Origin of the sequence: Paenibacillus sp. GCM10027627, from assembly GCF_042675505.1 — a bacterium.
Classification (GTDB): Bacteria; Bacillota; Bacilli; order Paenibacillales; family Paenibacillaceae; genus Pristimantibacillus.
In genome coordinates this window covers 1-115343 of record NZ_JBHTHB010000003.1, presented here as the reverse complement: position 1 = coordinate 115343, position 115343 = coordinate 1, and the positions used below count along the sequence as shown (strand labels likewise).

Annotated in this window: 105 protein-coding genes, 1 rRNA gene and 1 pseudogene (1 of these 107 running past the window's edge); 86 read left to right on the top strand and 21 right to left on the bottom strand. The window is 48.1% G+C overall.

Annotated features, from left to right (window positions below):
- The 8 genes from ACFQZE_RS12305 to ACFQZE_RS12270 form a co-directional block, all read left to right on the top strand.
- Positions 1-235, top strand: the 3' end of a protein-coding gene (locus ACFQZE_RS12305) for a PH domain-containing protein (protein WP_379357256.1). It extends 1352 nt beyond the left edge of the window; only the last 235 of its 1587 coding nucleotides appear in the window; its start codon lies off the left edge, out of view; the stop codon is at positions 233-235.
- Between the two features lie 236 nt (positions 236-471).
- Positions 472-1008, top strand: coding sequence for an RNA polymerase sigma factor SigY (gene sigY / locus ACFQZE_RS12300; RefSeq protein ID WP_379357254.1), 537 nt, complete (start codon positions 472-474; stop codon positions 1006-1008).
- Complete coding sequence (locus tag ACFQZE_RS12295; protein WP_379357252.1) at positions 995-1354, top strand: YxlC family protein; 360 nt, start codon at positions 995-997, stop codon at positions 1352-1354. The genes sigY and ACFQZE_RS12295 overlap by 14 nt, the downstream gene beginning before the upstream one ends.
- The gene (locus ACFQZE_RS12290; protein ID WP_379357250.1) at positions 1339-1587 is read left to right on the top strand and encodes a sigmaY antisigma factor component; all 249 of its coding nucleotides are present in this window, start codon (positions 1339-1341) and stop codon (positions 1585-1587) included. Before ACFQZE_RS12295 ends, ACFQZE_RS12290 begins: the two co-directional genes overlap by 16 nt.
- Positions 1588-1589: 2 nt before the next feature.
- A complete protein-coding gene (locus ACFQZE_RS12285) occupies positions 1590-1796 on the top strand; it encodes a PLD nuclease N-terminal domain-containing protein (RefSeq protein ID WP_379357248.1) in 207 nt (68 codons plus the stop codon).
- Positions 1796-2719 carry an ABC transporter ATP-binding protein gene (locus tag ACFQZE_RS12280; protein WP_379357246.1) on the top strand — a complete coding sequence of 308 codons (924 nt, stop codon included), beginning with the start codon at positions 1796-1798 and terminating at the stop codon, positions 2717-2719. The genes ACFQZE_RS12285 and ACFQZE_RS12280 overlap by 1 nt, the downstream gene beginning before the upstream one ends.
- Positions 2716-3531 carry an ABC transporter permease gene (locus tag ACFQZE_RS12275; RefSeq protein WP_379357244.1) on the top strand — a complete coding sequence of 272 codons (816 nt, stop codon included), beginning with the start codon at positions 2716-2718 and terminating at the stop codon, positions 3529-3531. Before ACFQZE_RS12280 ends, ACFQZE_RS12275 begins: the two co-directional genes overlap by 4 nt.
- Positions 3532-3651: 120 nt before the next feature.
- Positions 3652-3939, top strand: a complete 288-nt coding sequence (locus ACFQZE_RS12270; RefSeq protein ID WP_379357242.1) for a HesB/YadR/YfhF family protein — start codon at positions 3652-3654, stop codon at positions 3937-3939.
- A gap of 132 nt (positions 3940-4071) precedes the next feature.
- On the opposite strand, the gene ACFQZE_RS12265 is transcribed toward ACFQZE_RS12270, so the two are convergent.
- Positions 4072-4194, bottom strand: a complete 123-nt coding sequence (locus tag ACFQZE_RS12265; RefSeq protein WP_379357240.1) for a DUF6254 family protein — start codon at positions 4192-4194, stop codon at positions 4072-4074.
- A 373-nt stretch (positions 4195-4567) separates the two neighbouring features.
- Here ACFQZE_RS12265 and ACFQZE_RS12260 point away from each other — a divergent pair, with 373 nt between their 5' ends.
- From ACFQZE_RS12260 to ACFQZE_RS12220, 9 genes are all read left to right on the top strand, one after another.
- Positions 4568-5521 (top strand): ABC transporter permease, encoded by a 954-nt coding sequence (locus ACFQZE_RS12260; RefSeq protein ID WP_379357238.1) that lies wholly within the window; start codon positions 4568-4570, stop codon positions 5519-5521.
- Positions 5511-6452 (top strand): iron chelate uptake ABC transporter family permease subunit, encoded by a 942-nt coding sequence (locus ACFQZE_RS12255; RefSeq protein WP_379357236.1) that lies wholly within the window; start codon positions 5511-5513, stop codon positions 6450-6452. Before ACFQZE_RS12260 ends, ACFQZE_RS12255 begins: the two co-directional genes overlap by 11 nt.
- The gene (locus ACFQZE_RS12250; protein ID WP_379357234.1) at positions 6449-7207 is read left to right on the top strand and encodes an iron ABC transporter ATP-binding protein; all 759 of its coding nucleotides are present in this window, start codon (positions 6449-6451) and stop codon (positions 7205-7207) included. Before ACFQZE_RS12255 ends, ACFQZE_RS12250 begins: the two co-directional genes overlap by 4 nt.
- Before the next feature lie 64 nt (positions 7208-7271).
- Entirely contained in the window at positions 7272-8261 is a 990-nt protein-coding gene (locus tag ACFQZE_RS12245; protein ID WP_379357232.1) for a siderophore ABC transporter substrate-binding protein, read from the top strand.
- 160 nt (positions 8262-8421) lie between these two features.
- Entirely contained in the window at positions 8422-9639 is a 1218-nt protein-coding gene (locus tag ACFQZE_RS12240; protein ID WP_379357230.1) for a LytTR family transcriptional regulator DNA-binding domain-containing protein, read from the top strand.
- 156 nt (positions 9640-9795) lie between these two features.
- Positions 9796-10644, top strand: a complete 849-nt coding sequence (locus tag ACFQZE_RS12235) for an ABC transporter ATP-binding protein (RefSeq protein WP_379357228.1) — start codon at positions 9796-9798, stop codon at positions 10642-10644.
- Positions 10641-11351 (top strand): ABC transporter permease, encoded by a 711-nt coding sequence (locus ACFQZE_RS12230; protein ID WP_379357226.1) that lies wholly within the window; start codon positions 10641-10643, stop codon positions 11349-11351. The genes ACFQZE_RS12235 and ACFQZE_RS12230 overlap by 4 nt, the downstream gene beginning before the upstream one ends.
- Positions 11352-11490: 139 nt before the next feature.
- On the top strand, positions 11491-11949 hold the full coding sequence (locus tag ACFQZE_RS12225) for a divergent PAP2 family protein (RefSeq protein WP_379357224.1): 459 nt from the start codon (positions 11491-11493) through the stop codon (positions 11947-11949).
- A gap of 145 nt (positions 11950-12094) precedes the next feature.
- Positions 12095-12574, top strand: coding sequence for a glutathione peroxidase (locus ACFQZE_RS12220; protein WP_379357222.1), 480 nt, complete (start codon positions 12095-12097; stop codon positions 12572-12574).
- A 71-nt stretch (positions 12575-12645) separates the two neighbouring features.
- Here the strand turns inward: ACFQZE_RS12220 and ACFQZE_RS12215 are convergent, their stop codons facing one another.
- The 4 genes from ACFQZE_RS12215 to ACFQZE_RS12200 are packed head-to-tail and all read right to left on the bottom strand — an operon-like array spanning position 12646 to position 14715.
- Entirely contained in the window at positions 12646-13173 is a 528-nt protein-coding gene (locus tag ACFQZE_RS12215; protein WP_379357220.1) for a phage tail protein, read from the bottom strand.
- Between the two features lie 11 nt (positions 13174-13184).
- Complete coding sequence (locus ACFQZE_RS12210) at positions 13185-13682, bottom strand: phage tail protein (RefSeq protein WP_379357218.1); 498 nt, start codon at positions 13680-13682, stop codon at positions 13185-13187.
- 19 nt (positions 13683-13701) lie between these two features.
- The gene (locus ACFQZE_RS12205; protein WP_379357216.1) at positions 13702-14199 is read right to left on the bottom strand and encodes a phage tail protein; all 498 of its coding nucleotides are present in this window, start codon (positions 14197-14199) and stop codon (positions 13702-13704) included.
- 33 nt (positions 14200-14232) lie between these two features.
- Positions 14233-14715, bottom strand: a complete 483-nt coding sequence (locus ACFQZE_RS12200) for a GNAT family N-acetyltransferase (protein WP_379357214.1) — start codon at positions 14713-14715, stop codon at positions 14233-14235.
- 188 nt (positions 14716-14903) lie between these two features.
- Here ACFQZE_RS12200 and ACFQZE_RS12195 point away from each other — a divergent pair, with 188 nt between their 5' ends.
- The 5 genes from ACFQZE_RS12195 (at position 14904) to ACFQZE_RS12175 (ending at position 25442) form a co-directional block, all read left to right on the top strand.
- Complete coding sequence (locus ACFQZE_RS12195) at positions 14904-20564, top strand: S-layer homology domain-containing protein (protein ID WP_379357212.1); 5661 nt, start codon at positions 14904-14906, stop codon at positions 20562-20564.
- Between the two features lie 64 nt (positions 20565-20628).
- Positions 20629-22371, top strand: a complete 1743-nt coding sequence (locus tag ACFQZE_RS12190) for an ABC transporter ATP-binding protein (protein ID WP_379357210.1) — start codon at positions 20629-20631, stop codon at positions 22369-22371.
- Between the two features lie 15 nt (positions 22372-22386).
- Positions 22387-24147, top strand: coding sequence for an ABC transporter ATP-binding protein (locus ACFQZE_RS12185; RefSeq protein ID WP_379357207.1), 1761 nt, complete (start codon positions 22387-22389; stop codon positions 24145-24147).
- A 110-nt stretch (positions 24148-24257) separates the two neighbouring features.
- The gene (locus tag ACFQZE_RS12180; protein WP_379357205.1) at positions 24258-24536 is read left to right on the top strand and encodes a hypothetical protein; all 279 of its coding nucleotides are present in this window, start codon (positions 24258-24260) and stop codon (positions 24534-24536) included.
- A 69-nt stretch (positions 24537-24605) separates the two neighbouring features.
- Positions 24606-25442, top strand: a complete 837-nt coding sequence (locus tag ACFQZE_RS12175) for a YitT family protein (protein WP_379358204.1) — start codon at positions 24606-24608, stop codon at positions 25440-25442.
- A gap of 84 nt (positions 25443-25526) precedes the next feature.
- Here the strand turns inward: ACFQZE_RS12175 and ACFQZE_RS12170 are convergent, their stop codons facing one another.
- Together ACFQZE_RS12170 and ACFQZE_RS12165 are read right to left on the bottom strand one after the other, a co-directional pair.
- Positions 25527-26729, bottom strand: a complete 1203-nt coding sequence (locus tag ACFQZE_RS12170) for an MFS transporter (protein WP_379357203.1) — start codon at positions 26727-26729, stop codon at positions 25527-25529.
- Positions 26726-27472, bottom strand: a complete 747-nt coding sequence (locus ACFQZE_RS12165; protein ID WP_379358202.1) for a glycerophosphodiester phosphodiesterase — start codon at positions 27470-27472, stop codon at positions 26726-26728. Before ACFQZE_RS12165 ends, ACFQZE_RS12170 begins: the two co-directional genes overlap by 4 nt.
- 224 nt (positions 27473-27696) lie before the next feature.
- On the opposite strand from ACFQZE_RS12165, the gene ACFQZE_RS12160 reads away from it, so the two are divergent.
- The 4 genes from ACFQZE_RS12160 to ACFQZE_RS12145 all read left to right on the top strand — a co-directional run bounded on the left by ACFQZE_RS12160 (position 27697) and on the right by ACFQZE_RS12145 (position 30512).
- Entirely contained in the window at positions 27697-28008 is a 312-nt protein-coding gene (locus ACFQZE_RS12160; protein ID WP_379358200.1) for a metal-sensitive transcriptional regulator, read from the top strand.
- Between the two features lie 15 nt (positions 28009-28023).
- Entirely contained in the window at positions 28024-28224 is a 201-nt protein-coding gene (locus tag ACFQZE_RS12155) for a cation transporter (protein ID WP_379357201.1), read from the top strand.
- A 24-nt stretch (positions 28225-28248) separates the two neighbouring features.
- Positions 28249-29205 (top strand): hypothetical protein, encoded by a 957-nt coding sequence (locus tag ACFQZE_RS12150; protein WP_379357199.1) that lies wholly within the window; start codon positions 28249-28251, stop codon positions 29203-29205.
- A gap of 428 nt (positions 29206-29633) precedes the next feature.
- The gene (locus ACFQZE_RS12145) at positions 29634-30512 is read left to right on the top strand and encodes a DUF421 domain-containing protein (RefSeq protein WP_379357197.1); all 879 of its coding nucleotides are present in this window, start codon (positions 29634-29636) and stop codon (positions 30510-30512) included.
- A 69-nt stretch (positions 30513-30581) separates the two neighbouring features.
- Here the strand turns inward: ACFQZE_RS12145 and ACFQZE_RS12140 are convergent, their stop codons facing one another.
- On the bottom strand, positions 30582-31322 hold the full coding sequence (locus ACFQZE_RS12140; RefSeq protein WP_379357195.1) for a hypothetical protein: 741 nt from the start codon (positions 31320-31322) through the stop codon (positions 30582-30584).
- Between the two features lie 369 nt (positions 31323-31691).
- On the opposite strand from ACFQZE_RS12140, the gene coxB reads away from it, so the two are divergent.
- The 20 genes from coxB (at position 31692) to ACFQZE_RS12040 (ending at position 51435) form a co-directional block, all read left to right on the top strand.
- Positions 31692-32747 (top strand): cytochrome c oxidase subunit II, encoded by a 1056-nt coding sequence (gene coxB, locus ACFQZE_RS12135; protein ID WP_379357193.1) that lies wholly within the window; start codon positions 31692-31694, stop codon positions 32745-32747.
- A gap of 79 nt (positions 32748-32826) precedes the next feature.
- The gene (ctaD, locus tag ACFQZE_RS12130; RefSeq protein ID WP_379358198.1) at positions 32827-34677 is read left to right on the top strand and encodes a cytochrome c oxidase subunit I; all 1851 of its coding nucleotides are present in this window, start codon (positions 32827-32829) and stop codon (positions 34675-34677) included.
- Positions 34674-35291, top strand: coding sequence for a cytochrome (ubi)quinol oxidase subunit III (locus ACFQZE_RS12125; RefSeq protein WP_379357191.1), 618 nt, complete (start codon positions 34674-34676; stop codon positions 35289-35291). The genes ctaD and ACFQZE_RS12125 overlap by 4 nt, the downstream gene beginning before the upstream one ends.
- A 4-nt stretch (positions 35292-35295) precedes the next feature.
- Positions 35296-35613 (top strand): cytochrome C oxidase subunit IV family protein, encoded by a 318-nt coding sequence (locus ACFQZE_RS12120; RefSeq protein WP_379357189.1) that lies wholly within the window; start codon positions 35296-35298, stop codon positions 35611-35613.
- A gap of 77 nt (positions 35614-35690) precedes the next feature.
- Complete coding sequence (gene ctaG / locus ACFQZE_RS12115; protein ID WP_379357187.1) at positions 35691-36611, top strand: cytochrome c oxidase assembly factor CtaG; 921 nt, start codon at positions 35691-35693, stop codon at positions 36609-36611.
- Between the two features lie 30 nt (positions 36612-36641).
- Positions 36642-37103: a DUF420 domain-containing protein gene (locus tag ACFQZE_RS12110; RefSeq protein WP_379357185.1), complete on the top strand. Its 462-nt coding sequence runs from the start codon at positions 36642-36644 to the stop codon at positions 37101-37103.
- 772 nt (positions 37104-37875) lie between these two features.
- Positions 37876-38601 (top strand): hypothetical protein, encoded by a 726-nt coding sequence (locus tag ACFQZE_RS12105; protein WP_379357183.1) that lies wholly within the window; start codon positions 37876-37878, stop codon positions 38599-38601.
- Positions 38602-38622: 21 nt separating this feature from the next.
- Positions 38623-39027 (top strand): GntR family transcriptional regulator, encoded by a 405-nt coding sequence (locus ACFQZE_RS12100; protein ID WP_379357181.1) that lies wholly within the window; start codon positions 38623-38625, stop codon positions 39025-39027.
- The gene (locus ACFQZE_RS12095; protein WP_379357179.1) at positions 39024-39941 is read left to right on the top strand and encodes an ABC transporter ATP-binding protein; all 918 of its coding nucleotides are present in this window, start codon (positions 39024-39026) and stop codon (positions 39939-39941) included. The genes ACFQZE_RS12100 and ACFQZE_RS12095 overlap by 4 nt, the downstream gene beginning before the upstream one ends.
- 23 nt (positions 39942-39964) lie before the next feature.
- Positions 39965-40867: an ABC transporter ATP-binding protein gene (locus ACFQZE_RS12090; protein WP_379357177.1), complete on the top strand. Its 903-nt coding sequence runs from the start codon at positions 39965-39967 to the stop codon at positions 40865-40867.
- Complete coding sequence (locus tag ACFQZE_RS12085; protein ID WP_379357175.1) at positions 40860-42167, top strand: ABC transporter permease; 1308 nt, start codon at positions 40860-40862, stop codon at positions 42165-42167. Before ACFQZE_RS12090 ends, ACFQZE_RS12085 begins: the two co-directional genes overlap by 8 nt.
- A 245-nt stretch (positions 42168-42412) precedes the next feature.
- Complete coding sequence (locus ACFQZE_RS12080; RefSeq protein ID WP_379357173.1) at positions 42413-42577, top strand: helix-turn-helix domain-containing protein; 165 nt, start codon at positions 42413-42415, stop codon at positions 42575-42577.
- Positions 42578-42935: 358 nt separating this feature from the next.
- Positions 42936-43346: a small multi-drug export protein gene (locus ACFQZE_RS12075; protein ID WP_379358196.1), complete on the top strand. Its 411-nt coding sequence runs from the start codon at positions 42936-42938 to the stop codon at positions 43344-43346.
- A 423-nt stretch (positions 43347-43769) separates the two neighbouring features.
- Positions 43770-44336, top strand: a complete 567-nt coding sequence (locus ACFQZE_RS12070) for a dihydrofolate reductase family protein (RefSeq protein ID WP_379357171.1) — start codon at positions 43770-43772, stop codon at positions 44334-44336.
- Positions 44337-44396: 60 nt separating this feature from the next.
- Complete coding sequence (locus ACFQZE_RS12065; protein ID WP_379358194.1) at positions 44397-45632, top strand: serine hydrolase domain-containing protein; 1236 nt, start codon at positions 44397-44399, stop codon at positions 45630-45632.
- A 277-nt stretch (positions 45633-45909) separates the two neighbouring features.
- On the top strand, positions 45910-46722 hold the full coding sequence (locus ACFQZE_RS12060; protein ID WP_379357169.1) for an alpha/beta fold hydrolase: 813 nt from the start codon (positions 45910-45912) through the stop codon (positions 46720-46722).
- 92 nt (positions 46723-46814) lie between these two features.
- The gene (locus tag ACFQZE_RS12055) at positions 46815-48260 is read left to right on the top strand and encodes an alpha/beta fold hydrolase (protein ID WP_379357167.1); all 1446 of its coding nucleotides are present in this window, start codon (positions 46815-46817) and stop codon (positions 48258-48260) included.
- Between the two features lie 690 nt (positions 48261-48950).
- Entirely contained in the window at positions 48951-50024 is a 1074-nt protein-coding gene (locus ACFQZE_RS12050; protein WP_379357165.1) for a hypothetical protein, read from the top strand.
- Positions 50025-50628: 604 nt separating this feature from the next.
- On the top strand, positions 50629-51021 hold the full coding sequence (locus tag ACFQZE_RS12045; RefSeq protein WP_379357163.1) for a hypothetical protein: 393 nt from the start codon (positions 50629-50631) through the stop codon (positions 51019-51021).
- 39 nt (positions 51022-51060) lie between these two features.
- Positions 51061-51435, top strand: coding sequence for a hypothetical protein (locus ACFQZE_RS12040; RefSeq protein ID WP_379357161.1), 375 nt, complete (start codon positions 51061-51063; stop codon positions 51433-51435).
- Positions 51436-51558: 123 nt separating this feature from the next.
- Here ACFQZE_RS12040 and ACFQZE_RS12035 read toward each other — a convergent pair whose 3' ends face one another.
- From ACFQZE_RS12035 to ACFQZE_RS12025, 3 genes are read right to left on the bottom strand one after another with little or no spacing between them, the layout of a single operon-like run.
- A complete protein-coding gene (locus tag ACFQZE_RS12035) occupies positions 51559-52854 on the bottom strand; it encodes an opine metallophore biosynthesis dehydrogenase (protein WP_379357159.1) in 1296 nt (431 codons plus the stop codon).
- Positions 52855-52856: 2 nt separating this feature from the next.
- Positions 52857-53669 (bottom strand): class I SAM-dependent methyltransferase, encoded by an 813-nt coding sequence (locus ACFQZE_RS12030; RefSeq protein ID WP_379357157.1) that lies wholly within the window; start codon positions 53667-53669, stop codon positions 52857-52859.
- 2 nt (positions 53670-53671) lie between these two features.
- Complete coding sequence (locus tag ACFQZE_RS12025; protein WP_379357155.1) at positions 53672-54541, bottom strand: histidine racemase CntK family protein; 870 nt, start codon at positions 54539-54541, stop codon at positions 53672-53674.
- 242 nt (positions 54542-54783) lie between these two features.
- Here ACFQZE_RS12025 and cntA point away from each other — a divergent pair, with 242 nt between their 5' ends.
- The 20 genes from cntA to ACFQZE_RS11925 all read left to right on the top strand — a co-directional run bounded on the left by cntA (position 54784) and on the right by ACFQZE_RS11925 (position 81919).
- Complete coding sequence (gene cntA / locus ACFQZE_RS12020; protein ID WP_379357153.1) at positions 54784-56397, top strand: staphylopine-dependent metal ABC transporter substrate-binding lipoprotein; 1614 nt, start codon at positions 54784-54786, stop codon at positions 56395-56397.
- A gap of 52 nt (positions 56398-56449) precedes the next feature.
- On the top strand, positions 56450-57382 hold the full coding sequence (opp1B, locus tag ACFQZE_RS12015) for a nickel/cobalt ABC transporter permease (RefSeq protein ID WP_379357151.1): 933 nt from the start codon (positions 56450-56452) through the stop codon (positions 57380-57382).
- Positions 57383-58240, top strand: a complete 858-nt coding sequence (gene cntC / locus ACFQZE_RS12010; protein ID WP_379357149.1) for a staphylopine uptake ABC transporter permease subunit CntC — start codon at positions 57383-57385, stop codon at positions 58238-58240.
- Positions 58241-58281: 41 nt separating this feature from the next.
- Positions 58282-59178, top strand: coding sequence for a staphylopine uptake ABC transporter ATP-binding protein CntD (gene cntD / locus ACFQZE_RS12005; RefSeq protein ID WP_379357147.1), 897 nt, complete (start codon positions 58282-58284; stop codon positions 59176-59178).
- Positions 59090-59824: an ABC transporter ATP-binding protein gene (locus ACFQZE_RS12000; protein WP_379358192.1), complete on the top strand. Its 735-nt coding sequence runs from the start codon at positions 59090-59092 to the stop codon at positions 59822-59824. The genes cntD and ACFQZE_RS12000 overlap by 89 nt, the downstream gene beginning before the upstream one ends.
- Positions 59825-59877: 53 nt before the next feature.
- Positions 59878-61080, top strand: a complete 1203-nt coding sequence (cntE, locus tag ACFQZE_RS11995) for a staphylopine family metallophore export MFS transporter CntE (protein ID WP_379357145.1) — start codon at positions 59878-59880, stop codon at positions 61078-61080.
- Positions 61081-61206: 126 nt separating this feature from the next.
- A complete protein-coding gene (kduI, locus tag ACFQZE_RS11990) occupies positions 61207-62037 on the top strand; it encodes a 5-dehydro-4-deoxy-D-glucuronate isomerase (RefSeq protein ID WP_379357143.1) in 831 nt (276 codons plus the stop codon).
- Positions 62038-62054: 17 nt separating this feature from the next.
- Positions 62055-62819, top strand: coding sequence for a 2-dehydro-3-deoxy-D-gluconate 5-dehydrogenase KduD (kduD, locus tag ACFQZE_RS11985; protein ID WP_379357141.1), 765 nt, complete (start codon positions 62055-62057; stop codon positions 62817-62819).
- 127 nt (positions 62820-62946) lie between these two features.
- Positions 62947-65016: an alginate lyase family protein gene (locus ACFQZE_RS11980; protein ID WP_379357139.1), complete on the top strand. Its 2070-nt coding sequence runs from the start codon at positions 62947-62949 to the stop codon at positions 65014-65016.
- 134 nt (positions 65017-65150) lie between these two features.
- On the top strand, positions 65151-66089 hold the full coding sequence (locus ACFQZE_RS11975; RefSeq protein ID WP_379357137.1) for a carbohydrate ABC transporter permease: 939 nt from the start codon (positions 65151-65153) through the stop codon (positions 66087-66089).
- A 15-nt stretch (positions 66090-66104) separates the two neighbouring features.
- Positions 66105-66941, top strand: a complete 837-nt coding sequence (locus ACFQZE_RS11970; protein ID WP_379357135.1) for a carbohydrate ABC transporter permease — start codon at positions 66105-66107, stop codon at positions 66939-66941.
- A 148-nt stretch (positions 66942-67089) separates the two neighbouring features.
- Complete coding sequence (locus ACFQZE_RS11965; protein WP_379357133.1) at positions 67090-68460, top strand: ABC transporter substrate-binding protein; 1371 nt, start codon at positions 67090-67092, stop codon at positions 68458-68460.
- A 116-nt stretch (positions 68461-68576) separates the two neighbouring features.
- Positions 68577-70301, top strand: coding sequence for a sensor histidine kinase (locus ACFQZE_RS11960; protein WP_379357130.1), 1725 nt, complete (start codon positions 68577-68579; stop codon positions 70299-70301).
- A 14-nt stretch (positions 70302-70315) separates the two neighbouring features.
- A complete protein-coding gene (locus ACFQZE_RS11955) occupies positions 70316-71896 on the top strand; it encodes a response regulator (protein WP_379357128.1) in 1581 nt (526 codons plus the stop codon).
- 164 nt (positions 71897-72060) lie between these two features.
- A complete protein-coding gene (locus tag ACFQZE_RS11950; protein WP_379357126.1) occupies positions 72061-73206 on the top strand; it encodes a glycoside hydrolase family 88 protein in 1146 nt (381 codons plus the stop codon).
- Positions 73203-75884, top strand: a complete 2682-nt coding sequence (locus ACFQZE_RS11945; RefSeq protein WP_379357124.1) for a beta-galactosidase — start codon at positions 73203-73205, stop codon at positions 75882-75884. Before ACFQZE_RS11950 ends, ACFQZE_RS11945 begins: the two co-directional genes overlap by 4 nt.
- 220 nt (positions 75885-76104) lie before the next feature.
- Positions 76105-78996 carry a polysaccharide lyase family 8 super-sandwich domain-containing protein gene (locus ACFQZE_RS11940; protein WP_379357122.1) on the top strand — a complete coding sequence of 964 codons (2892 nt, stop codon included), beginning with the start codon at positions 76105-76107 and terminating at the stop codon, positions 78994-78996.
- A gap of 309 nt (positions 78997-79305) precedes the next feature.
- On the top strand, positions 79306-80313 hold the full coding sequence (locus ACFQZE_RS11935; protein WP_379358190.1) for a methionine ABC transporter ATP-binding protein: 1008 nt from the start codon (positions 79306-79308) through the stop codon (positions 80311-80313).
- Positions 80310-81011 (top strand): methionine ABC transporter permease, encoded by a 702-nt coding sequence (locus ACFQZE_RS11930; protein WP_379357120.1) that lies wholly within the window; start codon positions 80310-80312, stop codon positions 81009-81011. The genes ACFQZE_RS11935 and ACFQZE_RS11930 overlap by 4 nt, the downstream gene beginning before the upstream one ends.
- Before the next feature lie 44 nt (positions 81012-81055).
- On the top strand, positions 81056-81919 hold the full coding sequence (locus tag ACFQZE_RS11925; protein ID WP_379357118.1) for a MetQ/NlpA family ABC transporter substrate-binding protein: 864 nt from the start codon (positions 81056-81058) through the stop codon (positions 81917-81919).
- Here ACFQZE_RS11925 and ACFQZE_RS11920 read toward each other — a convergent pair.
- Together ACFQZE_RS11920 and ACFQZE_RS11915 are read right to left on the bottom strand one after the other, a co-directional pair.
- The gene (locus ACFQZE_RS11920; RefSeq protein WP_379357116.1) at positions 81912-82493 is read right to left on the bottom strand and encodes a hypothetical protein; all 582 of its coding nucleotides are present in this window, start codon (positions 82491-82493) and stop codon (positions 81912-81914) included. The two genes, ACFQZE_RS11925 and ACFQZE_RS11920, sit on opposite strands and share 8 nt — an antisense overlap.
- 91 nt (positions 82494-82584) lie before the next feature.
- Positions 82585-83691 (bottom strand): copper resistance D family protein, encoded by a 1107-nt coding sequence (locus tag ACFQZE_RS11915; RefSeq protein ID WP_379357114.1) that lies wholly within the window; start codon positions 83689-83691, stop codon positions 82585-82587.
- 113 nt (positions 83692-83804) lie between these two features.
- On the opposite strand from ACFQZE_RS11915, the gene ACFQZE_RS11910 reads away from it, so the two are divergent.
- The 7 genes from ACFQZE_RS11910 (at position 83805) to ACFQZE_RS11880 (ending at position 93704) form a co-directional block, all read left to right on the top strand.
- On the top strand, positions 83805-84941 hold the full coding sequence (locus ACFQZE_RS11910) for a hypothetical protein (RefSeq protein WP_379357111.1): 1137 nt from the start codon (positions 83805-83807) through the stop codon (positions 84939-84941).
- An 18-nt stretch (positions 84942-84959) separates the two neighbouring features.
- Positions 84960-86456 (top strand): glycan biosynthesis hexose transferase WsfD, encoded by a 1497-nt coding sequence (wsfD, locus tag ACFQZE_RS11905; protein WP_379357109.1) that lies wholly within the window; start codon positions 84960-84962, stop codon positions 86454-86456.
- Positions 86453-88057 (top strand): hypothetical protein, encoded by a 1605-nt coding sequence (locus tag ACFQZE_RS11900; protein ID WP_379357107.1) that lies wholly within the window; start codon positions 86453-86455, stop codon positions 88055-88057. The genes wsfD and ACFQZE_RS11900 overlap by 4 nt, the downstream gene beginning before the upstream one ends.
- Positions 88058-88071: 14 nt before the next feature.
- The gene (locus ACFQZE_RS11895; RefSeq protein ID WP_379357105.1) at positions 88072-89322 is read left to right on the top strand and encodes a glycosyltransferase family 2 protein; all 1251 of its coding nucleotides are present in this window, start codon (positions 88072-88074) and stop codon (positions 89320-89322) included.
- Positions 89323-89339: 17 nt separating this feature from the next.
- Positions 89340-91418 (top strand): cellulose biosynthesis cyclic di-GMP-binding regulatory protein BcsB, encoded by a 2079-nt coding sequence (locus tag ACFQZE_RS11890; RefSeq protein ID WP_379357103.1) that lies wholly within the window; start codon positions 89340-89342, stop codon positions 91416-91418.
- On the top strand, positions 91408-92265 hold the full coding sequence (locus tag ACFQZE_RS11885) for a diguanylate cyclase domain-containing protein (protein WP_379357101.1): 858 nt from the start codon (positions 91408-91410) through the stop codon (positions 92263-92265). The genes ACFQZE_RS11890 and ACFQZE_RS11885 overlap by 11 nt, the downstream gene beginning before the upstream one ends.
- 257 nt (positions 92266-92522) lie before the next feature.
- A complete protein-coding gene (locus ACFQZE_RS11880) occupies positions 92523-93704 on the top strand; it encodes a MalY/PatB family protein (protein WP_379357098.1) in 1182 nt (393 codons plus the stop codon).
- 96 nt (positions 93705-93800) lie between these two features.
- On the opposite strand, the gene ACFQZE_RS11875 is transcribed toward ACFQZE_RS11880, so the two are convergent.
- The 7 genes and pseudogenes from ACFQZE_RS11875 to ACFQZE_RS11845 form a co-directional block, all read right to left on the bottom strand.
- Positions 93801-94619, bottom strand: coding sequence for an SPL family radical SAM protein (locus ACFQZE_RS11875; protein ID WP_379357096.1), 819 nt, complete (start codon positions 94617-94619; stop codon positions 93801-93803).
- Positions 94616-95137, bottom strand: a complete 522-nt coding sequence (locus tag ACFQZE_RS11870) for a methylated-DNA--[protein]-cysteine S-methyltransferase (RefSeq protein ID WP_379357094.1) — start codon at positions 95135-95137, stop codon at positions 94616-94618. Before ACFQZE_RS11870 ends, ACFQZE_RS11875 begins: the two co-directional genes overlap by 4 nt.
- Positions 95121-95711, bottom strand: a complete 591-nt coding sequence (locus ACFQZE_RS11865; protein ID WP_379357092.1) for a bifunctional transcriptional activator/DNA repair enzyme AdaA — start codon at positions 95709-95711, stop codon at positions 95121-95123. Before ACFQZE_RS11865 ends, ACFQZE_RS11870 begins: the two co-directional genes overlap by 17 nt.
- Positions 95712-95896: 185 nt before the next feature.
- Positions 95897-96835 carry an AAA family ATPase gene (locus ACFQZE_RS11860; RefSeq protein WP_379357090.1) on the bottom strand — a complete coding sequence of 313 codons (939 nt, stop codon included), beginning with the start codon at positions 96833-96835 and terminating at the stop codon, positions 95897-95899.
- A gap of 166 nt (positions 96836-97001) precedes the next feature.
- Complete coding sequence (gene uraA / locus ACFQZE_RS11855) at positions 97002-98282, bottom strand: uracil permease (protein WP_379357088.1); 1281 nt, start codon at positions 98280-98282, stop codon at positions 97002-97004.
- 699 nt (positions 98283-98981) lie between these two features.
- Positions 98982-99513 (bottom strand): annotated as a pseudogene (locus tag ACFQZE_RS11850) (cupin domain-containing protein); the annotation flags it as partial.
- Positions 99514-100201: 688 nt separating this feature from the next.
- Entirely contained in the window at positions 100202-101107 is a 906-nt protein-coding gene (locus tag ACFQZE_RS11845) for a helix-turn-helix transcriptional regulator (RefSeq protein ID WP_379357086.1), read from the bottom strand.
- A gap of 215 nt (positions 101108-101322) precedes the next feature.
- Between ACFQZE_RS11845 and ACFQZE_RS11840 the strand changes: the two genes are divergently transcribed.
- The 11 genes from ACFQZE_RS11840 (at position 101323) to ACFQZE_RS11790 (ending at position 113162) form a co-directional block, all read left to right on the top strand.
- Positions 101323-102180: a sugar phosphate isomerase/epimerase family protein gene (locus ACFQZE_RS11840; RefSeq protein ID WP_379357083.1), complete on the top strand. Its 858-nt coding sequence runs from the start codon at positions 101323-101325 to the stop codon at positions 102178-102180.
- Positions 102181-102182: 2 nt separating this feature from the next.
- On the top strand, positions 102183-103193 hold the full coding sequence (locus ACFQZE_RS11835; RefSeq protein ID WP_379357081.1) for a Gfo/Idh/MocA family protein: 1011 nt from the start codon (positions 102183-102185) through the stop codon (positions 103191-103193).
- A 114-nt stretch (positions 103194-103307) separates the two neighbouring features.
- Positions 103308-104048, top strand: coding sequence for a GTP pyrophosphokinase (locus ACFQZE_RS11830; RefSeq protein ID WP_379358188.1), 741 nt, complete (start codon positions 103308-103310; stop codon positions 104046-104048).
- Between the two features lie 120 nt (positions 104049-104168).
- A complete protein-coding gene (locus tag ACFQZE_RS11825) occupies positions 104169-104549 on the top strand; it encodes an ATPase (RefSeq protein ID WP_379357079.1) in 381 nt (126 codons plus the stop codon).
- A 178-nt stretch (positions 104550-104727) separates the two neighbouring features.
- Complete coding sequence (gene gatC, locus ACFQZE_RS11820) at positions 104728-105015, top strand: Asp-tRNA(Asn)/Glu-tRNA(Gln) amidotransferase subunit GatC (protein ID WP_379357077.1); 288 nt, start codon at positions 104728-104730, stop codon at positions 105013-105015.
- Between the two features lie 35 nt (positions 105016-105050).
- The gene (gene gatA, locus ACFQZE_RS11815; RefSeq protein WP_379357075.1) at positions 105051-106508 is read left to right on the top strand and encodes an Asp-tRNA(Asn)/Glu-tRNA(Gln) amidotransferase subunit GatA; all 1458 of its coding nucleotides are present in this window, start codon (positions 105051-105053) and stop codon (positions 106506-106508) included.
- Between the two features lie 25 nt (positions 106509-106533).
- Positions 106534-107973: an Asp-tRNA(Asn)/Glu-tRNA(Gln) amidotransferase subunit GatB gene (gene gatB, locus ACFQZE_RS11810; protein ID WP_379357073.1), complete on the top strand. Its 1440-nt coding sequence runs from the start codon at positions 106534-106536 to the stop codon at positions 107971-107973.
- Positions 107974-108114: 141 nt separating this feature from the next.
- The gene (locus tag ACFQZE_RS11805) at positions 108115-108849 is read left to right on the top strand and encodes an MgtC/SapB family protein (protein WP_379358186.1); all 735 of its coding nucleotides are present in this window, start codon (positions 108115-108117) and stop codon (positions 108847-108849) included.
- Complete coding sequence (locus tag ACFQZE_RS11800; protein WP_379357071.1) at positions 108831-110774, top strand: DUF4097 family beta strand repeat-containing protein; 1944 nt, start codon at positions 108831-108833, stop codon at positions 110772-110774. Before ACFQZE_RS11805 ends, ACFQZE_RS11800 begins: the two co-directional genes overlap by 19 nt.
- 87 nt (positions 110775-110861) lie before the next feature.
- Entirely contained in the window at positions 110862-111293 is a 432-nt protein-coding gene (gene perR, locus ACFQZE_RS11795) for a peroxide-responsive transcriptional repressor PerR (protein ID WP_379357068.1), read from the top strand.
- A gap of 135 nt (positions 111294-111428) precedes the next feature.
- On the top strand, positions 111429-113162 hold the full coding sequence (locus ACFQZE_RS11790; protein WP_379357066.1) for a glycosyl hydrolase family 18 protein: 1734 nt from the start codon (positions 111429-111431) through the stop codon (positions 113160-113162).
- Between the two features lie 76 nt (positions 113163-113238).
- Here ACFQZE_RS11790 and ACFQZE_RS11785 read toward each other — a convergent pair whose 3' ends face one another.
- Positions 113239-113601, bottom strand: coding sequence for a DUF2614 family zinc ribbon-containing protein (locus tag ACFQZE_RS11785; protein ID WP_379357064.1), 363 nt, complete (start codon positions 113599-113601; stop codon positions 113239-113241).
- A 155-nt stretch (positions 113602-113756) separates the two neighbouring features.
- Here ACFQZE_RS11785 and ACFQZE_RS11780 point away from each other — a divergent pair, with 155 nt between their 5' ends.
- Positions 113757-114635: a nucleotidyltransferase-like protein gene (locus tag ACFQZE_RS11780; protein ID WP_379357062.1), complete on the top strand. Its 879-nt coding sequence runs from the start codon at positions 113757-113759 to the stop codon at positions 114633-114635.
- 420 nt (positions 114636-115055) lie between these two features.
- Positions 115056-115343 (top strand): 16S ribosomal RNA (locus ACFQZE_RS11775); the annotation flags it as partial.

Genomic DNA, 115343 nt, shown 5'->3' with positions numbered 1-115343 from the left:
TCAAGAAAGCCAACTTACGTTGCGCCGCCGCAACATTCATCGAATGACGTATTATGTTCGGAAATCCCGTATCGTGGTTATGAAAGTAAAGCGTACGGATGCACAGCGCAAAAAAGGCGTTATGACGATATACGTTCATGTCCTTGGAAGCACGTATAGCTACAAGGTGCTTGGACTTAACGCGTCCGACGTTGAGCCGGCCTGGAACTGGTTCAGCAAAAGGCGTAAATGTTAAAGTGCTTCATGGCGAAACCATCTAAATGAATCAGTTAAGAATACTGTCATTTGTAAACATTAAAGACTAATCTATAAACAGCAATGCTGTTCGCTTTTCTTCAATGAAGAGCGAGCGGCATTGCTGTTTTTGCAAGAAATAGAGGCTATGAATAAAAAAAGTTTGCCGTAATGAACGAAACGGCTCTGCTAATCGTCACATAGTTACAGGCTAAGTGAAGGAAGGGAGAAAGCGCGGTGCTAGATGAGGCAACATTGGTGAAGAGGGCAATAAAAGGCGATGTTCGTTCGTTGTCGGAGCTGCTCCGGCAGCATTATTCCTTCCTCTATCAATACTCGCTTAAGCTTACGATGGATAAAAATCGGGCAGAAGACATTACGCAAGAGACGATGCTGAAAGCGGTAGAGAACATATCGGCTTTCCGCTCGCAATCCAAATTTACGACCTGGCTCATTTCAATTGCCTCACGCCTAGTCATTGACGGGGCCCGGAGGAGAGAGCGGGAAAAAAAGTGGATGCAGCAGGAGGAGGGATCGCTCCGATTGCTTCGATACGAATCGCTTGGCCGCATGAACGAATGGCCTGAAGCTCTCCAGGCGATAGGAGAACTGGATGAAAAGCATCGAATGGCTGTGCTGCTTAAATATTATTACGGCTACTCGCAGGAGGAAATCGCCTCTATGACCGACACGCCTGTCGGAACGGTAAAATCAAGGCTTCATCAAGGGCTGAAGCAATTAAGGGAGGGACTCTTAAGCTATGAAGAAAAATAAAAGAGGTGACGAAGAGCAGCTCTATGAAGAGGATCAGTTATGGTTCGATCTAAACGTAGCGAACGAGCTGAAAAAGCTGGACGCCGCTTTTGAAAAAGAGCCCCCCTCTGCGGAGGCAGTGGAAGCTTTTGTTGGGCAGCATCGGAAGGACATACGCGGAAGGATGTGGAGAGAACTGGCTTACTTCTGGCTTGTTATGGCTGTTTTGCTCTCGGGCATGCTTTGGGCGGCGAAGGTCCATTTTGTCTTATTTATTGTATTTCAGGCGGTTGTGGCAGCGGCGGCTTTTATCATTCTCGGTTTTACATCCGGCAAGAAGGTGAAGCGTAAATGGAACAACGGCTAGAGGAATCGCCTTGGTTTTGGCTGCTGGTGGCGGGCATCTTAATTTCTCAATCGACGTGGCTCTTTTTGGATGCACGCAAAAGAGACGCCAATTACTGGTTTTGGGGGATATGGGGTCTCGTTTATTTTCCGCTTCCGCTTATCGTGTATTGGCTCGTCGTTCGAAAAGGATGGTTAAAAAGGAGCAAATGGTTTAAAAGAAATAAACCCCATTCAAAAGAAAGTAGGGATTAAAAATGAATGAATCGATCGATTTCGCAAGCATCGCCAATATTTTGCTGCCCCTTTTAATCATCCAATTGATTTTGATGGTTATTGCGATTGTTCTCTGTATCAGGGCTAGGGAGACGAGAGGGCCCAAATGGATGTGGATTTTAATTATCCTTTTCTTTAACCTGCTGGGATCAGTGGCGTTTTTTGTGTTCGGCAGGAGGAATAGCTAGTGGCAGAGCTGCTTCAAGTTGCCCAATTGGTCAAAACGTTTAAAGCGACTCTAGCTGTAAAAGGAGTAAGCTTTACGATCGAAGAAGGGAAATGCGTCGCTCTCCTCGGCCCTAACGGCGCAGGCAAAACGACAACGATTCGTATGCTGACGGGAATGTTGAAGCCGACTTCCGGCACTATCCGCTTCCAAGGCTTTGGGGAAGGAGAGGATTGGAAGAGCATGCTCGGCTATTTGCCTCAGTCCCCTTCATTCCCGCCGTGGATGACTGGATTTGAATATGTCGTCTATGCCGGGAAGTTATGCGGATTATCGGGAGCGGACGCCAAAGCAGGCGCGAAAAAACTGCTGGAACGAGTCGGCCTTACGGAGTCGGCTGGGCGCCGAATAGGCGGCTACTCGGGAGGGATGAAGCAGCGGCTTGGTCTAGCCCAAGCATTGATCCATGGGCCGCGGCTGCTTGTTATGGATGAGCCGGTATCGGCTCTCGATCCGCTTGGAAGAAGGGAAGTGCTGGGGCTGCTGAAGGAGCTGAGACGGGAGACGACGGTTTTGTTCTCCACTCATGTGCTGCATGATGCCGAAGAGTTGTGCGACGATGTCGTTATTATGAGAAGCGGGGAAGTCGCGCTTCAAGGTTCCTTGCAGCAAATCCGAAGTGACTATCGAGAGCCGGTTATCGAGCTTCGGCTGGAGCCGTCTTTCAAGGCGGCGGCATGGGTAAAGAAATGGACCGATGAGCCGGGAGCGCCGTTTGATAAAGCAACATTTCAAAATGACGTTCTGCGATTGGAAGCAGCCGATTTGGAAACGACGCGTCAGTGGCTTATAGAAGAACTGGCGAGGGAGAAAATCGCATTTAGCCGAATTGAAGCGGGATATACGTCGCTCGAAGATTTGTTTATGAAGGTGGTGGGGGCGTGACAACTTCACATTCAGGCTTTGCGGGAGCAGGGAAGTTTGCTGCGCTGTTGCACAAGGAATGGTTGGAATTAAGCCGGAGCTTTAAACTGGTTTGGGTTCCTCTCGTTTTTATTGTACTTGGCGTTATGCAGCCCGTGACGAGTTATTTTATGCCCGAAATTATTGAAAAAGCGGGCAATATGCCAGAAGGGGCCGTCATCGAAATCCCGCTGCCAAGCGGAGCGGAGGTGCTGGCGGGTACTCTGTCGCAATTTGGCATGATGGGGGTGCTCATTCTCGTTCTCGCTTCTATGGGGGCGGTATCTGGCGAAAGAAACAGCGGAGCGGCAACTCTTACTTGGGTAAAGCCGATTTCTTTCCTAGCCTATATTGGCTCAAAATGGACCAGCATGGTTGCCCTTTCTTTAGGATCGCTGCTCGCCGGTTATGCCGCTGCATGGTACTATACGGTTCAATTATTTGAAGGAGTAGATCCAGCAGCTTGGCTAGCCAGCTATGCTTTGTTTGGATTTTGGCTTGCTTTTATAATGAGCGTGACGCTGTTGTTTAGTTCTTTGCTTCGCAGTCCGCCGGCAGCCGCCTTTTCCGCATTGGGACTCGCGGTTCTATTATCCCTGTCTGCTAGCGCAATGCCTAAATATATGAAATGGAGCCCCGGCACCTTAAGCGGATATGCGAGCAAAGCAATTATGGACGGCGGCTTTGTGAGCCTATCCCAAGTCGGCTGGCCGCTTGCCGTTACGGCAATTCTTATGGCAGGATGTCTGATCGGCTCGTCCAAAGCGCTTGAACGCACCTCCTCTTTGGACTAGCCAGGACACAAAACAGCGATTTTCCGAAAAATGATGCGTGATCATTCCTTGTCCTACAGGTTATAATGGAGTGACTAAGGGTGAACCATGACCCGGACATCAAGGGAGGAGCTGGAAGCGATGAATTTAGTGGTGGAGCAAGCGGCAGCGCGTTGGTACAAGGAGCAAATGGGGCTAAGCGATGGCGACAGCCTTCGAATCTTCGTACGGCTCGGAGGATGCGGCAGCGTACATCCCGGTCTATCCCTTGGCATTACAAAAGAAGAGCCGAGAAATGCGGGCCTAAAGCATTTGGTGGAGGGCATCACTTTTTATTTGGAAGATGATAATCTTTGGTATGTAGATAATAAGGAGCTGCGTATTTCCTTTAATGAGCAATATGAAGAAATCATTATGAAAGTAAGTTGAATTGGGCGGTTCCATGATGGGCTGCTTTTGAACATTGGCTTAAATGGCAGAAATGACGCCGTCTCTAAAGGGAAATCCCGGCAGAGGCGGCGTCTTTCTTTTGTCTATTGAGCGTATAAGATACAAAAAAAATTAGGACTGGGAAGGGCCGCTTTGTTCGCTTAATTGTTCGAGCGACTTGATTTTGCCGTGAGGGCGCTGGCGATGCTTGCGTTGGTGCCAAGCATTTTCTCGTCTGTTTTTGGACGATGTCATGGGTGCTTCACCTCCCCTCCATTAGCATGGCGCTAAGCCCCTCGGAGCATTCATGTATGGAAATGAAAATGCAGGGCATGAATTGAGAAGACATCCAAATGAAGCGTTTTATCGAAAGACATAGTAAAACCGGAAAAGCAACGATTTTAAGGGAATCGTCATGGATCGTTCAAATTACGAGGGAAATTGGCCAAAATGCGCACTTATGAGGAGCGTGAAGGTTGACTTGCGTTTTTTACAGTGGCATAATGAACATTCCTGTGATAATCATTATCACTGATAACAGCGAAATGAGTTATAGGGTAATTTTTTTTGGCACCAATTGAGAATTATTATCTCTGTAGGGGCACTTTTTTGGATTTGAGGTTGTGACATGAAGTTATGGATGCTGGTTGTAGCGCTTGTGGTCTTGTCGGCCGCTTCGTTGTTTATCGGTGTAAAATCGATCTCGCCGCTTGATCTGTTCAGCATGACGGAGGAGCAATGGCAAGTGATGTCGATTAGCCGTATTCCCCGGCTTGTCAGCATATTAATTGCCGGAATCAGCATGAGCATCGCCGGACTCATTATGCAGCAGCTCACGCGCAACAAGTTTGTATCGCCGACGACGGCGGGAACGGATGATGCGGCCAAGCTCGGCATCCTTGTAGCTTTGCTTGTGTTTTCATCGGCTACTACTATGCAAAAGATGCTCGTTGCGTTTGCGTTCGCTCTTGCGGGAACGTATTTGTTTATGAAGTTTCTGGATCGGCTCAAATTTAAAGATACGATCTTTATTCCGCTGGTGGGGCTTATGTTCGGCAATATCATCAATGCGGCGACGACCTTTTTTGCCTACAAAAACGATTTGATCCAAAGCGTAACTTCTTGGCTGCAAGGGAGCTTCTCCTCTGTTATGTCGGGAAGGTACGAGCTGCTTTATTTGAGCTTGCCATTGTTAATTGTGGCGTATTTATACGCCAATAAGTTTACAATTGCCGGCATGGGCGAAGAGTTTTCGGTCAACCTAGGCTTAAATCATAAGCTGGTCGTCAATATTGGATTAATTATTGTGGCGCTTATATCGGTGGTTGTCATTTTGACCATTGGTACGATTCCGTTTCTCGGGCTTGTTATTCCCAACATTGTTTCTCTCTATGTAGGCGACCATTTGCGAAAGAGTCTGATCCATACGGCTGTGCTTGGCGCCGTGTTTGTACTGGCTTGCGATATTTTGGGCCGCGTCATCATTTACCCTTATGAAGTACCTATCGGACTTACCGTCGGTGTGATCGGAAGCGTCCTATTTCTGTATCTGCTGATGAGGAGAAAAGCGTATGAAGCTTAAACTGACTTTGCTTGCCGCACTTGCTCTTGCTGCGGTTGCCGCATTTTTGCTCATTGATTTGCCGCACAACTGGGATTACGCGCTGGAAAGGCGATTCAAAAAGGTGCTCGCAATTGTGCTTACCGGGGGAGCGATCGCTTACGCAACGCTTATTTTCCAAACGATGACGAACAACCGAATTTTGACGCCTAACGTCATCGGGCTGGATTCGCTTTATATGCTGATTCAAACGTTTGTGGTGTTCGCTTTCGGCGTGGTCAGCTTGCCGAGTACGAACAAATTAGTCAATTTTGGACTTACCGTGCTGATTATGATGCTGTTTGTCGGCGTGCTGTATAAGCTTATTTTTAAGCGGGAAGGCAACAATATCTTTTTTCTGCTGCTGGTAGGGCTAGTGATGGGGACGATGTTTGCCAGCCTGTCGACGTTTATGCAAGTGCTGATCGATCCAAACGACTTTTTGGTGATTCAAGGCAAAATGTTCGCAAGCTTCAACAATGTCAATACAGATTTGCTCGTGTTGTCCATCATAGGTATTGCCGCTGTAGGTTTGTATGGGATGCGGTTTGCGAAATATTTTGATGTGCTGTCTCTAGGCAAGGAGCATGCGGTCAATTTAGGTGTGCCGTACAATTTTGTTGTGAAAAATCTGCTTGTTATCGTCGCGATTCTTATTGCGATTTCTACTGCGCTGGTTGGGCCGATTACGTTTCTGGGCCTTCTCGTCGTCAATTTGGCTTATCAGTTTTTGAATACTTATCGGCACCGCATTCTTATTCCGGGGGCCATGCTGATCAGCATTATTGCTTTGGTCGGCGGACAGCTCATCGTGGAAAGAGTGTTCACGTTCGAAACGACGGTGAGCGTCATCGTCAATTTTATTGGCGGAGCGTATTTCTTATATTTGCTTGTAAGGGAGAGTAAAGCATGATTGAGGTGAAAGAGGTTTCGAAAGCATACGGCGGCAAGCCGGTTGTCGAAAAGGTTTCTTTGCGCATTCGCGAAGGCGGCATTACGTCGTTTATCGGGCCAAACGGGGCGGGGAAAAGCACTCTACTTTCGATCATGAGCAGGCTGCTCCAGAAAGACAGCGGGCAAGTGCTAATCGACGGCAAAGATATTGCAGATTGGAAAAGCTCAGAGCTTGCTCGTAAAATCTCTATCCTCAAACAGTCCAATCATGTGAATTTGCGGCTTACCGTTAGAGAACTCGTCAGTTTCGGCCGATTTCCTTATTCCGGAGGAAAGCTGAACAAAGGGGATTGGGCGAGGGTCGACGAGGCGATCGCTTATATGGATCTTATCGCTTTGCAGCACAACTATTTGGATCAGCTAAGCGGCGGTCAAAATCAACGGGCGTTTATTGCCATGGTCATCGCTCAAAATACGGAGTACATATTGCTCGACGAACCGCTTAACAATCTCGATATGAAACATTCCGTTCAAATTATGAAGGTGCTGCGCCGTCTGGTGGAGGAGCTGGGGAAAACGGTCATTATCGTCATTCACGATATTAATTTTGCTTCTTGCTACTCCGACTATATCGTGGCGCTCAAAGACGGAAAGATCGTCAAGGAAGGCAAGGCGGAATCGATCATCGACAGCGCCGTGCTGGAACACATTTACGATATGGACATCCCGATAGAGGTCGTAAACGGCAATCGCATCGGAGTTTATTTCAAATAAGTGTACAAGCAACAGCCAATAGGCTTTGTTTCTATATTTCACAACAAGAGAAGGAGTGCAGAACATGAAAAAGACATTCAGTTTGACAGCAATGATTTTGGTATTCGCTATGGTGCTTGCCGCATGCGGAGGCAGTGGCGGAAATAATAAAGGAAACGGCGGCAGTTCGCCGTCGCCATCGGCGGAAGCTTCACCGCCAGCTTCCGGAGCGCCGTCCGAAATTGTAGTGAAGCATGAACTTGGAGAAACAACAGTAAAAGTAAATCCGGGCAAAGTCGTTGTGTTCGATTACGGTACACTCGATACGCTAGATAAATTGGGCGTGGAAGTGGCTTCTGTCCCGCAAACCAACATTCCGGCATACTTGGATAAGTACAAAGATGCTAAATATGCTAATGCAGGCGGACTGAAAGAGCCCGATTTCGAAACGATCGACGGCCTTTCTCCGGATCTAATCATTATCTCTGGCCGTCAAGCCGACCATTATGAAGAGCTGAACAAAATCGCGCCTACGATCTACATGGGAGTGGACGCAGCTAACTATATGGAATCGTTTAAAACAAACGTGAACACGCTGGCTGACATTTTCGGCAAACAAGCGGAAGCGAAGGCGGCACTGGAGGAAATCGAAGCATCGATTAAAGCAGTACATGAAAAGGCGACTGCCGGAGGCAAAAAAGGGTTGATCATTTTGACCAATGAAGGGAAAATCAGCTCTTTTGGCCCAGGCTCGCGCTTCGGCATTATTCACGATGTGCTTGGCGTAGCTCCGGTTGATCCTGGCATCAAAGCCGATACACATGGCAATGAAGTGACGTTTGAATATATCGCCGAAAAAAATCCCGATTATTTATTCGTAATCGATCGCAACACGGCAGTTGCTGCGGGTGAAAAAGGCGTAAAACAATCGATTGAAAACGATCTGGTCAAAAACACGACGGCTTACAAAGATGGCAAAATCGTTTATTTGGACCCGCAATACTGGTACTTGTCCGGCGGCGGCCTCATTTCGGTTGCCGAAATGGTCAAAGAAATTGGCGCAGTCGTTCAATAGACGCATTAAGCTAGCTGCACGGTAATGATTTTCCAATTACTTATTAATATCTCACTTCAAGGGTTGATCTTTAGGTATTGTACCTAATGGATCAACCCTTGTTGTATAATGGGCTAATTGGAGTTTTTTGCAACATGAATAAACAGGAATAGGTGATCGAATGAAAGTGCTGGCGATAAGGGATTTAGAAAAGTTTTCGGAAAACGCTATCGTATTTCCTGCATTTTCACTGGAAGTGGAAATGGGAAGTATCGTGGCGCTTTATTCGAGCATGAATGTGCGTCAGACGCTGCTTGCTATGCTTTTTGGCAAAATGCCGATCTCAAGAGGAACGATTGCCGTAAACGGAGAATCTTGTGCCGTCAAATCGAAGCGATATTTTTCCCTGGTCGCCTTTCAGTTTCTGGAAGACGGATTGTACGAGAGATTATCGGTGAGAGAGAGCTTGGTTTTTTATAAAAAGCTGTATGGATCGTCACTAACCGTGGAAGAGGCAATACGTCTTGTACAGTTGGAAAGAAAAGCAAACGTTCGTTTAGCAAAGCTTTCTTATTCGGAAAAACGGCGGATTCAGTTTGCCAAGCTGTTATTTCAAGAATCAGCGGCTTTAATGGTTTTTGAAGAGCCGGATCAAAATGTGGACAACGAAACGAAGCTTATTTACCAGCAGCTCGTTATTTGGTTAACAGAGCGGGGAAAAAGCTTGTTGGTGCTGACAGGAAATATGGAAACGGCGCTTAGCGTAACCAATCATATTTACCGGCTGGACGAAAAAGGGCTGAAAGCCTTTGATATAAGGGAAGAGGATGAAGAGATAGGGGAAGTGACGGCAGAAGGCGTTCAAGTTGGAGAGCGGCCCGCTTCCGAGCAGGAACTGAAAAGGCTGCAAGAGACTAGATTGACAGCGGAACTCGAACCATCAGAATCGGATAGCTTGCAATCCGATCCATCCGATCCATCCGATCCATCCGAACTAGGTGAATCAGACGGGGAAGCCCCGGAACAATTTTCGGCTGAAGAGGGAGTCATTCAGTTTGTCCGTTTTGAAAAAATACCGACTCGAATGAACGACAAAATGATTCTATTTAACCCGCCGGAAATCGATTACATCGAAAGCAGCGAGGGCCAATCCAATCTCTATATTGGAGGAGAATCGTATCCGACCGCTTTCAAAATCAACGAGCTGGAGGAGCGGCTAAGCCGGTACGGTTTTTTCCGCTGCCATCGATCCTATATCGTCAATTTGCAAAAAGTGCGTGAGGTCATCACTTTTACAAGAAACAGCTATAGCCTCATTTTGGATGATGCAGCCAAATCGTCAGTGCCTCTTTCAAAAACAAAAATGGCCGAATTAAAAGAGATGATGGGTCTGAAATAAGGGGCTCCGCCAGCTTGCTTCATCAGCTCCACTCGTCTCCGTTTTTGCGCCAATCAACCCTTCGTATGCTCCTTTCATAGGGAATATAATGCGCTAATCCCTTATCTGGCGTAGCATTTGGGTATGGCAAACGACAAAACGGAGGTTGGACACGAGATGGAAAATATCATTGAAGTACGCTCGCTGCAAAAATCATTTTCGAATTCCCGGGCGTTAAAAGATGTAAGCTTTAGCGTTCGCAAGGGTGAAATTTTTGGGTTTCTTGGACCGAGCGGATCGGGCAAAACGACAACTATTAAAATATTAACCGCACAATTAAATGCGACTGCGGGAAGCGCAACTGTGTTTGGAGTAAACGCGGATCAATTAAAGCAAAACAAATTTCGCAAAAAAATCGGCATCATCACAGACAATACTTCTTTATACGGTAGGTTGTCCGTTTACGATAATTTGAAGTTTTTCTGCGACCTTTACGAAGTGCCTTATTCCCGAATCGACGAAGTGCTGAGCATGGTCAATTTGACGGGAGAGAGCAAAAAGATCGTATCCAAGTTGTCGAAAGGAATGCTGCAACGGATTACGCTCGCTAGAGCCTTTCTTCACGAGCCGGAGCTGCTGTTTTTGGACGAGCCCACTTCGGCGCTGGACCCTGTTAATACAAAGCATATTTATGACGGCTTGCTAAAGCTAAAGGCTCAAGGAACAACGATCTTTTTGACAACGCATGATATGAGCGAAGCCGAAACGTTGTGTGATCGGGTTGCGTTTCTTCACAACGGGCAAATTCAATTAATGGATTCGCCGACAAAGCTGAAGGAGCAACGGGGCAGTCAGGAATTGATTGTGGAACTGAAAGACGGCTCCAAAGTGACCGTTCCGAAAGGCGCCGAAGGAGCACAGCAATTGTTCCAATACATGAGTGCTAATGAAGTGGCCGCAGTGAATACGAATCAACCGACGTTAGGCGACATTTTTGTAGAAGTGACAGGGAGGGCATTGGCATGACATTTTCGATGAGACGAGTATACGCTATTTTACAAAAGGACTATAAAGACATTTCGCGCAATATGTTTGTATTTGTAACGTTGTTTTTACCGCTGCTTATGGCGGCATTTTATGGAAGAATGGGCGAAACGACCGTTTATGCCGATTATATGATCATTAACATGACTTTTGTTCTGGTAGGCGCTTATGTGCAGTCATCGCTTATTGCGGAGGAAAAAGAAAAAAATACGCTGCGCGGATTGACGCTTTCGCCTGCCAGCACGCTTGAAATTTTTCTCGGAAAAAGTTTGCTCAGCTTTATCGCAACGGCAGTCGTTGTAGTAGCTTCAATGCTGCTGCTCGACTATTCGCCTCAAAATGTGCCCGCTGTGGCAATTGCACTAATCGTGTCCACGGCATTTTATTTGGCGATTGGCACTTTGATTGGTTTATACACGAAGTCGGTTATGGAAGCGTCGGTAGCGATTTTGCCAGTCGTCGGGGTGTTTACTTTTGGATCGGCGCTGCTTCCTTTTATTGAGCAATTCCCTGTACTTTCTGTATTGGAATACATGCCGAATATGCAGCTTCTGGATTTGGCCGTTCAAGTGGAGGCGGGAGCAGGCTTTGCCGATGTCGCTGTAAACCTATTGATCATATTGGCTTGGGCTGTCGTTATGAATGCTTTGTCCGTTTATGTTTACAAAAGAAGAATGGTGGACGAGTAGAATCATTTGTTTTTCGCATCATTGATATTAGGCGTTGTTGATGCAAAGCAGGAATTGTCTGGCTAATCGTTTTTTGGATGGATGGAGCGCCGTGCATGAGGGAAAACTGTTGGAGAAGTTATAACGGGAGGTTATCGTTATGTCTATCCGAGGTTTGGTGACGGCGCTCGCTGCCGTAGGAACGGCTCAAATGCTGAAGCTGCCGTGGCATTATGGACAAACGGGTGAATGGGATTGGAACAAGATTGTCGGTTCCGGAGGCATGCCCAGCTCTCATTCAAGCGGCGTATCGGCCCTTGCCGTCTATACAGGGATTAAGAGCGGTGTACGCTCACCCGAATTTGCAATTGCATCCATGCTTGGCATTGTGGTTATGTACGATGCCATGAATATCCGCAGGCATGCTGGAGAAATCGCGATTCAAGTCAACGATTTGGATGCCGATGTCGAAAAGCTGGCTGGTCATCATCCAGGCATCTATCATAAGCGGCGTAAAGAACGGTTGAAGGAAACGCTGGGGCATCAACCTCGCGAAGTGGCGGCAGGAGCCCTTCTTGGAGCTCTTATTGGACTGGCTGGAGCAGCGGTTTCGAAGTAAAGCAGGCTTATGTTTGGCACAAAAGCTGTTGTTCTATCCTCCCGCAAAAGCGGCGAGGATTTTTTTTGGTTAAATAACGATTGACTTCGATTAATAGATTGTATACAATTTAATTATTCAATCGATAAATTGGAGGGATTGACTTTTGTCTATTTATTCCATCGATGTTACAACGATAAAAGGCGAGTCGCAAACTTTGGAGCCTTATAAAGGCAAAGTGATGCTGATTGTAAATACAGCGACAGGCTGCGGCTTTGCGCCTCAGTTTAAAGGGCTGCAAAAGCTGCATGAAGACTACAAGGAGCAAGGGTTTGCGGTACTCGGCTTTCCATGCTCCCAATTCGGCAATCAGGAGAAGGGCGACAACGACGAAATTGCCGCTAGCTGCGAGCTTAATTTTGGTGTAAACTTCCCCTTATATTCAAAGATTGATGTGAACGGAAACGGCGCTCATCCATTATTTAAGCTGCTGACGGATCAAGCGAGAGGTCTGCTCGGTTCAAAGTCGATTAAGTGGAATTTTACGAAGTTTTTGGTCGACCGGGAGGGGAAAGTCGTTAAACGTTTTGGCCCAACCGAAGAGCCCGCTCGAATAGAAGGCGAAGTCGTCAAGCTATTGGGATAAACTATAGACGGATTAAAAAAAGACGATGCTTGGATTCCTTTTCAAGCATCGTCTTTTTTATGTGGCGCTGCTTACCCTCGCGGAGGGTAAACGCCAGATAAACTAATGATATAGTTAATTCCTAAATAAGGCTGCATATTGTTATGCGGCGCACTGCCGCCGGTCAAAGTAAGAGCGGCGGGATTCATGGTCGTGTTCGAGTTTGCGGTTGTATAAGGTTTTGGTCCCAAAACTCCTGGAGTTGCTGACCAAGTAACCGCGCTTGGATCGCCAATATCGGCCCCAGGGTTTGAGCTGCAATTAGGAATATGGTTATGCATCGGCATTTCAGAAGCTTGCAAAGCGACTGTGCTGCTGCCTACTTGCTCACCTACATACCTTGGAGTGAGACCAAGCCCCTGCCCTTGGCCCATTGGAGCGGTCCCTTGCAGGTTAGGCAATGCAAAATTAGATTTTCCGTCCCCGCCATACATAGTTCCAAGGATGGAAAACAGCGCTGTATATCGCTGAATAGGTAAAAGCTGGCCTGCGCAAATCGCCCAGTCCTTTGGTGCAAAGTTTCCTGCAAACATTCGAATTTCACCAATATATGGATCCATTAATATTCCTCCTAACCTCTGCTTGGATAAATGCCGTTATTTGCGATGCAAAATGATAGGGCGAGATAAGGCTGCATGTTGTTATGCGGCTGCGAGCCTCCTGTATTTCCTAAAGCGGTCGATTTGAGAGTGACGTCTACACCGGTTGCATAGCATGGCTGTGGAGATTGAGCCCAAACCGTGCCTGCCGGTTTATTAATAGTGGCGGTCTCTTTTGAGGCATTAACGGTATGCGTATGCTGCGGCATCTCGGCAACGGTTAACGTATGTGCGTCTTCTCCGCCCTTCTCTCCCAAAGTAGTAACGGACCCGACACCGACCGGCACTCGTCCGTTCAAATTAGGCAGTCCAAAGGTTCTTATGCCGTCTCCGCCATAAGCGGTGCCAAGCAAAGAGAAAAGAACTTGGTAGGTTTGAATAGGCAACAACTGTCCGTTGCAAGGGAACCAGCCTCTAGGGATTCTATTATATGGAAAAGCTTGGATTTGACCAACAAAGGGTTCTGACACAGGCTACTCCTCCTTGAAATTATTGAAAGCTAGGATATACTCCGTACATTGCGATAATGTAGCTTACTGCTAGCGATGGCATCATGTTGTCATGCGGCAGGTTTCCCCCTGCTGGCTGAATAGAGGTCGGATTCATCTGTCCATTTTCCGGTGATGAAGTGTACTGGCTTAAGCTGGAATTGGACCAATAATTGTTTTCAGGCGTCGAGGCATTGCCAGTATAGCGGTTAAACTTAGCTAAATGTGTATGGCTAGGCAATTGCTCCTTAGTGATCGTTACCGATTCCGTTCCGCCAAAGCTGCCAAGCGGAATGGAGCCGATGCCGAGAGGAATACGTCCCCGCATGTCTGGGACCGCAAATGTAGTTTGACCGTCCCCGCCATAGGTGGTGCCAATCAAAGAAAACAACGCTTCAAATTCACTAATCGATTTTAAGCTTCCATCGCAAAACGCCCATCCTACCGGCGGGTAACTTCCGCCAAACATTCGAATTTCTCCAATATACTGCTCTGCCAATTGATTTGCCCCTCTCATACTCATAATGAAATACTACTGGTTTTCGGGATCCCAACGCATCGAATATTGAAAGTCGTTGGAACCGGTTATGTAAAAACCCATCCGCTCATATAGACGCAGGGCTGGGTTTGACCGGTCGACGCTCAGCAGAACGGACACGCAGTGCCGCGCGGCAGTATCCTGCATGTGCTTGATAACGAAGGCGCCAATTCCCCCATTTCGGTGTTCGGGAAAGATGGCCAGATCGACAATAGATAAACGTTCTGTTGTTAATTCCGTGATACAGCCTCCCGCCGGAATGGCTTCAGAAGAGTAGATGACATTGGAAGCGCTTTCCGGATATTGAAGAGCATAGGAATGGCTTCGCGCTTTCCATTGCATTTGCAGGAGCATATCGAGTTGCTCCGGCTCTAAAGTCAAACCGATCATCGATTCCCTTTTGACAGTGGCAAAAAGGGAATAAAGAAACGGCTCGTCATGTGCGCTGGCAGACTGAAGACGAGGATAACCGATCATTATAATCTCCTTTTTATGAAAAACCTTGTTCTAGTAAAAATCGACTATCTTCTTCCTATCATATATTGATATTATTTGTCAACTTTTGTTTAAATTTGTTCTTGTTGACGCGTTTCTCCAGTTCAGATAATCTGGTATTAGATGTAATTTATGGTACAGGGGATCTAATAGATTAGGAGGGACAATTAATGAAGAGGTTAAGCGCAATATTAGCGATTGCCGTATTATTATCGGTAATTGCGCCTGCATGGGGTGAGCCTGTTGCAGAGGCGGCTGATATAGTCGTCACTGAATATGCGGATGCGGATTTAATCGAGTTTTTTACACCCGGTAATCCGCATAGCGTAAATGGGACTTATGACAACAATTATGATAATTATTCAGGATTGCTGGCCGGTACCTATCATATGGAAGGCGATGATGTTCGAGCCAGAACGGCGTTGTTTTTTGACGTTGCTCCAAACGAAGGGATATTGATTTCCGCAGAGCTGGAGCTAACTTACGCTCATATAGGAGATTACACGGCTGGGAATCCGCTGTTTCTCGATATTTACGGTTCGGTAGCCAATAGTATGGGGAACGTGGACGGGGCTGCGTTTCCTGCCGGAGCGTCAGGCGGCAAAAACCATGTATTCGCTTCTTTGCCGGGGAATAACAGTAAAATAAACATAGATGTTACAAACATCTATAAGACTTACACCAGCAATTCCGATAAGCAAATTGCTTTTGTCGTCCAAGGTGCTGAAACGAGTCCGGCAAGCGGTTACTTTACTTTTTATTCAAATGAATATGCCACTGCCGACTATAGGCCGAAATTGAAGTTGACCTACCGGCCGAATAATCCGCCGACAATCGGGTCGTTTACGATTAATAACGGCAATGTGTTTACAAATAATACTTCTCTGAGCCTTCAAATCAATGCGACTGATTCCGACGCGGGAGACTCCGTTGTTGAAATGCGGTTTACGCAAGATTTAGGGAATTGGCCTTCCACTTGGTCGCCGTACGCTTCGACAGCGACACAGTCGGTATCGGGAGAAGGTTCCAAGACGGTTTATGTTCAAGTAAAAGACTCTTATGGCGCAATTTCTACTTACGCTTCCGATGCGATAACGGTTGATCAAACATCTCCAACCGGAAGTATAACTATTAATTCTGGAGCAGCCTGGGCTAACCAAATTCAGGTCAGTATATCTGCGTTAAGCAATGACGCGGTTTCGGGGGTAGATTCCGTTCAGTTCTCAAATGTGAACGGCACTTGGCCTGGAAGTTGGAACCCAATCGGCGCAGGTCCGTGGGTGTGGAGCCTTGCTGCAGGAGACGGAACGAAGACGGTTTATGCCCGATTTAAAGATAAAGCCGGCAATATTAGCACTGCTTATTCGGATTCCATCTCGCTCGATACGATAAAGCCGACCGTTAGTGGCGTTATCCATGGCGCAAGCTACAATACTGCGGTATCCCCCGCATTTACAGATGGTACGGCAACGCTGAATGGGGCTGCTTTTGTAAGCGGGGCGACTGTTACGGTCGATGGTTCTTATATTTTGGTGGTAACAGATGCGGCGGGTAATTCGACTACAGTGAATTTTACCATCGACACACAAGCGCCCATTGTGACTGGGGTGACGAACGGAGGACTGTATAACACAACCAAATCGGCTGTGTTTACAGAAGGGACAGCAACGCTGAACGGAAGCGCGTATACAAGCGGCACTTCTATCGCTTCGGAAGGTTCATATACGCTTGTTGTGACGGATGTTGCAGGCAATGTGACGACCGTTGCTTTTGAAATTGACAAAACGGCACCGATTATTTCGAATGTAACGAACGGAACGCATTATAAAACTTCGGTGACGCCTACGTATATGGGCGGTACAGGGACACTGAACGGGGCGGCTTACGCCAGCGGATCGGCTGTAACAGCCGACGGTTCTTATGTATTGGTTGTAACAGATGCGGCGGGGAACACGGCGACAGTGAGCTTTGTGATCGATACCCAGGCTCCAACTGTGACTGGGGTAGCCAATGGCGGGCTTTACAACACAACCCAAACGGCTGTGTTTACCGAAGGAACAGCAACGTTGAACGGGAGCGCGTACACAAGCGGCACTTCTATTGCTGCGGAAGGCTCTTATACGCTTGTAGTAACGGATGCGGCAGGCAATGTGACGACCATTGCTTTTGAGATTGACAAGACAGCTCCTATCATTTCGAATGTAACGAACGGAACGCATTATAAAACTTCGGTGACTCCTGCGTATACAGGCGGTACAGGGACACTGAACGGGGCGGCTTACGTCAGCGGAACGCCTGTTACCGCCGACGGCTCTTATGCATTGGTTGTAACAGATGCGGTGGGCAACACGGCGACGGTGAGCTTTGTGATCGATACCCAGGCTCCAGTCGTAACTGGCGTAGCCAATGGAGGGCTTTACAACACAACCCAAACGGCTGTGTTTACTGAAGGAACGGCAACTCTGAACGGCAGCGGCTACACAAGCGGTGGCTCCATAGCTTCGGAGGGAGCCTATACACTAATCGTGACGGACCTTGCGGGGAATGCAACGACCGTGTTGTTTACAATCGACAAAACGGCTCCAATCGTTTCGAATGTTACAAGCGGAGCTCATTACAAAGGGACGGTAACGCCGACATTTTCTGACGGTACAGCAACGTTGAACGGAAACACGTTTACGAGCGGCACCGAAATTTCAGAGGAACGGGCACATGTATTGGTTGTAACGGATGCGGCAGGAAATACGACTACCGTAAACTTTACTATCGATAACACTAAACCCGTCGTAACGGGCGTAACGAACGGCGGACTGTATAACGCAACCCAAGCGGCTGTGTTTACCGAAGGGACGGCAACTTTGAACGGTAGCGCATATGCAAGCGGCGCTTCTATAGCTTCAGAGGGCGCTTATACGCTAGTCGTGACTGACTCTGCGGGGAATGCAACGACCGTTCTGTTTACCATCGACAAAACGGCTCCGATCGTCTCGAATGTTACCGGGGGTACACATTATAATGTTTCCGTGGCGCCGACGTTTTTAGATGGAACGGGTACTCTTAATGGCGCTCCCTATACAAGCGGCACTGCTATAACAGCGGATAATACTTATGTTTTAATCGTTACAGATGCGGCGGGAAATGAAACAACGGTCGAATTTGTTATCGATACGCTGCCTCCTGTTGTGACAGGAGTAGCGGATAACGGGCTATATAACGTAACGAAAGCGGCAGTCTTTTCAAATGCGACGGCGATTCTGAATGGCAGTTCCTATACAAGCGGCGCCGACATTGTTTCGGAAGGCTCCTATACGCTCGTTGTAACGGATCTGGCAGGCAATGTAACTACTATTGGTTTCGCCATCGACAAGACGGCCCCATCCGTTTTGAATGTAACGGAGGGAACACATTATAAGGTTGCCGTTTCCCCGACGTTTTCGGAAGGAACGGGTACGCTTAACGGGAGTGTATATGTTAGCGGAACGGCTGTAACCGCAGACGGCACTTATTTGCTGTCAGTGACAGACGCAGCGGGAAACACGACATCCGTCAACTTTGTCATCGATACGGAAGCTCCTATTGTAACTGGAGTAGCTGAAGGCGGAATTTACAATACAAACAAATCGGCCGTATTTACAGAAGGAACCGCCACATTAAACTCTAGTCCCTACACGAGCGGCACTTCAATTACGGCGGAAGGTACCCACCGGCTTGTCGTAAAGGATTTGGCGGGCAATGAGACAGCCGTCAATTTCAAAATCGACAAAACGGCCCCAACCGTATCGGGTGTTACGGACCGTGCTTACTATAAAATTTCCGTAACGCCAACATTTACGGATGGGGTAGGCAAACTTAACGGCTCGCCATACAATAGCGGTACTGAAATTACGGAAGAGCGAGCGCATCTTTTGATCGTAACGGACGAGGCAGGGAATGAAACGACGGTTCGATTTGTCATTGACCAAACGGCTCCTGCAGTTACAGGAGTAGAGGACGGAAAAGCTTATAATCGCTCGGTGACGCCAGTCTTTACGGAAGGAACGGCTGTATTAAACGGCCAATCCTTTGCAAGCGGCACCGAAATTACGATTGACGGCAGTTATACTCTTGTTATAACCGACCTAGCGGGCAATGTGACTACTTTGAATTTCTTGATCGATACGGAAGCTCCAACCGTTGCGGGGGTGGCGGACGGCATCGATTATAAGGATGCGGTTACGGTAACCTATTCGGGAGGCACAGCATTATTGAACGGCCAATCGTTTGCGAGCGGAACAACGATCAGCGCAGAAGCTTCATATATTCTCATTGTTAGCGATGTGGCTGGCAACGTGACGACTGTACGTTTTGTCATTGATAAAACGGCTCCCGTCATTTCAGGAGTAAGAGAAGGAGAAACGTACTATTCTACTGTTAGCGCCAGCTTCACGGAAGGAACGGCTACATTGAACGGCGCAGCTTATACAAGCGGCACCGGAATAAATCAATCCGGAGATTACGTTCTTCTTGTAAAGGATACAGCGGGCAACGAAACGGAAATTTCATTTAAATTGGTCATAACCCCCCCTTCTACAGGCGGCCCAATTCCAAAGCCTGAGGTTGAGGTGATAGTCGACGACCAAAAAGCAACACCGCCAGAGGCCAAAACGGAAATTCAAGACGGAGTAAAGACGACAACAATCCAATTGAATGAAAAACAACTGAATCAATTCGTTGGCGGCTCCAATGAAGATCATGTGCTGGAAATGAACGTATTGAACCAATCGGACCAGATTAAGGTCAATCTTGACGAAAAAGCGGTCGAGTTGATGTCAGAAAACGGATTTGAATTGAAAATTGAAAGCAAAAACGGCTCTTATCAACTGCCATTCAGTCCTGATTTATTGGAGCAATGGGCAGCTTCGGCAGGCTTGGAAGGTGATTTGGAAGGACTGACTCTCCAAATTGTCATTAAGCAGTTGGATAAAGAGGTTGCGAAGCCATATCAATTAGAGGAAAAAGGAATTTCGCTTGCGGCTCCTCCGGTCGAGTTTAATGTGAGTTTATTTTCGAAGGGATCGCAATCTACGGTTAAGCATTTGGGCACCTATGTGGAAAGATGGATTGTCATTCCGGCCGGAGTCGATCCTTCATCCATTTCAACGGGCGCTCGTTTTAACCCGGATCACACGCTAACGCCGGTTCCGACTAGAATTGTTCAAGCCGGAGGCAAGCAATTTGCCGTATTGAGCAGCATGACTAACAGCATATACGGTTTGGTCACATACAAAACAACGTTTACGGACATCCAAAACCATTGGGCGGCTGAGCAGATTCAAGACATGAGCGAGAAGCTGATCATTAACGGCGTGAATTCGGAACACTTCTCTCCGGATAGCGCCATTACGCGCGCCGAGTTTGCGGCTATCCTCGCTAGAGCGCTTGGACTTGGCAGCACTACGAAGTCAGCGACCTTTACAGATGTATCCAGCTCGGCATGGTACTATGAAGCGATTCAGTCCTGCTATTCCTATGGTTTGATTGAGGCGGGCACAAACGGTCTCTTTAGGCCGAATGCATCCATTACGCGTGAAGAATCGATGGTCATGCTCGCTCGCGCCATGAAATGGCTGGACATTAAAACCGAGCTGAGCGACAAGGAAGCGCAGGGACTGCTTGATTCATTCAAAGATAAAGAAAAGCTATCGCAGTGGGCGCTCCAAGCTGTCGCTCTAAATATTAAACATGGCATTGCCAAAGGATATAACGGGGAGCTTTTGCCAAAAGATAATATTACCAGAGCGGAAGCAACAGTTATAATTGAACGTTTGCTCCAATTTTCCAACAAAATATAGTAATCTAAAGAAGCTGCAATGTTTGCAGCTTCTTTCGTTCATTTTGACTAAAAGGGGGATAGGCATGTCATTTATTAAACGTCTAAGTTGGTTTTTTAAGCAGAGATGGCGCAGCTACGCCATTGCTATAACGCTGATGACTGTCGTCAGCCTGCTGTCCTCCATTCCGCCGAGGTTAATCGGAAGCACGGTAGACAAAGTCAGGACGGGAGAGCTATCAGGCCAGACTTTAAACGAAACGGTTTTGCTGCTGGTCGGATTGACTCTTCTGATGTACGTCATGGTTTATTTTTGGATCACCACCTTATACGGCAACTCTGTACTGATTGAAAAGGTGCTGAGAGGCAAGCTGCTAGCGCAGTTGACACGAATGAAGCCTTCCTTTTTCCAGCGCAATTCTACAGGGGGATTAATGGCGCTTGCCACAAACGATGTGCTCGCGATTGGGAACACGGCGGGTTACGGAGTGATGACACTTGTTCATACGGTAGTTGGCGCTACGGTCGTGACCACGATGATGATTGTGTTCGTCAGCTATAAGCTGATGCTTGCGGCTTTGCTGCCCCTGCCTCTGCTCGCATTTGTGCTTGGCAAGCTTGGCGGCAAAATCCGTGTTCGATTTATGGACGCTCAAGCTTCGTTCGGACGGATGAACGATCATGCGCTGGAATCCATTTCGGGCATCCGCGTTATTCGTTCCTACGTTCAGGAAAAAAACGATCTGGATGCATTCGACAAAGTGACTACCGACGTCATGGACAAAAACAGGCGCGTATCGCTGCTTAACGCGATGTTCCATCCGCTTATTTCCGTCATTGTCGGAATTAGTTATGCGATAAGCATCGGCTACGGCTCCTATTTAGTGTTCGAAGGGGAAATTGGAATCGGGCAGTTGATCACTTTTAACATCTATTTGGGAATGCTCATTTGGCCAATGATTTCGTTCGGCGAGTTTATTAATGTATTGCAGAGAGGAACGGCTTCCGCTGAGCGGCTGGATGAAGCTTTCGCCCAGAAGCCGGACGTTGTGGAGGCGGAGCGGCCTGCATCGGTCGAACTGCCAACCAGCATCGAATTTAAAAGTCTTGGTTTTACCTATCCAGGTGCGGCCGGGCCCAGCCTAAGCGGGCTTTCACTTCGGCTGGAGCGCGGTGGGACGCTTGGCATTGTCGGCAAGACGGGCAGCGGCAAAAGCACATTGCTTAAGCAGCTATTGAGACAATATCCCGTAGACCCCGGAACGCTATTTATTTCCGATGTTCCAATCGAATCGCTGCCGCTTGAGCAGTTGAAATCGTGGATGGGGTACGTTCCGCAAGAGCATTTGCTGTTGTCCAAATCGATTCGCGACAACATTGCGCTCGGGAAGCCGGACGCAACAGAAGAAGAGATTGTACGGGCCGTCCAGATGGCGTCGTTCACTTCCGATATTGAGGGCATGCCGCAAGGGCTGGGTACTATCGTCGGAGAAAATGGCGTCATGCTGTCCGGCGGTCAAAAACAGAGGCTCGCGATAGCGAGAGCGCTGCTGATCGATTCCGAGCTGCTTCTGCTCGATGACTCGCTTTCGGCCGTTGACGCCCGTACGGAAAGCCGAATTCTCCATCATATGAGGCTAGAGCGGGCGGGCAAAACGACGCTCATCAGCACGCACCGGTTGTCGGCGGTGAGCCATGCCGACTGGATTATTGTGTTGAATGAGGGCCGCATTATAGAAGAAGGAACCCATGAGCAGTTGCTTCTGTTTGGCGGCTGGTATAGGGAACAGTGGGAACGCCAGCAAATGGAAGCTAGCTTAGAAGAATGAGGAGGGCTTGTCTTTATGTCAGAGAATAAAAAGAAATCGACGGCAGGCCGCCTTGTAAGCTATGCCTTAGCCTACAAATACCGAATAGCAGCGGCTATATTGATCCTTTGCAGCGCGGTCGGCGCCGAGCTTGCCGGTCCGCTAATCGTAAAAACGATCATCGACGATCATTTAACCGGGCTCAAAGGAAGCTTAAGCGACGTTTACGGCTTGCTCGCTTTATATGTTGGACTGCTCCTGGTAGCGGGGCTGTTTCATTTTTTACAATCGTACATTCTGCAATCAACAGCGCTAAAAATTATTAAAAACATGCGTATGGATTTGATGAAGCATATTCATCGCATTCCGCTTCGTTATTTCGACAATACTCCGATTGGGCAAACGGTTTCGCGGATTGCCAATGACACGGAAGCCATTAGAGATTTATTTATGAGCTTTATGGCGACGTTTGTGGTCAGCTTTGTGCAGCTGTTTGGCATCTTCACGGCTCTTTTTATTTTGGATGTGAAGCTGGCTTTGTACTGTTTACTTCTGCCCCCGCTTTTTGCCGTGATCATGGTGGTTCATTTGAAGTTTTCTAAAAAGTACATCACCGTCATGCGAGCCCGATTAAGCGACATGAACGCCATGATTAACGAATCGATTGGGGTGATGCCGATCATTCAGGCTTTCAGACGGGAACGCCGGACGATAGACGAATTTGAAGTTTTAAATGAAGACCGCTACCAAAATCAGCTTAAGCAATTTAGAGTGTTTTCGCTCTCCTCCCGAAACATTGTAGGTACGATCGGCAGCCTCGTTACGGCGCTCGTGCTCTGGAAATTTGGCGGAGACGCCTTGACCGGCGGCATTCTGTTTGGCGTGTTTTATGCGTTTATCGATTATTTGGGCCGGATTTTCAATCCGATCATCGGCATTTTCGACCAGCTGACGAATGCGCAAAGAGCCTTTGTAGCGGCGGAAAAAGTGTTTGCGATATTGGACATGGACGGACAAGAAACGGCGGATTCGAAGGATGCCAAGCGTCCGCAAGGCGAAGTCCGCTTTCAAGATGTTACGTTCGCTTACAATCAAGGAGAGAATGTGCTCAAAAATATCTCTTTCGAAGTGAAAAAGGGAGAAACGATCGCATTAGTCGGCCATACGGGCTCAGGCAAAAGTTCGATCATGAACTTGCTGCTCGGTTTTTATGAGCCCGATAAAGGAGTAGTGTCGATCGACGGCCGCGATATTTCGACGATGTCCAAGCAAGAGGTGCGGCAGCATATGGGCATAGTGCTTCAGGACCCGTATTTGTTCGCCGGAGACATATCGTTTAACGTAAGTCTTTATAATAAAGACATTACTCCTGAACGGGTGAAGGCGGCGCTCAACGCCGTGGGCGCATCCAGCTTTGTAGAAGCTCTGCCGGGCGGGTACAACGAGCCGGTTGTGGAGAAAGGGAGTACGCTGTCAGCCGGGCAACGCCAACTCATTTCATTTGCGCGGGCGCTTGCTTTCGATCCCGCCATTCTCATTTTGGACGAGGCAACCGCAAGCATCGACAGCGAAACGGAAGGGCTGATCCAGCAAGCTTTGCGGGTCGTAAGCGAAGGAAGAACGACGCTTGTCATTGCGCACCGGCTATCGACGATTCGTGAGGCGGATCAAATTTTGGTTCTGCACCGCGGGGAAATCGTAGAGCGAGGAAACCACGATACGTTGATGGCGCAAGAGGGGCGTTATTACAAAATGTATCAGCTTCAAAAGGGAATAAGCGCGACGCTGCACACTTAATCTTCATAATCCATCCGCAAAAAAAATGGGACGCCTTTGTGCGTCCCATGCCTTTTGTTGTGTATAATAGAAGGGATAAGCAACAAGAATCGACGAAAGGAGATGCCGATATGAGTCAGGAAATCAATGAACAAGAGTTGGTCGCATACATAGCGGAACGTTCGGAACTAAGCGCCCAACATATTTCGGTTGTTCTTAAGCATGAGCAGTCTTTTATCCAAAATGCCGGGGAAGACGCAAAGGGAGAAGTCGATATCGACAGCGACGACTTGGTGGATTACATTTTGGGGAAACGGGATGTCGATCTTAACGAGCTTCAGGTAGAAGAAATATTGGAGCTGGAAATGGACTATTTGATGGAGCGGGGCTTGGCAGGGTATGTAGATTAATTTCTTAAAATAGGAGATGGAGGTGCGCCGCGTTTGGCGAAAATAAAAGAGCATAAGAAGCTTCCAATCATGGAAGTATTAAAAAGGTTTATTTTTATTACGATAGGTTCTATTATGATGGGGGTTGCACTGGAAAAGTTTTTGGTGCCGTTTGAAATTATCGACGGCGGGATCGCGGGCATATCCATTATGCTGTCGACTCTTACTCCGATTCCCCTCAGCGTTTATTTGTTTATCGCGAACTTGCCGTTTCTAATTTTGGGTTATAAGCAGCTTGGCAAAACGTTTGCGATTTCTACGCTATACGGCATTATTGTCATGTCGCTTACAACGGCGGCTCTTCATCATTCCGGACCGTTCCCTGAGGACAAGCTGCTGGCCGTATTGTTCGGTGGCATTATATTGGGCGCGGGCGTAGGCCTTGTCATTCGGTATGGCGGCTCGCTTGACGGGATCGAAATCGTCTCGATTCTAGTATCGAAAAAGCTTCGTATGGCCGTTGGCCAAGTCATCATGCTCTTTAATGTGATCATCTTTATTATAGCCGGCTTTGTGTTTGAATGGACGTCGGCCATGTATTCCATGCTCACCTATTACATAGCGATCAAAATGATCGATATCGTCGTCGAAGGTTTGGACGAGTCGAAATCGGTCACGATTATTTCTAAGGAACACGATGAAATTTCCCAAGCTATTATGGACAGGCTCGGTCGCGGCACGACTTTGCTTCAGGCGCGCGGCGGCTATTCCGGGGATGAGACTCAAGTTATTTATTGCGTCGTATCCCGTCTAGAGCTGGCGAAGCTGAAAGGCATCGTCCAGTCGATCGATGAAAATGCCTTTATTGCGATCGAGCATGTAACGGACGTAATGGGCGGCAATTTTAGCAAAAATAGCATTCATTAGTTTGCGGCAGATTTGGTTGCAAATAGCAAAAATCCGAAGCGACGGCGTAGTGCCGGGCTTCGGATTTTTTTAAAAGCTGATCCTTTAAGCCGATGAAGATTTCGCTTCCGTAGAAACAGCAACAGAAATTCCTTTGTCCTTTACGCCCAGCAGGAAAAGGAGAGCGATGACCATGCTGCCTGCGGCAGTATAGAATAGGACGGAGTAATCAAATGCGTCGATGAGGGCGCCTATAATAGGCGGAGAGGCGACAGCAGCGAGAGAAGCGGCAATGTAATAGATGCCTGTCCGGGTGCCGATGCTGCTTTCTTTCCCCAAAGCTATAACGAATGGGTAAGAGTTAATGTTGATAAAAGCCCAAAATACGCCGCTGATTAGCAATAAAATGCGAAGCACGAGCATCGATTCGACGAACGTGATCATGCTGAACGATATAATCATGCCGATGACCCCGGTTAAGATCACTCTTTTTTTCCCGAAACGGTTGCCCAGCATGCCGCTTGGAATAGCGGTAGCGACAAAGGCGAGCGAGAAAAAGGCGAGCGAGAAGGTCGCTTGTCCTTCCGTAAGTCCAAGATGATTTTTCCCGTAGAGCGAAAAAAGCGTTTCCACTCCTTGATAGGCAAAAAACCAGAAGAAAATAGCTGTGATTAAAAATAGGGTAGGTTTTGTCCATTCGGCTTTGTAAGAGGTTAGCGGAGCCGATTTCTCAGGCTGGAAGGAGACGGAATCTCTTCTCTCCCGGATGAACCAAACGATAGCGGACAAACAGATGAGAGTAAGCAGAGCCGCAGACAGGAATGGAAGCGATATGTGGCGCTCGTACAGAAGCGAACCTCCGGCAAAAGCAAAGATGGCTCCTACTCCGCCCATAAAGTTAATGATTCCGCTTGCTTGCGTACGTTTATGGCTTTGCGTAATGTCCGGCATTAGCGCGATGACCGGGGAACGGTAAAGGCTCATGGACAAGTTCATCAGTACCATAAACACAAGCAGCATAAACAGGCCGTTATGCCACGGAATAAGCGCTCCGAATAGAGCGGCGAGCGGCATGCCGATCAGTAGAAACGGCATTCTTTTGCCGAGGCGGGTATCGGTCTTGTCGCTCATTCTTCCGATGAGTGGCTGCAAAAAAATCGCGAAGTAATTGTCAATCGTCATAATAAACCCGATCAGCTTAAGGCTGGTCAAATATTTATCGAGAAAAAACGGTACAAATGCGTTATAAAGCGACCATACGAAGCTGATACTGAACAAGCCTAAGCCAAGCAGCCAAACTTTTTTCATTGCGCAGCGGCTCCTTTTCGTTTCAATAGGGAAACAAGACGGTCCGGGTAGTCTGTAATAATGCCGGCCACTCCGCAGTCCAGCAGCTTTTCCAACTCGGCTTCTTCATTAGCGGTAAACGGATGGTAAACGATCCCGCATGCGGCGGCTTCGGCCACCCATTCCGGCAAGACGGCGTATTTGTAGGCATGAAGCGCATCAGCATTAAGGGAAGCTGCATATTCCCAAGGCTTGTACAGCCCTTCCATATACAAAATGCCCGTTTTAATCTCGGGAGCCAATTCCTTGCAAAGCGCAAGCGAATAATGATTGAAGCTGGACAGGATGACTTTGTTTTCCATACCATAGGTTCTGACGGTACGGATAACTTCTTCTTCTATACCCGGGTAGGGTACAACTCCATTTTTTAGCTCTAGATTTAAAATCGTCCCTTTATTTTGCGTTAGTTCCAGCAATTGCTCTAAAGCAGGAATTCTCTCATTAGAGAAGTCCGGATGATACCAGCTCCCCGCATCTAGCGATGCAAGCTCCTCGTAGCTAACATCTTTGACGAGCTTATTCAGACCGGTTGTCCGTTTCAGCGATTCGTCGTGAATAAGCACAAGATGTCCGTCCGCTGTTCGTTGAACGTCGGTTTCAATGCCGTCAGCCCCCAGCTGAAGCCCTTTGGCAAAGGCGGATATCGTATTTTCCGGGCAATAGCCGCTGGCTCCCCGGTGGGCGAAACAAATCGGTTTGTTCAGTGGAATTCATCCTCTCTTGTCCCAGTGAAAAAAAATGACCACATCATTTGGATCGTAGCATACTACGAATGGCAATCATAGTACTAAATTCATAAACCTATCCAGAAAAAAGTTTACAGCTGCCCCTTTACATACCCACCTAGGGTATGATAGGATAAAGGTGTAGAAAGAAATACCCCATGGAGGTATATAAAATGGAAGCAAAACAAGATGATTCATGCGGAATGTCCGGGGACGGCTGCCACACCGGGCATGACCAAAGGATGAGCCATCATTCGGATAAAATGAAGCAGGGCCTCACGTCCCGCTTGAACCGGATCGAAGGGCAAATCAGAGGCATTAAAGGCATGATCGAAAAGGACACCTATTGCGACGATGTAATCACTCAAATAGCTGCGGCTCAGTCCGCGCTTGGAAGCGTAGCGAAGCTGTTGCTCGAAGGTCACTTGAAAAGCTGCGTGATCGAGCGGGTTCAAGCCGGTGAAGACGAGGTCATTGAAGAACTGCTAGTCACGATTAATAAACTAATGAAATAATGGAGGAGATTAAAAATGGCGAACACAGTATTGAATGTAGAAGGTATGACTTGCGGACATTGCAAAAGCTCGATTGAGAAGGCATTGACGGGCGTTGGAGCAAACGGCAAAGTGGATTTGGCGAGCAAACAAGTGGCGGTTGAATATGACGAGTCCAATGTTTCGCTTGACCAAATCAAAACGGCTATCGAAGATCAAGGCTACGACGTCGTTTAAATAAGGAACGGGAGCCTAAACGTGATGAAAATATCATTGATTAGCGGTCAAGGAAAGGGGAAGAAGCTGGCGTTTCTTCTCCTTTCTCTTGTTGTATTACTTACGGCATGCGGCGGGAAACAAAGCGCAGGCGAACACGAGGGGCATGGCTCCGGCTCAAATGCCGCAGCACCGGCAACGGCTTCGGCCGAAGGCGAGACGTCGCATAGCGAACATACCCCTGAGCAAAGTGCAGCGGCTGGAGGATCGGATTCCACAAATGCTCATAGCGGTCACGGCGATGCGGGCGATGCTGAAGGCACGAAAGTGGAATGGCATTATGAGCCGGCGGAACCTGCAGCGGGTGAAGAGGTATCTATCCATATGACTGTACAGGATGAAAAAGGAGCTCAAATCAAACAATTTGACGTCAATCACGAGAAAAAGATGCATTTGATCGTCGTCAAAGAAGATTTAAGCGTATTTCTGCATGAGCATCCGGAGCTGCAAGCGGACGGAACCTTTGTCCATAAGCTGAAGTTGCCAACGGGAGGCAGTTACAAGTTGTTTGCCGATTTTGTTCCGGCAGGCGGCTCGCAAATGAATGTCGTTTCTTCCTTGAAGGTGAAAGGGGAATCTGTGTTGGCTCCTATAACAGTGGATTCTTCACTACTGAAAGAGGCAAACGGAATGGAAGTGTCGCTTGCTTTGTCATCCGATAAGGCTGGGAAGCCATCCGAGCTTGCTTTTACCTTTAAAGAGGCCAAAACCGGGAAAGAAATTAACGATCTGGAGCAGTATCTGGGCGCAGTAGGACATGTCGTTATTATTAGTGAAGACAGTGAGCGCTTCTTGCATGTGCATCCGGTGGACGAAAAGGCCAGCGGTCCGATAGCCAAATTTGCAACCGAGTTTCCGCAAGAGGGAGTTTACCGCATTTGGGGACAGTTCCAGCGGGACGGGGAGACGTTTATCGTACCTTTTACCGTAACTATTAAATAGGAAATAAAATTGGACAGGGCCGCCCTGCCGGCAACAAATATGTTTCCGGCCAGGCGGCCCTTAATATGCTTATATTTAACCGGACTGCTGAACAAGCAGCAGCTCGCAATTCCCACGCAAACTTCAAACAACATGTGCTCTAAGCTGTAAACTACATTGCATCCCAAAACAACGAAAGCCCTACCTCTCTCTCGTCCTTGCGGCTCCTTGGCCGCGCCAGTGTGAATCAGAACTACTTCATGGAACATGAGCCAGGAAAGTGTCAGTCAAGAAATTCAAAATTCAGAGGGTAAAATTGAATCTTACTGGGGGAATATAGGGGTTAAATATAACGTTCTTACTAATGTATCATAATTTTCGGACAAATGCAACAGATGAATGGCTTCCCTTCTTTTGGACAAAATAAACAAGGAAGGGAGAGATAAACAATGCCTGATTGGCTGCAAATTATTTTGAGAACACTTGCCGCTATTGTGATTCTGTTTATTATGACGAAAATACTTGGCAAACGGCAAATATCGGAGCTTTCGCTGTTCGAGTATATTACGGGAATCTCTATAGGCAACATCGCAGCTTACATTTCGCTCGATTTGGACAACCTGTGGTTTCTAGGCATCGTTTCGCTAATCGTATGGGTTAGCATCTCCGTAGGCATCGAGTTTTGGACAGTAAAAAGCAAAAAGGCAAGAGATTTTATCGATGGCAAAGGGACAGTACTGATTACAGACGGCAGGCTGAGTAAAGAAAAGCTTAAAAAAGAAAGGTTGACGCTCGACGAATTGCTGGAGCAGCTTCGGCAAAAGAGCGTATTCCGCGTCGCGGATGTAGAATTTGCGGTAATGGAATCAAGCGGCGAGCTGAATGTGCAGTTGAAAAAAGAGTATCAGCCTCTAACCGCAGATATGTTGGGGTGGAACGTAAGCAAAGAAACACCGCCGCATACCGTCATTATGGATGGGAATATTTTAAGGGATGAGCTAGACTCTTCAGGCAAAGACGAAAAGTGGCTATCTCATGAGTTGCAACGGTACAAGCTGCAATTAAAGGATGTTTTGCTTGCGCAAATCGATCGTGATGCAACCTTGACGATCCAAACGGCCAACGGCCGCGCATTTCCGGCGGATGCTCCAACGAAGCCGCGAGACCGTGTAGCGTCGCTTACCGATAAGCTGCGTGAGGAGCTTATGCAGCTTGAGCGGTTGACCATTAACGATGCGGACAGAAAAATATATCAATCCGCGCTGTTCCATTTGCAGCAAGGAATCGATTCCATGAGGCTTGGGCTGAATGAAGAAAAGCCAAATTAGAAACAAGGAGCGGTCCGTTTCGCTTAACGGACTGCTCCTTTGAGCGCATATATATAGGAAGAGATTTTTTTAGCGCCGGTTTTGGCGATGCATTTGCGACTCGGAGGGGGTATATTGTCCTTGCTGGGTAATTGGCTCAGGCATAACGGTGCCGCCACCAAAATGATGCTTCACAACCGCATTAAAAGGATCGATCCATGGAGTGAGCGAGCGTCCTCCCCAAGCTTCCTTGGCAAACTCGTTAAAGTCATTCATAAGTTCCATGTTGGCGGAAATATGAACCTCTTGAACAGCAGGGAGATGTTCACGTACTAGCTTCGCAACCGTTTGTTTCAATTCATGCGACAAGTTGTTGTGGTCGTTGACGGAGAAATATGAATTGTAAGGATTGACAAGATTGCGACCATTCCCATTAAGACTGCCGTTATTCGCATTGTAACCCCCTCTGTTCGTGCCGCCATTGTTTTGCTCCTCTGTACCGCCTTTGCCTTTGGTGCCGACGGCCGTCCAATCGAGCATGAGGCCCACATATGCGTTTTTGTCCGTCAGCATAACGATGGCGGAAGCCACTCCGCCAAGGGAGCTCACTTTGTTCGAAAGGATGGAGCTGTATTCAAAAAAAGCATTGTCGTGCTGATGGGCATTGTTCGAAAGCGGTCCGTAAGCTTTTGCTCCCATCGCTTTTGGATCGCCAGGCTTCCGGCTTCCGTAATCGGAATCGCTTTGCTGGACAAGCTGCTCGTAGTTGCAAGCGGACAAGGAGCAAACAAGCGCAATGGTCAATAGGAGAAGGGCCATTCGTTTGATCATAAATAGCGGACCTCCAATCATAAAAAAGTGATGACGTTATTGTGGGCTGGGGGCAAAGAAATATACGTTTAGGGCAATATACATAAAAGACCATGGATTTGGTACACAATGAAAGGGAGAGAACGTCAGAAGAAGCCAAAAAACGGGTGGGCATAGGTGTCGAAACAGGGCTAAAATATGCATTTTTGACAGCTTTGAGAACAATTTGTGAACTCTCTGTGGAACATTGACAAATAGGGTTGCCAACTTTATATTTAATAAAGTGATTTATGTTGCAGGAGTTGTAATAACATCTGTGAAACACGCAGCAAAGCCGCTTGCCACATGAAAAAAAGGCAGCTGCGAAAACGTCAAAAGTGGGGTTGATTAATGATGAAACGGTGGCAATTTGTAAAACGGCTTGCGCCGCTAATGGCCTTTTTGGTATTAGTGTTAGCCGCTTGCGGACGGGAAGACTTGTCGACGCTGAATCCTCAGGGACCAGTGGCGGAAGAGCAATTCGGGCTGATGAAGCTCGCCATTATCATCATGTCGCTCGTAATTGTTGTCGTATTTGCAATTTCTTTCTATGTAATTATCCGCTTCCGCAGACGTTCTGGCGACAAGACGATTCCGAAGCAAGTGGAAGGCAGCCATAAGTTGGAGATCATTTGGACGGTTATTCCGATCATCTTGCTTATTATTCTTGGTGTGCCTACAGTTCAATCGGTATTCAACCTATCGAAGGACTACAGCAATGATCCGGATGCAGTTAAGGTTATTGTTACTTCTCATCAGTACTGGTGGGAGTTCGAATACCCTGAGCTTGGCATTAAGACGGCTCAAGAGCTTGTTATTCCAACCGGTAAAACGATTGCCATCGAAGCGAAGACGGCAGACGTGCTTCACTCCTTCTGGATTCCGTCGCTAGCGGGCAAAATCGATACGAATCCGGCCGGCAATGAAAACAGAATGTATTTCTCTGCACCAAAAGAAGGCGTTTACTTGGGCAAATGTGCCGAGCTTTGCGGACCTTCCCACGGTTTGATGGACTTTAAAGTAAAATCGGTAGATCCAGCTTCGTTCGACCGCTGGAGCGCAGCGATCAAACAACCTGTAGCGCTTCCAAGCGATCCGGCTATCGCAGCTGCTTTTGAAAGCAAATGCTTGACTTGCCATGCTGTTGGTGACCTGGGCGGACCTGCTTTCCCTAACTTGACTGGTGTCGGAAGCCGCGACAGCGTAGGCGGCATCTTGGTCAATGTTGAAGCTGATGATAAAAAGTACAAACACGAAGATACGGTATACAACAATCTCTACAAATGGATCAAAAATCCGGAAGAAGTCAAACCGGGCAACCTCATGTCCGATCAATACGAATTGACGGAAGAAGAGATTAAAGGTATTGCCGATTATCTTTCTAAGCTAACGCTTGACTACGAATAAAAACGATCATCAGTGATTGAAGGAGGTACCAACCTTGGCTCATGCACAAGCGCATGCGGTTAAACGTTACAGCGGTATTATGGACTGGCTGACAACGGTTGACCACAAAAAAATCGGTATTTTGTATTTGATTGCGGGGGGCTTTTTCTTCCTGGTGGGCGGCTTAGAAGCTATTCTGATCCGTATTCAGCTTTGGAAGCCGCAAAACACTTTCGTCGAGGCAGATACATACAACGAACTGCTAACGATGCACGGAACGACGATGATCTTTTTGGCAGCGATGCCATTGTTATTTGCTTTAATGAATGCGGTTGTACCGCTGCAAATCGGCGCGCGCGACGTTGCGTTCCCGTTTGTTAACTCCCTTGGTTTCTGGACTTTCTTATTTGGCGGCCTGCTGCTGAATGTGAGCTGGATCGTGGGCGATGTTCCTGATGCGGGCTGGACGTCATACGCACCGCTTGCCGGAACGACATACAGTCCCGATCACGGCATGGATTATTACGTGCTCGGCTTGCAGATAGCCGGTATCGGTACTCTAATCGGGGGCATTAACTTCCTCGTTACCATTATTAACATGAGAGCGCCTGGCATGACGTTTATGCGTATGCCGCTGTTCACATGGACGGCATTTATTACTTCCGCTTTGATCCTGTTCGCATTCCCTGCCTTGACGGTAGGCCTTGCGGCTTTGATGTTCGACCGCCTGTTCGACGCTAACTTCTTTGATCCTAGCGGCGGCGGCAACGCAGTATTGTGGGAGCATATTTTCTGGATTTTCGGACATCCTGAGGTTTACATCCTCATCCTGCCGGCATTCGGCGTCATTTCCGAAGTTATCAGCACGTTCTCGCGTAAGCGTCTGTTCGGTTACAGTTCTATGGTATTTGCGACCATCTTGATCGGTTTCTTGGGCTTCATGGTATGGGCGCATCACATGTTCACGGCAGGTCTTGGGCCGGTTGCGAATGCGTTGTTCTCGATTGCAACGATGTTGATCGCGGTTCCAACAGGGATTAAAATCTTTAACTGGCTGTTTACGATGTGGGGCGGATCGATTAAATTTACAGCGGCTAATCTTTATGCTGTAGGTTTTATCCCAACCTTCGTAATGGGCGGCGTAACTGGGGTTATGCTCGCGGCGGCGCCAGCCGACTTCCAATATCACGATTCTTATTTTGTCGTAGCTCACTTCCACTACGTTATCGTAGGCGGTTTGATTCTCGGCATTTTCTCTGGTCTCCACTACTGGTGGCCAAAAATGTTCGGACGCGTTCTAAACGAAACGCTTGGCAAATTAACGTTCTGGGTGTTCTTTATCGGCTTCCACTTGACGTTCTTTATCCAGCATTTCCTTGGCTTGCTAGGCATGCCGCGCCGTATTTGGCAATACCTGGACGGTCTTGGCTTTAACGAAATGAACATGATCAGTACAGTTGGCGCATTTTTAATGGGCCTTGGTACAATTATGTTTATCCTGAATGTTATCGTTACATCGGTTAAACCGAAAAATGCACCAGCCGATCCTTGGGAAGACGGACGTACGCTGGAGTGGACGATTCCTTCTCCTCCACCAGAGTACAACTTTGCACAAACTCCGCTTGTTCGCGGATATGATGCATATTGGAAAGAAAAGATGGACGGCCACAAAGGCATGACGCCTGCGGAGCCAATCGGACCGATTCATATGCCTTCTCCTTCGATTTTGCCGTTCTTTATGGGACTTGGTTTCTTCATCGCAGGTTTCGGCTTTATGTATGCGCCGGATTGGGGTCATTTCTTAGGCACTTCGCTGACAAACGGTCACTTTATCGGAATCGTGGGACTTGGAATGGTATTGATCTGTATGCTTCTACGTTCCGTTATTGACGATCATGGCTACCACATCGAAGAAGAAGAAATTTTGAAGGATCTAGGGGGTAAAGCATGAGCGCACACACGCATTTAGACGGGCAATTGCCTCATGAGCCCGAAAAGGCGACCCTTGAGGGCCGCAATAAAGTACTCGGATTCTGGTTGTTCCTTGGCGGAGAGACGGTTCTATTCGGAACGTTGTTTGCGGCTTTCTTGGCCCTTCGCCACCAAGTGCTGGATGGACCGACTGCTGAGCATTTATTCGATCTGAAGCTGGTAGCCTACGCTACCGCGATCTTGCTTACTTCCAGCTTGACGAGCGTATTTGCGATTCAAGCGATGCACCGTCAAAACGTAAAAAGTTTGATCAACTGGCTGATCGTTACGGTTTTGCTCGGACTTGGGTTTTTGGGCCTTGAGATTTACGAGTTCGTTCATTACGTACATGAAGGCCACGGCTTTACAACAAGCGCATTCAGCTCGGCGTTCTATACGCTTGTAGGTTTCCACGGCGCGCACGTATTGTTCGGTATTTTGTGGATTTCGCTTTTGATCATCCAACTGATGAGAAAAGGGCTGACTGTCGTTACTGCGCCAAAAGTGTATGTAGCCGGCATGTACTGGCACTTTATCGACGTTGTATGGGTATTCATCTTTACAGTTGTTTACCTGATGGGAAAGGTGGGTTAAACGTATGGCAAGCAATCATCCTGCCACGGAACAAAGCACCAAGCGTCATAAGGTCGAAGGACCTAAAAAACATATTGTCTCCTTTATTTTCTCGATCCTGCTTACGTTTATCGCTTTTGCAACGGTAATAAGCGGCGAGATCAACAAAGACTTTATTTATATCATTTTGCTCGGAACAGCTTTTCTTCAAGTATTTGTGCAAATGGCGTTCTGGATGCATATGAAAGACCGCGGTCATACGTACGCAATCATCGGTATTTTGACTGGCGTCTTCATCGTCTTTACTGCCGTCATCATGGCGGAATATTGGGTTTGGTGGTAAGCTTACACCGTTATTGAACTGAACAGAGGAGGGTCCCGGTTTGGGTCCCTCTTCTTTTGTAAGGATGCCAAAATGGCATGCATGAGAAAGGAGCTTCCTCTATGCTAGACTTGTTTAACTACTTCTCCTTCGCCGAGCTATTTACGCCAATGTTTTTCTTCGGCATGGCTGGCCTGACGATTCTCTATTTCTATTTGATTGGACCTTTTAGAGAGAAGAGATACCCAGGGGCTGAGGCCGCGACTTTATTCCAAAAGTCGATGTTTGTTGGAGCTATTCTATTGGTGTACTTATGTCACGGAGGGCCTTTTAACCTGCTGGGTCATCTTATGTTTACGTTCCATATGGTGAATATGTCGGTTTCTTATTTAATTGTCCCTCCAATGATTTTGCTTGCAGTACCAGCATTTCTTTGGAGAGCGGCGTTTTCGCACCGTTTTTGGAGGAAGCTGCGTTTTCTCATGCATCCGGTTATTACGTTAGTGCTGTTTAATATGTTGTTTTCCATCTATCATGTTCCACTTGTACACGATTACGTCATGACGAACTTTACTGTTCATCGCCTTTATTATGTAGCTTTGTTTATTTCCGCATTCATGATGTGGTGGCAAATTGCTTGTCCGGTGCCGGAATGGAACAAGATGGCCCACTTTAAAAAGATGGCGTATGTGTTCGCTAACGGCGTGCTTCTTACTCCAGCGTGTGCGCTGATCATTTTTGCGGATACAAGTTTGTACGCTACTTATAATAATCCGCAAGTATGGGCGACGGCGATGGGGTACTGCATGCCGGGCAGCGATGCCAGCTCGCTCCTGAAAGAATTTGGCGGACCCGAGTTTTTCAACTGGTTCGAAGTTCGTGAAGATCAGCAGCTTGGCGGCATTATTATGAAGCTGGTGCAAGAAATTATGTACGGACTTATTTTGGGCTACATCTTCAAGCAATGGTTCTCGAAGGAACATGCCGAAGACGAATTGCCGAACCCGGGGACGGCATAGCTTAAACATGAGTTTAGGGAGAGGATTAACATGGATTTGAATATCATCATGCCTACAGTCAGCACTTTTTTCATCGTACTTAGTGCGGTGCTCGTTGCGATCGGATGGCGCCTTGCGGTGCAGCGCAAGCTGGAGCAGCATAAAAAAGTGATGGTGTATGCGGCGATAGCGGCGGTTATCTTTTTTATCATCTATGCGTCACGGACGTTTATTATTGGGAGCACCCCTTATAACGGACCGGACGGTCTAAAGCCGTATTATTTGGTTTTCTTGTTGTTTCATATTGTACTGGCTACTGTTGCGGCTGTTTTCGGGCTTACGACGATTACGCTAGGCTACAAAAAGAAGTTTGCCAGACATCGCAAACTGGGCCGGATCACGTCGATCATTTGGTTCATTACAGCGATCACAGGCGTTGCGGTTTATTCCATCCTTTACGTCTTGTATCCGGCAGCAGATGCCAAACCGCTTTTTGACGCTATATTTGGTTAGTTTAAAATGGTGACGACAGGAATGTGATTCCTTTCGTCACCATTTTTTTTGTTGTTTATGATTAAGCAAGCAATATTGTTTATTGTTTAATGTTCATAACCTCATGTACAGCTTGATGCTGAGCATTTATATTTGAAGTTGTTGACTTTCCTACACCTGCTGGTCCTGAAACGATATAGACGGTTCCCAGCTACAAACTCCTTTCACATTCTCTAATTTCCGCAATATTGATTATTGCAGCATACAGCACATCACCTTTTAAGAAACTCTTTAAAGCACCATCGATATGTACAATCTTTCAAGTCAACAAGAGTTCCTTATAAATTCACTTATCCAAGCCGTTATTTCTATCAAGTTACCTAGCTAATACGGGAACGGCTTTTATTTCATTTCAACTATTCATAGCTAGAACAACCGTAGCAAGAACCATTCTGGAGAAGCGGTAGCGTTCGCCTTTGTATCCGGATTCCAACCTTAGCTAATTGTTCAAAGGAAATCTGGATACAACAGCGATCGGAGGAATGGTTCTTGCGCAGGTTGAGGTCTGCCATGAATCCTGTCTTGAGGAATGGTTCTTGCGCAGGTTGAGCTTCTAGCCGTTAAAAGTTTTTCAAAAATGTGGTTGGAGGATATTGACATCCGAATTCACTCTGCATATACTGTGTATATAGATATATACAGTATATAAACAGACACAGCATACAAAGAGAAACACAATTGCATGTATAGATGCTGTCCCACCAATCGCTGAAAGTTTAAAGGAGGATACGGAATGAATGCTTGGCGAGGCTCCATCTTTTTAGCCAAGGAAGAGTTCAAACGAGCAAAGTGGAAACATCTGCTTACGCTTTTCTTTATCGCTTACTTATCATTTTTCCTGGTTCCTATGTTTGCGGAGGCTTACACCGAAGAAGAAGGACATTTCTTTTATTGGTCGCTCGACTTTGTTGCTCTGACTCTACTGCCTTGTCTAGGCATCATGTCCTCCCAAATGACGGGATTTTATTGGAAGACAGACAGCTACAGCAAAAAGCTGGCTTCATGGAGAACGATGCCTATCCCAGTTAACCAGATTGCATTAGGAAGAGTTTTATTGCTTCTATTAAATGCATTGCCGGCGAAAACGATCTTTTTCATTATTTTTTATGGCCTAATTCGTACGATGAATGTAGATATAGAGCTGCTCCCCTTTATTGGATTTGCAGTGTTCTGGATTGGATATTCAACAGCCGTAGGTTTTATTTATGTCTATTGCGAATCGGGATTTACGGGGAAACAATATTTCTGGATCATCATGCTGTTTACGCTAGTCGTTTTAACATCCATGATTATGGTCACGGTGTTCGCGAAAAGAAGCTTGATTCTCACAAGCTACTATTGTATCGAGCAAGGCGGCTGGTGGCTGAGCGTAGTTGGAGTGTTGGCTGGTGCCGCTATGCTGCTGCTAGGGCTGCCGATGTTGGTGAAGAAGCTAAAGACACGCAATTATGCAAGTTAATGAAAGAAAGCGGGTGAAGCGATGCGGCTGCCGATCCAAATAAATGAACAAAGCGCGGAGCCGCTTTATCATCAGATCGAGGTCCAGCTTAGAGCATTGATTGTAAGCGGCCAATTGGAAGAAGGAACTTTGCTACCATCCATCCGGGAGCTTGCTCAAACAGTCAAATGCAGTGTTATCACCGTTAAGCGAGTTTACAGCGACCTTGAAAGTGAAGGGCTGCTTCGAACGAGACAGGGGACGGGAACTTATGTAGCCAAGGTGGGGGAAAAGGAGCTTGACCGCCACCGGCTTACCTCCGTTATTGACGCGATAGAGCAAGCGGTTTTAGCAGGCAAGCGGGTTCAATGTACGGAAGAGGAACTAATGGAATTGTTTAACGAAACGCTGAGCAAACATTACAAGCAAGGAGGGAAGTCGCCATGACGGAAGCATGGGAGGAAACGGCAATCCGATTTGACTCCATCTCTCAAAAAAAGCCGAATTTTAAATTAGGCCCAATCACGCTAGACATTCCAAAAGGCTGCATTACAGCCATCGTCGGACCAAACGGCAGCGGAAAAAGCACATTGTTCCGAATGGCGCTCGATTTGGAGAAGCCGGATGAAGGAACCATTACGATGCTTGATTATCCAATTGGCAGTGGATGTGATTCATCGGTGAAGCAACGAGTCGGCTACTTGCAGGAGGAATCTTTGTCTCATGAGGATAAAGTGAAAGGTTATGAGAAGGCAAAGTTCAACAGCTTTTGGTACAGCAACTGGGATGTTAATCGGTATCAGGAGCTGCTTATGACTTTGCAGGTCAACGACAATCTTCCGCTCGGCAAAATGTCCAAAGGGATGAGAAGAAAATGCGAGCTTGCACTCACGTTAGCCCATGCGCCGGATTTGCTGCTGCTGGATGAGCCCTCCTCCGGGCTCGATCCGATTGCATGGAAAGCTATGATCGATATTTTGCATCGCTATATGGAGCCGGGACATCGAACGATCTTGATGACCTCTCATATTGTGGACGAAGTGAAAAGACTAGCCGATTATATCGTTTTTATGGCTCAGGGCAAGCTGCTAGGCTTTTACGAGAAAGACGAATTGTTAGGCAGTTGGTTTACGTTGTTTGTTTCGGGAGAGGGGCTGACAGCCGCCGCCGCATCAAAGCTTCCAGGCCAGTGCGGAATCGAGCATGCGGGAGGCCATACGTACCGAATTACGACGAACAAAGCGTTCGAAGCGGAGAAATGGTGTGAGGCGGAAGGGTTTCAAATAGTAAGCCGGCAAGCGCTGGAATTGGATGAAATTTTGAGCGCTCTGCTTCAGCAAGAAAGTATAGGCCGCAAGTAATGAAAAGCGAGGGGATAATGAACATGAAACCATTGATTGTAGAAAATGTCATGAAGCAATACGGAGATAAGACGGCAGTCAACAACATCAGCTTTGAAGTAAGCGAAGGCGAAATTTACGGCTTGCTTGGAGCCAACGGCGCAGGCAAAACAACGACGATGCGGATGGTGCTTGGACTTATTTATCCGGATGGCGGCACTATTAAATACCACGGCAAGCCCTATGGGAACCAGCAGCTCAGCAAGCTGGGCTACCTGCCGGAAGAGAGAGGGCTGTACCCGAAGGTGCGCGTCTCCGATCAAATTCTTTATTTGTCACAGCTGCGCGGCATGTCCAAAAAAGACGCCGACCAAAACTTGAAATATTGGCTCGAACGATTTGAAGTACCGGAATACTACAACAAAAAAGTAGAAGAACTTTCGAAGGGCAATCAGCAAAAGATCCAGTTTATTGCGGCAGTCAACCATAAGCCGAGCATCGTCATTTTGGACGAAGCGTTCAGCGGTCTAGATCCGGTTAACGTAGAGCTGCTCAAATCGACAGTTAAGGAACTGCGAGATTCCGGCACAAGCATCCTATTCTCCACTCACCGCATGGAGCATGTCGAGGAGCTATGCCGCAACATTACGATTTTGCATCGCTCCAATACGGTTTTGAAAGGCAATTTGAAAGAGCTGAAGAAGCAGTATCCAAGAGAACGCGTCATTTTGAGCGCGGAGTCGGGAGTGAAAGGGCTGGAGTCGATCTCTGGCGTACTTGGAGTGACGGTGCAAGAGTACGGATACGATATCCGGATCGAAAACGAAGCGGTTGGCGGAGACATTTTGAAACATGCTATGGCTCAATCAACGATTACAAAGTTCGAAATTAAAGAACCGACGCTTAACGAAATCTTTATAAAAACGGTAGGTGACCGCCATGAATAGTTTTTGGACAGTAGTAGGGTTTACGGTACGCAACAAATTTAGAGGCAAAGCATTCTTAATCACAACGATCATTATTACGGTTCTACTTAGCATCGGGGTTAATCTTCCTTATCTTCTTTCTCAAATCAAAAGCGAAGCGAAAGTAACTAAAATCGGCTATATCCAATCCGCTCGCGAGGATATCGTTTTAGGCTCTACAACGGGCGACAGCTTAAAAGTATTTTTTGCAGCGCAGGAAAAGCCGAAGTTGGAGTTGGTTCCTTTTGAAGATAAAGGGGACGCGGTAGCTAACGAAAAGCTGTTGAAGGACGCAATCGATAAAAAAGAGATTAAAGGATATTTGGAGTTCGGCCAGCTAGCCGACAGCGGTTTCCCGCAAATGACGTACAAATCGAAAAAGCTGATGGAATTTTCGCAAACCGAGTCGCTGCAAACCGCTTTGCAAACGATTCGCCAGGCTAACATTTTAAAAGATGCGGGCCTTACCGATGAGCAAATGACTCAGCTAAGCACGCCGATCAAAATCGAATCCGTTCAAATCTTTACTTCGGAAGGCGGAGCGACCGGCAAAACGACCGAAGAACAAGGCGTAAATATGGGTCTTATGTACTTCATCATCATCTTCTTGTTTATGGCGATTATGACATCCGGGCAGCTGATTGCTTCCGAAATTACGGCGGAAAAAAGCTCCCGTGTCATGGAAATCTTGATTACAAGCGTGTCGCCTCTAAAAGGCATGTTCGGTAAAATTTTCGGAATGTTCGTTGTAGTACTCGCTCAGGTAGCTATCTACGTCGTTGCGATTCTGATCAACATTTCGTTCCCGCACAACAAAAATGCGCTTGGAAACCTAAGCATCGACCTTAGCAAAATCGATCCTGTTCTTCTAGTTTATGCCATTGTATTCTTCTTGACGGGCTTCTTCCTGTTCGCGACATTGTACGCGGCTGTAGGTTCCATTGTAAGCCGGACCGAAGACCTTGGCCAAGCGACAATGCCAATGACTATTATTTCTTTAGCCGGCTTCTACATCGCCATCTTTAGCTTGAGCAGCCCGGACAGCATTCTTGTAAAAGTAACTTCTTTTATTCCTTTGTTCTCGCCGTTTGTCATGCTGCTTCGTCTTGGCCTGACGGACGTTCCGACATGGGAAGTATTCATCTCCATCGGTTTGCTGCTTGCATCGATCTACCTGGCAGTATTCGTTTCGGCGAAAATTTACCGCACCGGCGTATTGATGTACGGCAAACGCCCTAGCTGGAAAGAGATTCGTAAAGCTATGAAGGCTTATAAGATTTAACTGGCTAATTTCATGTGGGTAATACGTACTGTTGTCACACGTTATACGTGCGATTTTCACTCGCAGTAAAATGAATTGCCACGGAAGACCGTCACCAGAGTACGGGAAAACGCAGGCGTGTCAAGGGTTTGTCAGTTATTAAGGTTCAAAATCTCCGCGATTCGGAAAGTGCTTTTTCATAGTGACGTAATCCTCAATCGTTGAATGTAAATTAGCACTTTCCTGAATCAGATTGTGGGTGGAAAATGAATCTAATCGGAGAAAACATTCGAAGTTTAAGAAAACAAGTTGGTCTAACTCAAGTCGAGTTCTCCAAGCAAATTGGGGTTTCACAAGGAACCTTAAGCGATATAGAATTAGGAAATTGTACGCCTTCTGTAGAAACCGTTTTGTCCATACATGAACGTTAGGGGGGGGTACCTTAAATTGGCTTCTTAAGGGAACGGAGCAAGAACCAAGGACCAATCTAGCGTTAGAAGAAAGCGAAGTACTGCAAAATGAACTTCTAGATATCATAAGGCTTCTTTCTGAACAAGCGCAGTCAGAAGTACTTGATTTCGCAAAATATCAATTAATAAAGTGAATGACTAAGTATGGATTGCGCCCTTACCAATCAAAATTATTGATAATCGCATAGAGATACATTCTTATGTATGAAAGTCTAATAGTTACAAATTAGAAAAGGATGATGGCAAGTTGGAACAATTTTTGCAACAGCTGCAAGATTCGAGTCCGATATTACAATTTATAGGGGTTATGCTTGTGGGAATGGTCCCATTTCTCGAAGGATACTTTGCGGTACCTGTAGGGATTGCGGTCGGGTTCCCTGCAGTGATGACGATCGTAGCAGCAATCGTCGGGAACTGGATTTCGGTTATGATTGTTATCCTGGCTAGTGATCGCGTTAGGCAGTGGCTGCAAAGAAGAAAACCTTCTGAACGTAAAGAAGAAAAGCACAATAAACGTCTAGAACGCGGGCAGAAGCTATTCCAAAAGTACGGTGTTCCCGGAGTGTCGCTTCTAGGTCCTTTGTTAATCGGAGACCATATCGCGGCTTTAGTTTGTATCGCATCGGGTGCATCGAAACGATATGTGATGATTTGGCAGACGATTGCCATAGTAGTATGGGCTGTTGGAATGGGGATTCTGGTGCTGTTAGGAATAAATGTTGTAAAGTAATTTCACTTCCAAGGAAACAGAAGAGCCGATATAAGGCTATTTTGCTAACGATTAACTTTAGTTCCATAAACAACCACGACGAGGCTGCCGGAAAATCGGCAGCCTCGTTTTCGAGATGGAGATTGCCAAGTGTTTATATCAACAGAATCAGGAGGGCAGGGTCTCAATCTGTAATTCTGTCATCGATTGATCAATTATAGCCTTCCTTGGAACCCGATGAGAATGAACAACGGATGGTTTGAAGGTCGATTATATGACCAATTCCAATAATGCCACAGAAAAAAATAACGCAGCTGTCGATTGATCGCTCTTTCGTTCGTTGTCTTAATAGCGGCGAAATTCAGTTGAATGTTGTGGGAAGGACATCTAAGAGATTCAAGGTGTACTGAATCGACCGCAAGATACGAAAGGAAGAGGATAATAATGGGGAAAATCATCATGCAGCAATTCATCACGATGGATGGTGTTATGCAGGCACCGGGCGAACATTATGAATTCGAGTACGGAGGATGGCAACGTCCCTATGTTGGTGATGAGCATTTGGAGCTCATTGTTGAGCAAGCCCATTCGGTAGAAGCTCTCCTTCTAGGAAGGAAAACGTACGAAAGGTTCGCGGCAACATGGCCGTCAGTGACAGGCATGCGAGGACTGGCCGATCGGATGAACGCCATGCCGAAATTTGTAACATCGAACTCTCTAAGCCTTGCGGGGTGGAATGCTACGATCGTCCATGGCGACGCTGCGGAAGAAGTAGCGATGCTCAAACAGGAGATCGACGGAGATTTGCTTGTCGTTGGCAGCGGCGATCTTGCACAGACGCTTATGAAACATAATCTTATCGACGAATATCGGCTTTGGGTTCATCCAGTGATCTTAGGTCGCGGACAACGGCTGTTCAGAGAGGGAATCGAGAAACATGTTTTGCGCTTTATAGACACCAGAACGTTAAGCACAGGTGTGGCGATTCAAATCTACCGGATAAACAATTAATCACTTTAAACCACTTAGATACTACAACTGAAATATGAGGAGGGAAAGGGAATGAATAAGATGACAAGAAAACAGAAAAATAGAGGTTTCTCCGAAAATGGTTTGTGCAGAATGCGCGAGGTGCTGGAAAAACATGTGCACTCTGGAAAAATACCTGGGCTCGTCGCCTTGGTCAGCAGGAACGGTGAGACGCATGTCGAAGCGCTTGGCACGATGCGTCATGATGGCGGCGCGCCGATGCGACGAGATACAATCTTCCGATTGGCTTCCACATCCAAACCAATCGCGGTATCTGCTATGATGGTTCTGCTTGACGAATGCAAGCTGCGACTGGACGATCCGGTTGATCCGTGGCTGCCCGAACTCGCTAACCGCCAAGTGCTGAAACGGGCCGACGGTCCGTTGGATGACACCGTGCCGGCACGGCGCCCAATTACAGTAAGGGACCTACTGACCTCCACATTTGGCCTCGGAATGGATTTGACGTTAATGGGAACTCCGATCATGAACGCGATATTCGAGCAGGGAATCTACGAAGTAGCCGGACAAAATCTACCCGAGCCAGATGAATGGATGCGCCGTTTAGGAACACTCCCACTGAGCTACCAGCCTGGGGAGCGATGGCATTATCACATCAGTAACGAAGTGCTCGGTGTGCTTGTTGCCAGAGTGACGGGTCAGACGTTCGAGACGTTTCTGCGCGAACGTATCCTCGAACCGCTAGGGATGAAGGACACTGGATTCTACGTGCCCTCTGGCAAAATTGACAGGTTTCCACCCGCTTACAGTCCTGATCCACAGACCGGACAGTTCATCGTATGGGACGATGCTGTCGGGGGACTCTACACCCAATCTCCAGCGTTCCAAGGGGGAGGCGGCAGACTAGTCTCAACAGTCGATGACTATCACGCATATTTGCAGATGCTTCTGAATGAAGGGATGCACGGAAGAGAGAGGATATTGTCCCGACCTGCTGTCCAACTGATGACGACCAACCATCTTACGCCCGAGCAGCAAGCAGCTCGTGACGCATTGGCCAAAAACAACGTTCATTTGTCACACGGCCAAGGGCAGCATGGCGGATGGGGCTTTGGGATGGCGGTTCGCACGTATCGTGGTGACTATGCGCCCGTCGGTCAATTCGGCTGGGACGGTGGAAGTGGAACCTCGACTTACGCCGACCCGAATAACCAACTTAGCGGAATTCTGTTTACTCAAGTTGGGATGTCAACCCCAGATTCAGCGCGGCTAATCCACGACTTCTGGACTACGGTCTATCAGGCAATCGAAGACTGACAAAATAGCAAAAAAGAGCAGCCACTATAATCAGTAGCTGCTCTTTACCATTAACCTCATCCTCAGACCCCAAGTGAAAACTTCACCGCTACTTCTCTAATCAAATTCATAATGACGATTACAGTGGCATTTGGATACACAAGTTTTTTTAAAAAAATTTTACGAGTGTGTCGATTTTGTCATCATCGATTCGTTGTCTTAATAAAGGCTCAAATATTCGCCCGCGAGGGAAAGAAAAAAACAAAAAAATCAGTAATAACTGAGAAGGAGACAAACGATGCAAACAGCAGTTTCAAAAGACGGTACTAAGATTGCTTACGACAAAGTTGGTCAGGGACCATCACTCATTCTAGTAGCGGGTGCGTTCAGCTATCGCAAATTCCCTGGGCTTGTGCAGCTAGCTAATTTGTTGTCAAAGCATTTCACGGTCTACAATTACGATCGTCGCGGTCGCGGCGATAGCGGAGATATGCAGCCGTATGCTATCCAACGCGAGGTGGAAGACCTTCAGGCTATCATTGAAGAAGCAGGCGGCTCCGCCTATGTTTGGGGATTATCAGCGGGAGCAGTTCTAGCTCTGCGGACGGCAGCAGCGGGGGCTAACATTACGAAGCTAGCGCTGCATGAACCACCCTTTGCAGTCGATGCTGCAGGTCATATCCCTCCTGCAAATTTCACCAAGCAGGTTACAGAGCTAATATCTGCGAATCGTCATGGCGAAGCCGTCAAATATTTTATGACTAAAGGTATGGGCGCACCTTCATTTGTGGTCAGTTTGATGCGTGTAATGCCAGGTGTGTGGTCCAAGCTCATTGCTGTTGCGCATACTCTTCCTTACGACGCGGCGCTACTCGATGGATTTATGAATGGAAAGGCATTACCCGCTAAATTATGGGATTCAGTTACGATGCCAACTCTCGTGATTGAAGGAACGGAAAGTCCAGTTAGGTTGCGTCATAGTGCTCAAGCATTGGCGGGGGTGCTTCCGAATGCAAGACTGCTGAGTAAAAAAGGACTCGGTCATGCCAAACAACTTGACACAAAAAAGGTCTCCTCGGAGCTCGCGGCATTTTTTATCGGCAATCATTAAGTTGCAGCATGTAAGTGCTATGTAGAGAGACGTTTGGTCGGACTTTCTTTAAGTTGAACAATTTGCATTTAAAATGAAGAGGAGTGGGCGAAGTGAAAAAGTTGGTGAGTTTAATATCTACTATTATATTGGTTTGTACATTATTCAGTGGTTCTGTCTTTGCATTTAACGATCTGAATGAGAATGAGAAAGAAATTATACTTCATTTGAAGGAACGTGGAATCGTTTTTGGAATAGATAACGAACATTTTGCTCCGCGTGACAAAATAAACTTTGCCGAAGGCGTAAGCCTAATCGTAAGAGGCTTGAATTTAAGTATAGATTACGATCATTCTGAAAAAGATCCAGATGCAAAAAAACAAGAGGCAACAGGTTATTTCACGAATGTTCCTAACAACGCTTGGTTTGCGGAAACATTTATAATTGCGAATTTGAAAGGGCTAAATATACCGAAAAATGTTGACCCTCAAGCTGTACTAACAAGGGAACAATACGCGGATTTACTTATTAAAGCGATAGATACAATTGGATTGTTGCCAGATGATAAAACGCCGATGAGCTTCGAGGACGACGAACAAATCGACCCCAAATACAAAGAGAGCGTACGAAGGGTTTATTCTCACAAAATCGCTACTCTAGATGGAAAGCGTTCAGCATTCCCGAAGCAAGAAATGACACGAGGAGAGGCAGCGGTTTGGTTGTATCATGCAATTAAACTTGTGGAGTCGCAGACAGCTCTAACGAAAAAGGGCAACTATGCTTCTATAAACGGTCTCAATATGTATTACGAGATTCATGGTACTGGTCAACCGCTGATTCTTCTTCACGGCGGCTTGGCCACAATCGATATGATGTTCGGACAGCTGCTGCCAGAACTTGCGAAAACACGTCAAGTTGTAGCCGTTGAGCTTCAGGCCCATGGACACACGGCTGATATTGATCGACCGTTAAGTTATGAGCAAATGGCGGATGACACCGCTGCACTGATTAAGCATCTTGGACTCAAAAATGCCGATGTTTTCGGCTTTTCTATGGGTGGAGGAGTTGCCTTGCAGACAGCCATTCGGCATCCGGATGTAGTTCGCAAGCTGGTGGTTGTTTCTGCTCCTTACAAGAGTGATGGCTGGTATCCCGAAGTCCTTGAAGGAATGGCATCGATGAATGCTGAAGCTATGGTCGGCTCCCCGATGCATGAGCTCTATGTCCAAGCAGCACCTAAGCCCGAAGACTGGACGACGCTGATCACCAAGATGAAGCAATTCCAAACGAAAGCATATGACTGGACAAAGGACATTCCAGCGATTAAAGCTCCTACGTTGATCTTGATTGGGGATTCCGATAAAGTTCGCCCCGATCACGCTTTAGACATGTTCCAACTACTCGGCGGTGGTAAAGCGGACGGCTCGATGGGCGGACTCACCAATTCTCAGCTAGGTGTACTCCCGAATACATCACATTTTAACATTTTAACCCGCATCGATCTTCTGTTGCCGATGATCCCAACGTTTCTTGATGCTCCCACGACGAAAGTCGAGTGATGAGCGATGATTGTGTTGTATCCAAATTCCTTGAATGTATTAGTTAGGGATGGAACTTGGATACAAATACGAGCGCTGTCGCTTCACCAGCATATGTCTTACTCCGTTTGTTCTAGCCAGTCATTTTTTTTGGGGCAGCCTCTTCAATCCAAATGTTGAAACAAATTCGAAAAAAATGCATGATGAACTAAGAAAGTTACTTCCCTTTAAACGTATGAATTATGAAACGATGATTGATAAGGAATTCAGCATCCTTCGGCAATGAAGACCTCTCAGAGCTTTTTGGAATTTTATATGACCATTAAATCCATATTAGAGAAAGCTGAAAAAGCATCAAGCTAAACCTATGATTTATAAGTGATCTTAGTGGTATACAATTAAACATTGCAACTCACCAAGAAATACTTTTCTATGTTCGTCGTTCCTTTGGGAAACTCTTTATCGCTTTTGAACAACCTAAAAAGAAATAATGGAATGCATGCAAATACGATAGATGAAGCAATTAAAGAGCATGGGCCGGTATTGTATCGGTTTCATGCTCTTTTGCAGTTATTTTACATGCCGAAGAAAATGCAGTTCGGGCAACTGTAAATCAAATCGTATCCATTCAATTATTATTTCCTTAAAACTTATGCAACAAAATCAAAATAACCCCGTCTATATAATATCCCAATATATGGAGGTTGTATCGTGAAAAATCGTATTCTTTGTTTAATTGCAGCATTTGCAGTTTTATTTATGTTTGGTCATGAGCAGACTTATGCTGCTCCGGAAAAGCAGAAAACCGTAGCTGTTAAGCTTCCAACCTTTGATATCCGGTTAAATGATGTTTTGATCAGCAATACGACTTCGCAATATCCGCTATTGGTATACAACAATATTACCTACTATCCTATGACCTATTCGGATAGTAGATTTATGGGTGTAGAAACCTTTTGGAATAAGCAAGATGGTCTATCTATTAAAAAAGGTGCTTTTGGAAATTACCAAGTGTACGATGGAACACTTACAGATCCAAATCTGACCTATGAGGCAAAAGTGATTACAGCGCCTATACAAGTTAATGGAAAGTTGAAAAAAAATGAGCAGTATCCGTTCTTATCGTTTAGAAACGTAACGTATTTCCCGCTTATTTGGGATTATGCGGTTACGGAATTTGGCTGGACTTACAAATGGTCGCAAAAGGATGGTTTGTCCATTAAAGCAAGAGCATATGTTGATAGTGAAAAAGAGTCTGTACTGAATGCCATTAATAAAATGGCGGTTGCAAAAGGTTATTCTTTTACATCCGTACTGTCCACTGACACTAGAATAGTGCAAAGCGTGTCAGGTACTTATGGAGGAGAGTTCAACAACAAGGGTGCAGCATGCCAGTTTGCTGCGTCATTTACTCTTTCGAAAGAGTCAATCCAAAAAACGGGCCTAACCTGGTGGGAGAGAAGCACTTCTTGCGGAGATACATCAAAATCAACGGTCACTATAGGGTCCAAAGATCCTCGCAGTCATGCAGGCACTCCATTGATAGAGGACATGGGCATTCAAATCATGGGTGAAATGAGAACGGCAGTGGAAAAGGTTGAATTCACGGAGGTGGCTAGTAAAGAAAATAGGAGATATACCATTCATTTCGTTCCCAGCTCAGCATGGAAAGATAGAACTTTGGGAGTTGAGCTGAATGCAAGCAATCAAGTTCAAAAGCTCGTTATTAAAGATTTTGGTGCTGAATTTTATACGCATACCATTACTTTTTCAAATGTTAAATAAACGATTGAAGGGCATGGAGTCGGTATAGTACCGAGTTCATGCCCTTCACCTTATTAGAAATAGTCTATCATGTCTTCCCGATTGTTAAAAAATGAATAATTTTATAAACTGATTATGATTATGAATAAGTTGTTACCTGGAGGAGCTAAGGACATTTTCGACTGGAGAAATTTGCAGAGAGACACCGTTCATTTGAAAAAGCTGATGCTGGATTTTGGGAGTATGTAAACAGCTGGTTGGAAGAGGAGCCGGAAGGGGTTCATTGAAGCGTTTGAGAATCAAGATATATCTAACATTACCAAGCTTACAAAAGTAGAAATAGCTTTGGTTTGTCATTATGGATGGAACAATGACAACTCACTAAAGTTTGTTCAAACAACACTGGATGTAGATGTAAATGAAAGGAGAATTGCGCAATATTACCTTTTGTAAACCCTCGAAGGAGAAGATTTTGACGATGCAATGAGTTTTTCAAATATCCCCATTTTACCGAAAAATCGTGACTGATACTTATTTTAGGAGAGAGAATATGCCATCGAAGACGTTAGTTTGTACGAGTGTAGGCTCCTACCCGAACGCATTAACCCGAGGGAGAACATATGTAGTGTTGGACGAAAGTTTTGAAAAGGAGCAAATTCGAATTAAAGGCGATAATAACCGAACTAGGTGGTTTCCAACAGGTTATTTTGACGATCCAAACAGCAGTGTTCCGATCATTCAAAGCTGGAAATTTGATGATGAAATAGACGATGACAGTGAGAATTCTATAGAATTAATTGAAATTACGATTACTTTTAGTACCGGCAATAAACGTTGGTGTTGGATATGCACGAAGGCAGGCTTGATTGACTACATAGACCGGAACATGGACGGCAGCGTTTTTTATTTAGAAAATAGGATTGTTGTTAAAGACTTCAACTATGATGTTGTGAACGAGGCCCTACATGAATTGGATCAGCAAAATCAAATCATTGGCGCAACAAGACCATTAGAATAGCCTAGTCAGCAAAAATGTATGAGTCAGGAGGGAATTTAGATGTGCAGATATGGAATGTATGGTCCATATAAAAATATCTACGCATGCTTTAATTGCAGAAAAGTATTCAAACAAAAGTCCGCTTATGAGCTTAGTAAAATTGAGAATGCAAAAAGGGAATATAAATGTCCTCAGTGCAGTGAAGTCATGAAAGATATGGGACATGATTTTCAAGCACCGAGGCAAATCGATAAGAAACAATGGGCAAAAGTACAGTTGTTATATCAAAACGGTTTTACATATCACTCCTGCGGATGCGGTGGACCTGGTCATCGGCCAGCCAAATTGTCAGAGGTGGAAGAGTTTATAAGCAGCAATAAATCTTTCAGTTCCCCTGGGGAGCAACTTCTCCAAAAACTATCGATGAAGAATTAGATACCAATCGGGAGTCTATCAGGTGAGCTTTATTTTCAATGTAAATGAATCTCCCGATTGATTATAACTTTTTTTAACTAATAGTGGTTGTTTTTGAATGACAGGCACATCGGTTGTTAATTATTAAAATAGCTTCAACTCCGCACAAATCCGCCGGCTATCGCGATCAAAGCTTTGAGGAGTAAAAGCTTCCGACCGGGGACTGTCTTGCAAAGCACCGATTGCATTTATCAAATGCCGCTCGTATCTGGAGACAAACTTGTCAATAGTTGGACAAGGAACGCCTGCGGCGTGCGCGACGCCCTGAATCATTTTGAGCCGGTAATCATCTTCCTTCGGCATTCTCGGGATATCCCAAGCTCCTTCGTGATTGACAAACACAGACCGTATAGGAACTGCGGAAAAGTCGAAATACCGGCCGTCCTGATCCGGCTCCGAGTAGGGATCGATTAGCAAGGAAGCGTAGCGGACATACAACGCGTATTGCTGATGGATAGGAGCAAGCTCTAGAAAGTCGTCTATAGACTCACGGGGAAGGCTTTCCGGTCTAATCGGATAATTGTCATCGACCATAAATTGAAGCAAGTTGATTTTGCACAAATTCAACTTTTCGACGATGGCCGAAATTTCTTTCCATTGTTCCAGCATCTCCTGAATGAGAGTTATCGTAATAGGGCCCTCTGGAAACAGCTTGTAAACAAACGTTGGCACATCCGGTTTGCCGAATATAACGCCAAGCGAGAAGTCGTTCATAAATAAAGGCGGATGTACATACAAGGAAATGTTGCGAGTTTCGGCTGCGAGCGCTGAATCCAGCGCGATCAACGCAATGCCAGCGTCTTCGTATAGTCGCTGGAACATTTCTAAGGACGCGCCCCCTTCTCCTGCCGCACCTGCATACACTTTGCGTTTTACCGCTGTAGTCAAAACGCGGTTCGGCGGGGCTTCGCTGGATCGCCTCGTATCTCCGAGGTAAGTTGAAAAGCTGATCACCTCTGCGGCGCAGCCTTGTTCTCTCAAGTAGTGGCTGACGAGCGCATTGGAGCCGAACGTAGGAGAGAGAAGCGCTATGCAGCGCAAGCCTCTTAATAGTTCGGGGCGCAGTTGTTCCAGCACTGTTATATAAGCATCCGCCGTCACGCTTAAAATAAGCGTATCCCACTCGCCTTGAACGCTGTCGAAATTATCGAACTCCGAATCGATACGATATTCGCCTTGGAATGCGCTTAGCTTCGGGTGGTTCGTATTAACGGCAATCGTTCCGCCGCTTTCGCGAAGTGCATGAAAGAATGGAGCAGAGCGGACGGAACGGCGTCCGGCTATCCCGATCTGGCTGCCCCGCCATCGCTTAAGCAATACGGCTAGCTGAACGGCTGCGGGTCCAGTCCCAGCGACAAGTACCTTTCGAAGAAGGTGCATCCTTAATCCCTCCCTGCTTGATGAGGCGTGCCTGCTTTGCGATACAACGCGACATCGAAAACATGATCCGCGCGAACGATCGATTCCGCGAGCCGCCATTTTCTATTGTCTACTTCCTCCATCGGATAGTTGAAAAGGGACTTTAGCCCATTGCCGAAGCGCATGGCCACGACAACATCGGGGCAAGCGGCACTGTGCATCTGATCAAGGAGCTCGTATTTGACGGACACGGTCGAGCTGATGATGATATGAGTCATTTCGCCAATGTTTTGCAATCTTTCCAGAGACAAATTTTCCAGTTGGATTGGGAGTTTGGGGCCTAGCCGTTCAACCACTTTTTTTCCCAGCTCTACAGCTTCAGGATCAATGTCGATGCCGACCACTTCCGCGCCCGTTCGCTGTGCGATAAGCAAAGGCGTCATCGGAAACGCTCCTGATCCGATAAGCAGCACTTTGGAATTGGCTGACACAGTGAAGCTTCCGAACTCTTTTTCAATGGAGGCTTCAATATTGCGGAAGTAATCATGCCCCTCATTCCCGCCATTTAGCAGCTTGTACGCACGAATTTTCTCCATGGTGGATACGCTGCGCGCCGATATGTCGCGAAGCTGTACCGCGAGAGCGTGAAGCTCTTCCACTTCCCCGGCTTTTAGTTCGTCCCATAAACGTTGATTGTGTATATCGGTCATAAAGCCAGAGTAGTCGTCTAGCGTTTGCTGCAGCTCCGGACTTAAAGAGGAAAGGGATTCTCTTTTCCGATCCGCTTGTACGAACCTCCCTAAAAATTGAATCAACGGCTGATAAAGCTGTTCCATCGTTAACACACTCCTCCTTGAATTGAAAATGGCTCCAGTTCCAGCTCATCTACATAAGCTTTGCCTTGGGCGACAATGGCCACAGCCGTCTTGATGGACACATCCGTCACGTCCATTCCGTCCCACCCTACGTTGAGATGGATCGTACCTCCCGGCTGATGTACATGAAGGTTAAGCGAGCGCCGTTCTCTCCAGGCTAGATAACAGCCTAGCGAAGCCGTGCCGGAACCGCAGCCCTGCTCCCAAATGAGACTATGGAGGGCAGGAACGTAAATAAGCGGAGCAAGCTCGGATGAAGATGGGCGATAAAGCATGATGCCGACCAGATCATGGCCGGAAGCGACGCCAAGCAGTTTAGCCAGACGTTCGGCCGCTGCCCGTTCAAGCCCGTAACGCTCGCAGTCGATGACCAAATGGAAACAGCCGCTGTAGCGAACGATCCCCGTTTCCAGCAGCATGTCTTCAAAAGGGATGATGGCCTTTTGGATCGATTTTGGCATTGGCATACCGGCTTCGCATAAATAGGCCCTCTCCAGCTTTTCCACAAAGCAGGGCACAGGCTCGTCCGCACCCGAAACGTCCAGCAGCAATTCCAGCGATTGGCCGGGCTCTAGTTCCTTTTCCGAGGCGAGGCAGGCGGCAAGCGCTAGGCAAGCGTTGCCGCAAAATTCCCCTCCAGCCATCTGGAGTTTAGCGGCATGGCCAGAAGTGGAGGGTTTCTCAATGAAGCCGACCTGCTCGGCGTAGAGATGTCCGTAATCCATCATTTGCGCGGCAATAAGGGAATGCTGCTCGGCAGGATGGACGCTCTTAACGAGAATCGTCATGTTGTTCGCAGGGCTGCATTTGACGAAATCAACTTCCTTTTTCATACAGAAACCTCCTATAAGGTGTTAAGAATGGGGGTGGTTTCGTGATGGAACATTTTATTTAGTAATCATTACGATTAAAACTGGAATCATCATAAGTGAAAAATTGGAAAGACGTCAACCGTTTTTTTTGATGAAACATCTTTAACAAAAAAATAGTTTGACAAATGATAATAGTAATCATTACAATCAAAAGGGTCATTTAATCGTAAATTTTACTATTAGTGAAAAGGAGTGTAAAAACGATGAAACGCAACAAAACAAAGGTTTTGCTTGCCGCCCTTCTGGCTATCGTTTTGCTGGCGGGATGCACCAACAACAGCAAAGGTGGCGAACAAAAAACGGAGGAGGAAGCTCAGGAACTGGTGTACGCCACAGGTAAAGACATCAACGATATGAATCCGCATCTATACCCTGGATCAATGGCCGCTCAGGGCATCGTATACGAGTCATTAGTCGAGAACACAGCGGATGGGATCCAGCCGTTGCTGGCGGAATCTTGGGTCATTTCGGAAGACGGTAAAGTCTACACGTTTTATTTGCGGAAAAACGTTACTTTCCATGACGGCGAGCCATTTAATGCCGAAGCGGTCAAGCTGAACATGGAAGCCGTGCAGCGCAATGCGGCTAAACACGGGTGGATCAAGCTTTCCGCTATGCTCGATCACGTGACTGCGCTCGATGAGCATACCGTACAGCTCGTATTGAAGGAACCGTATTATCCGACTTTGCTTGAATTGTCTATGACGAGACCATACGTATTCATCTCGCCCAAAGATTTTGTGAATGGGGAGACGAAGGACGGTGTAAAGGGCTATAACGGTACAGGCCCGTATAAGCTGGAAAAACATGTGACCGAGCAATTCGCCAAATTTGCAGCAAACGAAACGTATTGGGGAGGCGCTCCGCTCATAAAAGCCGTTACAGCGAAAGTGCTGCCAGCGGGAGAAACTACGCAGCTGGCGTTGCAAAAAGGCGAGGTCAACTTCTTGTTTACCGACGATCGGGGCGCCGACAGCATCGACGTGGAGGCTATGGAAAACTTCGCCGCTTCCGGGCAATATCAGATTGTTCGCAGCGAGCCAATGAATACAAAAATGATTGTGGCCAACAGCAGCAATACGGCGAGTCCAGTCAAGGAAAAAGCGGTTCGCGAAGCGATCTGGCACTCGATCGACCGCGAGACGATTAGCCGAACGATATTCAGCGGAACGGAGACTCCGGCGGAAACTCTCTTTTCCTCAAACGTGAACTACGCCGACGTACAGCTCCAAAAGCGGACTTACAATCTAGAAGCAGCCGCTAAGCTGCTGGAGGAGGCAGGTTGGACTAAGCAAGGGAGTGATGCAATTCGAACGAAGGCTGGGCAGGAGCTCGTCATGAAGCTGTATTACGATACCAATTCTTCTTCGCAAAAAACTCAGGCGGAGCTCCTGCAAAGTGAAACGCAAAAAATCGGCATGAAGCTGCAGCTTGTCGGCGAGGAATCCCCTTCGCTTGCCAATAGGCGCTCGACGGGCGATTACGAACTGTTGTTCAACCAGACATGGGGGCTTGCGTATGATCCGCAAAGTACGATTGCCGCGTTTGCCGCCCAGTCGTCCTACCGTTATGCGACTAGCGGAATCGCCAGAGCGGAAGAGCTATACCGCAAAATTGATAAAGTAATGGTTTCGACAAATGAAGAGGCGAGGAAGGCGCTCTACGGAGATATTTTGACTATCGTGCATGAGGAAGCTGTATTTATGCCGATTACGAACGGCAGTGTTACAGTAGTCGCTCCGGCTGGCCTTACGGGCATATCGTTTAAGCAAACCCAATACGAGCTGCCTTTTGAAGAGATGAGCTTTACGCAGTAGGGAAGCTTTTGAAAAATGCGAATTAGCAAGGGCAAGGGGTGAGGCAGGAGGTATGCTTGGATACGCATTAAAACGGGTTGTTATGGTGGGGCCGCTGCTTGTTGCCATATCATTTTTGACTTTTATTTTGAACGGGCTGTCGCCGCTAGATCCGGCAGAGGTCGTTTTGCACGCGCAAGGGGTGCCCTTCATAACGGATGAGCTGATTGCAAAGATGAGGAGCGAACTTGGCATGGATCGCCCGCTTCTTGTTCGCTACTGGGATTGGCTGACCTCTTGTTTTCAGCTTAATTTCGGGAATTCCTACGTGACGGGAAAGCCGGTTTGGTCGCTTCTTGGTCCGGCTCTGCTTAATACACTAAAGCTCACTTTAGCGGCTGCGCTAATAATTATTGTGCTGTCGATTGCGCTGGGCATAGTTTGCGCTTTGAAGGAGGGGAGGTGGCTGGACCTTGCGATCAGAAGCTTCGCCTTTCTATTTACATCCATCCCGGCGTATGGGCTGGCGGTGCTGATGATTTGGTACTTCTCTATTAAGCTGGATCTTCTGCCAACAAGCGGCATGGATCGACTCAGCAGCTATGTACTCCCTGTTGCGGTGATCGTTGTCGGCTATGTGGGCATTTATTTCAGGCTGATTCGAAGCTCTATGCTTAGCAATTTGAACGAGGATTATGTGCTCTACGGCAGAGCCAGCGGTTTATCGGAGCGGCTTGTTATTTTGGCAGTGCTTCGCAATTCGATGCAGGTTGCCGTGTCGGTATTCGGCCTTGCCATTCCGGCTATTTTGGGAAGTACGGTTGTTGTGGAAAATATTTTTGCGTGGCCGGGGCTAGGAACGCTTATTGTCAATTCGATATTGGGCCGGGATTTTCCCATTATTCAAGCTTATGTGCTCGTAATGGCAGCAGCGTTTGTTTTATTCAACCTCTCCTCCGATTTGGTAAACGCCGCGATGAACCCGAGATTAAGGAGGGAGCATTAGATGAAGCTCCTCGCTCGATTGCTGAAGGATAAGCTGGCGGCAGCCGCGCTCTCTTTTTTTGCGGCAACGCTGATGATCGGATTATTCGCTCCGCTTACTGCCCCGCACTCTCCGAATGAAGTTCATATGGATTTACGGTTCGCGGGTGCTTCATGGAGCTATTGGCTTGGCAACGATCATCTGGGCCGCTGCATCCTGTCGCGCCTCATTTGGGGCATCCGTCCTAGCGTGCTTTGGGTGCTTGCCGCTCTTGGCGCATCGGTCGGAATAGGCGCTTTGCTTGGATTTGCAGCTGGCTATTTTCGCGGGAGGACGGATGCGGTCATCATGAGAATTTGCGATGTGATGCTGTCTTTCCCCGGTTACGTCATGACGCTGGCGATTGTGGGCGTAATGGGGTCCGGGCTGACCCATATTTTGATTGCGTTTGTGCTGATGAAGTGGGCTTGGTTCGCCCGGGTCATTCGCACGGCTGTTATGCCTTACGGAGATGCCAATTATGTGAAATTTGCCAAAATGCTCGGTATCGGCCACTTAGCTATTATGTCGCGGCATATTGCACCGGCGGCGCTGCCGGAGATGGCGGTTATCGCAAGCAGCGCTTTCGGGTCAATGCTTTTGCAATTATCCGGTCTGTCGTTTCTTGGCCTTGGCATTCAAGCCCCCCATGCCGAGTGGGGGATGATGATGAATGAGGCAAGAGCGGTTATGTTCACTCGTCCGGAGATGATGCTGGCTCCGGGTGTCGCCATTATTACGGTAGTTTCGTCGGTGAATTTTCTGTCGGATGCGCTGCAAAAGGCCATTGATCCGAAGCTTGCCGCTGCGAGCAAGCAAGCAGGCGCGGGCAGAGCCTGAATGAGCGGCGGAGTGCGAGGAAAGGAGGCTGTTTAACGGACATGAATGTACTGGAAGTCGAAAGATTGGCTATTTGGCAGGAGAGCTCCGGCCGATCGCTTGTGCATGACAGCTCCTTTTGGCTTGCGCAAGGAGAATGTTTGGCTATTGTCGGCGAGAGCGGAAGCGGAAAGTCGTTGACATGCCGGGCGCTTCTGAGGCTGAATCAAAAGGGACTTTCCCAGTCAGGGCTGATCGCCATGAACGGAGTCGATCTGTCAAAGCTATCGGACAAGGAAATGAGGCGGTATAGAGGACGAAGGCTTTGTATGATTATGCAAAATGGAATGAGCGCGTTTGATCCGTCGCGCCCCGTCGGCTCTCATCTGAGAATGACGTTGCGCACGCATTACGATTGGAGCCGCTCCGAAATGGAAAATCGGCTGCGCTCCTCCATGACAAGCGTAGGCTTTCGGAAACCTGACGCGGTTATGCGCCGCTACCGCCACGAGCTTTCGGGAGGGATGCTGCAAAGACTGATGATTGCGCTGGCCATTGCTCTGGAGCCGGAAGTCATTATTGCCGATGAGCCGACGACGGCTCTCGATGCCGTCACGGCGTATGAGGTGACCGAACAATTTGTGCGGCTGCGTGAGCGTTTGGGGAGCTCTATTCTATTTGTGTCGCATGATTTGGGGGCGGTAAAACGTATTGCGGACAACATGCTCGTCATGAAAGACGGCGCGATCATTGAGCGCGGCGCGGTACGCGACATTTTTAGCGGAGCCCGTCACACCTACACCCGCGAGCTGGTTTCCTCCAAGGAGAAGGTAAGCCGCCATTATAGCCGTCTTATGGGAGGTGCGGATGTTGCTGAAAGTGGAGAGAGTTTACAAAACGTATCGGCAAACCGGCTGGGCGGGCAACCGTCGTCAAGTGCTGAGAAATATAAGCTTTGAATGGAGACAGGGAGAAGTTTTAGGAATCATTGGCGGCAGCGGCAGCGGCAAATCGACGCTTGGGAGATTGCTGCTTGGCATTGAAAGGCCGGATAGCGGCTCTATCAGCTATAACGGGAAACCAATAACAGATCGAAACGTCCGGCTTGGATCCGTCGGCGCCGTTTTTCAAGACTATACGTCTTCCATTAATCCGTTTTTTACGGTGCGTCAGGCGATTATGGAACCGTTAAGACAATTAGGGAAGACAAACGGCACTTTTGATTTTGGGAAGCTGCTTAGAGCGGTTGGGTTAAGCGAGTCCTACCTGCCGAGATATCCGCATGAATTGTCCGGCGGAGAGGCGCAGCGGGTTTGCATAGCGCGAAGCATTGCCGCGCAGCCCTCTTGCATTTTGCTGGATGAGGCGATCAGTTCACTCGACGGCACGGTGCAGATGCAAGTGCTGGAATTGTTGAAAGAGTTGAAAATGGCCTACAACATGGGCTATATCTTCATTACTCACGATATACAAGCTGCAGTTTATATGTGCGATAGGATTATGATCATTCACGGCGGTGAAATAGCGGAGCTTATCGAAACGGCGGAGCTTAAGCACGCCCGGTCTGCGCATGCCATGGAACTGCTAAGCAAGGTTCTATTATAGTCCACTTTCAAGGAAACCGAGTTTACTAAGCTAGTAGAAAAGGAGTGCAGGCCGTGAAAGGTGCGTTATCCTGGCCGTTTCTGCGGCTGTATGTGCTTACGCTGCTTTATTTTAGCGCCAATTCGATTTTGAATGTGATTATTCCTTTGAAGGGAGCGGCGCTAGGAGCGTCCAATACGACGATTGGCGTTATTATGGGAGCTTATCTGCTGACAACGATGGTTTTCCGGCCATGGGCCGGCAGCCTGATTCAGCGTTATGGTCCGATTCGGGTACTGCGTATGTTGCTGGCCTTCCATGCGGCTGCGCTTCTGCTCTATACGTTTACCGGTCTTGAAGGCTACTTTCTGGCTCGTGTGCTGCAAGGCGTTTGCACCGCTTTCTTCTCGATGGCACTGCAGCTTGGCATCATTGACGCGCTGCCTGACAAGGATCGTTCTCAGGGCATCTCCATGTATTCTCTGTGCTCTTATATGCCAGGCATATTCGGGCCGCTGCTGGCGATAGGCATTTGGCAGACGGGGGAGCCGGGCGTTTTCGCCGTATGGATGATTGCGATAGCGGTATTGACGGGAGCTGTAGGGTTAACGGCCCGTATTGGGCAACCGCAGCAGGAAGAGGAGAGCCGAGGCGCAGCGCCAATCTCTGGAGCGGCAATGGTAAAGACGATAGGCCAGCTCGCGAGCAATCCGCACTTGTTCAGATGCGGCATTTTGATGCTGGGCGCTTCGGTTGCCTTCGGAGCGATTGCTGCCTTCGTTCCTTTGTATGCTCAAGAGATTCAGGGGGGGAGCGCAGCCATCTTTCTTATGACGCAGGCAGCGGTTGTGGTGGCTGCGAGATTTGTGCTTCGCTCCCGCATTCCGTCGGACGGAAGGTGGCGCTCCTCATTTGTCGGATGCATCATGCTGCTCTCCTTATTAGCTGCACTGGCCGTCAGCTTCTCCTCGAACGCGGGTGCGGGTTTATTTTATACCGGGGCGATCCTGCTCGGCATTGCCCAGGCGCTTCTTTATCCGACGCTGACCACCTATTTAAGCTTTGTTCTGCCGAAGTCGCAACGGGGAACGCTTATCGGCTTGTTCATAGCGACGGCCGACCTTGGCGTATCACTGGGAGGGATCGTAATGGGACCGGTCGCAGACTGGAGTTCATATTCAACCATGTATTTGATTTGCGCTATTCTAATCGCGTCGGCATCGGCGGTTGCCATTTGGAGAAAGCCCTATGAAATGAGAAGCGAAGCAATCGATTAGAATGTTGGCGAAGGCGCAGTAACGACTACCGAGTCAAAATAGTGCACGTGAGAGTCAGAATTGTGTCCTGTTTCCTGTCCCTTTTTACTTCATAGTAGTTGGAAAAGGGACAAAGGAGTGGCGGCAATGGAGATCAGACACGCAGTTCACCCTCGCGATGTTCGGCATTACGGAACAGAGGAACTAAGAGAAAATTATTTGGTAGAAAGCTTAATGATAGCAGGCAGCCTGAAGATGTGTTACTCTCACGAGGATCGTATGATCATGGGTGGCGCCGTACCTCTAGCTGAGCCGTTAAAGCTTGCGGCAGGGGATATTTTAAAAACGGATTACTTTTTGGAGCGCCGTGAAATTGGCATCATTAACGTAGGAGCGCCGGGATCTGTTAAAGTTGAAGGCGAAACCTATACATTGGCGGCAAAAGACTGCTTGTATATCGGCCTAGGCCATAGAGAGGTGACCTTCCACAGCGATGACGCAGCAGCGCCTGCTAAATTTTATTTGGTATCTACGCCTGCTCATCGAGCTTGCCCGACACGCAAAGTTGCGATTACAGATGCAGCACCAACCCATCTCGGATCGATCGCACAGTCGAATGAAAGAACCATTTATAAATATATTCATGCGGAAGGGATTGAGAGCTGTCAGCTTATGCTGGGAATGACCTTGCTTGCTCCTAACAATATGTGGAATACGATGCCGGCACATATCCATGATCGCCGCAGTGAGCTTTATTTCTATTTTGATATGGCGGAAGAGGGGCGTGTGTTCCATTTTATGGGCAAGCCGGAAGAAACGAGACATCTGATTGTCAAAAACGAGCAGGGCGTTATTTCTCCGGCATGGTCGATTCATTCCGGTGTCGGCACAGGCAGCTATTCTTTTATTTGGGCGATGGCAGGGGAAAATTATACGTTTACCGATATGGATGTTGTTGATATGAAGGTACTGAAATAAGAAAAGGAGTTGCTGACATGAGCGGATATATGGGGCCATTTTCGTTGGCTGGCAAAACAGCGCTTGTCACAGGCGCCGCCTCCGGCATCGGTCAAGCGATTGCGGTCGGCCTTGCTGAAGCGGGAGCGAACCTTCTCCTGCTCGGGCATCGCAGCAATATGGAAGAGACCGCTGCCCGGATTGCCGAGACGGGAGGGAGCTCGCAAGAGGTCATTATCGACCTGAGCGATCTCGATAACATCGCAGAGAGCTACCGGCAGCAGGTAGGCGACAAGCAGGTTGATATATTAGTAAACAATGCGGGAATCATCTGGCGCGAGCCTGCTTTGGACTACGATCAAAGCAAGTGGCATGAGGTGCTTAACGTCAACTTGCATGCCGTGTTCCAGCTCTGTCAGCTCGCTGGCCGCGGCATGGTGGACCGCAAGGGGGGCAAGATCATTAACATTGCTTCTCTGTTATCGTTTCAAGGCGGAATTTTGGTGCCGGCTTATACAGCGAGCAAGCATGCGGTTGCCGGCATTACAAAATCTTTGGCTAATGAATGGGCTTGCCACAATGTGCAGGTGAATGCAATTGCCCCAGGCTATATTGCAACGGCCAACACGCAAGCAATTCGTGACGATGCCGCCCGCAATTCATCTATTGTGAGCCGTATTCCGGCCGGGCGCTGGGGCGATGCCAGCGATTTGGCGGGTGCAGCCGTATTTTTGGCATCTGCAGCTTCGGATTATGTGAACGGACATATTCTCGCTGTGGATGGAGGCTGGCTGGCGCGCTAGCAATAGGATTATAGGTAAAATACTGTCATCATATGCGAGATAGGAGAAGGGAGGGCGAGTTTTCAGCGGTAGCTGTGGACTGGCCCTCCTTTTTTAAAACAATCAAACCATAGAGGAGAATGCAACAGTGTCTAAACATATTAGCAAAAATGAAAATTCGCCTCGATTTTTTTGGTCCCCTGAATCCCGGGATTTTATTGCAAAAGCATGCCTGCAGCGCTGGCCGGAGGAGGCAGCGGAAGTGATGAGAAGAGCGGAATTGGCCGCATCGGGCACATTCGTATTTACATCCCGTTGGGATATGGAGCCCTGCCCGGAAGAAATCTCATTTGCGAGTGGAATGGACTGGGGGTATGTGCACAAAGGAGACGCCGAATGGACGTATATGCTCAATCGTATGGGTTATATGAAGGATCTTGGCCAGGCCTATTGGCTGACGGGAGATGAAAACTATGCACGCGCTTATATTTCCTTGCTCCGCGACTGGTGCAAACATAATACGCTCGGTCATGAAGAAATGGAGGCAAGCAAAGAGCAGGGCTTCCACATCAATTCGCGCTGGCGTCGAATTGACGCTTCGCTTCGTTTTACGAATTGGCTAAAGGGGTACGCTTGCGTATCCACTTCCGATGCATGGCAAGCGGAACGCGAGGAGCTGGAGCCCCTTCTTGCCGGGCAGGCGGAACGGCATGGCGCATTTTTGAGCATGGCCTACAATGCGTTTGATATACAAAGCAATTGGGGATTTATTTCAGCCAACGGACTTTACCAAATCGGAATGATGTATCCGTCGTTGGCCGAAGCGGAAAGCTGGAAAGCGACCGCAGTGAAGCGGATGGAGGAGATGGCCGCTTCGCAGCTGCCCAGCGATGGTTTTCATTCGGAGCAGTCGCCGCAGTACCATCATGAGGTGCTGCATCATCTGTTTGAGGCAGCGCTGCTTGGCAAGCTGAATGGCTCCATGCTGCCTGCTTTCCTTCTAAATAAGCTGGAGAGGATGCTCGACGCTTCTGTAGCGATAGCGACTCCAAGCCGCAGGCAGCCGATGCTCAGCGATAGCGACGATGTGGATGTTCGTGACAAATGGTGTCAGGGCGCGCTTTTGTTTGGGCGTAACGATTTAAAGGGGCTTTCCTATGATGAATTGGATTATGACAGCCTGTGGTATTTTGGGGCTGAAGGCGCCGCTCTTTATTCCAGCCTAACTGGCGAGCTGCCTTCCTATACCTCCACTTCACTCCAAACCTCCGGCTTAATGATTATGCGTTCAGGCTGGGGGAGGGACGACCATTATCTGCTTATGGACGGGGGCCATCTGGCTACTTCCGGTCACGGACATGATGATCTGCTCCATATAGAGCTTCATGGAGGAGGACGGGAGTTTCTCATTGATACAGGTCGTTATACGTACAAGGAGGGGGAAGAGCGGCAGTATTTTAAACCGTCTCTTCAGCACAACACGTTATCGGTTGACGGGCTCGCGGCGACCGCTTATATCGATACATGGACATGGGGGCGTCCGGCAGTGCCCACAAATGCACAGTTCATAAGCAATCACGCTTACGACTACGCGGAGGCGGGGCATGACGGCTACTGGGGGCTTGATTCCCCTGTAGCTGTGAGCAGACAAGTTATATATATCAAGGATGATTACTGGATACTTGTAGATACTTTTTGTTCTTCAGGGGAGCATCGCTATGGGGCCCACTTTCATTTTGCGGAGCATACACCGCTTCTGCATAAGAAGGATAAGGGGCTCATCGTTACTGCTTTCGACCACGGCACCAATCTGTTTCTATTAGCCGCAGGCTCTGCATCAGCGATAAAGGAAGAGAAGTGCTGGATTTCAAGACATTACAATGAAAAAACGTTGTCTCGCAAAATAATAGTAGGGGCTGAGTCAGAGGCGGAAGGCGCGTATACAACTTTAATTACGGTGCTTGGCTTCTTTACCGGCTCGAAACAGCCGGACATAGCGGTTTTGCCGCTGGAAGTTTGCTGGAAGAATGAGCATCGGCTTCCCCCAGAGCGGGCGATCGGCTTTGCCGTGAAGAGGGGCGACGGTGCTACGGACAACGTAGTCATTTCCAGACAAGGACCGCAGAGCTATCAATTTGCCGGTCATCAGATGACGGGAGAAGTGCTGTGGGTACGCGAGCGGGAGGGAATGGAAGATCAAGCTTGCGTCATGAAATAGCCTTACTATTTGAGTTCAATGAACGATCTTATCGACAGGTCAAAAAAATGCACGTTTCAGTCAGAATTGTTGCCTGTTACCCATCCGTCTGTGCCGTAATATAAGTCTACAACAAGGCCGATGAGGTGAGAGCGATGGAAGTAAGCAAACGAACAACGGAAGCGAGAGCGGCTTCAAGCCGCCGATACTGGAGCAACAGCCGCAAGGAAGCTCTATTCGGCTGGCTGTTTCTTGGACCGGAATTGATCGGAATATTATTGCTGTATGTTTTCCCTGTTTTTTTCTCTCTTTACTTAAGCTTTAGCGAGTGGAACTTGATGGGAGGGCTATCAAGCGTAAAGTTTGTCGGACTTGATAATTTTAAGGAAATGCTGGCGGACGAAAAGGTTCATATGGCATTGCGCAACAACTTGATTTATACCGTAATGACGGTACCGATCGGCATGATTTTATCCTTGATTCTGGCAGTTATTATTCACAATCGCGTGTATTTCCAAAGCTTTTTTAAAGTGGCATTTTTTATTCCGTACATTTCTTCTATTATTGCGATTGGCGCCGTATGGAGCGCGCTATATCATCCGTCAGAGGGGCCTATTAATCGCTTTTTGATGTCGGTCGGCATTCAGGAGCCGCCAATGTGGCTGGCAGACCCGGACTTTTCGCTATTATCGATTGCCATTATCGCGATTTGGTCAATTGTAGGCTATATTATCATCATTTATCTGGCCGGCATGACGAATATTCCCGATGAAATGTATGAGGCAGCCAGCATAGACGGTGCAAGCAGCTTGCAAAAGTTTTATAAGATTACACTGCCGCTGCTTGCACCAACTACAACGTTTCTATTTATTACATTGCTGATCGGATCCTTTAAAGTATTTGATCTTGTGGCATTCCTCACAGCAGGCGGGCCGTTTAATTCATCGACGGTGCTCGTATACCGGATTTACGAGGAAGGATTCCAAAATTTCCGCATGGGGTATGCGTCAGCCTTGTCCTGGCTGCTCTTTATGATTGTGGGAGTGCTTACTTTACTGACATGGCTGTTCCAAAAACGCTTTGCACAAGACTAGGGAGGAGGCGTACCAATGCATACGAAAAAAACAAAGCTCGTAAAGCTCATATCGACGGTGTTGATGGGTGCCTTCTCGGTTATCTTTCTAGTGCCGCTCATTTGGATGATGTCTGCCGCCTTTAAATTTGAGAAGGATGTTATGTCTTTCCCGATCCAGTGGATACCTCAGCAATGGAATGTAATCGGGAACTTTAAAGCGGTATGGATGGAAAATGTGCCATTCTACCTGTTCTACTTCAATTCATTAAAGTTGTCCATTATGATGACATTGGCTACTATGGTCATATGCTCCATGGCTGCATTTGCTTTTACAAAGCTTCACTTTAAAGGACGAGGCCTCATCTTTGGCTTGCTGCTTTCCTTTATGATTATCCCGGAGCAAGCCACTTTAGTGCCGCGTTTTCTATTGATGAAGTGGTTAGGCTTGTATAATACGCATACCGGTCTAGTCGTAATGGGAATGTTTTCGATCTACTTTACGTTTCTAATGCGTCAGTTTATGGCGAGCATTCATAACGATTTTATCGAAGCTGCCAAAATAGACGGCGCCGGTTATTTCACGATCTTTTGGAAAATTATTTTACCGCTGTGCAAACCGATTTTGGCGACGGTGGGCATTATCAAATTTATTTGGACCTGGAACGATTACCAAAATCCGCTGATCTTCCTGCTGGATAAGAAGCTGTACCCGATCACGCTTGGCATTCAGCTGTTCCGCGACGATTATGCGGACAATTTCGCCGTTCTGATGATGGCCTCTTTATCCGCCATTATTCCGCTCGTCATCGTCTTTATTTTACTGCAAAAACATGTCATTAAAGGCATTTCGTTAGGCGGTGTAAAGGGCTAGCTCCAAGGCCCTTCTCCTTCTTTTAAAAAGTCAAATCATTGCACGAAAAGAAGCAAATTGTACACACCGCACTGCAAGGGCCAATTATATAATCATTAATGTAATCGCTAACAACTGCTTACAAAAGAATCCTCAGGGGGAATGTAACATGAAAAAGCAATGGACAGTACTGCTATGCGTAATGCTGCTCGCGGTTTCGGTACTTGGTGCCTGTTCTTCATCCTCAAGCTCGAAAGGTACGAATTCGCCAGCATCGCCAGAGGCAACGAATGGAACCGATTCACCATCTAAAGAGAAGGTTACGATTAAATATTTTAACTGGGATAACGAGGTGCAGGCTCAAACAACGGCTAAATACATTGAACAATTTGAAGCGGAAAACCCGAATATTAAAGTGGAATCCGTAGCGCTTGTACCGGGAAATTCCTTGGAAACGATGAAGAAGCTGGATTTCCTTGTCGCATCTGGGGAGCAGGTTGATCTGATCGCATTCCCGAACACGACCGAGCTATTTACACGTGCGCAAAACGGCGTATTGGCTCCTTTGAATGAATTTTATACAGCGGACGGCATTAAGCCGGATGAAGAATATATGGTTAATCCAAAGATGAAAGACAATTATTACGGCATTCAGACAAATGCAACGACTAACTTTATTTTGCTGAACAAAGACGCGCTCGATGCAGCCGGACTAGCGGTGCCGAAGGCTGACTGGACCTGGGACGACTTCCGCGAATATGCGAAGAAGCTGACCACGGATCAAAACGGCACTAAGCAATACGGAGCTTATTTCCATAGCTGGCCATTGTATATGAACCCGGTCGCTCAAGTGAATATGCGTCATCCGTTCTTGACGGAGGAAGGAAAAACAAACTTCTCTGATCCATCTTTTAAATCCTTCTTCGACCTGCGTCGTGCGATGGAAAAGGAAGACAAGTCGGCCAAGCCGTATTCGGACGTCATTGGAGCGAAGCTGGCATACCGTACAGAATTTTTTGACGGCAAAGCCGCTATGATGCTTACAGGAAGCTGGATGATTTCCGAAATCGGAGATACGACAAAGTATCCGCATACGTTTAAAACTGCGGTTGCTCCGGTTCCATTGCCATCCAAAGGAGCCGATCCTTCCGTTTATATTGGCGGCAACTTCTTGTCCGTGGGCGAGACCTCCAAATACAAACAGGAAGCGTATAAGTTTGCCCGCTTTATCTCTACCAATCTGAGCGAAGCGCGCATTGAGCTGCCAGGCTGGAGAAAAGGCGACGCAAAACCGATTGTAGAGCGCATGATCGGCGAGAACAAAGAGCTGTACGATGTAGATTCCTTGATGTATACGTTATTTACAGATGAAATTAAGCCGTTGCCTGCTTCTAGCGTAGTCGTATCTTATGATAAAGAGCTGGATCAAATTTTGACCGACGGCTTTAGCAAGTTTATTCTTGGCAGCCAGTCATCCGATGAAATTCAAGCCTGGATGGTAGACGAAGCCAATAAAGTGATTCAGAAAAATACGAAATAGGAAAGGCGCGCTAAGCAGCGCCAGGGAACATCTATAGGGTGTTCCCTTTTCCCTTTCTTCTCCCTGTTCATTGAAAAGCCAAGCCCATATAATGTAGAGCAGAGAGGAGGATGGGGATGAAGCTGCTTCAATTTTCTTATTACAGGCGCATCCAGCTTTCATTTCTGGCCTTGGTGCTGCTGCCCATTATTGCGGTTTCCCTTCTGTCGTTTCATATGACGAAGGCTACTATTATCGACAAGATACTTACCTCCAATCAAGGAACGCTCAATGTGATGGGCCGGGATATTTCAAAGACGGTGGACGATCTTGTATTCGCTTCGGATTTTATGATTCAGGATCTGACCTTGCGTCCTCGCTTACAATACTTTTCTCAAATGAGAGGTATTGAAAACTATACGGATTACGAGCAGTATACAGCTCTGAAGGACAAGTTCAGTCCCATTTCAATGAAGGCGCTGAACTCGCAGCTGCATATGTTTCTAGTCAATCCGAAAGGGTTTATTATTCCCTCGTTGGAGAGCCCCGGAGGAATGGCTTATCTCGGGAAGCACTGGGATCAAGTAAAGGTGCGCCTCGATGACACGCTGCATAGCCGGGTCCAGTGGCTGGGGATGGCGCATGATGAAGGAAGCGACGAAAATACGTATTATTATGCTGCGCGAGCCATTCGAGACAACAGCACCAACGAGTTTTTGGCAGCTATTGTGATCGGCATTAACAAGCCCTATTTTGAAAATTTGTTTGCCCAGACGAATGAGGGATCTTTTGTTCTGCAGGATGAGAACGGGGATTATATTGCGGGCGACGCCTCTCTTTTGAAGCGCGAGCAGCACAGCTCCGTTCGGAGCGAAGTGACGATTTCCAGAACAAACTGGCGGCTGGTTTACGATATTCCAGAAAAAAATGTCGTTGGCCAAGTGTCCAAAACGTTTTATACGAGCGCATTTTTGATCGTTGTATTTGTTGCTTGCTTTTACTTATTGTCACTGCTGATGGCTAGAGGCTTGCATCGTCCTATCCGAAAGTTGGAAGCGGTTGCAAAGAAGTTTGGAGAAGGCAATCTCAAGGTGCGCTTCCCAGCGAAGGGCAAAGATGAAATCAATGAGCTTGGGAGAACGTTAAACGATATGCTGGATCGGATCAACCAGCTCATCTCCGATATCGAACAGGAGCAGGAGCAGAAACGGGTTATGGAGATGCAGGCGATTTTTTCTAAAATTAGACCGCATTTTTTGCTGAATACGCTAAACTCGATCAAATGCAGCTTAGCTTTGCAGCAAGACCGCAAGCACAGCATGAAGATTGACGCTTTAATGAGCTTGCTGCGCGCGTATATGAAAGTTCATGAGCCGTCGACTTTAAAAAAGGAATGCCAGCTGCTGCTTCATTATATTGAAATTATGGAAATGCGCAATGATAAACAAATACAATGTGTGATTGATATTCCAACGAGTTTGGAAGAGGCGAGTATGCCAAAGCTTCTGCTTCAACCGCTCGTGGAAAACGCGATTGTCCATGGCTTTGCTGACCTGGAGGAGGAAGCTTGTATTTGGATCGAGGTCCGCTTACAGGTACGTGATGAGGTAGAAAGCATTCGTCTAAGGCTTAAGGATAACGGGACGGGAATGCCGAAAGAAAAACTTGCCCGTTTGAATAGTCTGCTGACGCCGGAAGAGGCTGCGCAGCATGCTTCTTATGAACGAGTAGGCTTGGTTAGCGTATACCAGGGCTTGCAGTTGGCCTACGGTTCAGAGGCTGCCATGCAATTGTCGATCCTGCCCGAAGGCGGGATAATGGCGGATATGACCATTCCAATTAAGGATAGCCGCAGCGGATAGGAGGCGAGAAACGGATGTACAGAGTGATGCTGATTGACGACGATGTGCCCATGCTGAAATATTTGCGGCAGTTGATTAATTGGGGAGAGCTTGGCCTGCATATATGCGGGGATACGTATTCCAGTGTTAAGGCGATTCAGCTCTTTAAGGAACTGCAGCCGGACATTGTCATTTCGGATATTGGTCTGCCTAAGATGAGCGGTTTGGAGCTTGCCGCAGAGTTTAAGCAGCAGCGGCCGGAGACGCGCATCATATTTTTGACATGCCATGAAGATTTCTACTATGCGAAACAGGCTTTGTCATTAAACGCAAACGATTATCTGATCAAGGACGAGTTGACGCCGGAGCAGTTGGAGGAGAGTTTGCTGAAATGTGTGCAGAGCATTCGGTCAGCGGCGCATTTGCCTGATCAAGCCTCCTACCGCGAGGATTTAATTCGCAATGCCGACGTATTAAAGCTATCATTGTTCAGGCAAATGATGAAGGGCGGCGATGTAGCGGCGCATATCGCAGCTGCCAAGAGGCTCGGGATTGGATGGAACTATCCTTCGTATATGCTAGCGCTTGGCCTGCCAGAGTACGCGTCATTATTGCCTCGTTACGAAGCGAAGGATATCGATCTCATCCGTTATTCTATTTACAATATTGCAGGAGAAGTAGCTAAAACGTATGAGGGCTTAACTGTTTTTGACGATGGCTCAGCCATAGTCGCCCTTCAAAATTATCGTCCGTCCTTAACGATCAACTACGAGCAGCGCATGCAGTCTTATTTAACAGAAGTTAGCGAGCGGTGCAGCCAATATTTAGGAGTGCGCATCCGAATGCTGTGCGGTCCCGGCAAGCTGGAAGCAAGCGGTATCGGTACTGCCTATAAGCAGCTTGTTTGCATGAAAGAGCAGGCCTATTATATGCCGGGCGGGTTGCTTCCGTGGAAAGGGTACAAGCGGGAAGGCTTTTTCTATCCGCTAGGAGCATTTTTGGACCAAAACAAGCATGATATCGAAGAGGCGGTTCGCGAGGGAGACCCTGTCAAGCTGTTGTTAGGTATTCAGCGAATGAGGGATACCGCCCGTTCCCGCTCTATCGATCCGGCTGAATGGCTCCAATTTGCTGTACAATTGCTGCGTCTGCTTGAGCTTCAGTATGCGCCGCATAGTGTAAATGAGCAATTTTATAAATGCCTTCAGCAAACGGTGACGCTGGAGGATACGATGGAGATGCTGAGCTGGCGCATGGAGCGTCTGCTTCGGATGCGGGAGACAGCCGGCGGAACGGTTAATAAGGAGCCGAAGCTGCAAGAGATTGATCATTACATCGCAGACCATCTTTTTGACAATATTACATCCATCGATGCTGCTAACTATTTATGTTTGAATCCCAGCTATTTTTCCCGCTATTTTAAAAGATTGACGGGTGAAAACTTTACCGATTATTTGCATCGTCACAAGATGCAGGTTGCCGCCCGGCTGTTGGAGCAGCGGGAAGAGTCGGTGGAGATGGTTGCGCTAAAGCTGGGATACTCGGATCGCACGTACTTTTCCAAAGTGTTCAAAAAATATATGGGAACAACGCCTAGAGAGTATCGGGATAAATAAGATCCGGCTCTCGGGCTTTTTTTCTATCAAATCAAAATAGTGCACATGGAAACAAAAATACACTCTAGGTCAATTTATCCCCCCAAGGTACAATGCAAGCAGCGACTAGCCATAAATAGCAATGACTAGCACCGGCTAGCAACGAGCTTGAGGAGGTAACCGCGATGAGAAAGCTGGCGATTGAGGATGCAATGGGACGGATTGAAAGAAATATAGAGGAATACAACGGGAAATTTCCTCACATTGGGAATGGCGGAAGGTATGAGCTTATTGACAATGAGGACTGGACAAATGGATTTTGGCCTGGCATGCTGTGGCTTTGTTATGAATACAGCGGTAAACGTATTTTTTTAGACGCTGCGCGTCAAGCGACGGAAAGCTTCCGCCGGAGAATGGAGCATAATGTCGTGCTGGACCATCATGATATAGGCTTTTTATATTCCTTATCGGCCAAGGCCGAATGGATCGTTACTCACGATCCATCGGCAAAGGAACTGGCTATTCAGGCAGCCGACAAGCTGCTGGAGCGCTGGAGAGAAGGCGGACAGTACATTCAAGCTTGGGGGCCTGCCGGAGATGAGCAGCAAGGCGGACGCATCATTATCGATTGCCTGCTCAATTTGCCGCTGCTCTTCTGGGCGGCGGAGGAGACTGGGAAGGAGCGCTATCGCCAGGTTGCTATCCAGCAAGCGAATCTGACACGCCGTTACGTTGTGCGAGGGGACGACAGCTCGTATCACACCTTTGTTTTTAATGTGGAAAATGGCGAGCCGATTGGCGGCACAACCCATCAGGGATACAGCAACGGCTCTACGTGGACAAGAGGCCAAGCATGGGGAGTGTATGGCTTTGCGCTTGCCTATCGTTATACGGGCGATCCCGTTTATTTGGAAACCTCAAAGCGGATGGCCCTTTATTTCCTGCGTCATTTGCCGGGCGATCATGTGGCGTACTGGGATTTTAATGCACCGGTTGATGGGAGCACGTACCGGGACAGCTCCGCTTCGTCCATTGTTGCGGCGGGCTTGCAGGAGCTGCTGGACCTTCTATCGCCGGAGGATCAAGCTGTACCGGAACTGCGCAGCGGGCTGAACGGTTCCGTAGATTCGTTGATTGAGCAATATTCCACAAAGGGAGATCCTTCGGCACAGGGGCTGTTGAAGCATGGCTCTTATTATGTCAGAGGCAATCTGGCTCCGGATGATTTCACCATTTGGGGCGATTATTTTTACCTAGAGGCGTTAATGCGAATGGAACGTGGTATTCGTGGATATTGGTACGAGCTGCGCAATAAGGAGGAAGGGGCATGAGCAGCGGAATGGAGCGAGATCAAGCAAATGTCGGCTTCCATAATCACGTTCAGCAGGAGTTAGTGCAATATGATCGGCATAGCTGGATCATTAAGGGCCGGCGTTTGTTTATCCGTTCGGCAGCCGTTCATTATTTCCGTTTAACGCGAGGCGAATGGGCGGAGCTGCTTGATAAGGTGAAGCTGGCAGGCTGCAACACGGTGGAAACTTATGTTCCTTGGAATTGGCATGAGGAATCTCGCGGCAACTGGAATTTTACCGGAGACAAAGATTTGGAGCATTTTTTTGCCTTATGCGCTGAGCGTGATTTGTACGTCATTGTGCGTCCGGGACCGTACATTTGCGCGGAATGGGATTTTGGCGGTCTGCCATGGTGGTTGTCTGCGGAAGAGGGCATTCAACTGCGGACCATGAATAAGCCGTTTTTGACTCATGTGGATCGGTACTGGGATGAAATCGTGCCTCGGATTGCTAAACATCAGATTACTGCTGGCGGTACAGTTATTATGGTTCAGGTAGAAAACGAGTTTCAGGCTTATGGAAAGCCGGACAAGGCTTATATGGAGTACTTGCGGGACGGTTTGCTTGCCAGAGGAATCAACGTTCCGCTTATTACGTGCTATGGCGGGGTTGAAGGAGCAGTAGAGTTCCGGAATTTTTGGTCCGACGCTGCGGGGCATGCCCGCATACTAGAGGAGCGATTTGCAGATCAGCCCAAAGGGGTGCTTGAGTTTTGGATCGGCTGGTTCGAAGAGTGGGGCGGAGCCAGCGCCAGCCAAAAGACGGCGCCGATGCTGGAACGCGCTTGTTACGAGCTGCTGCAATCAGGCTTTACGGCTATTAATTACTATATGTTTTTTGGCGGCACTAATTTTGATCATTGGGCAGGCCGTACGATAGGCGAGCATACTTTTATGATTACATCTTACGATTACGATGCTCCGCTGGGGGAATATTTGGAGCCTAAACCTAAATATAAGACGATCCAGCGGTTTCACTCGTTTGTGAATTGGATGGAAGCCGTATTGACCGAAGCAGAGAGTGCAGCTTGCCACATTGCGCTCGGCAAATCGTTTGCAGGCACCACGTTAAGCCATTCACAAGGAAGCATACATTTTATCAGCAATACTCAATCGGAGAGGAAAAGCGGAAGAGCGCAATTTGGCAAGCTGCCTGTGCTTGCTGATATCACGGTAGAGGCGGATAGTATTTTGCCTGTAGTATCGGGGGTAGAGATTTGTCAGGCTCCTTCCGGGGAAAGCCTTGTAATCGATGCGCTTACAGGTTTTACACTCGGCTTCCATGATGGCAGCGGTACTATTTATCATGAGCTCGGGCAACGATCTTCGCTTATTTTAAATATGAACGGGCTACGGAGCTATGAAGTCGAATGCCCTCTGCCGCAGCAGGCATGCAGGCTGGAGGATGGAAATTTGTATCTTAAGCTGTTCCATGGCCAGGAGGCGCAGACGATTTCGCTTTATTCCGAAGGGCGGGTACTGTTAAAACTTCATGTCACCAACCGTGAGGCCGTAGAGGAAACGGGAGTGCAAAGCATAGCTCGCGCAAACGTTCCCTCTGCACCTGAGCTGGGAGGCTGGCATTATGCGAAAGAGAACCCCGAAGTTTACAAGACGGAAGGACTTTCGGCGCAAGCGCCGCTTGATTTCAGCTCGTTTGGACAATGGAGCGGTCATTTGCTGTACGAAACGGAGCTTACAGTGGAACAAGGGGGGACTCGCTCGCTGCTGTTTCCAAGGCTGGAGGACCCGGCGCAAGTGTATATAAACGGTGTATATGCGGGTCAGACCGAGGAAATTGGCGCTGCCTGCATGGACGTCGACTTAGCCCAAGGACGCAATGTGATACAGGTGTGGTCACAAAATATGGGGCGCTACAACTTTACGCAAACGTTGGGCGAGCCAAAAGGATTAAGCGCAGCGCCCGCTTTGGACGGCCGTCGAATAAGTCTTATGGAAGGATGGCGGGTGGAAGGCATAGGCCGCAGTCATTGTTTGCATCACCTTCCTGAAATAGAGGGCAGAATTGGACTATACAAATCGTGGCTGAACGAGCGGGAGTATGATCGGGCGATTGTGGTCGGTTACGGTTTGTCCCGACTACAGCTGAATGGCGAGCCTGTTCCGCTCTTTTATCAAAATGATACAGCATGGAATCGCCATGATGCGCCTTTCGGTGTGGCCGATGCAACAGCGCTTCTTAAGACCGGCATAAATGAGCTGGAGCTGGATGCGGAAGGGTTAACCTCCATTCCTAAGCTTTGTCTATACGTTTTTCATAGCAGCCGGGAGCTGCATGATTGGACAACGATGCCTGCCGCTTTGCCTCATAAAGTACAGGGTTGGCAGGAAGCAGGGGAGCTTTCCAAGCACAGGCAAGCTCAGGCTGAAAGGGATATATATCCGGGCTGGTGGAGATCGGTCTTCCGCTGGACTGGCAGCGAGGCCCAGCAGGGGGGCTGCAAGCTAAAGCTTTTCCTTGGGGGCATGGCTAAAGGAACGGTATGGGTTAACGGCTTTTGTATCGGACGCTACTGGGGAATTGGGCCGCAGCAATTTTACAAAATTCCGGCAGATATTTTAAAAGAGAAGAACGAACTGCTCATTTTCGATGAGTTAGGCAATGTGCCCCATCAAGTAAAGCTATTCGTCATTTAATAGGTTTAGAGGGTGTGTACCGGATGCAGCTTGGAAAAGCGCAAGCTTGCAAGAGCTAATCCGGTGCATGCCTTATTTGGCTTGGGACTAAATTAGGCACAAACAAGTAAAAAATAGACACAGCCCATCTTTATAAGGATAGAGTATAGTGAGTGTAATCTATTTTTGACAGCGCTTACAATTCGGAGTGCTCAATTCTATTTTCAGGAGGGAATCATCTATGCAAAAATGGCTGCGTCATAGGCTTGGCATTGGACTCACCTTCACTCTGCTATTTTCTTCACTTCCAGTTATCGGTCATTCTACCGTTGATGCGGCGGCAGGCGATCTTTTGAATGGAGGCTTTGAAACGGTTAAAGCGGCGGGCAGCCCGTGGGCTTCCTCTCAGCCGGTCTATTGGAGTCACTGGGTTCCGGCAGGCTCCCCAACTCTTTCGGTCGATTCCACTATTTATTATGAAGGCACGCGTTCGCTAAAAATGAGCGCCAGCAGCAGTTCTCGAGCAGACGTTTTGCAAACGATCGAGGTTAATCCCGGTGAGATGTTCGTTCTAAGCGGCTGGATACGCACGGTAAATGTGCAATCTAATCTGAGCTACGGCGGCGTATTTGTTCGAACACAATATTTAAACAGCGCAAACGTCAAAATAAGCGACGGCCCCGCTTCGCTGCCAATAAAAGGTACAACGGATTGGACGGGACAATCGTTGCAGCTCACAGTGCCTTCCAATGCTACTCGTGTTAAAGTAGAGCTTTTTTTCGAAAGCGCGACGGGTCAGGCGTGGTTTGACGCTTTTCGGATAGAGCGGAATGGGGGACAACCGCCTGTTGATCCGGCGCAATTTGCTGCCGTACGAAACAAGCGGGTTCAGCAGCTCACCGGCAATGCGAGCTATCATGCGGCCGACCCCGATATGAATGCGGCTACTGCTGCGTTAGTTAACACAGTTAGCAACGATGCGGGCAGCGGATATTGGGATACGATAAACAAGCAGATTGGGCGCACTTTCTTATGGAGCGATTTGACTAGCACGACAGAGTCGGCCCAAGTGACGGCAGCCTACAATCGTTTGCGGCAAATGGCTTTGGCGTATGCGACGGCAGGTTCTCCTTTGTACCATAGTCAGTTGCTTCGCGCTGATATCGTTGGCGGTCTGGATTGGATGTATGCCAACCGCTACAATGAAACGGTCTCTCCTTATAAAAATTGGTGGGACTGGGAAATCGGATCTCCCCAATATTTGAATGATATTGTTATCCTTTTGTTTAACGAGCTGTCCTCTTCGCAAATTAGCAATTATAATCGAACGATTGATGCTTTCGTTCCCGATCCAACAAGAAGAACGTCACAGCCGGGGCTCAAAGAAACGGGAGCCAACTTGGCGGATAAAGCATTTGTTGTAGCACTTAGGGGAGCAACAGGCGGCACTTCGGTGAAGTTGAATCAAGGGCGCGATGCGCTTGGCCCGGTATTTCCTTATGTGACAAAAGGGGACGGCTTTTACACGGATGGCTCCTTTGTTCAGCATAACTATATTGCTTACACAGGGAGTTACGGTACGGTGCTGCTTGATCGATTGGCTGACATGTTCTACTTGTTAAATGATTCGCCATGGGCCGTGACAGATCCGCAAGCGGAAAATGTATACCGATGGATTCGCGATTCCTTCGAGCCGCTTATTTATAAAGGAGCTATGATGGATATGGTGCGCGGACGAGCCATTGCCAGAGAGCAATCAACGGATCATACGGCGGGGCGCGGGGCGATTAGAAGCATTTTGCGCTTGGCAGAGTCGGCTCCTGCGGATGAACGGGCGCATATGAAAGCAGCCGCGAAGAGATGGCTGCAGCAGGACAATTCATTCGGAAACTATTATGTGGGGCTGGCAGCTTATGATATTGCCTTGATGAAAGCAGTGCTGCTGGACAGTTCTGTTGTGCCAAGCGGCGAATTAAGCAAACATTATGTATTTGCAGGCATGGATCGAGTCGTCCATTTGCGCCCGGGCTTTGGCTTTGGCATCAGCATGTCCTCGAGTCGCATCGCCAGCCATGAGTATGGGAACGGGGAAAATAAGAAGGCATGGCATACGGGCAATGGGATGACGTTTTTGTACAATGACGATTTAACACAGTTTAGTGATGGGTATTGGGCAACAGCAGATATGTTGAGGCTGCCGGGAACGACTACCGATGGCTCGCAGTGGGCGCTAAACGATTGGAAATATTATTTCAGCTCCAAATCGTGGGTTGGAGGCTCCTCCTTGGAAGGTCAGTATGGTGCTGCGGGGATGGAGCTTGATCTCGAAAACAGTTCCTTAACAGGAAAAAAATCTTGGTTTTCCTTTGATAACGAGATCGTAGCATTGGGGGCTGGCATTGCCGGAGGGGACGGCCGCAAGGTCGAAACCATAGTAGAAAATCGCAAAGTAAATAGCGGCAGCGGTCAATTGACCGTTAATGGGGCGGTGAAATCAATTCAGCCTGGCTGGAATGAGGAACTGACAACTGTCAAATGGGCGCATTTGAATGGTGCAGGAAAAGGCGACATTGGATATTATTTTCCAAATGCGGTCTCACTGCAAGAAAAGCGCGAGGCACGTACAGGTGCTTGGAAGGATGTGAACAGCGGAGGCTCCACATCGCCTCTTACTAGAGAGTATGTCAGCCTTTCTATTGACCATGGTATAAACCCAAACAGCGGAGCTTACTCGTATGTGCTGCTGCCAAATGCAAGTGCGCAAGCTGTTCAAAACTACAGCGCGGCACCGGATATTACGGTCTTAAGCAATACTGAAAGTATACAAGCCGTTAAAGAAAATCAGCTTGGCATAACAGCTTTTAATTTTTGGGCTGCTGCAGCTGCGGATGGTATTATATCCAATCAACCGGCATCTGTGATGGTGAAAGAGACCGCGTCAGAGCTCATTGTTGCTGTGGCTGATCCAACCCAGAGCCAGTCTCAAATTGTATTGGAGCTGCAACGGGCCGGTTGGACGCAGGCTGCAGCGGATAGTGCAATTTCCGTTCAGCAAACCGCATCATCCATTAAGCTGACTGTAAACACTTCCGGTGCTAAAGGCAGGACGAATGTGATCAGGTTTACTAAATGAAGAAGCAAGAGTCCGAAAAAACAAGACTTTAAAGAAGCAAGATTTATAGGAGAACCTTGGAGCCCCTCGGCCCCAAGGTTTTTTTAGTTCTCTCTAGCCCAGAATTTTTTTCCAGTATGCTTGCCATCAGGAGGAAGCTATAATAATAAGTCGGCCTAAAAAAGGTGTTCTCACTCATGCGAATAGATTCTACAAAAAAGCAAAAAAATAAATCTAACGTTCTATTGTGCAAATTTAAATTGTATTCTATACTAATCCAATGAGTTTAGTGTGATTTAAAAGGCAATAGGCAATAAGGGAGTGTTTTAACTGATTGAACTGATCGATATCGATAAGTATTACAAAACAAAGGGCGGTATCGGCTTCCCCGCTTTACAGGACGTAAACCTGAAGGTGGAGAAGGGGGAAATATTCGGCGTCATCGGCAGATCCGGCGCAGGAAAAAGCACGCTTCTTCGCAGCATTAATTTGCTTGAGCGGCCGTCTAAAGGCAAAGTGATTGTCGGCGGAGACCAGTTGACCACGATGAGAGAGAAGCAATTGCAAGCGAAGCGCAGAACGATCGGAATGATCTTTCAGCATTTTAATTTGTTGTCGACCGCTACGGTACGAGACAATATTGCTTTCCCGCTCAAAATTGCAAAGCTAACGGCTAAAGCTCAGAAAGAACGCGTAGATGAACTGCTTCAGCTTGTAGGGCTTACCGCTCATGAGCATAAATATCCAAGCCAGCTGTCGGGCGGGCAGAAGCAGCGTGTCGGCATTGCCCGAGCGCTTGCCAATAAGCCGGATGTGCTGTTATGCGACGAGGCAACTTCGGCTCTTGATCCGCAGACGACGGACAGTATTTTGTCCCTGCTCAAAGAGATCAACCAAAAGATGGGCATTACCATTTTGCTCATTACGCATGAAATGGCGGTTATTCGAGCAATTTGCGATCGCGTCGCTGTCATGGAGCGGGGCCAGATTGTAGAGAGCGGCACAGTGCTTGATGTCTTTTTGAATCCGCAAAACGAAATAACCAAAGAATTTGTGAGCGAGGTTTCCGATTCGCTTGGCAAAGATAAGTTTGGTTCCTTTGAGGCGCAAGGCCGTGTCGTTCGGATTCATTTCCGGGGCGAGCAGACTTACGAGCCGGTGTTGTATGATACAGTGCGCGGAACGGATGCGACGTTTGCGATTTTGCAAGGTACGGTTTCAAGGATGAAGGATGTTCCCTACGGCCAGCTAATCGTCGATCTTAGAGGAAACAAGGACGATGTCGATCGGATTATCACTGAGCTTGGCAAACGGGGATTGGCGGTGAGCGAGCTATGAAAACATTCGCTGCTGCAAATCTAGCCGCAGATTGGCTGAGCTTTTTCCAAGACGTTGATTGGGAAGTCATTTCGAAAGCGGCCAACCAAACCTTGTATATGCTTGGATTTTCGCTGCTCTTCACTGTGATATTAGGGCTTGCGATCGGGATCGTTTTATTTCTGACCTCGTCCGGCCAATTGCTGCAAAATAAACTGTTTTATTCTCTTTTGTCATTTGTCGTCAACATACTGCGTTCGGTTCCATTCGTCATTTTGATGATTCTCATTATGCCGATCACCAAAATACTGGTTGGAACTTCGATCGGTGTAAAAGGCGCCATTCCGCCGCTTGTTATTGCGGCCGCTCCGTTTTTTGCAAGGCTGGTGGAAACGGCTCTTCGCGAGGTTGATCGCGGGGTCATTGAAGCCGCTACCGCCATGGGAGCTTCAAAGCTGACTATCGTATGGCGTGTGCTGCTGAAAGAGGCCAGAACGGGGTTGATTGCCGCAGTAACGATTACGGCTGTAACGCTCGTCTCGTATACGGCAATGTCCGGCGTTATTGGCGGCGGCGGATTGGGCGACTTGGCGCTTCGATTCGGCTACCAGCGCTTCCGATTGGATGTCATGGTCGTGACCGTTGTGCTGCTTCTTATTTTGGTTCAAATTCTGCAAATGGTTGGAGACGCTGCAGTTCGATACTTTAGCCGGAAGTAGAATGGACATAAACAAGGTGAATAAAGATACGGAGGAGATCCATAATGAAAAAGAAATCACAAGCTTGGTTTATTTTGCTGGCACTTGCTGTTGTGCTCGCGGGCTGCGGAGGCAACGGTGCTAAGTCGGGCGGCAACGCTGCTGCATCGGAAACGCCAGCAAGCTCTGAAAAGCCTGCCGCTGAAGCGGTCACGCTGAAAGTTGGAGCAAGCCCGGTTCCGCATGCGGAAATTTTGAATTCGCTCGTGCCGATTTTGAAAGAGCAAGGCATTAACCTGGAAGTGGTGGAATTCAACGATTACATTCAGCCGAATGTGCAGTTGTACGAGAAGCAGCTTGACGCAAACTTTTTCCAGCATTGGCCGTACCTAGAACAATTCAACGCGGACAAGGGTTATAATTTGGTGCAAGCGGCGGGCGTTCATATCGAGCCGTTCGGCGTATACTCCAATAAAATTAAAAAAATCGAAGAGCTGAAAGATGGAGCCAAAATCGCGATTCCAAACGATCCGTCTAACGGCGGCCGCTCGCTTCTTTTGCTTGCGAAGCATGGTCTGATTGAGCTTGATGAAGCTGCTGGACTAAAAGCGACAGTTGGCGACATCAAAAACAATCCGCGCAAATTTGAATTTGTAGAGCTGGAAGCGGCGACGCTGCCGCGCGTTTTGGGCGAAGTGGACATCGCGGCAATCAACACGAATTATGCGCTTGAAGCGGGCCTCAACCCGACAAAAGACGCTCTCTTTATCGAAGATCAGGATTCCCCGTACATTAACATTTTGGCCGCTCGTCCGGACAATAAAGACAGCGAAGCGATTCAAAAGCTAATTAAAGCTCTTCAATCGAAAGAGATTGAAACGTTTATTAACGATAAATACAAAGGCGCGGTTGTGCCGGCATTTAAGTAAGCTGATCAAAGGCGGCTAGTCCTTTTAAGGGAGCCCGCTTCAAGCAATTGAAAGATGAAAAGCCCTCATGTTGAGGGCTTTTTCTGTTTTTAAAGGAAAAGGGCACAACGGGGGTCGGGTAGTACCTGTAGTTGCGCGAGAAACCACTAAAGAGCTCTGAGCTTCCCATTTGAACATTTAGTTGTACCAGAAACCACTGGAGCGTTCCGAGCGCCTCATTTTGGACATTTAGTTGTGCCAAAAACCACTGGAGCGTTCTGAGCGCCTCATTTTGGACACTTAGTTGTGCCAGAAACCACTGGAGTGTTCCGAGCGTCTCATTTTGGACATTTAGTTGTGCCAAAAACCACTGGAGCGTTCCGGCCGCCTCATTTTGGACATTTAGTTGTGCCAAAAACCACTGGAGCGTTCCGGCCGCCTCATTTTGAACATTTAGTTGTGCCAAAAACCACTGGAGTGTTCTGGCCGCCTCATTTTGGACATTTAGTTGTGCCAAAAACCACTGGAGCGTTCTGGGCGCCTCATTTTGGACATTTAGTTGTTCCAGAAACCACAAACTACTAAGCTGCCCCAACCGCTCCCCCGTATCTAGTGCTCCTTTAACAAAATAGTGCCGCCTGAACAAAAAAAATGGCTTGCCCCACTAAGGAGCAAGCCGCCACCATTTAACCGACCAACAACAGCAATCCGAAGAAAGGAAAAATAACGCCGATAAGCAGCAAAGCGATAAACAAATCTTTTCTTTCCCGTTTGTAGCAAGGAATCAGCGACGCGAGCGCGGCAATGCCTATTAAAATACAAGCGATTGGCGCGGCCCCAAACTGCCAGTTCATCACGAGATCGACATCGCTGCCATGCAGCCATTTAAACAGCAAAGATGGCGTTGGCGGCTCGAACTCTCCTTCGTGCGGAGGCTCTTGAACGCCCATATAGGCGGTAATGATCAGCATAGCCAAAGCGAGCAGCGTTTCCGCGCGCAACCACCACTTCAGCTTTTGCTCGTTGCGGCCTTGATCAGTGAGCTTCGTCAAAAATCCGTTCATAAAAGCAAGCAGCAGCAGCGGCACAAATACAAGATGCTTCAGCAGCAGCGCCTGCCCGTAATTAATTCCCCAAGACGCTAAGTACCCGTCAATCAAAATAAACATCATCGCAAGGCCGGCCCCGGTAATGAGGACCATGCTCCCAATTGAAAGCGGCGTATACCAGCGAACGAATCTGTGCCAGTTCCATTCCCCATTTGTAAACCATGCAACAAGAATAAGAACTCCCAGCCATACGGATACAGCGCCTACATGAACAGCTTGCGATATGAAGCCCCATACGGAAAATCCGGCGGGATGGCTCGCCCAGCCATGAGCAAGCACAACGAGCAGCCAGCCGAGGGCGAGCGCCCACTTTTTCCACGGCGAGTCCATTTTGCCAAGTTGAGTAATGACGTACATAAGCGTACAAAGGATCAAAATCCAAAGCCAAGCATTGCCGTAGGAATAATCTTTTAACACGACGGCAAGCAGCTCAATGAAGGTCATGTCGCTAGCGAAATCCCGCAATACAAACACCGTTCGAATGATCGACATAATCGAAAAAACGGGAATGCCGAGCAGCGCATATTGAAACCAGTCCACTGAGATATGCATGTCCGGCTTGGAGCTGTGCGGAATGAATTGAAGAAGCAAATAACCTCCGGTTAAAGCAAATGCCAAATAAAGAAGCGTTTCGAAAAAATAAATATACAACCTGTTCAGCTCCGTTTCTGTTATAGAACGCATGTCTTAGCCCTAAAATTGCAAATACTAAGGATACAACCACCATTATACAACGATTCACTGCGATTATTTAATAGAAAGGTACAGATTTTCGAACAAAGCGGGAGGGGACTTTCATGAAAAATCGAAACGCAGCAGCAGCCCTTCTGATCATGGTTTTGTTAGCGTCAGCCTCTTGCGGCAACAGCAAGCCTAACAATAACGCCGTGAAGGAGAGGCCATCCCCTTCCCCGGCTGCAACAAAGCAGCCGTTTCTATCTCAGTCGGAGGAATTGCTGCTCCACTATATCCAGAACCGGCAAACCGGCGAATACGGCGTGTTCACGAACCGCCTTGACTCCTCGCAAACGGATGAGGTCGCAACGGGACATGAGGTTTTGAGCGAGTCGGCTGGATTGCTGATGCGCTACTATGCCCGCAAAGGCGATCAAGCGTCTTTTCGAGCAGAATGGGACAAGGCCAGGCAAGTGTTCGATCAGAAGTCCGGCTTTAGCTATCGATATAGTCCAAAGCAAGGCAAACGTTATCCGGCGAATGCCGCTATCGACGATCTTCGCATCATTAAAGCTTTGAGAGAAGGAGCAGAGATTTTTCGGAACAAGGAGCTTTCGAACGCGGCTAATACCTATGCAAAAAGGTTCATCGTTTACAACTTGCCAAATGGCAAGCCCGTTGACTTTTACGATGAGCAGTATGGAACTTCGAATTCATTTATTACGCTCTGCTATATCGATTTGGCGGAGATTGGCGAACTGCCTTTGTCGAAGCGCAAAGGAGAGAAGCTGGACGCCGAGTTGCTAGCCATTGTGGAAGACGGTTATTTGTCGGATTCATTTCCTTTTTATGAAACGAGGTATAGCTACGATTCCGGGCAATACAGCTCGGAAGGCATCCGAACCGTGGAGTCGCTGCTGACTGTGCTTTCACTTGCTGAAATTGGGAAGCATAAAGAAGCTACCGTACAGTTTTTGAAGCAGCAGGTTCAAAAGGGGACGCTATGGGGGATGTACACCAAACAGGGGAAACCGGACAGCGAGGTACAATCGACGGCGCTTTATGCAATTGCGGCCATGATTGGGGCGATGATAGACGATTGGGAGCTGTACGATGACAGTATCGATCGGATGAAACGATTTCAAGTGATGGACCCAGGCAGCGAGCTATATGGAGGGTTTGGCGATCCCGCCACGGGACAGGCCTACTCTTTCGATAATTTGATGGCGCTCTCGGCGCTGTCCCTTCAACGCTACTAAGGAAAGAGGCAACCTAGAATGAGCCGTTTCAGAAAAACGGCGGGGAGGGCGATGATGGCCTTTGCCCGCTATGTTTCGCCAGCTATGCTTGCGGCTGCGGCAGTTGGCATCGTTACAGCTGTTGCACTATTTATCCCCCCATTTATCGGGATGGCGGACAACGGGGACTATTTCCGAATTATTTACGGAAACGGGCTCTACTTCAATGCGCCTGATTACACGGAGCAATATTTTGGCTATTTCGTCAAGCAATACGGCATCCTTCAATATTTTAATGAAAATGCGGCTGCGCTCACGTCTTCGCAATCCTTATTTATTAAAGCGGCTATGGCGTTGAATAAGTGGCTCTACCATCCTCATATTTTCGATATTCGGGTACAGGGGGCTCTCTATGCGGCGATGCTTGTAGGCGCCGTTTATTTGCTTGTGGAAAGCGTCACATGGAAAGTGCCGCGCAAGTTCGGCTACATCATAGCGGCGCTTGCGGTTTGGATTTTTGCGGATACGGGCTATACCGCTTACTTCAATTCTTTTTACGGGGAAAGCCTAGTTTACATTATGTCCATTGTGGTGGCGGCTTCCGCTATGCTTCTTTATCGGAGACGGTACAACGATTATGTTCTGCTGCTGATGTTTTTTGTTAGCGCGCTATTGTTGACGACAGCCAAGCAGCAAAACGCTCCAGTTGGCGTTATTATAGCGATGATCGGCATCGTTCTTATCTATATTCGAAAAAGCAAACCGTTTCGCGCCTTCGCGGCTTCCATGCTGGCGTTGCTCCTGCTCTCGGGCATTGCGACTTATGCTTTGATCCCAAAAGAGTTCGTCAACATTAACCAATATCATGCTATGACAAGGGGACCTTTGCTTCAATCGAAAAATCCGGAGGAGACGCTGAGGGCATTCGGCATTGACGAGCAATACGCAATCCTTTCAAAAACGATCTATTATGAGCTTTACCCGCCGATTGATGTCGACTCTCCGATTTTGGAAAAGTCCTTTTACAGTCGTTACGGGTTTGCTTCCATTTTGGCCTTTTATGCGGCTCATCCGGGAATCGGGATGGAAATGCTCAATTTGGCCGCCAAGCATGCTTTTACGATCAGGCCGCCTGCGATGGGCAATTTTGAAAAGTCGGCGGATCGGAGCTTCGGGGAGCAAGCGTTGTTTTTCTCCAGCTACAGCATGGTCAAAAAGCAGTTTGCGCCGAAAACGTTTGGGTTTATTGTGCTGTGGGCCGTTTTGATCGTCGGGCTTTATCTTCCTTCCTTTGTGGCTGCGGTTAAAGCGAAAGATAGCCGCGCCGCCGCTAGGCTGCCGCTTATCGTCATGATGATGCTGGCTGGCTTGTCGGGCATCGCCGTTTCGATCATTGGGGCGGGGGATGCGGACCTCGCCAAACATGAATTTTTGTTTACGGTTATGTTCGATATCGTTACATTTTTAGCGATTGCCGATGCATTTCGAAGGGAACTGTGGCAGTATCGCCCTTTGAATAGGGGGACTGCTGTATGAGGAGAAGAGCGAATGTCCTCATCTTGATGTTGATGGTGGCAGCGGTAGCGGTTTGGAATGCCGGAGGAAATGCAAATAGCGAACATTCCAGCAAAACCACATTCATGAGCGACGTATCATCCAAAGCGGAGAATGCACCAGAAGGAGTGCTCCTCCTGTACGACAGTTTAGCTCATCGTACACCAAGAGAAGGAAATGTTGATATGATTCAGCGTCTGTTAGCTTCGATGGGCAAAGAAGTAAAGCTGCAAGCGCTGGATCGATACCAGCAAGGGGAAATGAGTACTTTCGGTGCGGTTATCGTCATTCGGAACTTGCCGGGTTTAAGCCGGGACGATAATGAATTTATCGCTGATTTGCTAAGTTTCGATGGTTTCTACTTACATATCGGAGATGAGCCGCCGCGTACTTTGCAAGCCGCTCTTCAAGCGAATATCCATGTGGCGTCCCCTGCTCGCGCCCAAATTTCGTTAGGCTCCATCCGCCAAGCGGATTTATCAGATCAAACCGAGGCGATCCCCTATTTTAAACAAGTTTCCGGCAAGAAGCATGGAGAGATGACGATTTCGGGACAGACCAACATAGTTCCGTACGGTGCGTCGCAAGGAAAATATGCCTATGTCCCCTATTTAGGTAAAGGGCTCGCTGCGGAATTGTCCATTGCTTTTGTCCTGCGGGAATGGCTAGGGAAGGAAGGGAATGGGCGGCTGGCGCTGGTGTTTCATGAAATTTATCCGTTTACGGATTTGAAGCTGCTGGAGAAAGTAGCGGATGAACTATATGGGGCCGGCATCCCGTTTGTTTACAGCATTCGTCCGATATTCCACAATACCGATTACCCTGCAATGAAACGCTATTTGGAGGTGCTGAAGTATGCCCAGTCGCGAAACGGCACCATTTTCGTCAATGCGCCTGTTGTGTCCCCCGTCGCCGGTATTCAGGAAACGAAGCTGGACGAGAAGATGGCATCCTTTATCAATCTGCTAGCCGAAAACGGCATTGCGCCGCTTGGGATTGGAGCGGACTCCGAGCAGTTCTGGAGAAACGAGAGGGGGATCGTGCAAGAAGGGATGGGCTTTTTCAGTACTTCCGTTTTGTTCAAGGGACAATCCGTTTTGTCGCAAACGGAGGCGCAGACGGCGAGAGCTTTCCCCTTTTCGATGCTGAGTGCGGATCGCAAGTCCGTTTTTGAGCTTTTTGGTACGGAAGAGAAGTTGGCGCCGCTGCCTCTTCATCTGGCAATCGCCATTTCCTTCCCGGAAGACGCTGAACAATGGAGGGAGGAGTTTCAAAGCCTCAAACAAAGCTGGCTCGTGTTCGACGATATGAAAAACGGTTGGCATAGGACCGCAACGTCAGCCCATGGGATTGAATCGAGGGGGGGCATCTTATATATCGATGAGAACGTCGTTTCATTAACGCATTCTGCCCACGATGTGAGTACGGATTATGAATACAGGGAAAAAGAAAAAGAAAGCTTCAAATGGCTATTTACGGTACAGAACTATTTTTATTTGGCTGTGATTGGAGTATCGCTGCTTCTGTTTAGCGTGCTGCTCCTCTTTGGATATCGGCTGTATAAACAAAAATATATGAAATGAGGGGTGTGGACCATATGACTATAGCCGATATTTTAATGGTCATTGCGGTTTTTTGCGTATGGTCCTTGCTGCTGGTCAATATTGTGCTGATCGTGGCCGGTTATTTGTACTATTTAAAATGCGAAAAAGAACCGGAGCCGCAACTGTTGGGGAGGGCTCCTTATGTGACCATCATGGTGCCCTCCCATAACGAAGGGAAGGTTATCGTGCCGACAGTGGAGTCGCTTCTGGCGCTCGATTATCCTCATGACCGTTATGAAATCATCGTGATTAACGATAATTCCTCGGATAATAGCGCCGAACTGCTCGCTGCGCTGCAAGCGAAATATTCGGATCGAAATTTAATCATTGTGAACACCGATGCCATCACCGGGGGAAAAGGAAAATCGAACGCTCTAAACATCGGATTCCAGCGAAGCAGCGGTGAGCTCATTGCCATTTACGATGCCGATAATACTCCCGAAAAGACAGCTTTGCGTTATTTGGTCGCCGATTTGACTCGCGATGACAGCCTTGGAGCGGTCATTGGCAAGTTCCGCACCCGCAACAGAAATGCCAGCTTGCTTACCCGCTTTATCAATATCGAAACGTTGTCTTTTCAATGGATGGCGCAGGCGGGCCGCTGGCAGTTATTTCAGCTTTGTACGATTCCAGGCACCAATTTTTTAATGAGAAGAAGCATCGTAGAGCATATCGGCGGCTGGGATGTCAAAGCAATTGCCGAGGATACGGAAATCAGCTTTCGGATTTACATGATGGGCTACAAAATCAAGTTTCAGCCGAAGTCGGTTACCTGGGAGCAGGAGCCGCAAACGGTCAAGGTTTGGTTTAAGCAGAGGACACGCTGGGCAAAAGGGAATATTTACGTCATCGTCAAAAACATCCCGCTTTTGTTTGAGAAATCGGCCAGGCGCATCCGTTTTGATATCTTATATTTTTTATCGATTTATTTTTTGCTGCTGACTTCGCTAATCGTCTCCGATTTGCTGCTTGTGTTTCATGCGCTGGGGCTCGTACATACAACGATTGCGGGATTCAGCTCCCTATTATGGGCGCTCGCTATCGTCCTGTTTATTCTCGGCACGTTCATTACGCTGACGACGGAAAAGGGCGAGATGAGCTTGTCCAATCTATGGCTGATTATGCTCATGTACGTGACTTATTGCCAGATGTGGATGGTCGTGGCGGCTTATGGCTTATACACCTTTCTTAAAGATTTGGTCTTCAAAAGGGAAGCCAAATGGTACAAGACAGAGCGCTATTAGAAAGGAAGAAAACATCGATGAGAGACTGGAAAACAATTCGAATAGCAGCCGTTTTGGTTGGGCTTAGCTTTATCATTTTTTTGGCTCCCGGACGGGCGGCCGCAGAACGGTTCCCGGTGCTGCTGTCCGAGCAAGACCGTTCCTTGGCAGGCGTTGCTCCGTCGAATATAAGCTACTTTACTATTCCGTCTTATTGGACGGTCAACGGGGCTTCCATTAAGCTGGACTACCAAGCGTCGCAGTTATCCAAAAAAGAACAGTCAAGCGTAACGCTTCTAATGAACGGTACACCCTTTCATTCTTTCCGTCCCATAGTGGAAGGGGATACAAAACAAAGCTTAACCGTTGCGATTCCACAAGAGTTGCTCGTGAAAGGTCCCAACGAATTGACTGTGCAGGGCGGAATTAGAACGTTGGACGAAGAACCCTTTTGCAGCCCGGACGAATGGAGGGACAATTGGTTTTGGATATACAAGACGACGGAAGTTGATATTGATTATGCCTTAAAACCGCTTGATGGCACGATCCGTCATTTTTACGAACGTTTTGTCGGAACGGATACGTTCGCCGCTGCCCGCAACATTGTAGCTATCCCCGAACATAGCGAAAATGCCGAGTTGGAATCAGCAGTACATGCTTTATCTGGTTTTACAAAAGCCGGTGCGGTGAAAGATCGCGCACTCGCTTTAGAGTCGTTTGCGGAAAGTCGTTGGAATGGAAAGCCATATGCCGTAGCGATTGCGCTGCACAAAAACTTGCCGACAGAGCTGCAATCGTTGCTGACAAAACAGGACTGGAGCAAAACCGCATCTATCCAAGTGGTCAAACGCGAAAATCAGCATGTGCTCGTCGTTACATCCGATCAACCCTCTCTGCTCGTTAAGGCGGGCAAGCTGCTTGCGAACGGCGAGCTGGCTGGCCAGCTCGATCGGCCGGTCAAAATAGTTGACGAATCAACGGATGTGTTCACACCCGCCGTAGTGATGAATCGGACGATGAAGCTTACCGAAACAGGGGCAAAGCTGACAGGCGTTCAGCATCAGGAGCATAGCTTTTTTATCTCATTGCCTGCAAACCGAACCGTATCCGATTCCAGCAAAATCAAACTCGATTTTCGGTACGCCAAAAATTTGGATTTTGACCGTTCACTAGTAACGCTTCTTATTGACGGAAAGCCAATTGGCAGCAAAAAGCTGACCAGCGAAGCGGCGGATGGCGACACATTGACGCTGCCGATCCCGAAGAATGCCAACATTGCAGGCAACTTTTCCATTGTTGCGGCATTTGATCTGGAGCTGAAAAGCGGTTATTGCATTCGCAATCAGGAGCAGATGCCATGGGCTTATGTCACTCATGACTCTATGCTGCAGTTGAATACGATTGACAGCACCGATTTGCTGTTTGACAATTATCCGTTTCCGTTTCTACGGGATGGGATGTTTAATGATGTAGCGGTCGTGCTGCCGAAGGAACGAGATCGGCACATTTACCAAGCGGTGTCCAACGTATTCGGCTTGCTTGGGCAATATGCGGAAGGAAACCGGGGAGATGTGCGCTTTTATTCCGATGATGAGAATCCCGAGTTATGGCGGGGAAACCATATTGTTGCGATCGGAAGCTTCAAGAGCCATGCCGTAATACGCGAAGCAAACGACAAAATGTTTTTTAAATTTGATGCCGAAGGGCGAGGCTTCACTTCCAATGAAAAAATGAGCGTCGACTTCGATTATGGAACGAGACTTGGCACCTTGCAGCTGCTGGAGTCTCCGTATAAGCCCGGGAACGGCTTGCTTGTTGTAGCTGGAGGGAGTACGCCATATGCCGAGCTTGCGTCGGGTTTGATTGCGGAGGAGCGGAACCGGTGGAAGGTGTGGGGCGATGCGGTGACGGTTGACCGTGACGGCTTCATAACAGCTCATCGCTTCAAACTGCAAGCGGAAGCGGAACCCGAGACGATTGTTGGCTCTTTATCGGAGCGAACCGATGTACTGGGCTTTTTGGCGGCGTCTGCGCTTGTGCTCATTCTGGTGCTCATTTCGTTAATTCTCCTGATCCGCAAATACCGGAAGAAACGGGGGAACGGCAATGAAGCGTAATACGGGGGGGCTTCTGTCGGATGGCGGCTTTCTGCTGTTTATTATTTTGTGCTTTATTGCGATCCTGTTTATGCCTGGGGGTTCAGGACGTGATTTCCAAAGCATGGTTTTGCTCAACGTCGCGTTTTTGATTGCGATTTTGACGTATTTTACAAATGTAACGGCAGGGCTTATTTTGAACATCCTGTTCATTTTTGCCTACGGGACGTATACCCTTTACCAATCCGTCGTTGCAGTCGGCAATCCTGTTGGCGCACAGACTTATTTTTGGCTGTTGATGACGCCTTTGTTTACCGGAGCCATTTGGATGTTTTCGTATGGGGTGCAGCGTATTCAAAGGGAGAACGAGACGCTGAGGACGGCCAATACCCAGCTCGCAACGGTGGATCAAAATACGAACTTGAAAAACAGCTTATCTTTCCAAAATGACGCTACCGTCTTTATGGCGCTTTCCAATCGGTACGACATTCCGCTGACGCTGCTTGTGGTGCAGGTTCGGTATTGGAACGAGGTGCGGCGCATGATTAGCGACAACCAGATGACAGATGTTCTTTACGAAATGTCCCAGCTCGGCCAAACCAGCATACGAACGAACGATTCGCTTTATATGCTGGACCAGGAAACAGCGACCTGGGGTCTGCTGCTTTTTACGGACAGCGACGGTGCCAATATCGTTATAAATCGGCTTAAGGAAAACGTAGCGCACTTTAACGAGGACGAAAAAACGAACGATTTTAAAGTTGAATTTCAGCTTCGGATCGGCAAGTTTGAATATTCCGCGGACACGGTGCAATCGCCACTCGAATTTATCGACAAGGCTCGCAAGCAGTTGGAGTTTGACGTTTAGTATATGGGATGTATAGAAGGATCGACTACCCTCGACGCCGAATCGGGGGTGGTTTTTTTATGGCCGAGTAAACATTTTCTAAATGAATACTAGGAGGAGGGATGATCGTAGCCAAAAAATCCGATTATGAAGCGATCAATGTAGGTGAAAGCGGGGGATATGATTTGCTTGCTAGTTATCCGTGCTCTCCTCTTTATTTCTACTTAAGGAATGAGTAAGATAGAAACAAACAAACAAACAACGAGGTGATGGGGAAAATGTCGTTCAACTTTGACCAGCTAATTAATCGGAAAAATACTCGTTCTTACAAATGGGATCAAGTAGGGCCTCTGTTCGGGGATGCCGATATTTTGCCGCTATGGGTGGCGGACATGGATTTTCCAAGCCCGCCGGCGGTGCAGGAAGTGCTGAAGAAGCGGGCGGAGCTGGGCGCTTACGGCTACGCTATTCATACAAGCGACTATTTTGAAGCTATTGTGAACTGGTACGAAAGACGGCATCATTGGACGATTCAAAAAGGGTGGATATCGGACAGCCCAAGCGTTGTCACGACGTTAAGCCTTGCAGTTGAGCAATTTACGTCGCCGGGCGATGAGGTCGTTATCCAAACGCCTGTCTATTATCCGTTTTACGATGTTGTGAATCTCAATGACCGCATCGTGGCCAAAAATCCTTTGCAAGTCGTGAACGGCCGCTATGAAATGGATTTGGAGCATTTGGAGTCGCTGTTTAAACGGGGAGCGAAGCTGTTCCTGTTCTGCAATCCTCATAACCCGGGAGGACGGGTTTGGAACAAAAGCGAGCTGGTCGCACTTGGAGAGCTTTGTCTTCGCTATGGAGTAAAAGTGGTGTCCGATGAAATTCATTGCGATCTCGTATTCCCAGGCGGGGAGCATATTCCATTTGCCTCCCTGTCGCCGGAACTTGCGGACCTCACCATTACTTGCCTAGCCGCTACGAAAACATTTAATTTGCCCGGCCTGCACACCTCGTTTATGGTCGTGTCGAACAGAGAGATGAAAGCCCGTCTCGACAGACGGATTAAAGCGTTAAGCATTCATATGTCCAACCATTTTGCGCAGGATGCGGTTACGGCTGCATTCAACGAAGGCGAGGTTTGGCTGGACGAGATGCTGGCTTATGTAAAAGGAAACCTGGATTATGCACTCGCATACTTGCAGGAGCATTTGCCGATCATCAAACCGATGATTCCAGACGGCACTTATTTATTGTGGCTGGATTGCAGAGGGCTTGGCCTAGATAAGCACGGACTGAAGCAGCTTATGCATCAAAAGGCGAAAGTCGCTTTTAACGAAGGCTCCATGTTTGGAACGGAAGGCGAAGGCTGGCTTCGAATCAACTTGGCATGTCCGCGCTTTATTGTGGAACAAGCGTTGAAGCAATTTTGCGAGGCGGCTGCGGAAGCGGCTCACGTATAATCAAACGAAAAGAACCGGATCGCGATTTGGCGTCTGGTTCTTTTTTCATTTCTGTGCTTTTAAAAAGAATGAACCACGCCTGCTCGTCCCTGTCTTTTACGGCTCGAATCCTTTTTGACTGACGTACACGGCATCTTCGGGAAACATGCGCTTCATCTTTCCGACCATATGGTCAATAGCGGAGGGCTCATACCAGTCCTCTAATCCATGCTCTCTATACAGCTTTTCTATCCCTAAATTGCGAGTGCGCTTGCCGCCGCTTCCATCGCCAAGCTTAAAGTTATCTACACAAACGCGGCTTGTTGCGGACAGAAGCAGTTCAGGGAAGGTGTCGCTGCTTGGGAGTAGCGGGGCTACCGCCGCTTGTGTCGGTATGCCAGCTTCGGTCAACGAGCGAAGAGCGCGCAATCGGGCAGCAATGGGTGGAGCAGCAGGCGTAAAAATTCGCCGAATGTCGTCTCGATCCGTCTCGATTGTCATGCTGACACGAACGCCTCGCCCCAATTGTTGAAGCAGCTCCAAATCCCGCGTAACAAGCGGGCTCCGAGTTTGCACCAGCACAAAATCCGGACGGTCGTCCAGCATCGTTTCAAGCAGAGTGCGAGTAATTTCTGCTTCATATTCCGCAGGCTGGTAAGGATCGGTGCTGGAGGACATAAAAATGGTCACGGGCCCCCTCCGCTTGGCCGCCCGCAATTGTTTGCGCAGAACGTCCGCCGCATTCCGCTTTATGTCGACCCAAGTCCCCCATTCCTCTTTTCGAAAAAGAGAAACGGGCATACCGCGCACATAACAGTACGAGCAGCCGAAAGAGCAGCCCGTATACGGGTTTAGCGAATGCGTATACCCTGACAAAAAGCCGGTTCCTTTATTTAATATCGATTTCGGAAACTTATCGAGCAGTGTGGCGGTCATGCTTGCTCCAGCTCAAGCAGTTTTGTCTTCATCGCCAGTCCGCCGCGATAGCCGGTCAAAGCGCCATTTTTCCCGATGACACGGTGACAGGGAACGGTGATAAGGGCGGGATTGGCGCCAATGGCTTTCCCAACCGCTCGAACGGCGGCCGGCTTGCCAATCGCATTAGCGATTTCGGAATAAGTAACCGTCGCTCCATAAGGGATGGCCAGCAGCGCTTCCCAAACGGATCGCTGGAACGGAGTGCCGCCCACATCATGCGGGAAATCGAAGGAAGGACATTCCCTGTTTAAAAATGCAGAGATAGGTTTGCTGTATATGGACATGCCCTCATCGTCCCGAATCCAGTCGGCATCGGGGAATCGAGGAGCCATCCGCTGCTTAAGCAATTCGATAGAATCTCCATTTGATCCTACCCCGCAAAGTCCGTCTTCCGTTGCTGCAATTGGCAAAACCCAATCCCAAAGCTCAATGATCGTCCAATAAATCGTTGTTTTAGGTTTAATCTTCGATTTCATGTTGCGCCTCCTCTAGGTCATTCAACGCTCTATATTGTGCGGGCGTCATGCCGGTTCGTTTTTTAAATATAGTGGAGAAATAAGCAGCGCTGCGCATTCCGACGGCTTCTCCGATTTCAGAAATAGAGGAGTCTGACGATTGGAGCAGCTCTTTAGCCGCTTCTATTCTTGTGGTTTGTAAATAGTCGAGAGGGGTGACCCCTCTTCTTTTTTTGAACGTACGATGCAGGTGGTAGGGACTGCCGTGGCAGCTTTCGCTAATGATAGCTAAAGTTAAATCCCTCTTATAATTCCGATCGATAAAAGCCGATATTTGAATGGCCCATTCCTCGTCCGGCAGCTTCCCTCCTCCAGGCTTGCAGCGTTTGCATGGGCGAAATCCTGCGGAAGTGGCATCGGCCGATGTGGGGAATACGGCGACATGATCTCGTTTGGGCGGCCGGGATTTGCAGGATGGCCTGCAATAGATGCCCGTCGTTCGTACGGCGTAATAGAACAGCCCGTCGCTTTTTCGATCATTGGCCAAAATAGCTTCCCACTGCGAATCCAAAATGGCAGTCCGTTTCATTGTCATTCCATCCGCTCCTCTCATGAACAGTATAACCGCTTGCCGGAACGAATGTACGGTTTTGGGGATGGAAGAGCAAGATTGCGAAAGAAAAGCGGGGGGCGTCAACTAGCCGCAATTAAAAAAGCTGGCCGCCTCGCATCAGCGAAACGTACCAGCCTCTATTCGAAAGAGTGAATGTGTGTACTCTATTATGCCTGCTCAACAAGAGCGTTTTGTTTGCGTTTTAGCTCCGCAATTAAAGCTTCTTTTTTCGCAAGCTCATTTTCCAGTCCCGATATGATTCGGCGTACATAAGTGCGTTTATGCTCGACTTGTTGAACGGCGTCTTTGATCCTTCCTTGCACAACCCAATCGATAATAAAGCCGTCGAAGAAAAAGTCGGAAAAGGTGAGCAAGCCGTTCATATCGATTTCGATTCGTACGTCCCGCTGAACATCCTTCAGCTCGCATTGAAATCGGCGCAATCCGCTTTGAGCGGAATGAATGGCCGAGCGAGCATCGTCAATTCGATTATGTTTGACAGCAGTGGCAATGACTCCGCCGCCAACCATGTCATACGCTCCCCAACTGTGCGCGGAATCCAAATGCTCCTTGGCGCGGTCAAGCGATTCGGATACAGTATGGCCAGCCGTTACCGCTTCTTTTAATTCTTTGACATCCGCAAGCACTTCGGCGGCTTCTTCTGACAATTGCTCCAGTTCGGCTGCCAATGCAGGATGGTTTTCTAAAATATGCTGTTCCTTCTCCCGCATAACAGCTTCGATGTCGGATTCCAAATAACGAAGCTCCTCAAGCCCTTGCGCAATTTGCGCAAGTTCCTTTTCCATTTCTTCCACAGTGTCTTCGGCTTCCTCGTATTGCAGCTTCGCTTGAAGCAGCTCGGCCTCTTCCTTAGTCAGCTTTTCTTCCTTTTTCCCAATTAGCGTATAAAATAAGGCTCCCAGCCGGAGGCCCTTAAGCCGGTCCACATCCCGCTGCTCCCGGTCGAGCTGCTTCTCCCATTTGTTCCGTTCCTCTATTTTGCGTTTCAATTCTTCATTTAAATAGTTTTTAAGCTGCTTCCAGTTCGCCTTTTGCCGCTGTTTAGCCTTAAGCTCGGACAAACGCTCATTATAATGTTGAATCATGGTTTTCCTCCTACGGTTGTAACGGTATACAACAATGTACGCAAAAACGCGCCGTCGGTCTCAAGCCGAATTTTGCTAATAAAAAGGGACGGGCAGATTCGAGAGCTCTGCGCCGTCCAGAATATACGTTTTTTAATCGGTACTGCTTGTGCCAGCCCTTTTGCTATTAGTGGCCGGCTGCTTCGTTGTCGTTAGATAGACGCAGCACTTCGAAAAGTTTAAAGAGAAGACTCATTACGATCGCAACGATAGTGGCAAGAGCCATACCGCTGAAGGAAACGTCGCCAAGCGTCAGCTTCACGCCGCTAAGGCCGATGACAAGCACGATCGTAGTCAGGAACAAATTAGTCGGTTTGCTGTAATCTACTTTAGCTTCAACGAGCATGCGCAGGCCGGAAGCTGCGATAACGCCGAACAGAAGCAGGGATACGCCGCCCATAACAGGCACGGGAATACCGGAGATCAGGGCCGAAAACTTGCCTGAGAATGAAAGGATAACCGCGATGACAGCAGCGCCGCCGATGACGAAAGTGGAATACACTTTTGTAATTGCGAGTACGCCGATATTTTCGCCGTAAGTCGTATTAGGCGTGGAGCCGACGAAACCGGACAAAATGGTCGAGATGCCGTTGCCAAGCATGGAGCGGTGAAGCCCCGGGTCTTTGGTCAAATCTTTGCCGACGATGTTGCCCGTCACGATCAAATGACCGATATGCTCAGCTATGACGACAAGCGCCGCAGGGGCAATCGCGATAATGGCGGTCCAGCTAAATTCGGGGTATGTCAAAGTCGGAAAGGAAACCATCTTGGCTTCGCTTACTCCGCTGAAGCTTGTCATTCCCATGAAGTAGGCCATCACATAGCCGAAAATGATACCGAACAAAATGGGGATGATCCGCATAAAGCCGCGGAACAAAACGGAGCCAAGCACCGTAACGGCGAGCGTAGTCGTGGACAGCAGTACAGCGTCCATGTTCATTGGCCCATCGCCAGGCAAGTAGCCGGACATATTCGCTGCGACGGGCACAAGCTCAAGCCCGATAATGACGACAATAGCGCCCATGGCTGCTGGCGGAAATACGATGTCGAGCCAGCGAGTGCCAGCGACTTGAATAATAAATGCGACGATGGTAAAAATGACGCCCGCCGCGATAAATCCGCCTAGCGCCGCCGCATAGCCGCCGCCTGTTGCCTCACTGGCAATGATGGCGCCGCCGGGTCCAAGAAACGCAAAGCTGGAGCCTAGGTACGCGGGAATTTTTCCTTTTGTCACTAGAATATAAAGCAAGGTTCCAATTCCGTTCATTAATAAACAGATAGATGGATCGATTTTAAAAATATTCGGCACGAGTACCGTTGAACCGAACATTGCGAACAAATGCTGCAAGCTGAGCATCATGCTCGGGAATGCCGGAGGTCTTTCGTGGACGCCTATGCTTCTTCCCATAACGTAATTTCTCCTCTAAATGTAGTAGGCGATGAATAAGCCCTGATTGATTCTACATACTTCGATATCGTTTGGCAAGCCTTTTCTCCCCTTCATTTCGCTTCTAATTATTTTGCAGTCTTTATGGTATCGATATGTAAGGTTGGTGGACATAATCAGCTCAAATTAAAAAGGCAATCGCTTCATGGAAACGAATGCCTTCCTTCTATAAATAGGTTTGGTAAATTTAAAACCATCTCCGGTACAAAAACGGGATCGGATAAAACGGCTGCTCCGTTCCGGGATAGTAGGTGCCCCCTGATTCCTGGCTGTAAGGGTGATTCGCTCCGCTTTGGGGATTTTGGCTGTAAGCCCGGGGCATTGTTTGCGGCTGGTATTGGCCGGTATTGACTGTGCCTTGCGTTCCGTAATTCGGCTGTGCTTGATACTGAGCCGTTCCTGCGGGCTGCTGTTGTTGCATTTGATATTGAACCGTCCCCGCAGGATGTGGTTGTTGCGTTTGATATTGTCCAGTCCCTAAGGGCTGCGGCTGTTGCATTTGATACTGTGCCGTCCCTGCGGGCTGCTGTTGTTGCATTTGATACTGAACCGTCCCCGCAGGATGTGGTTGTTGCGTTTGATATTGTCCAGTCCCTAAGGGCTGCGGCTGTTGCATTTGATATTGTCCTGTCCCTGAATGGTTCGGTTCTGTTGTTTTTGAGCAGCCTTTTGGCGGGCCGATGATGACAGTGGAGGTAAGCGGTGCAAGCGCCTCTTGCAGTTTGGCTTCGTCGAGGCAATAAGCGTGGGCCAGTGCTTTTGGCGGGGTCAGCCTCAAAATATCCGATCCAAAAATAACTTCGGGAATCGGGGCGTCAAAAATAGCGAGAAGATGTGTTCCATCTTGCAACGCCTCTTCGTAATGCCACCAGCCTTGAGGGATATTGGCAACTTGCCCAGGACCAATTTGATAGTTGAGCAGTTCGTTTGTAAAAGGATTAATAAGCGAAACGACGGCGGAACCCGCGATGCAATAAACAAGCTCGCTTGCATTTTGGTGGATGTGCGGCTCTACCACATTTCCTGTACTTAAATAAATATCGAGAAGCGATGAATTGCCAAGCGTATTTAACTGTTTGACCGAAAGTACGTCGATATAGTTTTCATTGTCTTTCCGGAAAAACGGACTGTCGGATAATGTGTAAGTAAACCGGGTGTCCGGCGCTGCATAATCCATATATGAAGTTGCCAAATTCCGTACCTGCCCTTCTGCCCATCGATTTTATATAGCCGATTTATTGTATGTTTCTGCCTATGCCCATGTGCAAAAGAGAATCTAGGCAATCAAACAAGCAATCGCCCTAAGCGATCAAACAAGCCCGAAGTTAAGCAGTGTTGCTAAAAACCGCTACATGTGTGGAAACTGGTGCTTGGAGGAAAGCAGTGGTGTCAGAAACCACTAAATGTGCGGAATTGGGTGTTTGGAGGGAAGCAGTGGTGTCAGAAACCACTAGATGTGCGGAATCGGGTGTTTGGAGGGAAGCAGTGGTGTCAGAAACCACTAAATGTGCGGAAACGGGTGTTTGGAGGGGGGCAGTGGTGTCAAAAACCACTAAATGTGTGGAAACGGGTGTTTGGAGGGAAGCAGTGGTGTCAGAAACCACTAAATGTGTGGAAACGGGTGTTTGGAGGGACGCAGTGTTGCCAGAAACCACTAGATGTGCGGAAGCCGACTTACTTCACTTAAGCCATCTAATGACTCCATTAGATAAGCCGCCCCTTCCTACACCACTCATCTCTTCATACTCCCATCAAACAAAACCCATCAAACAAAACCCATCAAACAAAACCCATCAAACAAAACCCATCAAACAAAACCCATCAAACAAAACCCATCAAACAAAACCCTCGCCGAATCTCCGGCTTCCACATAGACCTTTTTACAACACCCTAGCCAGCTTACGGTATTCTGTAGCGGAGATGCCTTCGTGTTTGCGGAAAAGACGGCTGAAATAGTGGATGCCGGAATAGCCAAGCTGCTCAGCGATTCTTTCGATGGGCAATTCGGTTTCGCGCAGCAGCCTTCTCGCTTCTCTGTGGCGGACAGAGAGAATATATTCGTTTGGCGGCAGGCCGGTGAGCCGCTTAAACAGTTTTGCTGCATGATCGACACTTAAGTTCATATGATCAGCGATAGCGGCATTGCTCCATGGTTCGGCCGGAGATTGTTCGATCCGTGCTGCAAGCTCCATCACCTTTCCGTCATGCGGAGTGAGCGCAGTATGGGAGCGCGTTTGCTGCAATCTGAGCAGGTGAGTCAAAATGTTCAGCATAAGCGCTTTGCACGCCAGCTCATATCCTGGGGAACGCATCGTAAATTCGTATACAAGCTGTTCCATCCACCCTACACAAGCCAAAGTCGGCGTATAGACGGGGTGGTGCGACAATGGCAAAAAATAATCCGCCACCGCTTCACGAGCAAAACGGCTAGATGGCGCATCCTCATCGTGGACGATGACGTCCGCTTCCGTTGTAATATCGAGATCGTCAAAAAAGTCGAAATGAATGCCTAAAAAGCGGGTCCCCGGCTTCGAAACCGCTTCGTTCTGATGAGCGACCCCGGCAGGCAAAAAGATAAGTTGTCCAGCAGACAGCAAATATCGTTGTCCAAGCATCGTTGTAGCGGCCTCTCCTTGGCTGACATACAGCAGCTCGAAATCATAAATTTTTCGTTCCGGCAGCTTTCCTGTCGGCATCTTCTGAAATTGGGCGTAGTGAATGCTCGGTGACCATTCCCGAAACGAAGCTTGCCGTTGCAGTGGGAAGTCCCCCTCATGACGACTCATTATAATCCCCCTAAAAATACCGTTCATATAACGGAATAGTATAAATATTCTCTCCATGCTCTAAATCATTTTGCCACAAAAATCGGTATGATAAAGATATTATCAAGCACTTTTAGAATAAACTCAAGTATATAGAATAGCTGCTCCAAGCTTCGAAAAGACGGAATGAGATAAAAGTTATACCATTAAAGTTCACAATAAAGGAGAGCATCGCGATGAAAAAGGGAATCAACATCTGGTCGTTTAAGGAAGGCAGTACGATCCGGGAATGCGCTGAGCTTGCCAAACAGGCCGGCTTCGAGGGCATTGAGCTGTCGCTGAACGAGTCGGGCGAGCTGGGACTAAACGCAACAGACAAAGAAGTGCTGGCCATCAAGGCGCAGCTTGAAGAGGCAGGGCTGGAAATTGCCGGACTTGCGACCGGGCTATACTGGCAATATTCCATGACGAGCTCCAATGCTGCCAATCGAAATAAAGCGATCGATATTTGCAAAAAGCAGTTAGAGCTGGCGTCAGCTTTTGGCGTGGACGCCATCCTGGTCATCCCAGGTGCTGTAGGCGTAGATTTTATCCCCGATTCCGAGGTCGTTTCATATGAAAAGGCATACGACCTAGCTTCCGAGGCTATCGCAAAGCTTGTTCCTTATGCGGACAGCACAGGCGTTGCAATAGCGATTGAAAATGTGTGGAACAAATTTTTGCTGTCGCCGCTGGAGCTTCGCATGTTTATCGATGAGCAATCGTCCGAGCGGGTCGGCTCTTATTTCGATGTAGGAAACGTTGTTCATAGCGGTTATCCGGAGCAATGGATTCGCATTTTGGGCCACCGCATCAAAAAGGTTCATTTCAAAGATTACCGCAGGGCGGCGGGCGGCTTGCATGGGTTTGTGGATTTGCTGGCGGGCGACGTAAATTTTCCGGCTGTTGTAACGGCATTAAACGAAATCGGCTACTCCGGTTACGCCACCGCAGAGATGATTCCGCCTTATACGCATCATACAGAGCAGATCATTTTTAATACGTCGGCCGCGATGGACGCGATTTTGGGACGTACAAATCGGGAGGGGAAATAACGATGCTAAAAGTGGGGTTAATCGGATTTGGTTTTATGGGACGGATGCATTTTGACAATTATGAGCGCCTCATGAAAGAAAGAGACGATCTCGTACTAACCGCTATTTGCGATGCGCGTATCGAAGAGTTGAAAGACGGCTCGACATGGGGCAACATCGCGACAGAGAGGGAAGTTTACGACTTGTCCCCCTACCGGCTTTATGAAAGCGTAGATGAGATGCTTGCGAATGAACAACTAGACATGGTCGATATTACGCTCCCGACACCGCTTCATGCGGACCTGGCTTGTTCTTTGCTGGAGCGGGGAATTCATGTCCTATGCGAAAAGCCGGCTGCGCGAACGTCCGAAGAAGCGTTCAGAATGGCGGAGGCGGCCCGTGCCTCTGGCCATACGCTAATGATCGGTCAGTGCCTGCGTTTTTGGCCGGCCTATCAATATTTGAAAGAGGTAGTAGTGGAAGAGCGCTTTGGCAAAGTCATTTCCGGCAGCTTTTTCCGTGGCGGAACAACTCCGCAAGGCTGGTTTTTGGACGGGAAGTCCAGCGGCGGCTGTATGCTGGATATGCACATTCATGACACCGATGTAATCAACTGGCTGTTTGGCAAGCCGGAGAAAGTGTCGTCCCTCGCTCGCAATGTCATTCCAGGCAGCGGTTACGATGCCGTGTCGACCCACTACCTCTATCCCGACGGAAAAGTGCTGAACGCTCAAGCGGATTGGACGCTTCAAGGCGACTTTGGCTTTGCGATGTCCTACCGCGTCAATTTTGAGGGTGGCAATCTCGTTTTCGAAAACAACCAACTGAAAGTAAACCCGAAGGATGGGGAAGGCTATTATGCGGAGCTGTCGCCTGAGATGGGATACTATAGAGAGATTCAATATTTTATCGACAGTGTGAAAAATGGGACGCCCGTATCGGTCTGCCTGCCTGAGAGCGCGGCGGAGTCGCTTGTTATTGTGGAAGCTGAAATTCAATCCGCAGACAAACGCGGCGAAATCGTTGCGATTTAACGGTTCATTTGCATTTGCTCCTTCATTCATACTAAGATAAATAAGTCCGGTATTACTAACCGGATGCTACCGTTCCAGTGAAGGAGAATGGGAATGAACAACAACCAAATTGCAATGAACAACGCCCAAATTGAACAATTCAAGAAGCTCAAAACCGAAGTGACCCGCTTTATGATGATGTATCAATTCGCGCTGAATGAGCTGGAGACCAAACTCGAGATTCTAAAAGAAGAGTTTCAGTTTTTGCATGATTACAATCCTATTGAACATACGAAATCAAGAGTGAAATCTCTCGAAAGCATCATGAAAAAAATTAGCCGGAAAAGCATCCCGTTTTCCTTGGATGAGATTAAGGAGAACATTAAGGATATCGCGGGACTTCGGATTACCTGTTCTTTTATAGCGGATATTTATCACATTCGCGACATGCTGAAAAACCAATTTAGCCTTGAAATTAAAGAAATAAAAGATTATATCGAAGATCCTAAGCCAAACGGCTATAGAAGTTTGCACCTCATCGTAGAAGTTCCTGTCGTGATGTCGGACGGCAAAGAAAATGTTTGCGTTGAGATTCAGATTCGCACGATTGCAATGGATTTCTGGGCCAGCCTGGAGCATAAAATTTTTTACAAATACAATCAGGCTGTGCCAATGAGCTTGCTTGAGGAGCTGAAGGAAGCTTCGGACTCCGCTAACAAGCTGGATTTGCAAATGGAGAGGCTGAACCGCGAAATATCCGCTATTAAGGAAACACAGGGCGAAGACCCTATTGAAGAGTTAACCCAGCTGCTGCAAAGTAATCGCCAGTTCAAGCTGCCGTCGTCTCTGCTTGAGCTTGGCCGGGGAACCGAGTAAGCGGTTCCCTTTCGCAGGGCTCCCTTTTATTCAAACGACTGATTGGACACAACTATTATTTTTTAGTAGGATAATAGAAAAGCAGGGGCAATCAGCGACGAATAAATAGGGGTTGAGACGATGCTGCAGCTAGGATCGAAGGTCATTATTATGGCCGACCAATTTGAGCAGAAGCTTCCAATCGGGGAGCACGGTTATATAATCGCTTATGATCGCAACGCCGACAATGTGTTTGACTACGTTGTCCGGGTGCCGTCGGAGGGGCGCAATTTTTTGATGCCGGAAGAGGATGTAGAGCTGGAAGAAACGCTTATTCAGCTTGAAGTCGATCGGATCGAGAAGGAAGCTTTGATCGATTACGCGCTCGCTACGCATAATGAGGAATTGTTTATGCGCATTATGAAGGGCGATCCCGCGGAAGAATTGCATGAAGAGACGGCCAAGGAGCCGATCAACCGGGAAGACTTTATTAAGCAGGTCAACTTGAAAGCTTGGATTTAACGGCAGTCATAAGGATGGAGTGGGCAGCTTCTAGCCCGCTCTTTTTTTATTTTAGAAGGATGCAGGCAGCAGGCCCCAAAAAGCGGCGCTTTCCTCGCATAAGCGCTCAAATCATTGCTGTTCGAAGCACAAGTAGGCTATAATAAAAAGAATGACTTTTATAGAGGAGAGTTTTCCGATGAGCATAACGCCCAACGATGTAGAGCATGTTGCCAAGCTGGCGCGGCTGGAGCTGACCGAAGCGGAGAAGGCCCAATTCACTGACCAGCTCAACGCGATTTTAAAATATGCCCAAAAGCTGGACGAGTTGGACACAGACAACGTCGAGCCGACAAGCCATGTGCTGCCGATTACAAATGTCATGCGGGAAGATGTCCGCAAAGAGTCTCTTCCTATTGAAAAGGTGCTGCTGAATGCGCCGGATGAAGAAGACGGACAAATTAGAGTGCCTGCGGTGCTTGAATAACTAAAAAAGGGTTTAATTGAAGGGAGGAGCTACTGTTGGCACTGTTTGACCTACGCCTGCAGGATGTACATAACAAGCTGAACCATAAAGAGCTTTCCGTTGCCGAGCTCGTGAGCGAGTCCTACGAAAGAATCGCGCAGACGGAACCGGCCATCAAAGCTTTTTTGACGCTTAATGAAGAGGGAGCCCGCAAGCAAGCGGCTGAGCTAGACAAGGGGATTCAAGAAGGTGGAGAACGCGGGCTGCTGTTCGGCTTGCCGGCCGGAATTAAAGATAATATTGTGACGGAAGGGCTGCTGACCACTTGCGCAAGCCAATTCCTGAGCAATTATAACCCGATTTATAGCGCCACTTCCGCAAGCAAACTGAAAGCTGCGGGTGCCGTCACGATCGGCAAGTTGAATATGGACGAGTTCGCCATGGGCGGCTCCAACGAAAACTCCAGCTTTTATCCGACTCGCAACCCATGGAACACGGAATATGTTCCGGGCGGCTCCAGCGGCGGTTCTGCGGCTTCCGTAGCTGCCGGACAAGTTTATTTCTCGCTTGGTTCCGATACAGGCGGCTCGATTCGCCAGCCCGCTGCTTATTGCGGCATCGTTGGACTTAAGCCGACTTACGGGCTTGTATCCCGTTTTGGCCTAGTCGCATTCGCTTCGTCGCTCGACCAGATCGGTCCCCTAACGAAAAACGTGGAAGACTCCGCTTACGTGCTGCAAGCCATTGCCGGCTACGACGCCAGCGACTCCACTTCCGCAAACGTGGACATTCCGGATTATACCGCCGCTTTGACAGGAGACGTTAAAGGTCTTCGCATCGGCGTTCCGAAGGAATATTTGGGTGCGGGCATTGACCCACGGGTGAAAGAAGCGGTAATGAACGCTCTTAAGGTGTACGAATCGCTTGGCGCTACATGGGAAGAAGTGTCGCTTCCGCATACCGACTATGCCATCGCTACTTATTATTTGCTTGCTTCTTCTGAGGCATCGTCCAACCTGGCTCGTTTTGACGGCGTTCGTTATGGCGTTCGCGCAGACAACCCGGACAATTTGATCGACTTGTATCGGAAGTCGCGCAGCCAAGGGTTTGGCCCGGAAGTAAAACGCCGCATTATGCTTGGCACTTACGCGCTCAGCTCCGGCTATTACGATGCTTATTATTTGAAAGCTCAGAAGGTGCGCACGCTCATTAAAGGCGACTTCGACAATGTTTTTAAACAATATGATTTGATCATCGGACCAACGGCGCCAACTCCAGCTTTCAAAATTGGAGAGCAAGTCGGCGATCCGCTGACGATGTATCTGAACGATATTTGTACGATTCCGGTTAGCCTTGCGGGCATCCCGGCGATCAGCGTTCCTTGCGGAACGGTGGACGGTTTGCCAATCGGCTTGCAAATTATCGGTAAGGCGTTCGACGAATCGACAGTGCTTCGTGCCGCTCATGCGTTCGAAGCTCATACCGACCATCATAAGCTGCGTCCGCAGCTGTAATCAGCTCAGGAAAGGATCGATAACAATGACTGCAGCGAATAAATACGAGACGGTTGTAGGACTTGAAGTGCATGTGGAGCTTCATACGAACAGCAAAATCTTTTGCGGCTGTTCCACCGCCTTCGGCGCGCCTCCCAATACGCATACTTGTCCTGTATGCTTAGGCCATCCCGGCGTATTGCCGGTATTGAACCGCCAAGCCGTAGAATATGCCATGAAAGCGGCGATGGCGCTAAATTGCACCATTGCGGACGTCAGCAAGTTTGACCGCAAAAACTATTTTTACCCCGATTCGCCAAAGGCTTATCAAATTTCGCAATATGACAAGCCCATCGGAGAAAACGGCTGGATTGATATCGAAGTAAACGGCGAGACCAAACGGATCGGCATTACCCGTCTTCATTTGGAAGAAGACGCAGGCAAGCTGACGCATGTTGATGGCGGCTACGCTTCGCTAGTCGACTTTAACCGTGTCGGCACGCCGCTTGTGGAGATCGTTTCCGAGCCGGACATCCGTACTCCGGAAGAAGCAAAAGCTTATTTGGAGAAGATGAAGGCGATCATGCTGTATTGCGAAGTATCCGATGTGAAGATGGAGGAAGGCAGCTTGCGCTGCGACGCCAACATCAGCCTTCGTCCTTACGGACAAGAGAAGTTTGGCACACGCGCCGAGCTTAAAAACATGAACTCTTTCCGCGGCGTTCAGCGCGGACTTGAATACGAGCAGATTCGTCAAGCCGACATTTTGGACAGCGGCGGCGAAGTCGTGCAGGAAACGCGCCGTTTCGACGATGCCTTAGGCAAGTCGTTCTCTATGCGCGGCAAGGAAGAGGCTCACGATTACCGTTACTTCCCAGACCCAGATTTGGTGAATTTGCATATTAGCGACGAGTGGAAACAAAGCGTTAAAGCTTCCATTCCGGAGCTTCCGGACGCCCGCAAAGAGCGTTATAAAGAGCAGTATGGTTTGTCCGCTTATGATGCGGATGTCATTACCGCTTCGAAAAAGCTGGCTGATTTCTTTGAAGACAGCTTAAACTATACAAAAGACGCCAAATCGGTTGCGAACTGGATTATGGGCGATTTGCTCGGATTTTTGAATTCCAACAACCAAGAGATTTCCGATGTTAAAATAACGGGACAAGGTCTCGGCGAAATGATCGGGTTGTTGGAGCAAGGCACGATCAGCGGCAAAATTGCGAAAACGGTATTCAAAGCGATGCTGGAGAGCGGCAAGCTTCCGCAGCAGATCGTAGAGGAGCAAGGACTTGTTCAAATTAGCGACGAGGGCGCATTGCTCGGCGTCGTAGATGCCATTATCGAGAAGAACCCGCAATCCGTAGAGGATTTCCGGGCAGGCAAGGAGAAGGCGATCGGCTTCCTTGTAGGACAAATTATGAAAGAAACAAGGGGCAAAGCCAATCCGGCGCTTGTCAATAAGCTGCTTATGGAGCGACTCAAGTAAAGAGGGCTCGCCCTATGCAAGGCGCGGTTCATTCCGATGGATGAATCGCGCCTTTTTTTACATAGAATAGGGTATAGGCGCGGAATGTGCACAAATTCAGTCAGAAAGGAGAGAAGTCCTATGAACGCAACGATAAGCGCTATTCATAATCCGTGGTTTATTAATGAATGGGACCTTCTCATCCGTTTATTGCTTGCTTTGCTGCTTGGCGGGTTAATCGGCTTTGAGCGGGAGCAATCCAATCATGCGGCCGGGCTTCGAACCAACATTTTGGTTTGCCTCGGCGCTTGTCTTTTGATGCTGCTGTCCATTTACGGTTTTGCCGATTTTGTGGAGGAGCCGAACGTTCGGGTCGATCCCGCCCGGCTTGCGGCAGCCGTCATAACGGGAGTCGGCTTTTTGGGAGCGGGAACGATTCTTTTTACCGGAAAGTCGATTACGGGGCTGACGACAGCGGCATCGCTATGGGTTGTGGCGGCGATCGGACTTGCGGTTGGCGCAGGCTTCTATTTTGCCTCGATTTCCGTTACGGTGATGGTGCTGCTTACTCTTTGGCTTTTCAATAAGCTGGAGAAACGGTATATTAAAGCGAAAAAAGAGCATCTCATCAAAATTCATGCCGTCGATCTGTCGATTGTGATGAACAATTTAAATGAGATTTTAGACAAACGCAAAGTGGCGATCCGCAAAATGTTTTTGGAGGATGTAGACGGCGGGGATCATGACGATGAAGATTACAAACGGAACAAAGATGGAGAAGATTTGACGAGACTCGTCATGTATATTACGATGCCGCATCGGAAGAAGGACACGATGATCAAGCTTTTGGACGAGATCAAAAAAATGGAGGGCATACGTTGGGTGAGCTCGGAATAAAGACAAGAAAGAAAAAATGGCTCTCCGTCCTTTTTTCGTTTTTGCTGCCGGGTATGGGCCATGTTTACATTGGCGCCTATTCGAAAGGGTTCCTTCTAGCCGCTGGGCTTCTTCTCAATTATACCGCTATTTTTAGGCTGGCCGATTCCGACGGCGGCAGACATCTGCTGCTGATTGTTTATTTGTTGCTTTTGCTGCCGGTGTTTTATTTTCTAAGTGTGTTTGACGTGCTGCAGGAAGAAGAGAGGACGGAGAGGGAACCTTTTGTCCCGAAGCTTGCCCACGGAATTTGGCTGACGCTTGCGGGAGCCGTTATGCTTGTTTTAATCAGGCCGCCGGCCTTTATGCTGCCTTGGATGAACGAGCTGGCGGAATGGTCCGTCGGGCCATTGCTTATGCTGGCGGCTGTTTGGCTCGTAATGCCGTCCTGGAGAGGAGGGGGAAGAGCCGTGTTTAAGCTTGGACGAATGACAGCGGGTGTCTTTATATTTGCTTCTGGCGCTTTGCTTATTTGGGATATTTTTCGCGGACGCAATGATATTGCTCTTCTTTCGGAGTGGTGGCCGGCCGTGTTCGTTTTATTGGGAGCGGAACTTATATTGTACAGTACAGTGTTGCGGAGCAAGTCGGCCAAGCTGCGTCTCGATACGATGGGCATTGCCGTGGCGCTTGTTATAACTATTTCGGCTTATGCGGTTACCCAATACGCCGATTTTCCCGTCCGCTGGCTCGATCAGTTTAATGCAGACTTTAATGGGAGAAAAGACTATGGGGAGGAAAAAGGTTTCCGTTTCGACAAAAATATCGTTAAAGCGCCTTTTGATGAAACGGTACAATCCCTTCGAATCGTAAATATTAACGGCGACATCACGGTACGCAGCGGCGATGTTCAGGAGCTGGAAGTCCGAGCGGTTGTTTGGGTGGATCACGCGGATGAGAAGGAAGCGTCAGCTGTTGCGGAGCAGTCGCTCGTCAAAGTGACGCCGGGACAACAATCGCTAATTGAGGGCAGCGGTCAATCCTTTGGGCCGAATGGAAGCAGGCTTCCCCGTTTGAATTTGGAAATCGTCGTTCCGAAAATAAAGCCTTTGGAGCCGGAAACGACGCTTCCGCCCAATTTGCCGGTTCAAGTCCCTATTTTTCAAACGAATCCTCCTCTAGCGGATCATGATGATTCAGCGCCTCAAGATGACACTGAGCTTCAAGCTGACCCTACGCCTGAAAATGACTCTTCATCTCGAAACGCCCACACTGCCGATGAAGGAGTGGCTCCTTCGCCCGCTTTGGAACGTGGCGAGGCAGATTTGGCCCAGAGGGTCTTCAATCTGGTCATTGAAAGCGAAAACGGATCGGTTTCCGTTTCGGATCTTAATGCAACCGGAGGGCTGATCGTGAAGAGCGGCAGCGGCCTCGTCAAGCTATCCCAAATTGTTGGCGCCGTTACCGTTGAAGGAAAAGACGGCAGTGTGGATGCAGAGGGGATCTTCGGCGACAGCAGTCTGGTGACCAAAAACGGCAGCATATCGGCAAAGTTTATGTCGGGCGGCAGCTTGTATGCAAGTACGCTAAACGGAGATTTAGAACTCAGCAACGTAAGCGGAGATTTGGACGCCGAGACGAAAAACGGAAAAATAGCCATTTCGGAGGCTGCCTCCGCGGTTAAGGCGGATACGCTGAATGGCAATATTGAAGTAAGCGGCGGCACGGTCGGGGGGAACTGGGATCTCGACAGCTCGGTCGGTGAGATTGAAGTCAAAGTACCATCGGACGGTCATTTTACCGTTTACGGATCGGTAACTTTCGGCAATATTTCAACGAACTTGCCTCTTGAACAATCTCGTAAAACGATAAGAGGAACAATAGGACAGGGCGATTTCCGCATTCATATTAATGCGACAAACAGCATATCGATACAAGGGGAATAGGCGCCCCAAAAAGGCGCTTTCATTGACAAAGTCAAGATTGTAAACGTACAATAGTTTATAACTACTATAAAGAAAGGCGTGAGGGGAATGGCAGCGAACGTTCATTTGGCGCTTGAGCAACTGAAGATGAATGGCGTAAGAATGACCCCGCAACGGCACGCCATTTTAAGCTACTTGATGGATTCTAAGTCCCATCCTACTGCGGATGAGATTTATAAGGCGCTCTCCCCGGTTTATCCGAGTATGAGCGTCGCAACCATATACAACAACCTGAGATTGTTTGTAGAAGCTGGCTTAGTGCGTGAACTGACTTACGGGGACGATTCGAGCCGGTTCGATGCGGATTTATCGGATCATTACCATGCTATATGCAAGAGCTGCGGCCAAATCGTCGATTTTGGTTATCCTCCTTTGCTGGAAGTGGAGAGAGCCGCATCTAAAGAAACAGGTTTTACCGTGCAAGGTCATCGGATGGAGATATATGGACTATGCACTTCCTGCAACACTATTGTGAAGTAATACGTATATAAACTTGATAAGCAGTTGCCAATAACGTGCCGGGAGCGATCAAACGCTAATCAGCACGTTTTTGTTTGGAAAGAGAATAGATAGTCGAATCTTTTTGAAGCTTATTTTGGGAGAGTGAGAGTTATCGTGGAAAATCATTTCGGACGCCCCCCTCGCAAGAAGCGCAGAAGCGGGCTAGGCGTATTATTTTTCTTATTTGTTGCGGCAGCAGTCGTATCCTTTGGATATTTTGGATATATGAAGTTTATACCAAGCAAAGTACAGCAGAATCCAAGCTACGCTCATCAAAATCCGATCATGGTAAGGGGAGCCGAGTCCTCCTTTGGCGCCATTGTCGAAAACGGGCAAATCAAATTGCCTTTGCCTTTGCTCGAGGAGCAGCTTGGAGAGGACAAGCCTATCCACTATGAGGAAAAATCGGGCACTATCGTCCTTACCACATCGAACAAAGTGCTTAGGCTGAAGACGGAAGCGTTGACCGGCTTGATGAATCAAAAGCAGTATTCGCTCACCATCGCATCCGAAGTCGTCGACGATGTGGTCTATATTCCGCTTGCGCCGCTTGAGGAATTGTATGGTTTTAAAGCTGAATACGATCAGAACAGCGGAATCGTCACTCTTTTGCATGAAGGGGATACGATTCAGCTTGGAGAGGCGAAAGCGAAGGAAGAGGCCGCTATTCGTGTCGCTCCTTCCATTCGGGAGCCGTATTTGTTTAAAGTGCCGACCGGGGAGTCCGTACGGATATGGGAAGAGGCGGACGGCTGGATGCTTGTCCAGAGCAAGCAAGGCCATGTTGGTTATATGAGAAAGAAGGACTTGCAGCTGACCTCCACTGAAAAAGTTCCCGTGCTTGTGAAAGAAGAAACTTTTGTACCGTGGAAGGTAACAGACAGCAAAATTAATATGACATGGGAAGCTGTATACGAACGTGCGATTGATCCTTCCAAAATCGGAGAAATGCCTGGAGTCAACGTGGTTAGCCCAACTTGGTTTGAGCTTGAAGACAGTAAAGGAACCATTAAAGGCAAAGCGGATCCAGCTTATGTAAAATGGGCTCATGAACAAGGGTATCAAGTATGGGCGCTGTTCAGCAACGCCTTCGAGCCTGACCGGACGACAGAAGCGCTGGCATCGGTTGAAGCCAGATTTTCGATGATTCAGCAGCTGCTTGCTTTTGCCGAAATCTATAACCTTCAAGGCATCAACGTCGATTTTGAAAATGTGTATACAAAAGATAAAGAAAACCTTGTGCAATTCATGAAAGAAATGACGCCGCTGTTGCATGAGCAAGGTCTGGTGGTGTCCATTGATGTAACGCCGAAGTCGAACAGCGAGATGTGGTCCGTCTTTTTGGATCGTCCTGCGCTCGGCAAAGTGGTGGATTACATGATGGTGATGGCTTATGACGAACATTGGGCTTCCAGTCCAAAAGCGGGCTCCGTGGCGTCTCTGCCGTGGGTGGAGCAGTCGATGAAGCGAATTATCGAGGAGGATGGCGTTCCTCCAAGCAAGCTTGTGCTCAGCATTCCGCTTTATGCCCGGATTTGGACCGAAGAAACGGGTGAAGACGGCAAAATAAAAGTGTCGTCGAAGGCAGTCGGAATGGAAAGGGTCAATACCATTATCGCGGAGAAAAAGCTCCTCCCTGTTTTTGACGCAGCGGCGGGACAAAATTATGTGGAATATACGGAGGAAGGCGCTCGCAAGCGTATATGGATCGAAGACGACGTATCGATTAAAGCTCGCGTGGAGCTTGTGCGCAAATTGGATCTGGCTGGCGTAGCGACATGGCAAAGAACGTTCCAGACACCGTCCGTATGGAAAACGATTGATGACAACTTAAATAAACAGCCCTAATCTATTATGATATAAATGAAAAAAGAACTCCAAAGCCGGAAGGCTTGGAGTTCTTTTTAGTTAAGTATGCTTATCTTTACGCTTTAACATCTTCTGCTTGTAGATCGGTCGCCTGAGCAGGGTCTAGCGTCAGCATCGTGCGGCAAAACATGCAGCGGTCCGTCTTGCCTAGCATTTTGGTCGGGCGTCCGCATTCCGGGCATTGCAGCATAGTGGCGCTGGTGGACATCATTCCGGCCCAGAAATAGATGGCTACGCTGACCAGCAAGGCAATCATACCGAAGATCATAAATATGCCGGCAAATATTTTGCCTATCTGGCCCCAAAGCAGAATGCCCGCGGTGCCCAATATCATAATGCCCATGCCTGCTAGCGTGAAGACAAGCCCCCAAAGGCGGAATTCATTGATTTTTGCCGATTTAAAAAAAATCTTTTTCATCGTTCAAACCCTTCCTGTGACTATTGTCTTATTAAAATGAGACTGTTATTCTATGGCTAAAAGCAGGAATGTGCATCCAACTTGTCGAAAAGGAATAAATCTGTAGATTATTATTATAGCTTAATCCAAGGGGATTAGCTATATGGAGGAACTTTGTGGAGCCTATCAAAAATCATGTTGTAGACGCCTACCGGGGACAGCCCGGACTGCTCGCCATTTCGTACACCAAGAACCCGTATCCATACAACCCGGTTATCGATGGCTTAGATATGTTAATTCTTCTTTTGGTCGAGAAGCAGGCGGCTTCGGAAGCTGCAGAGCATGTGCAATGGGACGGTATGAGAGCGCTCGTACGGACGCTCGACAAGGAAGAGCTCGAATTGTGGATTACAGGCGGTGAGAACCGGAATATTATCGAATGGTTGGTGCGGGGGGAGATATTGTTGGATCGCGATGGTTATTTGGCGAATGTTCGCGAGCGGTTGCTGCAGTTTCCTGAATCCATGCGCGAGCAAAAGCAATTTATTGAGTTCTCAGGTTTTTTGAGAACCTATTTGCAGGCCAAGCAGGATTTGCTCGACGGGAATCTGCTTGATGCTTACAGTCACATTTTAACTGCGCTTCACCATTGGGCGCATATTGTATTAATTGAAGATGGGCGTCATCCGGAGCTTACGGTATGGAAGCAGCTTAAGCGGGTGCATCCCGGCGTGTACAAGCTGTACGAGGAATTAACGGCAAGCCCGGAGACGCTTGAGCAGCGTGTTCAACTCGTTATGCTTGCTTGCGAATTTTCGGTCATGAGCAAAATGAAGGATTGCTGCGCGATATTGCTTGATTTAATGAGCAGCCGCGAAGAACCTTGGAGTATTGGAGAACTGCAGATGCATCCAACAATAAGCATTCTTCAAGTAGAGCTTTCATTAGTTATTCAAAAGCTTGTTAAAAGATCGTACATAAGAGAAGTCGCAGTTATGCAGGACCCTAAAGATACGGGGGCTATAGAGCTAAGGTATATGGTTTCCCATACATAATAATGAAAGCTATGAGCGAAGCGCAGCAACTGCGCGGAGCTCATTTTTGTTTCTAAAAGAAATATGCAAATGGGTGTTGACTATTTCAGCTTGTCTGTGATACATTAGAACTCGCCGCTTTTGCGAGTAGCTAATATCGAAAAAAGACGTTTTCAAAAAAAATGTCGAAAAACGAAAAAAAGTACTTGCAAAGAGATAGGCACCTGTGATATATTATAAAAGTCGCCGCTGAGACAACGGCGCGACAAACGAAAGACTTTCAACCGGCTTAAATCTGGTTCGAAAGCTTCGAGAAAGAAACGAATTGTTCTTTGAAAACTGAACAACGAGCGAAACTGCCCTGTTAATTCTGAAAAGAATTAATGGAATAAAATGAAGACGAAAGTCTTCAAGCAACAACGTAATGAGCTAACAAACACTTTTATGGAGAGTTTGATCCTGGCTCAGGACGAACGCTGGCGGCGTGCCTAATACATGCAAGTCGAGCGGACTTGAAGAGATGCTTGCATCTCTGATGGTTAGCGGCGGACGGGTGAGTAACACGTAGGTAACCTGCCTCTAAGACTGGGATAACATTCGGAAACGAATGCTAATACCGGATACGCGATTCCATCGCATGATAGAATCGGGAAAGACGGAGCAATCTGTCACTTAGAGATGGACCTGCGGCGCATTAGCTAGTTGGTGAGGTAACGGCTCACCAAGGCG

What these genes read in the sequence shown, in the direction of transcription:
- ACFQZE_RS12085 (WP_379357175.1), top strand. Translation starts at nt 40,860, where the DNA reads ATGAATAGTTTTTGGACAGTAGTAGGGTTTACGGTACGCAACAAATTT.
- ACFQZE_RS12110 (WP_379357185.1), top strand. Translation starts at nt 36,642, where the DNA reads ATGGATTTGAATATCATCATGCCTACAGTCAGCACTTTTTTCATCGTA.
- ACFQZE_RS11860 (WP_379357090.1), bottom strand. Translation starts at nt 96,835, where the DNA reads ATGATTCAACATTATAATGAGCGTTTGTCCGAGCTTAAGGCTAAACAG.
- gatB (WP_379357073.1), top strand. Translation starts at nt 106,534, where the DNA reads ATGACTGCAGCGAATAAATACGAGACGGTTGTAGGACTTGAAGTGCAT.
- ACFQZE_RS11830 (WP_379358188.1), top strand. Translation starts at nt 103,308, where the DNA reads ATGAACAACGCCCAAATTGAACAATTCAAGAAGCTCAAAACCGAAGTG.
- ACFQZE_RS11940 (WP_379357122.1), top strand. Translation starts at nt 76,105, where the DNA reads ATGCAAAAATGGCTGCGTCATAGGCTTGGCATTGGACTCACCTTCACT.
- ACFQZE_RS12265 (WP_379357240.1), bottom strand. Translation starts at nt 4,194, where the DNA reads ATGACATCGTCCAAAAACAGACGAGAAAATGCTTGGCACCAACGCAAG.
- cntC (WP_379357149.1), top strand. Translation starts at nt 57,383, where the DNA reads ATGAAGCTCCTCGCTCGATTGCTGAAGGATAAGCTGGCGGCAGCCGCG.
- ACFQZE_RS12235 (WP_379357228.1), top strand. Translation starts at nt 9,796, where the DNA reads ATGGAAAATATCATTGAAGTACGCTCGCTGCAAAAATCATTTTCGAAT.
- ACFQZE_RS12225 (WP_379357224.1), top strand. Translation starts at nt 11,491, where the DNA reads ATGTCTATCCGAGGTTTGGTGACGGCGCTCGCTGCCGTAGGAACGGCT.
- ACFQZE_RS11785 (WP_379357064.1), bottom strand. Translation starts at nt 113,601, where the DNA reads ATGAAAAAGATTTTTTTTAAATCGGCAAAAATCAATGAATTCCGCCTT.
- ACFQZE_RS11900 (WP_379357107.1), top strand. Translation starts at nt 86,453, where the DNA reads ATGAGGAGAAGAGCGAATGTCCTCATCTTGATGTTGATGGTGGCAGCG.
- ACFQZE_RS11970 (WP_379357135.1), top strand. Translation starts at nt 66,105, where the DNA reads ATGCATACGAAAAAAACAAAGCTCGTAAAGCTCATATCGACGGTGTTG.
- kduD (WP_379357141.1), top strand. Translation starts at nt 62,055, where the DNA reads ATGAGCGGATATATGGGGCCATTTTCGTTGGCTGGCAAAACAGCGCTT.
- ACFQZE_RS12200 (WP_379357214.1), bottom strand. Translation starts at nt 14,715, where the DNA reads ATGATCGGTTATCCTCGTCTTCAGTCTGCCAGCGCACATGACGAGCCG.
- ACFQZE_RS12295 (WP_379357252.1), top strand. Translation starts at nt 995, where the DNA reads ATGAAGAAAAATAAAAGAGGTGACGAAGAGCAGCTCTATGAAGAGGAT.
- ctaG (WP_379357187.1), top strand. Translation starts at nt 35,691, where the DNA reads ATGCATGAGAAAGGAGCTTCCTCTATGCTAGACTTGTTTAACTACTTC.
- ACFQZE_RS12185 (WP_379357207.1), top strand. Translation starts at nt 22,387, where the DNA reads ATGTCAGAGAATAAAAAGAAATCGACGGCAGGCCGCCTTGTAAGCTAT.
- ACFQZE_RS12170 (WP_379357203.1), bottom strand. Translation starts at nt 26,729, where the DNA reads ATGAAAAAAGTTTGGCTGCTTGGCTTAGGCTTGTTCAGTATCAGCTTC.
- ACFQZE_RS11950 (WP_379357126.1), top strand. Translation starts at nt 72,061, where the DNA reads ATGAGAAAGCTGGCGATTGAGGATGCAATGGGACGGATTGAAAGAAAT.
- ACFQZE_RS11960 (WP_379357130.1), top strand. Translation starts at nt 68,577, where the DNA reads ATGAAGCTGCTTCAATTTTCTTATTACAGGCGCATCCAGCTTTCATTT.
- ACFQZE_RS11945 (WP_379357124.1), top strand. Translation starts at nt 73,203, where the DNA reads ATGAGCAGCGGAATGGAGCGAGATCAAGCAAATGTCGGCTTCCATAAT.
- ACFQZE_RS12260 (WP_379357238.1), top strand. Translation starts at nt 4,568, where the DNA reads ATGAAGTTATGGATGCTGGTTGTAGCGCTTGTGGTCTTGTCGGCCGCT.
- ACFQZE_RS12270 (WP_379357242.1), top strand. Translation starts at nt 3,652, where the DNA reads ATGAATTTAGTGGTGGAGCAAGCGGCAGCGCGTTGGTACAAGGAGCAA.
- ACFQZE_RS12180 (WP_379357205.1), top strand. Translation starts at nt 24,258, where the DNA reads ATGAGTCAGGAAATCAATGAACAAGAGTTGGTCGCATACATAGCGGAA.
- ACFQZE_RS12160 (WP_379358200.1), top strand. Translation starts at nt 27,697, where the DNA reads ATGTCCGGGGACGGCTGCCACACCGGGCATGACCAAAGGATGAGCCAT.
- ACFQZE_RS11825 (WP_379357079.1), top strand. Translation starts at nt 104,169, where the DNA reads ATGCTGCAGCTAGGATCGAAGGTCATTATTATGGCCGACCAATTTGAG.
- ACFQZE_RS12120 (WP_379357189.1), top strand. Translation starts at nt 35,296, where the DNA reads ATGGCAAGCAATCATCCTGCCACGGAACAAAGCACCAAGCGTCATAAG.
- uraA (WP_379357088.1), bottom strand. Translation starts at nt 98,282, where the DNA reads ATGGGAAGAAGCATAGGCGTCCACGAAAGACCTCCGGCATTCCCGAGC.
- ACFQZE_RS11865 (WP_379357092.1), bottom strand. Translation starts at nt 95,711, where the DNA reads ATGACAATGAAACGGACTGCCATTTTGGATTCGCAGTGGGAAGCTATT.
- ACFQZE_RS12090 (WP_379357177.1), top strand. Translation starts at nt 39,965, where the DNA reads ATGAAACCATTGATTGTAGAAAATGTCATGAAGCAATACGGAGATAAG.
- ACFQZE_RS12080 (WP_379357173.1), top strand. Translation starts at nt 42,413, where the DNA reads ATGAATCTAATCGGAGAAAACATTCGAAGTTTAAGAAAACAAGTTGGT.
- ACFQZE_RS12250 (WP_379357234.1), top strand. Translation starts at nt 6,449, where the DNA reads ATGATTGAGGTGAAAGAGGTTTCGAAAGCATACGGCGGCAAGCCGGTT.
- ctaD (WP_379358198.1), top strand. Translation starts at nt 32,827, where the DNA reads ATGGACTGGCTGACAACGGTTGACCACAAAAAAATCGGTATTTTGTAT.
- ACFQZE_RS12215 (WP_379357220.1), bottom strand. Translation starts at nt 13,173, where the DNA reads ATGGATCCATATATTGGTGAAATTCGAATGTTTGCAGGAAACTTTGCA.
- ACFQZE_RS11870 (WP_379357094.1), bottom strand. Translation starts at nt 95,137, where the DNA reads ATGAAATCGAAGATTAAACCTAAAACAACGATTTATTGGACGATCATT.
- ACFQZE_RS11890 (WP_379357103.1), top strand. Translation starts at nt 89,340, where the DNA reads ATGAGAGACTGGAAAACAATTCGAATAGCAGCCGTTTTGGTTGGGCTT.
- gatC (WP_379357077.1), top strand. Translation starts at nt 104,728, where the DNA reads ATGAGCATAACGCCCAACGATGTAGAGCATGTTGCCAAGCTGGCGCGG.
- ACFQZE_RS12255 (WP_379357236.1), top strand. Translation starts at nt 5,511, where the DNA reads ATGAAGCTTAAACTGACTTTGCTTGCCGCACTTGCTCTTGCTGCGGTT.
- ACFQZE_RS11840 (WP_379357083.1), top strand. Translation starts at nt 101,323, where the DNA reads ATGAAAAAGGGAATCAACATCTGGTCGTTTAAGGAAGGCAGTACGATC.
- ACFQZE_RS12290 (WP_379357250.1), top strand. Translation starts at nt 1,339, where the DNA reads ATGGAACAACGGCTAGAGGAATCGCCTTGGTTTTGGCTGCTGGTGGCG.
- ACFQZE_RS11845 (WP_379357086.1), bottom strand. Translation starts at nt 101,107, where the DNA reads ATGAGTCGTCATGAGGGGGACTTCCCACTGCAACGGCAAGCTTCGTTT.
- ACFQZE_RS12030 (WP_379357157.1), bottom strand. Translation starts at nt 53,669, where the DNA reads ATGGAACAGCTTTATCAGCCGTTGATTCAATTTTTAGGGAGGTTCGTA.
- ACFQZE_RS11925 (WP_379357118.1), top strand. Translation starts at nt 81,056, where the DNA reads ATGAAAAAGAAATCACAAGCTTGGTTTATTTTGCTGGCACTTGCTGTT.
- ACFQZE_RS11930 (WP_379357120.1), top strand. Translation starts at nt 80,310, where the DNA reads ATGAAAACATTCGCTGCTGCAAATCTAGCCGCAGATTGGCTGAGCTTT.
- ACFQZE_RS12100 (WP_379357181.1), top strand. Translation starts at nt 38,623, where the DNA reads ATGCGGCTGCCGATCCAAATAAATGAACAAAGCGCGGAGCCGCTTTAT.
- ACFQZE_RS11910 (WP_379357111.1), top strand. Translation starts at nt 83,805, where the DNA reads ATGAAAAATCGAAACGCAGCAGCAGCCCTTCTGATCATGGTTTTGTTA.
- coxB (WP_379357193.1), top strand. Translation starts at nt 31,692, where the DNA reads ATGATGAAACGGTGGCAATTTGTAAAACGGCTTGCGCCGCTAATGGCC.
- ACFQZE_RS11975 (WP_379357137.1), top strand. Translation starts at nt 65,151, where the DNA reads ATGGAAGTAAGCAAACGAACAACGGAAGCGAGAGCGGCTTCAAGCCGC.
- ACFQZE_RS12070 (WP_379357171.1), top strand. Translation starts at nt 43,770, where the DNA reads ATGGGGAAAATCATCATGCAGCAATTCATCACGATGGATGGTGTTATG.
- ACFQZE_RS11835 (WP_379357081.1), top strand. Translation starts at nt 102,183, where the DNA reads ATGCTAAAAGTGGGGTTAATCGGATTTGGTTTTATGGGACGGATGCAT.
- ACFQZE_RS12195 (WP_379357212.1), top strand. Translation starts at nt 14,904, where the DNA reads ATGAAGAGGTTAAGCGCAATATTAGCGATTGCCGTATTATTATCGGTA.
- ACFQZE_RS12150 (WP_379357199.1), top strand. Translation starts at nt 28,249, where the DNA reads ATGAAAATATCATTGATTAGCGGTCAAGGAAAGGGGAAGAAGCTGGCG.
- wsfD (WP_379357109.1), top strand. Translation starts at nt 84,960, where the DNA reads ATGAGCCGTTTCAGAAAAACGGCGGGGAGGGCGATGATGGCCTTTGCC.
- ACFQZE_RS12025 (WP_379357155.1), bottom strand. Translation starts at nt 54,541, where the DNA reads ATGAAAAAGGAAGTTGATTTCGTCAAATGCAGCCCTGCGAACAACATG.
- perR (WP_379357068.1), top strand. Translation starts at nt 110,862, where the DNA reads ATGGCAGCGAACGTTCATTTGGCGCTTGAGCAACTGAAGATGAATGGC.
- ACFQZE_RS12075 (WP_379358196.1), top strand. Translation starts at nt 42,936, where the DNA reads ATGGTCCCATTTCTCGAAGGATACTTTGCGGTACCTGTAGGGATTGCG.
- ACFQZE_RS12175 (WP_379358204.1), top strand. Translation starts at nt 24,606, where the DNA reads ATGGAAGTATTAAAAAGGTTTATTTTTATTACGATAGGTTCTATTATG.
- ACFQZE_RS11880 (WP_379357098.1), top strand. Translation starts at nt 92,523, where the DNA reads ATGTCGTTCAACTTTGACCAGCTAATTAATCGGAAAAATACTCGTTCT.
- ACFQZE_RS12095 (WP_379357179.1), top strand. Translation starts at nt 39,024, where the DNA reads ATGACGGAAGCATGGGAGGAAACGGCAATCCGATTTGACTCCATCTCT.
- ACFQZE_RS12240 (WP_379357230.1), top strand. Translation starts at nt 8,422, where the DNA reads ATGAAAGTGCTGGCGATAAGGGATTTAGAAAAGTTTTCGGAAAACGCT.
- ACFQZE_RS12105 (WP_379357183.1), top strand. Translation starts at nt 37,876, where the DNA reads ATGAATGCTTGGCGAGGCTCCATCTTTTTAGCCAAGGAAGAGTTCAAA.
- opp1B (WP_379357151.1), top strand. Translation starts at nt 56,450, where the DNA reads ATGCTTGGATACGCATTAAAACGGGTTGTTATGGTGGGGCCGCTGCTT.
- ACFQZE_RS11955 (WP_379357128.1), top strand. Translation starts at nt 70,316, where the DNA reads ATGTACAGAGTGATGCTGATTGACGACGATGTGCCCATGCTGAAATAT.
- cntD (WP_379357147.1), top strand. Translation starts at nt 58,282, where the DNA reads ATGAATGTACTGGAAGTCGAAAGATTGGCTATTTGGCAGGAGAGCTCC.
- cntA (WP_379357153.1), top strand. Translation starts at nt 54,784, where the DNA reads ATGAAACGCAACAAAACAAAGGTTTTGCTTGCCGCCCTTCTGGCTATC.
- ACFQZE_RS12060 (WP_379357169.1), top strand. Translation starts at nt 45,910, where the DNA reads ATGCAAACAGCAGTTTCAAAAGACGGTACTAAGATTGCTTACGACAAA.
- ACFQZE_RS12190 (WP_379357210.1), top strand. Translation starts at nt 20,629, where the DNA reads ATGTCATTTATTAAACGTCTAAGTTGGTTTTTTAAGCAGAGATGGCGC.
- ACFQZE_RS11895 (WP_379357105.1), top strand. Translation starts at nt 88,072, where the DNA reads ATGACTATAGCCGATATTTTAATGGTCATTGCGGTTTTTTGCGTATGG.
- ACFQZE_RS11965 (WP_379357133.1), top strand. Translation starts at nt 67,090, where the DNA reads ATGAAAAAGCAATGGACAGTACTGCTATGCGTAATGCTGCTCGCGGTT.
- ACFQZE_RS12145 (WP_379357197.1), top strand. Translation starts at nt 29,634, where the DNA reads ATGCCTGATTGGCTGCAAATTATTTTGAGAACACTTGCCGCTATTGTG.
- ACFQZE_RS12140 (WP_379357195.1), bottom strand. Translation starts at nt 31,322, where the DNA reads ATGATCAAACGAATGGCCCTTCTCCTATTGACCATTGCGCTTGTTTGC.
- ACFQZE_RS11875 (WP_379357096.1), bottom strand. Translation starts at nt 94,619, where the DNA reads ATGACCGCCACACTGCTCGATAAGTTTCCGAAATCGATATTAAATAAA.
- ACFQZE_RS12125 (WP_379357191.1), top strand. Translation starts at nt 34,674, where the DNA reads ATGAGCGCACACACGCATTTAGACGGGCAATTGCCTCATGAGCCCGAA.
- ACFQZE_RS12035 (WP_379357159.1), bottom strand. Translation starts at nt 52,854, where the DNA reads ATGCACCTTCTTCGAAAGGTACTTGTCGCTGGGACTGGACCCGCAGCC.
- ACFQZE_RS12245 (WP_379357232.1), top strand. Translation starts at nt 7,272, where the DNA reads ATGAAAAAGACATTCAGTTTGACAGCAATGATTTTGGTATTCGCTATG.
- ACFQZE_RS12285 (WP_379357248.1), top strand. Translation starts at nt 1,590, where the DNA reads ATGAATGAATCGATCGATTTCGCAAGCATCGCCAATATTTTGCTGCCC.
- ACFQZE_RS12065 (WP_379358194.1), top strand. Translation starts at nt 44,397, where the DNA reads ATGACAAGAAAACAGAAAAATAGAGGTTTCTCCGAAAATGGTTTGTGC.
- ACFQZE_RS11915 (WP_379357114.1), bottom strand. Translation starts at nt 83,691, where the DNA reads ATGCGTTCTATAACAGAAACGGAGCTGAACAGGTTGTATATTTATTTT.
- ACFQZE_RS12230 (WP_379357226.1), top strand. Translation starts at nt 10,641, where the DNA reads ATGACATTTTCGATGAGACGAGTATACGCTATTTTACAAAAGGACTAT.
- ACFQZE_RS12155 (WP_379357201.1), top strand. Translation starts at nt 28,024, where the DNA reads ATGGCGAACACAGTATTGAATGTAGAAGGTATGACTTGCGGACATTGC.
- kduI (WP_379357143.1), top strand. Translation starts at nt 61,207, where the DNA reads ATGGAGATCAGACACGCAGTTCACCCTCGCGATGTTCGGCATTACGGA.
- ACFQZE_RS12040 (WP_379357161.1), top strand. Translation starts at nt 51,061, where the DNA reads ATGTGCAGATATGGAATGTATGGTCCATATAAAAATATCTACGCATGC.
- ACFQZE_RS11885 (WP_379357101.1), top strand. Translation starts at nt 91,408, where the DNA reads ATGAAGCGTAATACGGGGGGGCTTCTGTCGGATGGCGGCTTTCTGCTG.